We start from the raw sequence: 111,150 nt of genomic DNA, 5'->3' as shown, positions 1-111,150 counted from the left end.
TAGGCTCAGGACTCATAGCCAAAAGATAACGAGTGCGGCGAGCGCGATTGCAGAGAGGAAGACCTTGGGGCATCTGTCGTACCTTGTTGCCACTCGCCGCCAGTCCTTGAGCCTGCCGAACATGATCTCGATCCGGTTACGTCGTTTGTATCGTCGCTTGTCGTATCGAACTGCCGTCTTGCGTTGCTTTCGACCGGGGATACAGGCGCGTATCCCTTTGTCTTTCAATGCTTCTCTGAACCAATCAGCGTCATAGCCTCGATCACCCAGCAGCCAATCGACCTTTGGTAGACTGGAAACGAGAGCCCGAGCGCCGATGTAATCACTGACCTGACCGGCGGTTACGAAGAAGTTCAACGGTCGTCCAGTGCTGTCACAGATCGCGTGAAGCTTGGTGTTCATCCCGCCCTTTGTCCGCCCGATCAGACGGCTACGTCCCCCTTTTTCACCGCAAGGCTCGACGCCGTGCGATGGGCTTTGAGGTAGGTCGCGTCGATCATGACTGTCTTCTTTTCACCGTGATCTGCGGCCAAACCAATCAACATCTCAGCAAAGATTCCCTTCTCGCTCCATCGCTTCCAACGATTGTACAACGTCTTGTGCGGCCCGTATTCTTTGGGTGCGTCGCGCCACCTTAACCCATTGCGATTAATGAAGATAATTCCGCTCAGCACGCGCTTATCGTCAACACGGGGCTTGCCATGGGACTTCGGAAAGAAAGGTGCAAGCCGCGCCATCTGCGCATCGCTCAACCAGAATAGATCAGACATGTTCACCGCTCGTTTTTCGGCCCGTGAATCACGCAACCAAACGGAAATCAATGGGTCCTGAGCCTAATGCCGAAATCTGATCAACTGGCACGATAATCTCCTTTAAAAAAAGAAAAAGTTTATCACAGACTGAATTTATTTCCAAATTGTGGAGCAAGCTTAAATTTAGGACTCAATAAATTCCACCAATTACGTATATGGGAGCACCAAGGGTAGGGTAGGTTTCCAAACCATTGCTCCGAAGCGACCCAAACGCATGATGTGTTAAAACCCCATTCTGCACTACACAAAAAAATGGGCGGGTAACTCCCCGCCCTAACCTTTACCCCTTATCCCAATGGGCAATCACATCGTATCCGACCGGTGAGGGCGGGCCTTCCATGAATTCGGCGAAATGGCCCCACAGCTCGGCCACTTTGGGCGCGTTTGCGTTCGAGGTCTCTTCGCTTTCCACCACTGAGATCACATAGCCCGATCCGTCCTCGTTCATCACGTTGGTAAAGCAATGCATGCCGGGCATGCCCATGATCTCGGATTTCAATTCGTTCATTTTTGCCGTGGCGGCCTCGCGCGTGCCAGGCTTCATTTTGAATTGGGTAATACGTGCAAACATTACTTTCCTCCCTCACGTGACAGAACTGTCATGCGGCGCACCCAGAACGGCCACGCCGCGCGCATCCTAGCACAGGGGACTGGAATCTCAGATTGATACGTGGGATTTTCGGCCATTTTCAACCAAGCGCCTCACTGCGCGCAAGCATCTGACACTTCAGGGTTGCAACCTAGAGCCCCGCGGAACTTGCCTTGCCCTGTTCGGCGGCTATGTCCCCTCTCATGCGTGCAATCCTGACCTCTCTGATCTTTGCCACCCCAGCCTTGGCATGGGAGGCGACGGTGGGCGATATCTGCACGCTTTCGCATGACACAGGTGCCGCGACGATTTTCCTGACCTATGACCCGTCTGCGCCGCTCTACACGCTGACGGTCACTCGGAAAGATCAGGTCTGGGCCCAATCCCCGTGGTTTGCCATGCGGTTCGAAGGACGAAACCCCATCGAAATCGCCACCCCACGCCATGTCTTGTCCGACGGAGGGTCCGCGTTGACGGTGACAGATACCGGCTTTGGCAATGTGCTGGATGGGCTGGAGTACAATCAGGTCGCCTATGCGTTCACGCAAGACGGGATCGCAGAGTTTCCCCTGAACGATGCAGCGCCGCAGGTACGTATCTTTCGCACCTGTGCAGGCGCACAATTGTCCTGAATGCGTTGAGTAAATCCACTAAGGACGCACAAACTTGGCATTGCCGACCGCACGTTGTTGCGGCTCTGGGCGGCTTTCTGATTGCGCGGCCTGAGGTGCAGGCGTCTCGGTAAACCCACAGGCAACGCCGTCTCCGTCCGGGTCATTGCGCGTGTGGTACCCCGGCTGGCCTTCACGGAACGGCCCGATTCCCATGGCCTGCGTCGCGTCGCACCCCGCCAGCGCGATCAGGTGTATCACGGCCTCGTCCCTATTATACTCGGACACCCGTATGAAAACGCCCACCGCGATCAGTACAGTCGTAAGGGGCAGCAATAGTACCATAACCAGAATGCGCACCGGGGACAGTGCCTGTCGGCGCGCGGCCTCGGCCCGCTGGTGCCGACGGGTTGATCTTGGGTTGAGGTCAGGCGCGCCCTGCGTGGGTTTCTTGAACAGCATGACTGGGTCTTACGATGGATATGTGGCAAAGCCGAGGCAATCGGATCGAAAGGTTGGCGGGCCGCCGACTTACGCTCTAGTGTCACTGCGAAACCCTGACTGTGAGGTCTAGCCAAACCGTGACCAGTCCCTACCAAACCCCAGACGAAACGGTCCGCGCGCAGGCCAGCGAGCTTTTGGAGCAGGCGCGGTTTGCTGCGTTGGCGGTTTTGCACCCTCAGACGGGTTTGCCAACACTGTCCCGTATCGCGCTGGCTACGGATACGGATGGCCGCCCAGTCACGCTGATCTCGTCACTGGCCGAACATACTCAAGCCCTGAATGCCAATCCAAACTGCGCCCTTCTGGTCGGAGAGCCCGAAGAAAAGGGTGACCCGCTGACACACCCCCGCCTGACACTTCACGCGGTGGCGCTTTGGGTACACCGGGACATGCCAGAGTATGCTCCGCTGCGTGAGCGGTATCTAAGCCTGCGGCCCAAGGCAAAGCTGTATATCGATTTCGCCGATTTCAGTTTTGTCAGGTTCACCATCAAGGATGGTTTGCTGAACGGCGGTTTTGGCAAAGCCTATCGCCTAACAACGGTCGATTTCTGATGGTCAACGAACCACGTGGACAGCGCAACTTGCATGTCGCACGACGTGGGAAGCCGTCGAGCCCAGCAAAAGATCCTGCATCCCCGGACGGTGCGACGCCATGATGATCAGGTCGGGTTTATTGGCTTCGGCCCAGTCCAGAATGGTCCGACCAGAATGCCCTTCGATCACCAATCCGCGTGCATTCGGAACCTGCGACGCCAATTCATCCAGCTCGGCCTGAATCGCCTTTCGCGCTTCGGTCAGGTATTCGGGTGGCATGTAGGAAATCGCATAGTTCGGAATATGCTCAACCACATGCAACAACGTCACCTGGGCGTCTGGCGTGGCCAACAGCTGAGCCAGTTTCAAAGGCCCGGATGTGTCTCTTTCAGCGTCGAATGAGATCGGGACAAGAATGTTGTGATACATAGCGTGAGCCTCCGTTTTGCAGGCTCACTTTGAAACATATTGTTGTTGCAGGCTTTGATTCAGGTCAGGAATCTCAGAATGTCTCGGCCACGTCATACATGACCGGCTCAAAGCTTTTGCACAATTCGTTGATCTTGCGATTGCGGTCGCGCATCTCCGGCGTCCTCAACATGGCAAGGAAATCGTCACGACGCTCCCATTGCGAGTAATTGGCGATACGGGTTTGAGCATCGTTCACATGCAACCCTGCAGACACAAAGCCCGGCTGTTTTGAGATGAAATCGGCATAGGCTTCAGTGAGGGCTTCCAACAGATCCTGACAGGTGCCTGGCGTCATTTCAAAGGTTGTGATTACGGTTTGAACACTGGCGTTTTTGGCGATTTTCGGCATTGGGATTCTCCGTTTGTTTTCCTCAGACTAGCACACCCAACAAAAAGGTCGCCTATTTCCTGCCAGCGCAGTAAAGCAACGCCAGTTGTGCCTGGCATAGCACTAAGAATTGACCGCCCTATTCAGGGCGGCCACTGATGTCTTTATTTGTCCATCCGAATCAAAGCAGTGACTTCGCCCTTAACTTGCTCAGGCCATTTAAGGGTCAAATTAACACCAAGAGACCCCTGCTCGGGTAAAACGTGAGGTGCCGCAAAAACCTGGTTATTGAAAACCCCTGTAAGCCCACCGAGCACTGTAACACTATCGCAACTGCGCGCTTTGCCGTTGAACGGCAGTTCGCCATTTGACAAAACCGGCCAAAAACTTGCGGCCGAGTTTTGCTGACGCCGGACTCTCAGAGGATGCGCGGTCTTTTTTGTGACACCGTGATAGGTGTTGTTCTGGAACGTCACATTCGCGTGCTTGTTGTTGTTCAAATCCGCTAAAGACGTGTCGATCCTTTCCGCCCGATCTATTGAACCGCTTGTGGCCCTAAACTTGTTTCCAGTCACAGCCAAACCATTCAGGAAATGCCCGGCCCCATAGGGACGCACAATGAAAAAACTGAACCAGGACGGCGCTTGACTTGAATAAAAGATATTATCGGTGATGCTCATTGCGCTGAACGAGAATCCGCTGGTGAAAGCGGGTGAGGCATCCCGTTCGTTGGTCCATTCGATGAAACAATTGTCGACATAGTTTTCGGCAATAGTGGAACTGTTATACGTGCCGATCATGATCAACCCAGCCGTGCGAACGCCCTGCGGTATGCCATCGCCCTGGAAAAAATGGTTGCCCAAAACCATGTTGTTGTCGCCGCCCAGAACGGCAAAGTGCTTGAAACGCACTGCCTGGTTGTGACGCAGTTTTACGTCATTTGAATTGGTGTTCAGCCCAATCAAAGAACGATCCGTCACATCGAAGGATTCTTCCGCTGACAGGAACTGACAATTGTCGATCAACATCCCCTTGCACCCTGTCGCAATCGAGGTGATCCCCCGGTCTTTGGGGCGACTGACAAAACAATCCTTCAACTGAAATGTGCTGCCCGACGCCGCAAGACGGATGGCGCTGCACCTGCTGTTGCACTGGAATTCAATCTGCTCCATGCCGAACTTGCGCAACGTGTTAAATCCGCTGAAGTCCAGTAGGTATTTGAACGCGTGGAACGTGAAGGTTTGCGTACCCGACGCATCATAGATTGGTGCGTTCAGGATGATCTCACCAGCACCAACGTTTTTTGACCGCACGTAGATTTCGCGGCCAACACCACTGCCCTGCACCAAAGAGCCCACAGGAATATTCGCAACATTGGCGACATTGGTCAGTCGTGTTTTGTCCGTAGGATCATAGGTTGCCACCGATGTGAATGTCTCGGTATCCCAAGCGCTACTGCTTTTGACATCGAACTGACCGTTGCGGATCACGCGGCGTGTGGAAAACCCGCCTTGTTTGTTCGGAACCGTTGCAGCCATGTCAATCGGAGCTGTCACCGAAATTTTGCGACCGCCCAGATCCAGTGATTCATGATCGGTGTTATTCAGCAGCGCCTGAAACGCCTTTTTGAAAGCCAATTCTTCATCGCCAAAGGCCGCTATATAGCTTGGCAGATGGAAGTCTTTGGTCAGCAACAGCATCTTGTCATCTGGCATCGTGACTGTGCCTTCAAATTCCATCTCAGAGGCCATGCTGGTGTTTTCCCCAAGATGATAGGTACCTTGCGGCACATAGACTCGACGACCACCAGCTGCCTGATCTGCGGCCTCAAATGCGGTGGAATCGTCGGTTACACCGTCTCCCACAGCGCCGTAATCCCGAACGTCCACCAGGCTGATCATTTCACGAAGGAAAACACTGGTGACGTCGGTGATCTCAGGATCATCAACACGCACCAAAGCACCATTGGCCCCTTCGATGTCCAGACCGAAATGCCCGTAAAGCGCAGCAAGCTCCCAGGGCATATCAACGCCCGGACGCTGGCCGGTGCCCACAATGGCCGTGATCTCATGTACCGAGCCATAGCCCGATAGCTGCGTAGCCGGTCCTTGCTCGACAACGCCCGCAACGTGCGCGTCCCCCGCACCGCCTGCCCATGCTGCGACCCGTACAGACGGTAACGGGCCGCTAATTGCTTTCACTCGGGCTTTGACCTGCAAATAGCAGCCGGGCAATATCGGCGTCTGCCCCATAAAACGCAGCTGCTGCGTGGTGTTCACCTTCAGAATCTCAAGACATCCGCCAAAATCCGCATCTGATGGTACAAATACGCCGGTGCCGGACCCGCCGTAGGTAGGCGAACCGGGCGTCCCGTCCCCCGCAGACCAGACCGTCAGGCCATTCGCAAACTGAGGTGGCATGAACACGATGCCGTCGGTGATTGCCTTGTTCATAGAAAACCCTTTCTCAATCGCGCCGCGCCAATTTGGCGACGCGTCCAAACCTCGTGTTCAGGTCCGTCCCGAACGCGCCAGTTTGAATACCGAAAGGGGATTAATCACGGTTCATCGCACCGTGACGGTGGTGTTGCGTCAGACCGCAGGATCCGAGTTGCTCAAAAGCTGAACCCCGTTGATCTTCCAGCCACTCTCCAACGGAACCATCTGATAGTCCAGAATATGAACCAGCCCGTTTCCGTCGGTGATCATTACCTTCTGCCACAATGACCCGGCAATCTCGCGCAGTTCCAGAAAGCGTACATCAGCAGGCCGCCAAACCATTGGATACCCATTGCGTACCATCGCTCCGAAATTGTCCGGGTTTCCGAAGAGACGCTGGATATTGGGGCTGGCAAAGGTAAAGGCCGTGGCGAAATCATCCGCCTTGAAGGCCTGCATCTGGGCCGCGATATTGGCCTCGATCTCGGCGCTCTGGGCAAACGCACCTGAGGCCAGACCGGCACTCAAGGACAGGGCAAGTAGTAAACGACGCATGGGGCTACCTCCTGACGGAACGGTAGCCCCTTGCGGGATCAGGTCAAATCAGACCAGCTCTCCGGCCAGGGCCTTGTCGATCAGCGCAATCGTTTCCGGCACGCCATAGAGGGCAATGAAGCCACCAAAACGCGGGCCTTGCGAGGCACCCAACAGCACCTCGTAGAGTGCGGTGAACCAGCCACGCATCGGGTCGAACCGCTCGCGGCCGATCGAGTAGACCACCGACTGCAGCGCCTCATCCTCGGTGGGGCCATCATATGCTTCAAGCGCTGCCTTCAGTGCCTCCAGCGCCTCACGTTCCTGATCTGTAGGCGCGCGATGCTTGCGTGTCGGTTTGACGAAATCGTTGAAGTAGCGCACAGCAAATCCTGCGGCCTGATCCAAATCAGGATGGCTTTCCGCCGTCGCTTCTGGCGCATAGCGGCGAATAAAGCCCCACAGCGTCTCTTTGTCTTCCGCGCCAGACACCGATGCAAGATTCAGCAGCATCGCAAAGGGCACGATCAACGTCGATTCAGGAACGTCACCGCCGTGGATGTGCCAAACCGGGTTGTTCAACTGCGCCTTCAGATCCTGCCCCGGATAGGCCCGCAACTGCTGATGATACTCATCGTAAGCTTTCGGGATCACATCAAAATGCATCCGCTTGGCCGTTTTGGGCTTTTGGTACATGAAATACGCCAAGCTCTCGGTTGGCGCATAGGTCAGCCATTCGTCAATCGACACGCCGTTGCCGGACGACTTCGAGATTTTTTGACCGTTTTCATCCAGGAACAGCTCATAGCTGAAATGCTCGGGCGCACGACCACCCAGCGCACGGCAGATCGAGTCATAGATCTTTTCGTTCGTCGCATGCTCTTTGCCGTACATCTCAAAATCGACGCCCAACGCCGCCCAACGCGCGCCAAAGTCCGGCTTCCATTGCAGCTTCACATGGCCCCCAGTGACGGGAACGGTCCATTCCTTGCCGGTCTCATCGTCAAAGGTCACGGTGTATGTTTCTGCACAGACCTTTTTCATCGGTACATACATGACCCGCCCGCTTTCAGGGTGCAGCGGCAGGAAAATCGAATAGGTCTGCTGGCGCTCTTCACGCAAACTCTTGAGCATGATCGCCATGATCTCATCATAGCGTTCAACCGCACGCTTGAGAATTTCGTCAAACTGCCCGGACTCGTAGAACTCTTTGGCCGAGTAGAACTCGTACTCAAACCCAAATGTGTCCAGGAACCGCCGCAGCATCGCGTTGTTATGCGCACCAAAGCTGTCGTATTCGCCAAATGGATCCGGCACCGAGGTCAACGGGCGTTGTAAATGCTGCTCCAGAATCTCCGGGTTCGGCACATTGCTGGGCACCTTCCGCATCCCGTCCAAATCATCCGAGAAACAGATCAGCTTGGTCGGAATGTCAGAAAGCGCTTCGAACGCACGCTTTACCATTGTGGTCCGAGCAACCTCACCGAAGGTACCGATATGCGGCAGACCCGAAGGGCCATAGCCGGTTTCAAACAACACATACCCCTTTTCCGGAGCACTTTTCTGATAGCGTTTGAGCAACCGGCGCGCCTCTTCAAAAGGCCAGGCCTTGGACGACATCGCGGTTTCACGCAGTTCAGACATTTCAATGTGCTCCATAGGGAAAGGTGCTCTGGTTGCCCCATGCAACCGGACCGGCCCCTCCTATTGTGCCAGTGCAGCATGAGTCAATAAAGCAGTCGCCCGTTTCCTGCCATAACTGACCAGAAACCGGTGTTTCCCCATGCTCAAAGAGCTAAAGTCTCTTGCACTGCTCCGAATACTCGAACGCTTTCTTCAATAGGCCCGAGACGCAGGTTTCACAGCTAAGCCTTACTGAAGCCACAATGCTGGGACGATTGTGCTCTCCGAAACAAAAAAGACACGGGCCGCACGCTCTGGCTTGACCTGCATATTTCACGGGCTTCTCAGGCCATGTATGACTAAGGCAAGATCAGGAAGCTTACCGGACCAGAGGACAGAAGATGCGACGCGAAACCACCAATCTGATCCGCTTTGTGCTTGAGGACATCGTACCGCCAATCTTGCGCGACAGCGCCGCGTTTCACTGGCTCGCACGTCGGGTCTGGGGTGAACATATCACCCGGCTAGCGGCATTCCGCGAACGCGCGCCTTTTCTGACAGACGAAGAATACGAAACCCTGTATCGCGACCATCCGCGCGTTCATGACGGAACCGACAATTCCGAAGCCTGCATAGATCGGATTGCCAAAGACATCATCGGCGACAGCATCTGCGATGTCGGTTGCGGCACCGGCGTTCTTTTGCAGCGTATCCGTGCCCAGCGCCCAGACATAACCGCCATGACCGGCGTGGATTTTGTGGTCGACGACGCGGAAGCTCTGGACAACATCAGCTATGTCGCCGCACGGATCGAGGATCTGCCCTTTGAAGACAACAGCTTCGACACCGTTATCTGCACCCATGTGATCGAGCACCTGTTGGATTATCGCCAAGCGATTGCGGAACTGCGGCGGGTCGCGCGCAAGCGCGTCATCATTGTGGTCCCGCGTGAGAGGGAATACCGCTACAGCTTCAATCCGCACTTTAACTTCTTCCCCTACACCCACAGCTTTTTGCGCGCTGTACATCCCAGCCCGAGCGTACATGTCTGCGAAGATATCGGGCGCGACATCTATTACTGCGAAGACCGCCCTGTGGATCAAAGCAACGAAAAGCCCGTAAAGGATCAGGCGGCATGAGCGCCACCGCGCCAACGGTTCTGATCTGGACGGGCTTGCTGTTGACGCCTGTCATGATCTCCGCCGGTCAGGTGTTGTTCAAGCTTGCAGGCGGGCGGATCGACGGGCGCGACGCCACAGGCTTAGTGGGCGTAGTACACACCCTTTTTGACCCTTTTTTGCTTGTCGCACTTGCGATCTACGGGTCCGCGACGATCCTTTGGATTTACGTCCTCAGACATGTGCCTTTGTCGCAAGCTTATCCGTTCATGGCGCTTAGCTTTGTGCTGGTTCCCCTCGCCTCGTGGCTGTTCTTTGGCGAAACGCTGGGGCTGCGCTATTGGATCGGGGCCGGGCTTTTACTGAGCGGAATGGCGGTGATGAATACCTGACCGGTTTAACCTGCCACACAAACGCGGCAAACAAGATGTTGAACCTGCCCTGCCCCCCTTCTATCCTGCGCCTTTGAAGAACCCCAAGCAGGATGCACCGAATGACCGAGCAAGTTCCCCACCCGATGTCCCCACAGGATTGCCTTGTGGCGATCATGGTTGCGATTTCGGCATCTGACGAAACGATCCGAACCGCTGAACTGGTCAAGATAGAAGTTGCGGTGAACATGCTGCCGGTCTTCGCCGGGTATGACATCGACCGGATGCGCCATGTGTCACAGATCGTTTTTGATCTGTTCGAACAAGAAGACGGCTTGGATGCTCTGTTTGGGCTGATCCGCGACAACCTTCCTGAACGGCTGAACGAAACAGCTTATGCGCTGGCCTGCGATGTTGCCGCCGCAGACGGATCGCTGGCCGAGACCGAGCTGCGTTTGCTGGAAGAAATCCGGTATGAGCTCAGCATCGATCGCTTGCACGCTGCCGCAATCGAACGCGGTGCCCGCGCGCGTCACGCCGTCTGACAACAGGCGTCGTCGGGTTTCACAGCTTAACTGCCATATAGCGAGCCCCACCGTTCAAGCAGTGCGCGTTGCAGCTTTCGCGACCTTCGGTTCCAGCTGCGCGCGCCATCCGGACGTTCACGCTGAGCACGCGGTATTTTCGCGCGTTTCGCCACGTCTGCCGTGAAGATAGCAAAGGCCAGGTCGACCCCGTCTGCTGTTGTCAGGAAACCGCCCAGCCCGGAAACAAAGTTCAGTGTCCCGGTCTTGGCGTCAACCTTAACTGGGTGGTTCTTGACGACTCGACCATTCCGATCGGTCAAGGCAAAAGGTTTCATCAACGGGCGCAATATCCCCGACTTCTGTGCGACCACCAAGGCCGAAACCAGATCTGCGGGTACAATGCGCGAAGCATCACCAAGACCGGAATGATCGACCATGGCGATACCGTTCACACCAAAGCTCTCCAAAGCCCATCGGTTCATCTCGGCCGCCGACTCTGCCAAGTTCCTGGGATAAACACCCCGTGCCTTTGTCGCCGCCAGTCCGACCATCTCAGCCGTCAGATTGGTCGAGTATTTCAGCATCCCACGCAGAATACTCTCCAGCGGATCACTGCGATGCACCACAAGATCCAAGCTCTGCGGGCGCTCTCGTGTCACCTGCACCCGTCCCAGCACGATCCCGTTTGACCGCGCCAGGGTTCGGAACACATCCCCTGCATAAAGCGCGGGTTTACGTACTGGCAACCAGCGGGCTCCGCCATTCCCCAACGCACCTTTGGCCACGGTCCAGCGATCCTGGCGCGCGCTTGGTTGATAGGTATAGATCGGCAGGCTTCGGCTCTCGACGCGCATCGAGGCTACATCCACCGCAGGCACATAGCGCGCGCTGCGCGCGTCCATGCTTACGTCATATCCTTTGCCCGCGCGCTTCCACTCAAAGTGCACCCGGTTGAAATTCAACGAAATCCCGCTGATGGCAGGACTGTACCCCACATGATCGGGCTGTCCAGGGTCGATGCTGAAAACAAATGGCAGTGCCCCGTCGTAGACCTTGAACGCACCACGCACCTCGGTAATCCCAGCCTCTCGCAGGTTGGCCGCCATCGAGGCTAGTGCATCAGTATCCAACAGTGGATCCCCACCGCCCGCCAGGATTAAATCGCCATGCAGGATGCCGTTTTCGATCGGTCCATCCGCCACCAGACGGGTTTCAAATCGGTGATCCGTGCCCAAAACGTCCAGGGCATAAAGCGCGGTCAACGCCTTGCCAACGCTGGCGGGGGGCAAGGCGGCCCCTTCTCCAAACACCTCCAGCTGCGCTCCGGTCGCTACATCCGCAACCGCAAACACAACCTCGCCTTTTAACCCGGCCGCAGCCACCAGGCGTTCGGCCCCGCTTAGCGGCACACCGCGGATCTGCGGCCTGAGAGAAACTAGCGGGGCCTGTGCAAGACCTGCTGCCGGGATTAGAGATGCCCCTAATCCCCCCAGAAACACACGACGTGAAAAACGATCAGCCATAGCTGAATTAAAATCCCACAGAATAAAATCGCACAACCTCTCGCTGAGATTATGCGCCCATAGGGGCTATTCCGGCAACACTTGTGCGCGCCACTCTCCGCGCGTTCGGATTTCGGTCGAGCTGACATCAACCATTGGCACGTTCACGAAACACCAGGCCGGGGCTTGCGCCTGACCCAAAAGATGTCGCGCCTGCCCATCGATGCGATACTTTGCATAGACCCGAGCCGCAGGTGACATCCGCGCCGAAATCCGATCCCCCGGCCGCGCGACGACGCCGACTGGCACGCTATCCATGATCAGCCGCCAATCTTTCCAACGATGAAACTGCGCCAGGTTATCCGCCCCCATCAGCCAGACAAACCGAACCTGCGGGTACAGCCGCCGAAGTGCTGCCAGAGTATCCGCTGTCGCCCGCGTGCCCGTCATCGCCTCGATATCCGTCACGTCGACCTTCGGGTGCTGCATCACGGCTTTCGCGGCTTGCAACCGCCGCGCCATCGGGGCTGGTCCATGCTCCTTCAACGGATTGCCCGGCGAGACCAGCCACCACACCCAATCCAGCCCAAACGCCTTCATCGCCTCGCGCGTGACGTGCACATGGCCTTTGTGCGGAGGATCAAAAGACCCGCCGAACAGCCCGATCACCTGCCCGGGTCGCGCATATGGAATATGATAACGCTCCATCCCCTGCTGATGTTCAGAACTCAAGGGGGTTGTCAATCAACAGGTTGCACCGCATCACCCAGCTTGACACGCCCCGGGCGGAGGACTTCGGCACACCAACCCCCATGCCCGCGCACGGCAGAGTAACCGCCCTGGCCCAGAGCCTCTTCCATCCGACTGCACGGCGCGCAGATCACGGTAAAGCGCAGGATGGCCTCGCCCACCTGCACCTCACGCCCCTTGAGGGCCGCCAGATTGATCCCCGACACCACCAGATTACGCCGCAGGATTTCCGGTGCCACGGGCCTTTGCCCCAGATAAGTGCCAATCGCCGCCAGATGTTCGTGCTGGATCAGAGTCACCGCCCGCGTGCCAGCGCGGCCACGGTCGCCGTCGAGCCCGCCAATGGAGATCACGGCCTCATTCACCTTGACCATTTCCACCCGCCGCTCGGGTCGTAGCCCGATCCATTCGACACGTCCCGGCTGCGCCCAACCGGCAATCAGCTTTGCCAATTCAGACAATTTATACCCCTTGTTTGATCAAGCCTTTTTAGGTGAAGCCGGCACTAAGCGAAATTCACAAAACCACCAGCTTGCCCCGCACGCCGCGCTCAGATATCCAGCGTTCCAACTCAATTTCCCCGACCCAGAGGACGCGACATGGCCGCCTATCAATATGTCTACCACATGCAGGGTGTCTCCAAGACCTATCCCGGTGGCAAGAAGTGCTTTGAAAACATCCACCTGAGCTTTCTGCCCGGTGTGAAAATCGGTGTCGTCGGCGTCAACGGCGCGGGTAAATCGACGCTGATGAAAATCATGGCCGGCCTCGATACCGATTTCACTGGTGAGGCGTGGGCGGCTGAGGGTGCCAAGGTCGGCTATCTGCCGCAGGAACCGCAGTTGGATGAATCGCTGACCGTCCGCGAAAACGTCATGCTGGGCGTGGCCGCGAAAAAGGCCAAGGTCGACCGCTTCAACGAAATCGCCATGGAGATCGCCGAGAATTACTCGGACGAGCTGATGGAGGAGATGACCACCCTGCAGGACGCGATCGACGCGGAAAACCTGTGGGATCTCGACAGCCAGATCGACGTCTCGATGGAGGCACTGCGCTGCCCGCCGGACGATGCCAACATCGCTAACCTCTCGGGTGGTGAGAAACGCCGCGTGGCGCTCTGCAAGCTGCTGCTCGAAGCGCCCGACATGCTGCTGCTCGATGAACCGACCAACCACCTGGACGCCGAGACTATCGCCTGGCTGCAACAGCACCTGATCGACTACAAAGGCACCATCCTGATCGTCACCCACGACCGGTACTTTCTGGATGACATCACCGGCTGGATTCTGGAACTCGACCGCGGCCGCGGCATTCCGTATGAGGGCAACTATTCCGCATGGCTGGAGCAAAAGGCCAAACGGCTGGAGCAGGAAGCGCGCGAGGACAAGTCCAAGCAGAAGACCCTGCAGCGCGAACTGGAATGGATGCGTCAGGGTCAGAAGGCCCGTCAGGCCAAATCCAAGGCCCGGATCAATGCTTATAACGAACTGGCCGAGCAGTCCGAACGCGAAAAGCTGACCCGCGCTCAGATCGTCATCCCCAACGGCCAGCGCCTTGGCGGCAAGGTGATCGAGGTCGAGGGCCTTTCGAAACACATGGGCGACAAGCAACTGATCGAAGGGCTGGACTTCGCCCTGCCCCCCGGCGGCATTGTCGGCGTCATCGGCCCCAACGGCGCGGGTAAATCGACCCTGTTCAAGATGCTCACCGGTCAGGAACAGCCCGACAGCGGCACCATCACGCTGGGCGACACGGTCGAACTGTCTTATGTCGACCAATCGCGCGACGACCTGAAAGACAACGACACCGTGTGGGAAGCGATCACCGGCGGGGCCGAGATCATTCAGCTGGGCGATGCACAGGTCAATTCCCGCGCCTACTGCTCGTCCTTCAACTTCAAAGGCGGCGATCAGCAGAAAAAGGTCTCGCTGCTGTCAGGGGGTGAGCGCAACCGCGTCCACATGGCCCGCTTGTTGAAAGAGGGCGGCAACGTCCTGCTGCTCGACGAACCGACCAACGACCTGGACGTCGAAACCCTGCGCGCACTGGAAGACGCGCTGGTCGATTTCGCCGGCTGCGCCGTCGTTATCTCACACGACCGCTTTTTCCTCGACCGGATCTGCACGCATATTCTGGCCTTCGAAGGCGACGCGCATGTGGAGTGGTTCGAGGGCAACTTCGAGGACTACGAAGAGGACAAAAAGCGCCGTCTGGGACCGGATGCGCTCGAGCCCAAGCGGTTGAAGCATAAGAAGTTTGCAAGATAGACGTTTCTATAGGCGGCAATTTTGCCGCCTTTTTTCCAACCAAAGAAACAGAAATGCAGAAAAAACTTACAGAACTTCGATTTTGGCTGAAACAAGCCCTTTGGTTTGTTCCCTTTGCCTACTTTCTCAACTTTATTTATGCTGTTTACTCCGATCAATCCGGCGGAACTTTTGGAGACACCTTTGGCGCGGCAAACGCCCTCTTCTCAGGAACAGCTTTACTCTTGTTAGTGCTTGCGGTCAGCCTTCAACGAGAAGAGCTCGAACACGTCAAAAAGGAACGAAATGACACTCTAAAACTCCTTGAAGGGCAAGAAGGTATCAATGAAGCGCAAAGAGTTGCTTTAGAAAAGCAATTGTTTGAAAGCTCCTTTTTCTCTCTATTTTCCATGATCAACGAGGAGAAAGCCCGGTTGCTAGAACAAGAGGGCGCAGCCGGAAAAGAAACAGTTCGCTTAGAGCAGTACCGCAGAGCATCCGAGTGTCTCCTCGAAAAAAAGCCATTGAAAGTGAGTTCCATCCCAGTCAGCGGCACCACTTAGATCTAGAAGCAAACAAGATTTTCAACCTCGTTAACTTAATTTCCGCAGCAGTTGCACTAGTCAAAAGCGCAGAAAACAACGAACGCGACACCGAATTTTATACTTCGTTGATTCGAGGCACAGTAGACTACGATACGGCAATTTGCTTCGCTTGGTTTCACGCTTCGATAAATGACAAAAAATCAACCGTGTCATTGGCTTACGAAACTCTTGATATTGAGCAGTCGTTAGCTCCTCTCCACACGAAATGCGTTGACCAAATTTTACGAAAGGAAGAACCGTAATCACATAGTCAGCGAGCGTAGGGTGGGTACTCGCACTCGTCACTCCTCAATTTCCGATAATTCAACCAAATCAAATGACGGGTGAAATCACCCATCTTGGGGTTCTCCGAACGCCCCTTCGTTCACGCCACTGCTCCACTCCGGCCCTACCCAACCCGAACGAATATCTCGATGGTTTGATAAACAGGGTTACGTCGCTGGACGCCATCCAGCCACTTCGAAATGCATCAAGCCCCCTCGAAGCGACCAAACTCCGGCGTCTCAGTCAAAACTCTAATGGATGATAGCAGTTGCAGGCTTTAAGCTGACTGGTTTCTGCGAAATTTGCCCAGACCAAACAGCCCGGCCAACGCGCCAACCAGCAGCAACCAACTGGCGGGAATCGGGACAGCCGCAAGGTTTGCCTGCGCCACGGCACCTTCCGTTACGCCCTGCTCTTGGTTGGGGCGTTCCCGCAATAGCTCCAACTCTTCAAGATGCCGGTCATGTTCAGAGGGTTCGGGTGCTTGGGTCAAACGGAGATTTTCCCATTCCAACTCTTCACGATGTCTTTCGCTATCAAAGCCTGATAAAAGCTCGGATGTAACTTGATCACCATCCGCAGTCGAACGTTCCGACCCTTCTGAAATGGTCAAAGCTCCTGACGCTCCGGCCCAAAACAGAACCGCTAATGTGCAAATAACTCTCATATTGGCCCCCACGACACTGTCTTTAAGCATAGCATCCCAGCGTCATTTTTCAAACATCACAATAATTGAATTAAAATGAAGACTTATGAGATCAAAGGATACCGTCCTATCAAGACACCTCTGATCCTGTGCCTAAAAGGGCCGCAAGCAAAGCTGCGATTCTCAATAGTCTCATTATGCGTTTATTCGGAAACCGGGACGACCACCGGTCGTATGAGCCAGGCACGGCAATTCCCACTCTTTGATCAAAGACCCCTTGAATCACTGCAATATGCTCTGGGGCCGCTGTCCAATTCAGGCGATCATCCCTTGCCACACGGCCACCTCAATGCCATATGAAGGGAGCTTACGTTTTTCTATTTCGACCCACTGTCTCCTTTTACGGCGCTCAGTCTATCGATCCAGACAACGACGCCAGGCTGCCGCATCCACGTGGGCAGCACCAAACAGGAGACAACGGATATGCCTGCAGGCACCGTAAAATGGTTCAACACCACCAAAGGCTACGGCTTTATCGCACCCGAAGATGGCGGCAAAGACATCTTCGTTCACATCTCGTCAGTAGAGCGTTCGGGCCTGACCGGTCTGGCCGACAACCAGAAAGTCACGTACGAGCTGCGCGCTGGTCGTGACGGTCGCGAAAGCGCCGACAACATCCAACTGGCCTAAGCCGGTAAAAGGGTAAGGCGCGTCTTTGCCCTTTTCTATCCGGCCGCCTGCGTGGCGGCCGGAACACATCACGACCACGTGATGTTTGCCCCAGAATTGACCAAATATCATATCATACTGAAACTGTTCTTAAGTTTCCTTGGTCATTCGATGAGGGTTTTCCATGTTTACACGCCGTGTTTTTCTGGCCGGAACAGCAGCCAGCCTGTTGCCGGGAATCGCCAGCGCCAAGAAAGCGGTCGAATATGATCCGACGCCGCAATTCGTGCGCATCAAAAAGCAATTCGTGCCTGGGCAGCTTCTGGTCGCCCCCCGGTCGTTCTATCTCTACTACGTGACCGAACCACGCAAAGCGATCCGCTATGGTTGTGGTGTTGGAAAGGCGGGGCTGGAATTTACCGGATCGGCGACCATCGATGTGAAAAAGGAATGGCCCACCTGGCGTCCGACCGATGAAATGATCGAGCGTGACCCGGTTACCTACGCAAAATTCAAAGACAATGACTATGTGCAGCCCGGTGGCGGAGATAACCCTTTGGGCGCGCGGGCGCTGTATCTTTTCCAGAACGGCGTCGACACATATTTCCGCATCCATGGTACAACGCAGCCGCAAACCATTGGTCATGCAGTGTCAAACGGGTGCGTCCGTATGCTGAACGAACATGTCATTGACCTATACAATCGTGTCCCAATCGGAACAGTGGTCACGGTCGTCTGATCAAAGTCAGGGGGCCGCTGCCTGCCCGACAAGTTCCAGAACGGATGGGCCCAGCGCATCCACGATCCGGGCGACCCCGTCGGCATTTGGGTGAATGCCGTCGGCCTGCATGAACTGTGACACTGCACCAGGATCGCCCTCGGCTGTCAGCCCTTCAAAGAAACTGCTGGCAAACAAGACCCCATAGTCTTGCGCCAATTCGGGGTACATCGCGTCAAATGCCTGTTTGTAGTCCGTTCCGTAATTGCCCGGCGCTTGCATTCCGATCAGCAGAACAACAACGCCGCCATCCCGCGCAACCTCCAGAATTTCGCGCAGGTTGGCCCGTGAGACTTCAGGGTCGATTCCGCGCAATAGGTCATTTCCGCCTAAGGCGACGATCATTCCATCCACATCCGGCGTCAGGGTCCATTCCACCCGCGCAGCTCCGCCTGCCGTTGTGTCACCTGAAACGCCGGCGTTGATCATCTGCACATCCGCGCCCTGCGCCCGAAGCCAACGGTCAAGCTGAGGTACAAACCCGTCTTCTTCCACCAGCCCATAGCCTTGCGTCAACGAATCCCCTAAGGCGGCAATCACCACTTGCTCGGCTGTGGCCGTGAAACCGCAGAAGATAAACAGACCTGTCATCAAAGCCTTGCGCAATGTGGTGATCGCTCCATATCCCAAAGGACCGCTCCTTAATCGGGTAAACCCATGACATCTGCTGTTCTCACCCTCCAAAATGCTGCTTTGTCGCTGGATGGCAATGCCGGGCGGGTCGATATTCTGCATGACATTACGTTGTCTGTGACCAAGGGTGAAACACTGGGCCTGATCGGGCCGTCCGGTTCGGGCAAATCTTCGCTCCTGATGTTGATGGGTGGGTTGGAGCAAGCGACCAGCGGACAGATCACCGCGCTGGATCAGGACCTGACAAGCATGGACGAAGATGCACTGGCCCGCTTTCGCCGCAACAACATGGGAGTGGTGTTCCAAAACTTTCACCTGATCCCGACCATGACTGCGCTTGAGAATGTCGCAACACCGCTGGAGCTGTCAGGGCACAGGGATGCGTTCGACCTGGCCGAGACTGAGCTGGACGCTGTCGGGCTATCGCATCGGCGCGATCACTATCCGGCGCAACTGTCGGGCGGTGAACAACAGCGCGTGGCACTTGCCCGTGCCTCAGCGCCGCGCCCCAAGATTTTGTTGGCAGATGAACCCACCGGGAACCTGGATGAAACCAACGGCGCTGCGATTGTTGATCTCCTGTTTGGACTGCGTCAGAAATTTGATGCGACCCTCGTTCTTGTCACTCACAGCCGTTCCTTGGCGGAACGCTGCGATCGGGTTGTTCGCCTTCGCGATGGACGGATTGCGGAAGAAACTCGGCAGGAGGCCGCCGAATGAGCCTGCGACTGGCGGGGCGGCTCGCCCGTCGCGAGCTGCGCGGAGGCTTGCGGGGGTTTAGGATCTTTCTGGCCTGTCTGGCGCTTGGCGTCGCAGCCATTGCAGCCGTAGGGTCGGTACGGCAAGCCATTCAAACCGGATTGGCGCAAGAAGGTGCTTCGCTTTTGGGCGGCGACGCCCAGCTTGAATTCACCTATCGCTTTGCAGATGAGGCCGAGCGCGCCTGGATGCAGCAAGCATCCGAGCAGGTGTCCGAGATCGTCGATTTCCGCTCGATGGCTGTTGTGCCCCGTGCCGAAGAACCGGAGCGCGCACTGACGCAAGTGAAATCTGTCGACACTGCGTACCCCTTGATTGGTTCGGTCAGACTGGATCCTGACATAACGCTGGATGACGCCCTAAACGGGACATCCGGCTTGCCCGGAGCAGTCATGGAACAAGTTCTGATCGACCGGCTTGGGCTGGCCGTTGGTGATCGCTTCAAGCTTGGGGCGCAGGAATTTGTCCTGACAGCCGCACTGGTGAACGAACCCGACAGCGCGGCAGATGGGTTTGGCCTTGGACCGCGCACATTGGTGAGAACCGAGGCGCTACAGACGTCTGGGTTGTTGGAGCCCGGCACTCTGTTTTCGACCAAATACCGTTTGAACCTGCCAGACACGATCGTCCTTGCCGAAATCGCCGCCGAAGCTGACAAAGCCTTCGACGGCACGGGAATGCGATGGAGCGATGCGCGCAACGGTGCCCCCGGTATTTCCGAGTTTGTCAGCCGCCTGAGCGCCTTTCTGGTTCTTGTCGGCCTCTCGGGCCTTGCGGTGGGCGGCATTGGCGTTTCAGCCGCCGTGCGCGCGTACCTGAGCCAAAAAACAGAAACCGTGGCGACCTTGCGCACCTTGGGGGCTGATCGCGCAACGATTTTTCAAACTTACATGCTTCAGATCGGCGTGCTGTCTGTCATCGGAATTGCGCTCGGCCTGGCGCTGGGCGGGCTGGCTCCGCTGCTTCTGGCGCCTCTGTTGGAAAGCCAGTTACCGGTTCCGGCAGTATTCTCGCTCTATCCACAGCCACTGATTGAGGCCGCAATCTATGGGCTGCTTACCGCATTTCTGTTCACGCTTTGGCCATTGGCCAGAACCGAAGACGTGCGGGCCGCAACCCTGTTTCGCGATGCGCTGAGTACGGCCCGAGCGCTCCCACGCCCGATTTATGTCATCGCCACCGCAATTGGTCTCGCATTGCTTGTCTCCGTTGCCGCCTGGTTCAGCGGTTCCACACGATTGACCCTTTGGACAAGCGGCGGGCTTGTAGGTGCGCTGGTTTTATTAAGCCTCTCTGCCTATGCCATTCGCAAACTGGCCCGGGCCGTAGCTCCTCTGGCACGCGGCCGCCCTGCCCTGCGATGGGCCTTGTCCGCCATTTCAGACCCGCGTGAGGGCGCAGGCTCGGTTGTTCTGTCGCTCGGTCTGGGCTTGTCCGTTCTGGCCGCCGTTGGACAGATCGACGGCACGCTGCGCAACGCAATCTCAGGCAACCTACCAGATGTCGCGCCCTCATATTTCTTTGTCGACATCCAAAAGGATCAGATGCCCGGCTTTTCCGATCGCCTGACCTCGGACCCTGCCGTCAGCCGCATCGAAAGCGCGCCAATGCTGCGTGGGATCATCACGCAGATCAATGGCCGCCCTGCCCGTGATGTGGCTGGTGATCATTGGGTGCTCGAAGGAGACCGTGGTGTCACCTATTCTGCCCGACCCCCGGCAAACGCGAATGTAACCGATGGGGAGTGGTGGGCCGAGGATTATTCGGGCACACCTCAGGTCAGCTTTGCCGCTGAAGAAGCCGCCGAAATGGGCCTGCAACTTGGCGATCAACTGACCGTCAATATCCTTGGTCGCGACATAACCGCAGAGCTGACCTCGTTGCGCGAGGTGGATTTCTCAACCGCAGGAATGGGATTCATCATGTCGATGAACCCCTCTGCCCTGTCCGGTGCACCGCATAGTTTCATCGCCACTGTCTATGCAGAAGAGCAGGCCGAGGCTGCCATCCTCAGGGATCTCGCAGGTCAGTTCCCCAACATCACGGCCATTCGCGTACGCGATGCCATCGACCGCGTTTCAGGGCTGCTGGCCGGTATCGCCGCCGCCACATCTTACGGCGCAGGTGTGTCCTTGCTAACCGGATTTCTGGTCTTGATCGGAGCCGCAGCGGCAGGCGAACCTGCCCGCAGATACGAAGCGGCAATCCTGAAAACCCTCGGGGCCAATCGGGGCCGCATCCTGCGCAGCTTTGGCCTGCGCTCTGTCTTATTGGGGGCCGCCGCAGGCTGCGTCGCCTTGCTGGTCGGCATTCTGGGCGGATGGGCCGTTGCCACCTACATTTTCGAGACGGATTTTGCGATCATCTGGTCTTCGGCGTTGGGCATTGTTCTGGCCGGGATCGGCGTCACGCTTTGCGCAGGTCTTGCCTTTGCTCTGCGCCCGCTTTCGGCCCGGCCAGCCCGCATCCTGCGCGCCAGCGACTAAGCTCAGCGCACACAGGCCACGGGCTGCAAAAGCTTCAGCAACGGATCATTGTCACAAACCAAAGCATCCAGCGAAACATCATCGAGAGAGGCGTAAAACACTTCGGCCGCGTCCTGCAGCGCCAACCGCAACCGGCAGGCATCCGTCAAGGGGCAGGTATTGTCCGCATCCGCAAAACATTCGGCAATGGGCAAGGCGCCCTCAACATGCCGGAACACCGCGCCGATCCGAATTTCTTCCGCCGGGCGCGCCAAAGACATGCCGCCATTGCGGCCGCGTTGTGTGCTTAGATAGTCCAACTGGCTCAGTTGGTTGATCACCTGCGCGAGATGATTTTCCGAAATGTTACACACTTCGGCAATTTCCGACTTGGTGACCAACCTGTCCGGGTGCGCTGCGCAATACATCAAAAGGCGCACGGCAATATTTGTCCGTTTCGTAATCCGCATGAGGGCCTCCCTGAATTCAAGATGCAGCCTTATTGCATGTCCGGGAAAAAAGCGGTTTGACATACATCAATCGATCAAAAGGACGCCTTATCCATGCCTGACCCCTATTTCTTTGGCTATGGCAGCCTTGTGAACCTCGCCACACATGATTTTCCCGACCCGCGTCCGGCAAAACTGAAAGGCTGGAGGCGGGCGTGGCGTCATACCGATCTGCGCCCGGTCGCGTTCCTGACCGCAGTTCCCGACCCCGAGGCTGAGATCGAAGGAATGATCGCGCATGTGCCAAAAAACGACTGGGCCGCACTGGATCAGCGGGAATGGGCCTATGACCGGGTTCCGGCAACGAATTCGATTTCACACACCCTGACGCATGATGTCGAAATCGCGGTTTATGCGGTGCCCCATGACCGGCACACCGCGCCCAGCAATCACCATCCCTTGCTGCTCAGTTATATCGATGTGGTTGTGCAGGGATACCTGAGGGCGTTTGGACCAGATGGTGCGGACCGGTTCTTTGCCACAACCGACGGCTGGGACGCGCCTGTTGTGAATGATCGGGCCGAGCCGAAATATCCCCGTCACCAACTGCTCAAACCTGACGAGACAGCATTTGTAGATAACCGCCTGAAGCGCGCATCGGTAAAGATAATCCAGCCACATCAACAAAAAGAGGCAGACGAATTTCCTGCCTCTTTCAAATTCTAAATTCATACCGTTTCGGTACGGAGCATTCAGCCCCGTGCGCGGATCACCTGCAGCAAGGGCAGTAGAGCCGCCATTTCCGGCCCCCGCTCCATCCCGGTCAGGGCTTTGCGCAGCGGCATGAACAGGCCCTTGCCCTTGCGGCCTGTTGCCTCTTTCACCGCTTTGGTCCAAGTACCCCAGGTCTCGCCATCAAACGGGCCATCGGGCAACAAAGCGACCGCTTCGGCAATAAACTCTCGATCTTCATCGGCAATCAATGGTTCGGCCCCATCGCGGCACAGTTCCCACCAGCCTTTCAGATCAGCCAGAGTGGTGATGTTTTCGCGCGCCATTGCCCAGAAGGGTTCCGCCAAATCAGCCGGAACTCCAGCGTCTTCCACCGCATCAGCTACATCTGTCAGCGGCAGCGATTGCAGGTGCTTTGCGGTCAGAGGGAACAGGTCCTGTACGTCAAACTTGGTCGGTGCCGCACCAAACCGGTTCACATCAAACCCTTCGATCAGTTCCGCCATGTCCGAGCGCAACTCAACCGGGTCAGACGACCCCAGACGCGCCATCAGGCTCAACAAAGCCATCGGCTGCACGCCCTGTTCGCGCAGGTCGCGCAACGCCAGCGTGCCCAAACGTTTCGAAAGGGCCTCACCCTGCGGGCCGGTCAGTAGCGAGTGGTGGGCAAAACGGGGGCACTGGCCGCCCAGCGCTTCGATGATCTGGATCTGCGTAGCGGTGTTGGTCACGTGGTCCGACCCCCGCACCACATCGGTTACACCCATTTCGGTATCGTCCACAACGGACGCAATCGTGTAAAGCACCTGACCGTCACCGCGGATCAGCACGGGGTCAGAAACTGAAGCAGCATCAATCGAGATGTCGCCCAGAATACCATCAGTCCATTCGATACGCTCATGATCCAGCTTGAAGCGCCATACACCGTTGCCACGTTCGGCGCGCAGGGCGTCTTTCTCGGCATCTGACAGGTTCAGCGCGGCCCGGTCATAGACCGGTGGCTTGCCCATGTTCAGTTGCTTCTTGCGTTTCAAGTCCAGCTCGGTCGGCGTCTCAAACGCCTCATAGAACCGACCCATCTCACGCAGCTTGTCCGCAGCTTCGGCATAGCGATCCAAGCGCTCAGACTGGCGTTCAACCTTGTCCCAGTGCAGACCCAGCCACTCCAGATCCCGCTTGATGGCATCGACATATTCTTCTTTCGAGCGCTCGGGATCGGTGTCGTCAATTCGCAGGATGAATGTACCGCCCGCCTTGCGAGCGATCAGATAGTTCATCAGGGCGGTGCGCAGGTTGCCCACATGGATGTATCCGGTGGGCGACGGGGCGAAACGGGTGGTTGTCATGGGTGTCTCCTGTTGGCGCGGCTCTTGTCATAAGACGCGTGTTTTGTCCAGTCGCAGGCCCGCTCACGCGAACGTGGAGTGGCAGCCGCCCTGTTCCGTCCTATCTATTTGACGCTGGCACCTAAAGGGAGACCCCAAAATGACTTTCAATCTTACACGCCGCGCCGCGTTGGGCGCAGCCGCAGCTTTGCCATTTGCGTCTGCCGCTTCACCGCTTCTGGCTGCAGGCTCGGGCACCAAAGCAAACTCGACCATCGCCAAGTCCTTCACGCTGGGCGACTTTACGGTAACCACGCTGCTGGATGGCAGCATTGCACGCGACGGTGCCAAAGAGATCTTTGGCGGTGGAGCGACAGATGAGGAATTCGCCAAGGTTTCAGCGGACAATTTCATTCCGGCAGATGCAGCCCAGTTTTTCTTTACCCCTTCACTGGTCAACACAGGTTCTGAACTGGTTCTTTTTGACACCGGATTGGGACAAGGTGGCATTCAGGCAGCTCTGGCCGATGCAGGCGTGACGCCGGACCAAATCGACGTCGTGGTGCTGACACACATGCATCCTGATCACATCGGAGGCATGACCACCAACGACGCGCCTACATTTGCAAATGCGCGTTACGTGACCGCTGCGCCCGAATATGATTTCTGGGCGGCGCAGGAGGCGGGCAACCGCGTCGGCGATCTGGTGGCCGCCAAGGTAACCCCACTGGCAGAAAAGATGAGCTTTATCGGCGACAGTGGCGAAGTGACGTCAGGCATCACGGCAGTCGCCGCGTATGGCCACACGCCAGGTCACACCGTGTATCATCTGGAAAGCAACGGACAGCGCCTTATCCTGACGGCAGATCTGGCCAACCACTATGTCTGGTCTTTCGCGCATCCCGAATGGGAGGTCCGATTTGACATGGACAAGGCAGCAGCAACAGCCGCGCGTCGCAACGTTCTGGGGATGCTGGCGGCAGATAAGGTACCGATGGTCGGCTATCACATGCCGTTCCCCGGCGCGGGCTTTGTCGAAACCCGAGGCGACGGTTTCCGCTTTGTCCCGGTCAGCTATCAGATGATGGGCTAAGCCGTTAATACCCCGGATCCGGCCTCACTTTCGAGCCGTCGGTGAACCGCGAAAGGCGAAACGCGGCCGGATCCACGCAAGGCGTCGTTTCAGCGACAAGATCGGCGATCAACCGTCCGGCGCCCGGACCAATGCCAAATCCATGGCCAGAGAATCCTGTGCCAATGAATAGGCCCGGCAACTCATCAACACCTGAGATCACCGGAATGGCGTCAGGCGTAACGTCGATCATTCCAGCCCAACTTTGCACAACTTCGCTGTTCATAAGCGCCGGGAACCCTTTGCAGGCGCGGCTCCAAGCGTGCCGCAACACTTTCTGCGATGGCTCAGGGTTCAAATTTCGGCACTGCTCGAACGGGGTCACATCGGTGGGCAGCCAGTGCCGATCGTGTCGCGCTTCGATCGCCCAGCGTCTGGACAGGCGAAAGCGCAAGGATTTCCACTCCTGCGCAAAGGCAGGCAAGAACCGTTTCGCAAGCCGGAAGCTGTCGGGCACAATGTCCACCGTGTTTTCGTGGCCAGACGCAATGGTATAGCCGCCGTCAGCGCGCTTGCGGATCGCAAAATCGTCGGACCACAACGCGGGTCCAGGCCCATCGTGCACGGGGGATGTGCGAAGCACTGTGTTCAAAACCTTGAGTTGCGGCAGCTCGACGCCCGCGTTGCCAGCAAACAACCGCGACCAGGCCCCACCCGCCAGAACGACGCGTCCGCAAACCACTTTTCCACGCTCGGTAAAGACACCGGAAATGTGCCCATCCTTGGTTTCGACGCTGCGGACTGCACATTGCGTCATGATCACAGCGCCCCGGTCTCGTGCAGCCTCGGCAATAGCCGGAGCAGCCCATTGCGGCTCGGCACGACCGTCCTGCGGCATGTAAAGCGCTGTTGTCAAACCTGTTTGGTGCCCTTGCAGCAAATCGGAAAGCTCACCGCCGGACACTATCCTGGCCCCGGTCTGCAATCCCTCAACATGGCGCATCCACTTTTGCAGGTTGGCTGCGTCTCTTGCGCCAGAGGCCCCAAAAAGGATGCCGGATTGGGTATAGCCTGTTTCGCGCCCCAAACGCTCGTCCAGCGTTTGCCAGATGCGCAACGCCTCTTGCATCAGGGGAATTTCCCTTGGGTCTCGCATACCCAGACGCACCCAACCCCAATTGCGCGAACTCTGCTCTGCTGCAATCTGACCCTTTTCACACAAAAGAACAGAAGCGCCGCGTTCAGCTAGCTCCAATGCCGTTGAAACGCCGATGATGCCACCGCCAATAACAACAACATCCACATGTTTGGGCAGAGCCAGATCAGATTCAACTGGGGTCGGTTTGGGTGCGGTCATCAATAGGTCTTACATCGGTCGCTTGGACCAGTATGGAGACCTGCCCGCCGCGTATAGGCAATGTGAATTCCGAGCGTTGTTGCAGTATTTTCGACACCTGTGGCCCAGGTGCCGAAATCGGTGTCAGCAACGAGCGTATTAGGCCGCGCCGGACAACTCTGCCCATTTCTGGCGCAAGATCGCCGACAACCCGTTTTGTTTGGATGCCGCTTGATTTGTTACTTCCTTTTGCGGCAGCAACCTCGGAAACTCGGTTCGGAAATTGAGTGCAGCAAGCTCATCCAATTCTCGCTGTTCCTCCATTAGATTGGCGATCGCCGCATCCAGCTTTTCTTCATCCAATTCTTGCGGCTGCGTCTCTATAGACCGCCATTTCAAAGGTGTATGAAGCGAATTGTCATATTCCTTGTACATTTTACCACCACACCGTTCACTCAGACATCTAACCCGGGATGCGTCGCTCGTACCGCGAACCAATTTTACGCGTACAGATTAAATTGCGTCGCACCCGCCCCACATCGGGCAACTTCTAAGCAAAAATGTGGCAGAAAAATGTCGCGCAGGCAAGCTTGAGGCAGCCGTAACCGCCTCAAATCACAATCAATTTCTCACACTTGGGATACAATTTTGCCTAATCTATATACACTGTTTCCAAACTGGCCGTCCGGCCCCTGGTTTTCAGGTCCGATCGCGCCATCGATTCACAATTGGATAGCGCCGATCCAGCCAGAACGCCCGCTTGCTGAGGCGCGTACCGGGGGCAGACTGGAACCGTTTGTATTCACTGATGTAAATCAGATGTTCGACCCGCCGGGCCTCGGCTACGTCATACCCGGCAGCGACGCAGTCGGCGATTGAGCCATCCTGATCGACCAAAATCTCAAGGATACCGTCCAGAACCGGGTAGTCGGGCAAGCTGTCGCTGTCCTTCTGGTCTGCGCGCAGCTCGGCACTTGGCGGTTTGTCGATAATGGACGGGCGGATCACCTCGCACTTGGGACCCATCATCCAGTCACGATGATTGACGTTGCGCCAACGGCAGGTTTCAAACACGCGGGTTTTGTACAGATCTTTGATCGGATTATAACCGCCATTCATGTCGCCATAGATCGTGGCATAGCCCACTGCGACCTCGGACTTGTTGCCCGTGGTCAACAGCATTTCACCAAACTTGTTCGAGATCGCCATCAGCAACAGTCCACGCAGGCGAGACTGAATATTTTCCTCGGTCAGTCCTTCGTCCAGCCCTGCAAACAAAGGCGCCAGAGTATTCGTTACCGCGGCCCGGCCCTCGGAAATCGGCACAAAATCATAGTGCACGCCCAGCGCCTTGGCGACGGCCTCGGCATCATCCAGCGAAGCCTGGCTGGTATATTCCGATGGCAACATCACACAGCGCACGTTTTCGGCCCCGATGGCGTCAACCGCGATGGCCGCCACCAAGGCAGAATCGACCCCGCCTGACAGACCAAGAAGCGCCTTTTTGAAACCCGTCTTGCCCATATAGTCCCGCAGCGATTGCACCATCGCGCGGTAATCCTGCTCCCATACATCTGGCTGAGGAACGATTTCGGCCGGCGTAATCCGCCAGCCATCGTCACCACGCTCAAGGTCCACTTGTGAGACAGTTTCGTCAAAAACAGGCATCCGGAAGGCCAGCTCTCCACCCGGGTTCAGGCCAAAGCTAGCACCGTCAAAAACCTGATCGTCCTGCCCGCCCACCATGTTCAGGTAAATCAGCGGCAGACCTGTTTCGACAACCCGTGCCACCATGTGATTTAGGCGCACGTCATACTTGTTGCGGAAATAGGGCGATCCGTTGGGGATCAGCAGAAACTCGGCCCCGGTTTCCTCGAGCGTTTCTGCGACGTCCGGGTGCCAGCCATCCTCGCAAATCGGGCTGCCTATACGGAAGTTTCCAACTGAATACGGCCCACCCAACGGTCCGGCATCGTACAGGCGCACTTCGTCAAAAACGGTTTCGTTCGGCAAATGATGTTTCAAAACCTTGCTGGTGATCCGCCCGTTTTTGAGGATCAGGTAGGCGTTGAACAACTTGTCCTCTTCCGCCCAAGGCGCGCCAATGGCAATCGCTGGTCCGTCTGCGCATGTTTTGGCCAACGCCTCGACCGCCGCCATGGCCGCACGGTGAAACACTGGCTTCTGGATCAGATCCTGCGTGTTGTACCCGGTGATGAACATCTCGGGGAAAGCCACCAGATCAGCACCGGCCGCCTTGCCTTGCTCCCATGCGGAAACGGCCTTGTCTGCGTTGCCTTCGATGTCGCCCACGGTTGGGTTCAGTTGCGCCAAAGTGATGCGGAAACGGTCGGCCATGCTGCCCTCTTGCCTCGTCAGTCCTATTGCCATTTAGCAGATCACCGCGCGAGTAAAAGGCCAATGCGGCAAAAGCCGTTGCCCTGCCTTCGACGGTATCCTAGTTTTGCTTTCAAAGATGCAACCAGCGATGACCCGGCAGGCAGGACCGAAAATGAACGTGATCCGATACTCGATTTTGGCAGCGGGGCTAAGTCTGTCCGCGGCGACAGCGTTTGCGCAGGACGGAACGGTCATCGTCAAAGATGACGAGGTTGGCGGCGTCTATGAAGGCACCTATGAAAACGGTTTGCGTCACGGGACGGGGACGTACAGGCTGCCCAACGGGTTTGAATACACGGGCCAGTGGGTTGAAGGCGAGATTCAGGGTCAGGGCTTGACCCGCTATCCGGACGGGTCGATCTATGAAGGCAGTTTTGCCAAAGGCCAACCCGAAGGGCGCGGTAAGATCGTTTACGCCAATGGCAGCAGCTATGACGGCGAATGGTCCAACGGGTCGATCAACGGTACGGGAGTTGCAGAATTTGCAAATGGCACGCGCTATGAAGGTGAGTTCAAAAACGCCCAGCGGCACGGCAAAGGCATTCTGACTTTTCCCGACGGATACATCTATGATGGCGACTGGGTTGATGGTCAGCGGCAGGGCAAGGCCAAAGTCACCTACGCGGACGGCAGCGTGTACGAAGGCGACGTCAGTGCAGGTTTGCGCGATGGCACGGGCACGCAAACCATTCCCGACGGCATGATATATTCCGGTGAATGGGCGCAGGATCAGATCACCGGCACCGGTCGCCTGACCTATGCCAATGGCGATGTCTACGAGGGCGAACTGGTAGAAGGGCGCCGTCAGGGCAAAGGCAAAGTGACCCACGCGCAAGGCGACGTGTACGAAGGCGACTTTGTCGATGATCGCCGCCAGGGCAAGGGCACGTTCACCGGCACGGACGGCTTTGTGTATACCGGCGACTGGAACCAGGGACAGATCGAAGGTCTGGGAGAGCTGACTTATCCCGATGGCTCGGTTTATGTCGGCGATTTTGTTGCCGATTTGGCCGAGGGTACGGGCCGCATCACCTATCCTGATGGGTCAACCTATGAAGGTGATTGGATCGCGGGCGTGATCGAGGGTCAGGGCACGGCCACTTATGCCAACGGAATGATCTACAAGGGCCAGTTCAAGAACGCGCAAAGCCATGGCAAGGGCGTCGTGACACGCGCGGACGGTTCGGTCTATGACGGCGACTGGGTCGATGGCGTTCGCCAGGGCAAAGGCAAAGCGACCTATTCCGACGGGACCATCTATAACGGTGATTTTCTGAACGGAAAACGACATGGCAAAGGGGAAATCGTGACCCCCGCTGGCTTCAAATACGTGGGCGACTGGTCCGAAGGTAAGATCGAAGGCGTCGGCGTCGCCACTTATTCGAACGGCGATGTGTACGAAGGCAATTTTGTCGATAACAAGCGCCAGGGCAGCGGAACGATGCGCTATGCCAACGGGCAGGAAGAAACTGGTATTTGGGAAAACGGAGTCTTGCCGGGCCGTGCCTCTGACCAGCAAAGCGAGTCAGACACGCCGGATCCACAGCCCGCGCCGGATGATCAGGCCGAAACGCCCGAGGCCTCCGACGGGTAAACGCTCACCAAGGAACGGGTTGCCCGGCCCAATCAAAGAAACCGCCGGTATCCTCTGGCGTCAGTCCATTGATCACGGATAACAGGTTTTGGGCGGCGACCTCCGGCTCGACGGCGGGATGCCGATTCAAGTACTTCTGAGTGAACGCAGTTTTCACGGTCCCTGGATGCAAGGCGACACAAATCGCCTGCTTATGCGTCCGCGACAGCTCGATGGCTGAGGTATGGACAACCTGATTTACCGCAGCCTTGGCGGCCCGGTAGCTGATCCAGCCGCCCATCCGATTGTCCGCGATGGATCCTACACGCGCTGAGAGAACCGCAAAAACCGACCGCCCCTTGCGGGGCAAAAGCCTGTGTGCCCGGCTCAGCACCAAAGCCGGACCTACCGCGTTGAGTGCAAATTGATCCATCATCGCCTTGGCTGAAACCGCACGAATTGTCTTTTCCGGTGCAGCGCCTTCGATCTCCAACGCTCCGGATGCGACCAGTATCAAGTCAAAGGGATCGGACAGCCCATCAATGATCGGCAACGCATGGTCAGGGTCAGTCAGATCGAACCCATCCATTGACCGCGACAGACCCGTTACCGAGACGCCTTGCGACTCTAAGGTAGTACAAACCGCAGCGCCAATGCCGCCCGAGGCTCCGATGATCAATGCTGTTTTCATCTGCATCCAGCTAGCTGCGCAGAGGGCACAATCAAGTTGGTCTGGAATGAGAAAGCCAGCGCAGGACCCCTCGGGCGCAAATTGGTCTTTTCATTCCTGCCGGGCTCTGTATAACCTCAATCCCATGATCAACCATGCAGATATCCTTTGTGCCGACACCGCCATGCGCGGTGCGTCTCTGCGTGGCCTACTGATCCTAATCCGCCTCTGAGCGTGCCATCCGGCGCGCCCGCTCAGAGGAGGACGCCAGCGCGCCAAGAAGGCTTTAGGACAGACAAGAAAGAGATTCCCATGACAAACGTGACCGACCAAGACCGCGTCTTGATCTTCGATACCACTTTGCGCGACGGCGAGCAGAGCCCCGGAGCGACCATGACCCATGACGAAAAGCTGGAGATTGCCGAGCTGCTGGACGAAATGGGCGTCGACATCATCGAGGCTGGCTTTCCAATCGCGTCCGAGGGTGATTTCAAGGCGGTGTCCGAGATCGCCCAACGCGCGAAAAATAGCCGCATCTGCGGTCTGGCGCGCGCTAACTTCGCCGACATTGATCGCTGTTGGGAGGCGGTGAAACACGCCGAGCAAAACCGGATTCACACGTTTATCGGCACTTCTCCGCTGCACCGCGCCATTCCGAATCTGACAATGGATGAGATGGCCGACAAGATCCACGAAACGGTCAGCCACGCGCGTAATCTGTGCGAAAACGTACAGTGGTCGCCTATGGATGCGACGCGGACGGAGTGGGACTACCTGTGCCGCGTAATCGAGATTGCAATCAAAGCCGGGGCTACCACGATCAACATTCCAGATACTGTGGGATACACCGCACCGGTCGAAAGCGCTGACCTGATCAAACGCCTGATCGAAACGGTTCCGGGCGCGGATGAGGTGATCTTTGCCACCCATTGCCACAACGACCTGGGCATGGCGACCGCGAACTCGCTGGCCGCAGTCGCTGGTGGCGCGCGTCAGATCGAATGCACCATCAACGGGTTGGGCGAACGTGCGGGCAACACCGCGTTGGAAGAAGTCGTGATGGCCCTGCGCACCCGCAATGACATCATGCCTTGGCACACCGGTATCGACACCACCAAGATCATGCATATCTCCCGTCGCGTGGCGACAGTGTCGGGGTTCAACGTGCAGTTCAACAAGGCCATTGTTGGCAAGAACGCCTTTGCGCATGAAAGCGGCATCCATCAAGACGGGATGCTCAAGAACCGCGAAAACTTTGAAATCATGCGCCCCGAGGACATTGGCCTGTCCGGTACTTCTCTGCCGCTGGGCAAACACTCGGGCCGCGCGGCGCTGCGCGACAAGCTTGAGACTTTGGGTTTTGAGGTTGGTGACAACCAACTCAAAGACATCTTCGTGCGATTCAAGGATCTGGCCGACCGCAAGAAAGAGGTGTTTGACGACGACCTCATCGCGTTGATGACGATGGATGATCACGATGATTATCTTCAGCTTGTCTCGATGAAAGTGACCTGCGGTACAGGTGGTCAGGCGGAATCCACGGTCGAGTTGGAAATGGACGGCAAGGACGTTATCGCCACTGAACATGGTGACGGACCGGTGGACGCGACCTTCAAAGCGATACGGGCAATCTATCCCAACACCGCCCGCCTTCAGCTGTATCAGGTTCATGCGGTCACCGAAGGCACCGATGCGCAAGCCACAGTGTCTGTTCGCCTGAGCGAGGATGGAATGATCGCCACAGGCCAGTCAGCCAATACAGACACGGTGGTGGCCTCGGCCAAAGCGTATATCCACGCGCTGAACCGCCTGATCGTACGGCGCGAAAAAGCGGGTCCCGGTGCTGATACGCGTGAGATCAGCTATAAAGACCTGACCTGAACGGCCCAAGGGCTCCCGCACCCGCGGCGGCCCGGCTTCGCCGTCCCTTCTTGGGCTTTGGGCCCGGCAGCGCGCTTATGGCGCGCTGCCGGGCCCAACTTCTTTTCAAAGCTGGTCAAACAAAGTGGACAGACGTTCCACTTCGTCTTCGATGCCAAACGGGGCGTTGATGATGAACATGCCGGAGCCGACCATCCGATGCCCTTGACGAACCGGAGGGAACGTCACCTCGTGACAGACAGCTTTGGGGTAGTTTTGCAACTTCAAAGCACGGGTCATGGGCAGGTGGCGCTTATCCGAAAGGATGGGATACCACAGCGCAATGATACCGACATTCCACTTACGGTGCAGCTTGGCGATGATCCCGGGCAGCCGGTCATAATCGGTTTTCACCTCATAACTCGGGTCGATCAGCAGCATACCCCTGCGAGGTGTGGGTGGAAGCAGGGATTGCGCCAGCGCAAAACCGTCTTGCTGGTAAACCTTGGCCCCAAAGGGCGACATGGCCAAGGCCAGAGCGGCATGTTCTTGTGGGTGAAGTTCCGCAAAATGCAAGCTGTCCTGATCCCGCAGCAGATTGGCCGCAACCAGTGGCGATCCGGGATAGGCAGAGGAACCGTGCCGCGCCTGCACGCGGTGCAAAACGCGCGCCATTGGATGATCATCCCCGAACCAACCCTCTTGCTGTGCACGCTTGATCCCTGCAGCCGCCTCGCCGGTGCGCACGGCTTCGGCCGCATCCAGCTTGTACAAACCCCGCCCGGAATGCGTTTCGATATAGCTGAGCGGCTTGTCCTTGCGTGTCAGATAATTCAGCACCCAGGCCAACAATGCGTGCTTTTGGACATCAGCCAGATTGCCGGCGTGGTAAATGTGTTGATAAGAGAGCATTTTGCCTTCTAAAGTCCCAATCAATAAGGCGGAAAGGTGCTGATTGTCGCGGAATCAGCCCTTTTACCGGGCGTGATGGCACCCTATAAGTCATCCGTCCCGGAACCGTCGAGTCGCGGGCAGTAGAAAAACCGACATACAGGATCAGGGGAAACATGGGGATCTTTGGCAATCTGGGCGGCCTGTTCACAGCGGATATGGCTATCGACCTTGGAACAGCAAACACGCTGGTTTACGTCAAGGGGCGCGGTGTCATCCTGTCTGAACCCTCGGTGGTCGCCTATCACGTCAAGGACGGTGTGAAAAAGGTTCTCGCAGTTGGCGAGGATGCCAAGCTGATGCTGGGCCGGACACCCGGTTCGATCGAAGCCATCCGCCCGATGCGCGAAGGTGTGATTGCCGACTTCGACACAGCGGAAGAGATGATCAAGCACTTCATCCGCAAAGTGCACAAGCGCTCGACCTTCTCAAAACCCAAGATCATCGTCTGTGTGCCTCATGGTGCGACGCCGGTCGAAAAACGCGCGATCCGTCAATCGGTTCTGTCAGCGGGCGCGCGCCGCGCTGGCCTTATTGCAGAACCGATTGCAGCCGCGATTGGCGCAGGGATGCCGATCACCGACCCAACCGGCAACATGGTCGTCGACATCGGCGGCGGGACAACCGAAGTTGCGGTTCTGTCGCTGGGTGACATTGTTTACGCCCGCTCGGTCCGCGTGGGCGGCGACCGTATGGACGAAGCCATCATCTCGTACTTGCGTCGCCAACAAAACCTGCTGGTCGGTGAATCCACCGCTGAGCGGATCAAGACCACCATCGGCACCGCCCGTATGCCCGACGATGGCCGTGGCCAGTCGATGCACATCCGAGGGCGCGACCTGCTGAATGGTGTACCCAAGGAAATTGAGATCAGCCAGGCTCAGGTTGCCGAAGCACTCTCGGAACCCGTACAGCAGATTTGCGAAGCGGTTATGACCGCTCTGGAAACCACTCCGCCCGATCTGGCGGCAGATATTGTGGACCGGGGTGTGATGCTGACCGGGGGCGGTGCGCTTCTGGGTGATCTGGATCTGGCCCTGCGTGAACAGACTGGTCTGGCCGTGTCGATTGCAGATGAAAGCCTGAATTGTGTGGCTTTGGGCACCGGCAAGGCGCTAGAATATGAAAAACAGCTGCGCCACGCGATTGACTACGAAAGCTAAGGCGCGCACCCTTTGCACATAGGGTAAATTCGGCACGAGCAGCACGGGAAGGTAACCTGTGGCAAAAGACCGATCACAGCGCGATGACTACACAACCCCCTTGCGGCGTTTGCTGTTGGGCATCGTTATTATGTGTTTACTGGGTATCTTTCTGGTCTGGCGTATTGATAGCCCGCGCGTGGAACGGTTCCGTGCGCAGGTGGTAGATACGGTCGTCCCTTCGATGGAATGGGCCATGGTGCCCGTTACGGCCGCCGTTAATCTAGTACGCGATTTCCAAAGCTACCAACGCCTGAGCGAACAAAACCGTGAACTGCGCAGCGAATTGCGCCTGATGCGCGCCTGGAAAGAGGCCGCGCTGCAACTAGAGCAGGAAAACGCCCGGTTGTTGGATCTCAACAACGTACGTCTTGATCCGCGCCTGACTTATATCACCGGTGTTGTGATGGCCGACAGCGGCTCGCCTTTCCGGCAATCTGTTTTGCTGAACGTAGGCGAGCGCGACGGCATCGTCGATGGATGGGCCACGATGGACGGCATCGGTCTTGTTGGGCGGATCTCGGGTGTTGGTTCCGATACAGCCCGCGTTATTCTGGTGACAGATGCCACCAGCGCCATCCCTGCTACCATCCAACCATCGGGTCAGACTGCGTTGATCAAAGGCGACAACACGCCTGCGCCTGTGGTCGAGTTCCTTGAGAACCGAGAACTGGTTCGCCCCGGAGATCGCGTCATTACTTCAGGCGACGGCGGCGTGTTTCCGGCTGGCCTGCTGATCGGCCAGATTGCAGCGGATCCGGGTGGCCGGTTGCGCGTGCGCTTGTCGGCTGATTTCGAACGGCTGGAGTTTTTGCGGGTTCTGCGATTCAACTCAGCCCCGACCATTCGGGACCCCGGTGGCATCGTCGGCCCCACCCGCCCCGAAGCCGCTCTATCTCCTGAGGAACTTGGCGATGGATAAGCCAGCCTCACATAACTTGGCCATGCGGGGCCTTTTTGCGGCGCTGGCCGTCTTGGTGCTGTTCCTGCACTTGTTGCCGCTGGATGCACAACCCAACCGCTGGCCCTTTCCTGACGTTCTGATTGCCCTGACCTTTGCCTGGGTGCTGCGTCGCCCAGATTATGTCCCAACCCTGCTGGTTGCGTTCGTGATGTTGATGGCGGATCTTCTTCTGCAACGCCCACCCGGTCTTTTGGCGGCACTGGTTGTCTTTGGATCAGCCTATCTGCGTTCGGCGGCACCCGGTATGAAAGATGCCGGTTTTGTCGGAGAATGGATGTCCGTTGGCGTGGTCATCACGGGCGTCTTTCTGGCGAACAGGGTCATTCTTTCGATCTTGTCTGTGCAACAGGCCGCGTTGTGGCCCGTCATGATCCAGCTTATTCTGACGATCGCCTGCTATCCCGCCATTGTGGGACTCAGCCAAAGCGTGTTCGGGGTCCGTCGCATGTCCGCGTCGGATGCCAGTGCTGTAGGAGGTCGGGCATGAAGCCACGCAAGCCCAAGTCTCAGGGTCTGGCCTATAAACGCCTGCCAAGGCGGGCTCTGCTTCTGGGTGGCCTGCAAGCGGCCTTTGTTGGCGGACTAGCGGCACGTATGCGGTTCATGCAGGTGGATCAGGCCGATCAATATCGCCTTCTGGCCGAGGAAAACCGCATCAACATCCGTCTAATCCCCCCGGACCGCGGGCGGATCTATGACCGGAACGGGCAGATCATTGGCCAGAACTCTCCATCCTACCGTATCGTCATTGTGCGCGAAGACGCTGGTGATGTGGACCAAGTGATCCGCAAGTTATCAGAACTGATCCCGCTGAACGAGGATGAGATCGAACGGGCCATGACCGAGATGCGCCGCTCAGCCCCGTTCTTGCCGGTCACGCTGGCCGATCAGGTCACGTGGGAAGACATATCGAAAGTCGCGGTCAATGCCCCTGCACTGCCGGGTGTCACGCCCGAAGTGGGTTTGACACGACAATATCCACGCTATGAGGACTTCGCCCACATCGTTGGATATGTCGGACCGGTCAGTGACTACGACCTCAGTCAGATCGAAGACCCTGAACCCGTTCTGCGAATCCCCCGGTTTCAGATCGGAAAGGTGGGTCTTGAGGCAAGGCAGGAAATCTCATTGCGCGGCAAGGCAGGCGCCAAGCGTGTCGAAGTCAACGCCACCGGTCGTGTCATGCGCGAGCTGGACCGGCAAGAAGGCCAACCCGGGGCCGACTTGCAGCTGTCCGTCGATGCAGACCTTCAACAATACGCCCAAGCCCGGTTGGCTGGCGAAAGCGCCGCCGCTGTCGTGATCGATTGCGAAACTGGTGATCTGCGCGCAATGGCCTCGGCGCCCAGCTTCGATCCCAACCTGTTCGTACGTGGTATCTCGGTCGCGGATTACCGTATGCTGACACAGGACAAGTATCGCCCGTTGGCAAACAAGACGGTCCAGGGCACTTACCCGCCCGGTTCGACATTTAAGATGGTTACCGCGTTGGCAGCGCTTGAGGCCGGAGTCGTCGGCCCCGGCAACACCGTTTACTGCCCCGGCCATCTGAAAGTTGGCAGCCGTCGCTTCCACTGCTGGAAGCGTGGTGGTCATGGTATGGTGGACCTGAATACCTCGCTTAAACGCAGTTGCGACGTGTATTATTACGATGTGGCGATAAAGGTGGGCATCGACAGAATCTCCGAGATGGCCAACACCCTTGGACTGGGCATCAAGCATGACATTCCCATGTCCGCTGTGCGCGCCGGACTGGCGCCCAATCAGGAATGGAAACAAAGGGTGCATGGCGAAGAATGGCTGATCGGCGACACCGCAAACGCCTCCATCGGACAAGGCTTTATGTTGGCTTCGCCCATGCAATTGGCTGTCATGACCGCGCGGATTGCCACCGGACGCGCGGTCTCACCCCGTCTGGTGCGGTCTGTCAACGGGGTTGAGCAGCCTAGCGGTGCAGGTGAACCGCTCACGATCAGCCCAACCAATCTCAGACACATCCGCGAAGCGATGTGGTCCGTTTCAAACGACCGTCGTGGCACTGCTTATCGCAGCCGTATCATCGCAGATGATCTCCGCATGGCGGGTAAAACCGGCACAAGTCAGGTGCGCAACATTACCAAAGCCGAGCGTGCAGCCGGTGTGATCCGCAACGAGGATCTGCCCTGGGAACGCCGCGACCACGCGCTGTTCGTCAGTTTTGCCCCGTACGACAAACCCAAATACGCCATTGCTGTCGTAGTTGAACATGGGGGCGGGGGGTCCAAGGCGGCAGCCCCGGTGGCGCGGGACATCATGCTTCAGGCCCTTTACAACGGCACGCCGCCACTCGACGCGTATCCCGTCGGCGACCGGGACCGTATCAAGGAACAGCAAAAACGGCTTGAAGGTGACCGTCGTCCCAAAGCGCGTCCTGACGGAAAGGACCGCGCATGAGCTATCTTGAATATGCCGTCAAATCCACACCGTCTGGATTCCGGAAATTCCTCTACATGAACTGGCCCCTGACCCTGCTGCTGATCAGCACGGCCAGCGCTGGATTCCTGATGTTGTATTCGGTTGCGGGTGGTTCGTGGACGCCCTGGGCCGAGCCGCAGATGGAACGGTTCGGTCTTGGCCTGACAGCGATGTTCATCATTGCACTGGTGCCAATCTGGTTCTGGCGCAACATGTCCGTTCTGGCCTATCTGGGCTCGGTCGCTTTGCTGGTGTTTGTTGAACTGTTTGGCACCATCGGCATGGGCGCGCAGCGCTGGATCGACCTTGGTTTCATGCGTTTGCAACCATCAGAAGTCATGAAGGTCGCACTGGTTATGGTGCTGGCGGCCTACTACGACTGGCTGCCGTCGCACAAGACATCCCGACCGCTGTGGGTTTTTATCCCCGTGGCACTGATCATCCTGCCTACCTTGTTGGTTCTGAAGCAACCGGACCTTGGCACATCGATCCTTCTGTTGGCCGCTGGTGGCGGGCTGATGTTTCTGGCGGGCGTCCACTGGGCTTATTTTGCGGCTGTTATCGCTGCGGTCGTGGGTTTGATCGCCGCTGTGTTCAACAGCCGCGGGACGGATTGGCAATTGCTCAAGGACTATCAGTTCCGCCGGATTGACACCTTTCTTGACCCCTCGACCGACCCATTGGGCGCGGGGTACCATATCACGCAGTCCAAGATCGCCCTCGGGTCCGGCGGCTGGAACGGGCGCGGTTTCATGCAAGGAACACAGTCCCGTTTGAATTTTCTGCCTGAAAAGCACACCGACTTCATTTTCACGACGCTGGCGGAAGAGTTCGGATTTGTAGGAGGTATCACGCTGTTGATCCTCTACGCGCTGATCCTTGTGTTCTGTATGGTTACGGCTCTTGCTACCAAGGATCGGTTTTCCTCACTGGTCACTCTGGGCATCGCACTGAACTTTTTCCTTTTCTTTGCCGTCAACATGTCGATGGTGATGGGCATGGCCCCGGTTGTCGGCGTACCACTGCCAATGGTCAGCTATGGCGGATCGGCCATGCTGGTGCTGATGGCTGCGTTCGGCATCGTCCAAAGCGCACATATTCACCGCCCCCGCTGATCTGAAAGGCCCACGATGCCCGCTAACGTCCTGTTTTCCGCACGCTCTGCTCTGTGGCCCGTGTACGAACCGCTGCTGACTCAGTACTTGGCTGACGCAAAAGTCGACGCGCGGCTCAGCACGGAATTTGAACCGGATCAGGTCGACTATGTCGTTTATGCCCCCAACGGCGGAGTACACGATTTCACACCCTTCACCCGTCTGAAAGCTGTACTGAGCCTTTGGGCTGGTATCGAGAAAATCGCGGACAATGAAACGCTGACCGTCCCATTGGCGCGGATGGTGGATCACGGACTGACGCAGGGCATGACTGAATGGGTGGTTGGGCACGTGCTACGCTACCACCTAGGAATAGACCGGCACATCCTCGTGCAGGATGGCGTCTGGGAACCGGAAGCGCCGCCATTGGCAAAAGAGCGTATCGTCTGCATTTTAGGGCTGGGCACGTTGGGCGAGGCCGCGGCCCGAGCCCTGACTGCGCTTAACTTTCAAGTCACCGGTTGGAGCCGCACCGCCAAAGACATCCCCGGCGTGACCTGCTTGCATGGCTCCGAAGGGCTTCGCCAAGCGCTTTCTCAGGCTGAAATCGTGGTACTATTGCTGCCCGATACCCCCGCCACGGAAAACGCGCTGAATGCCGAAACGTTGGCCTTGCTGCCTAAGGGCGCACGGATCATCAACCCGGGACGTGGCCCGCTGATTGATGACGACGCGCTTCTGGATGCGCTGAACTCTGGTCAGGTTGGGCACGCAACGCTGGACGTGTTCCGTGTCGAGCCCTTGCCCGAAGACCATCCCTACTGGACACATCCGAACGTGACTGTGACCCCTCACATCGCGTCTGAGACCCGCCCGGTCACAGCCGCGCAGGTCATTTGCGAAAACATCCGACGTGGCGAAGCCGGTGAGCCCTTTGTGCATTTAGTGGATCGCACGCTGGGTTACTGAATTCAGGCCGCGATCAAGCCGCGGCCTTTCAACAGGGCGTCCACGCCTGGCAATCGCCCCCGGAACGCCAGATACAGGTCTTCCGCCTCTCGCGACCCGCCGGTGGACAGGATGTTGTCTTCCAGCGCCTTGGCGCGTTCGGTATCAAAGGCACCGCCCGCCTCTTCAAAGGCGGCGAAGGCGTCAGCATCCATCACCTCGGACCACATGTAGCTGTAGTAGCCCGAGCTATAGCCATCACCGGCAAAGACATGGGCAAAGTGGGGCGTGGCGTGGCGCATCCCGATGGCATGCGGCATCCCGAGGTCCGCCAGAACTTCGGCCTGTTTTGCCATCGGATCTGCCGGGGCATCCCCATCATGGAAGGCCAGATCAACAAGGGCCGAAGCAACATATTCCACGGTCTGGAACCCTTGATCGAAATTAGCGGCTTTCAACACTTTCTGCAGCATCTCCTGCGGCATTGGCTCGCCCGTTTCGGCATGGGTCGCAAATTCGGCCAGAACCTCGGGCACTTCCAGCCAGTGTTCGTAAAGCTGGCTGGGCAGTTCGACAAAATCACGCGCGACCGAAGTGCCCGAGATGCTCTCATAGGTCACATTCGACAGCATCTGATGCAGGGCGTGGCCGAATTCGTGGAACAATGTCCGCGCGTCGTCATAAGACAGCAGCGCCGGATCACCCTTGGCAAAGTTGCAGACATTGATCACAACCGGCGCCTGATCTTTCGGGAACTTCGCCTGCGCCCGCATCGCGCTGCACCACGCACCAGACCGTTTCGATCCCCGCGCAAAGTAGTCACCGATGAAAACGGCAATATGCTGCCCGCCACGTGTGACTTCCCAGGCCCGGCAATCCGGGTGATAGAGCGGAACGTCCAGCGGCGCGAATTCCAGCCCGAACAGACGGTTTGCGCAGGCAAAAGACGCCTCGATCATACGATCCAGTTGCAGATAGGGTTTCAGGGCCGCCTCATCCAGATCGTGTTCCGCCTTGCGCCGCTTTTCGGCGTAGTAGCGCCAATCCCAGGCTTCCAGCGGACCGTTGATGCCGTCTTCCTGCATCATCTGCGTCAGGATCTCGGCGTCAGCATCGGCACGGGATTTTGCCGGTTCCCACACCTGCATCAACAGTTCACGCACGCGGTCCGGTGTGCGGGCCATTTCGGTTTCCAGCTTGTAGTCGGCGAAACTGTCATAGCCCAGCAGCTTGGCGCGTTGCTCACGCAAACCTAAAATCTCGGCAGCGATGTCGCGGTTGTCAGTGTCGCCCCCATTGGCACCGCGAGCTGCCCAGGCGCGATAAGCCTTTTCGCGCAGGTCCCGACGAGGTGAGAATTGCAGGAACGGTACAATCAGCGACCGCGACAGGGTCACCACTGGTCCCTGTGCCTCTTTCTCTAGCCCCGCAGCGCGGGCTGCATCCAGGACGAAATCTGGCAGGCCCTGCAGATCCTCTTCGGTCAGGTCCATGAACCAGTCCCTCTCATCTGCCAACAGGTTTTGAGTAAAGGACGTCCCCAAAGAGGCGAGGCGCGACTTGATCTCTTGCATCCGTGTATCGTCTTCCCCTGCCAGCGCTGCGCCAGCACGCACGAAACCGCGATGGGTCAACATCAGCACACGCGCCTGTTCTTCGGTCAGGTTCAGATCATCGCGCCGCGCCCACAGGTCGGCCACGCGTTTGAACAGCGCCTTGTTCGAAGAAATGCCGGAAAAATGTGCCGACAGTTTGGGGGAGAACTCTCGCTGCAACTCTTCCCGTCTGGGATTGCTGTCTGCCCCTGCAACCGTGAAAAAGACCGACAGAACCTTGTCCAACTGCTCGCCCGCAGCCTCCAAAGCCTCAATCGTATTGCCAAAGGTCGGAGCGTCAGAATTCTCGGCAATCGCAGCGATCTGATCGTTATGCGCCGTCATTGCCTGATCCAGCGCCGGGGTAAAATCATCGTCCGAAATTTCGGCAAAGGGAGCAATTTCAAACGGGGTGGTCCAGCTGGACAGGATCGGGTTGGTCATTCGGATCTCCTTTGACCCTATAGCTAAGTCGCCTAGGCCGGGTGTTCTAGAACCCACAGCCTGCGTAAAGAAAGGTTAATCGTTCGCGGTGCCGCAGACGGGGCAATCGGCGCGACGGGTCAGGGTAATCTTGCGGCTTTCGCCGTACAGAGCGTCATAGATCAACATCTCGCTACGCAACGCCATGCCCGCGCCCGTGATCACCTTGATCGCTTCGACCGCCATCATCGACCCAACAACGCCGGGCAAGGGGCCGATCACCCCAGCCTCGGAACAGGACGGGGCCAAGCCTGGGGCCGGTGCTTCGGGGAAAATACACTGATAGCAGGGGCTGCCGTTGGCCGGGTCAAACACACTCAGCTGCCCCTCCCACTGCGACAAGGCCCCCGAGATCAAAGGCTTGCCAAGCGCGACGGCCGCGCGGTTGGCAAGATAGCGCGTGTCAAAATTATCGGTCCCGTCAAGAATAAGATCGAAATCGGCAAACAGATCGGCCGCGATCTCATCGTTCAACCTGCGATGATAGGGCAGAACCACCACGTTCGGGTTTTGCGCCTCCATCGCTTGTTGGGCCGAAAAGACCTTGGGCATCCCGATATCTGCGTCACGGTGAATGACCTGCCGTTGCAGGTTGGCGTTCTCGACGATGTCGTCATCTATGACGCCGATTGTGCCCACCCCGGCTGCTGCCAGATATTGCAAAGCAGGGGCCCCCAAACCACCCGCGCCAATCACCAGCACCCGTGCTTTTTTCAGCTTTTTCTGCCCCGGACCGCCCAATTCGCGCAATACGATGTGACGGGCATAGCGGTCCAGCTCGGTCTCGGTAAATCGGTCGGAGGGCATGGTAGGTTCCTGATCTGAAACGGACTCTGCGCGATTGCGCAGGGCTTTCAGCACCCTTCCATACACCAAAACAATCGCGCCGAAACCCACAAGGATCAGCCACATTGCCGCCGAGCCGCCCGTCGCCTGACGCAGCGGATGCCCGTCTGGCAAGATCAGATGAGACAGGATCACTCCGGCCAAAAGCACACTGACCGAAACCACACGCGCTGTTTTTGACGTGCCGGCGATATAGCCAACACCCCAAAGTCCTGCGGCCAGAACAAAAACCAGCAGCATCAGCCGCGCCCGGTTGAGCCAAAGCCGCCGGACCCGCGACCAGTTTCGCCCAATTCCTCAGCCAACTCGAAGGTGGCCTGCACGACAGGCGCGACCACCAGTTGCGCGATGCGCTCACCATGGGCAATTTCGAAGCGGTCCTGACCTGCGTTCATCACGATCACGCCCAAAGGTCCGCGATAATCACTGTCGATGGTGCCTGGCGTGTTGGGCAGTGTAATCCCGTGTTTCAGCGCAAGGCCCGAGCGGGGACGGACCTGAACCTCGTACCCCTTGGGAATTTCGATACGCAGGCCAGTTGGCACGAGCGTGCGTTGGCCAGGTTCCAACACGATAGGGGTGCCACCTGGCAAGTTGGCGCGCACATCCGCCCCGGCAGCACCAGCCGTTTCGTAAGACGGAAGCGCGACAGCGGGGTCTGCACCGTCTTCTCGGATCACTCGAATTGCAACCATGCCCATGCCTTTCCTTCAGCCTGCCAATGCGTCCGCGATCTTTGCCGCCAGACGCCGGGCAACTTCGTCCTTGCCCAAGCGCGGCCATTCTTCGGTGCCACTGCCCGAGATCAGAATGACCGCATTCTCGGACCCACCCATGATGCCGGTTGCCGGGCTGACATCGTTCGCAACGATCCAATCGCAGCCTTTGCGAAGGCGCTTGGCGGTGGCGTGTTCAACCACATCGTCTGTTTCAGCCGCAAAACCAACCACCAGCGGCGGGCGGCCCACTGCCAACTGGGATACACGTTTCAAAATGTCCGGGTTTTCGGCAAATTCCAGAACCGGCAGGCCATCTCGGCTTTTCTTCAGTTTCTTGTCCGATGCGCTTGCCACACGCCAATCCGCGACCGCCGCCGCGAATACACCCGCATCGACGGGCAGAGCGGTATCGACCGCGTCAGACATCTGTTGCGCCGTCTCAACGGGTACGACCTGTACACCTGCCGGAGGGGGCACGTCGGCAGGGCCAGTGACAAAAATCACCTCGGCCCCCAAATGCGCCAGTGCCCGCGCCACAGCAGCACCCTGCGCACCGGACGACCGGTTCGCGATATAGCGCACCGGATCAATCGGTTCATGCGTCGGGCCAGACGTCACCAGCACGCGTTTGCCAGCCAAAGGTCCCGCAGTCAGCTGTGCCTCAATCGCCGCGACAATTTCCAGCGGTTCAGACATGCGTCCCGGGCCGAATTCGCCGCAGGCCATGTCACCCTCATTTGGCCCGACAAAGCGTACCCCATCGGCTTGAAGCTGCTTGAGGTTGCGTTGCGTGGCCGGGTGGTCCCACATCCGTACATTCATCGCGGGCGCGCAAAGAACGGGCGTGTCCGTCGCCATCAAAAGGGTCGACGCCATATCGTTGGCCAGCCCAGAGGCCATCTTGCCCATAAGATCTGCCGTTGCGGGGGCGACAACGATCAGATCGGCCGAGCGCGACAATTGAATATGCCCCATCTCGGCCTCATCGGTAAGATCGAACAGATCGCGATAGACTTTCTCTCCGGCCAACGCAGACACTGACAAAGGCGTCACAAATTCTTCCGCTGCACGGGTCAGAACCGGTGTCACAGCAGCCCCACGCTCTCGCAGCCTGCGGATCAGATCCAGCGACTTATAGGCCGCAATCCCGCCGCCGATTATCAGCAGAATACGTTTGGATGACAGCATGTTCAGCCCTTCCTGTGCCGGTCGGCCCTGACATTAGGCAAGGCCAGCAGGTAGTTCCAGCGATTAATTCTGCACCTGAAACGCCGCACAGGGGTCTTCACGCTCTATCGACGGGCTGTCGATTACCAAGTCGAAGTCGCCATCGATAATGCCATCTTCGGATTGCCCTACCGCAACCACTTTCCATCCTGGCTGAAGGCGCGCAAGATAAGTCGGGATACCCCGATCTGTCCGCGCGTGGCCATTGCCTGTGATCACCGCAACCGGCCCTCCGGTTTCCTCCATGGCGCGCACCACCGCACGGGCCAAAACCGCATCGCGCAAGCGTTGGATCGCAACCATCTGCGGCAGCATTTCAACTGGCAAAGCATCGCAATGAGCGGCCAGTTGATCCGCCTCCCGCGCGGATTGTTCCTCGGGCGACAGCGGCACGGTCAGACCATACCGTGCCGCGTCTGCGCCCAAAGCCGTCGCCGCACCGCGTTCCATCGCTGCGCGCGCAGCTGTGCGGGGCACCATTGCCCCATAGACGGGCGCACTTGAGGCTTGGAAAACCGGGTAATACATACTGAGCGGAGGCCACCCGCTTTCGGCCCATTTAAGGATGCGCCCCAGTTCATCAGGGTCAGACACTGCCTTTTGCGACAGCCGCTGAGCACCCTCTTCTGTCACCATCTCCCATACAACGGCCGAGGGTGACAGCGCTTCAAGTGCTTCGGCCTGTATGTAGTGGTGCCTGGGGTTGTCATGTACTTCGCCCAAAATCACCACATCGACGCCCCGCATCGCTGTCAGAACGTCATCAGGGATCAAATCCTTCGCCGCGCCTGAACGCGCGGCGAAAACCGTAAGGCCAAGAACACACACAAGAATCGCAACATGTTTCATGCGATGAAGTGTTGCACCTCGCGCGACTGGGCTTCAAGGTTCTTACGCATTTTTGAAAACGCCGCGGCTTCTAGTTGGCGCACGCGCTCCTTGGACAATCCCAGTTCATCGCCCAAGCTCTCCAACGTTCTGGCGGGTTCGCGCAACTTGCGTTCGCGCACGATGAAACGTTCGCGGTCGTTCAGCGCATTCATCGCGGTCAGCAACCACTCGCGCAGTTGAGCTGTGTCATGGCTGTGCTCAACAGAATCCGCAGCCTGTTCGCGATCATCCTCTAACGCATCGATCCACTCGCGCCCGTCTTCGTCCGCAGACTGAACCGCGTTCAGCGAAAAATCCGAACCGGACAAACGCCCTTCCATCATTTCCACGTCGCGCAGAGGAACGCCAATCTCGGTAGCAATCATCTGATGCAGCTGGTGTCGATCCAACTCCAAGCCTTCGGTCGCCGCCTCACGCTCTAGCCGTGCCTGCACCCGCCGCATGTTGAAAAACAAGGACTTTTGGGATGAGGTGGACCCAGTCCGCACCATGGACCAGTTCCGCATCACATAATCCTGGATGCTCGCCTTGATCCACCACACGGCATAAGTCGAAAAACGCACACCACGGTCCGGGTCGAACTTGTCTGCCGCTTTCATCAGGCCCAACCCGGCCTCTTGAATAAGATCATTCATCGGCGCGCCATAGCGTTTGAATTTGGCTGCCATCGAAATGGCCAGACGCATATAAGCGGTAATTAGACGGTGCAAAGCCTGTTCATCACGGTCATCCCGCCAGGCGTACGCCAGTTTGAGTTCTGTTTCCGCATCCAGCAGCTCGGCCTTCATCGCTTGCCGGGACATCGAAAAGTCTGTCGCATTATCCAGTGCCATAAACCTCTCCCCTGTTTTGCAGGCGCTGGCCGGACTTGCTTTGCCGACCTATGACCTTTACGCAAAACAGCACCAATCGGATCAACTAAAGGTAAGAATTGTGTCTCCAGATTTAACCTTGGTTCTGGGTGGAGCCTCCTCGGGCAAGTCGGTTTTCGCTGAGGAACTAGTTGTTTCCGCTGGGAAAAGCCGCGTTTACCTCGCGACATCACAAGTGTTTGATAACGAGATGCGCCAGAAGGTTGATCGCCATCTCGTGCAACGCGGCGACGGCTGGAGCACGGTTGAAGAACCCCTTGATCTGGGGCCGGTTCTGGCCCGCTTGTCCCAAGATCAGATTTGCCTGATTGATTGCGCTACAATGTGGCTGAGCAATCATCTGCTGGCGGACACGGATCTGGAAACGGCACAGACCAATCTGCTGGATGCCCTGAACGACTGCCCAGCCCAGGTTGTGATTGTCTCGAACGAGGTAGGTTACGGGATCGTCCCGGACAACGCCCTCGCTCGTCAATTCCGCGAGGCGCAGGGGCGGCTGAACATCGCCTTGGCGGCGCAGGCGGATCTGGTCGTACAGGTGACAGCCGGATTACCATCTGTTCTTAAAGGCCAATTGCCATGACACGCCTGCATCTTGTCCGCCATGGGCCGACACATGCAAAAACCATGGTCGGTTGGTCAGATCTGCCTGCGGACCTGAGCGACACAGCAGCCTTGAGACGCCTGCATGATCATCTGCCGTCCGAGGCACTTGTGATCTCTTCCGACTTGTCTCGTGCCGTGGACACTGCCTCAGCCATTCAGGGCCCGCGCCGGCGCTTGCCTCATAACCCTGACCTTCGTGAGATTCATTTTGGCAGCTGGGAACTACGTGGTTTCGCCGATATCGAAGCAGAAGATCCGGAGCTGGCTTTCGCTTATTGGGATAATCCTGGGGATGTCCGCCCTCCGCAGGGCGAAAGCTGGAACGATGTCCGATCCCGGGTCGATGCCGCAATCGACATGCTTTTAGCCGAGTACACGGGGCGCGATCTGGTGATCGTCGCGCATTTCGGCGTGATCCTCACGCAAGTGCAACGCGCTTTGGATCTGGACGGGCAGCAGACCTTTTCGCACCGGATCGACAATCTGTCTGTCACGGACATCGGCTTGGAAGACAACACATGGTCGGTCGGCAAGATCAATCACCTTCCGTGAACTGACCCCGCACAAATCACTGTTTTACTGTGCCACCGGCCTGCGGCATCGTTCAAGCATGACTTATGATTTGTATATCGGTGACCGCCTCTTCTCCAGCTGGTCGATGCGCGGCTGGTTGATGCTTGAGAAGTTCAAACTGCCTTATCGCAGCCACATGATCGGCCTTTATTCGGGCAGCATGAAACAAGACATGGAACCGCTGACCCCGGCCCGACTGGTTCCCGCGCTGCGTCTGCCCGAAGGGACGGTTGTAGGCGAAAGCCTAGCCATGGCCGAGACGCTGGCCGAGCGTCACCCTGAAGCTGGGCTGTGGCCTGCAGATCCCGCAGCGCGGGCAACCGCCCGCTGGCTTTGCGCTGAGATGGTTGCAGGGTTCAGCGCCCTCCGCGGCCAATGCCCGATGCAATTACAGCATGTGTGGCAAGGATTTGCCCCGTCATCCCAGACGTTAGCCGATCTTGAACGGATTGAGACGCTCTGGGCGCACGCGCGGCGTATCTCTGGTGCGCAAGACGGCCCGTTGTTCGGTGATTATTCGCTGGCGGATGTGTTCTATACGCCTGTTGCTGCACGGATCATCGGCTACGGGCTGCCAGTGTCCGAGGCGAACCGGATCTATTGTTTAGACCTCCTGTCGGACCCAGCCGTCAGACAATGGCGCGCAATGGGTATGACAGTTCAATACAATCCATTCCCCTATCCGCAGGAGTTGTCATCAATGCCCTGGCCGGTCGGAGGGGACTCGAACGCCAAACCGGTATCAGGCGGCCCTTCCCTCAACGAGGCTTGTCCGTACTCCGGCAACCCGGTTGCGGATTTTATGGAATTGGATGGCCAATGCTGGGGGTTCTGCAATCCGTTCTGCCGCGACAAAACCGTGGCTGATCCCGGCGCATGGCCCAAATTCACCGCCTTGCGCATGTCCGTTAACGACTCTTAAACCACACCCATGGCAGCAACGTCCTGTTAACCAAGAACAGGACTGCCATGGTCGCCCGTGCACATACCGTTGCCTTCCAAGGGGTCGATGCCCGCCCGGTCGAAGTGCAATGCGCCGTATCCCCCGGCCTGCCCGCCTTTTCCATCGTGGGCCTGCCAGACAAGGCGGTATCCGAAGCCCGCGACCGCGTGCGCAGCGCGCTGAGCGCGATGGCAATCGCCTTGCCCTCAAAGCGGATCACCATCAACCTGTCCCCCGCCGACCTACCCAAGGAAGGCAGCCATTTCGACCTGCCCATAGCCGTCGCGCTGTTGTCGGCCTTAGAGATCATTCCAGCCGACGCCGCAGAAAGCACCGTAGCGTTGGGAGAGCTTTCGCTCGACGGATCTTTGGTCCCGGTGGTCGGTGCTCTGCCTGCGGCAATGACTGCGGCATCTGATGACCGGATGTTGCTTTGCCCCCGCGCCTCCAGCGCCGAGGCGGCATGGGTTGACGCAACGCAGGTGATCGGCGCGGGATCTCTGGGCGACGTTGTGCGCCATTTCTCGGGCCAATCCCCCCTACCAGCCGCACAGCCCGGCGAGGTAAACCTGACGCCCAGCGCGCGGGATCTGCGTGATGTAAAAGGGCAGGAGCGCGCCAAACGCGCCCTGGAGATCGCTGCCGCAGGTCGTCACCATCTGATCATGATCGGAACGCCGGGATCGGGTAAATCCATGCTGGCCGCGCGGCTTCCCGGCATCCTGCCGCCCCTGACCGCAGTCGAAGCTTTAGAGACCTCGATGATCCAGTCTTTGTGCGGTTTGCTGGACGAAGGCGGCATCAATCGCACGCGCCCGTTTCGCGAGCCCCACCATACGGCCTCGATGGCCGCAATCGTTGGGGGCGGCAAAGGCGCGAAACCCGGTGAGATTTCGCTGGCTCATAACGGCGTGCTGTTCATGGATGAATTTCCTGAGTTTCCACGCACCGTTCTGGAAACGTTGCGCCAACCCATCGAAACCGGTGAAGTTATGGTGGCGCGCGCCAATGCGCATGTGAAGTATCCTTGCCGGCTCATGCTAGTGGCCGCTGCCAACCCTTGCAAATGCGGTTATCTGACAGACCCCTCTCGTGCCTGCTCACGCGCGCCGGGCTGTGGCGAGGACTATCTGAACCGCATATCAGGGCCGTTGATGGACAGGTTCGACCTGAGGATTGAAGTACCGCCGGTGGAATTCACTGATCTTGACTTGCCGCCATCCGGCGACAGCTCTGCTACGGTTGCTGAACGGGTCGAAAACGCCCGCGCCATTCAGGCGAACCGATTTCAAGACACCCCACATATGCGCCAAAACGCGGATGCAGAAGGGAAGGTTCTGGAAGAGATCGCAACACCCGATGCAGAAGGTAAAGAGCTGTTGCTGAAAGCGGCAGACCGGTTTGGCCTGTCCGCCCGCGCGTTTCATCGCATTCTGCGCGTAGCGCGCACAATTGCCGATTTGGAAGGATCCGCAAACGTCCACAGATCGCACGTAGCCGAGGCGCTGAGCTTTCGCATCAGCGCCCGGGTCATGGCTTAGATTTTGGCTTCGATGGCCTGCCAGATTTTTTCGGCAATGTTGACGCCGTCAAAGCGCTCAAGCTCTTGAATGCCGGTGGGTGAGGTCACGTTGATCTCGGTCAGATAGTCGCCAATCACGTCGATACCGACAAAGATCTGACCTTTTTCTTTAAGCAGGGGGCCGATGGCCGCGCAGATCTCAAGATCACGCTCTGACAAGCCAATCTTTTCCGGACGCCCGCCTACATGCATGTTGGATCGCGTTTCACCTGCGGCAGGAACCCGGTTGATCGCACCAACAACTTCGCCGTCGACCAAAATCACCCGCTTGTCGCCATTGCTGACGTCCGGCAGAAATTTCTGCACGATCAGAGGCTCACGCGAGAAGCCCGTGAACAACTCGTGCAGAGACGTCAGGTTTCGATCATTGGCATCCAAACGGAACACGCCTGCGCCGCCATTGCCATAAAGCGGTTTGAGGATGATATCGCCATGCTTTTCCTTGAACGCTTTGATCGTTTGCAGATCACGCGCGATCGTTGTCGGCGGTGTCAGGTCAGGGAAATCCAGCACCAGCAGCTTTTCCGGATAGTTACGCACCCAGAAAGGGTCGTTGACCACAAGCGTCTGACCCTTGAGACGATCCAGCAAATGCGTGGACGTGATGTAGTGCATGTCAAACGGAGGGTCCTGTCGCAACCAGACCACATCGAAATCAGCCAGATCAACCTCGCGTTCGGGTCCCAAGACGGCCGGATCACCTGCGACCCGCTGCACTGTCATGTCGTGGCCACGCGCTGTGATGCGGCCTTCCTGATAGACCAGTTGATCCGGCCCGTAGAAAAACAGCGAATGCCCGCGCGCCTGCGCCTCTTCCGCCAGTCGGAATGAGCTGTCGGCGTTGATGTCCACGGCCCCGATCGGGTCCATTTGAAAGGCGATTTTCATGGCGTGTCCCTCAGTTTCACGCCAGATACATGGCCCAGCAGGCCCTGGGGTTCAATGGGGCTTAGGCGTGACCAAAGGCGTTTTCGATGATTTGAACTGCGCCAGACCCATCCACCAGAGCCGCGTCAAAGCGCGCTTCGGTGAGTTGCCCGTTTGGTTCTTTTTCTAGAAACTGAGCAGCCGAAGCGTAGATTCGATCAATCTGTCTGGCGCTGATCCGGGCCGCCGCCTTTTCAAAACTACTGCTTTTCTTGACTTCGATGAACACAAGCCCAGCCCCGTTGCGCGCGATCAGATCGATTTCACCGCCCGGGCCGCGCCAGCGTCTATGCAGAATGGTCAAGCCGCGGCGCTCATAATCCTCAGCAACCCGAAGCTCTGCCGCCTGCCCGGCGTGGTAGGAAACAGAGCCCTGATTTGTCCGCCGACCCATGTCATCATTTTCCCAGTTTCAGAGCTTTCTGGTAAATCGGTCGGCGCGGCAGGTCATACATTTTTGAAACAAGATCTGCCGCATCCCGAACCGAGTGGCTTTCCAACGCTCGCTTCAAAGCCTCTTCTACGTCAGATTCATTAACGCTTTGCGAATGGCTACGATCCACAAGCACAACGATTTCACCTTTGACTGACTTGCCTTGGTACTCCTCGGCCAAATCGGCCAGGGTTGCTCGGCGAATCTCTTCGAATTTTTTGGTCAATTCGCGGCACAACGCCGCCTGACGGTCTGCCCCCAGCACCAAGGCCAGATCTGACAAGCTGGCGGATACACGTTTTGGGGACTCATAAATCACAAGCGTGCCCGGAATGTCCTTCAATGCCTCAATCCGGGCGCGGCGTGCGCCGGCTGCATTGGGCAGAAATCCTGTAAAAAAGAAGGCATCTGTCGGAAGACCCGCCAATGTCAGCGCTGTCAAGGCAGCCGACGCGCCGGGGGCGCAGGTCACCGTGTGCCCGGCCTCAGCCGCCTGCTTGCCCAGATCATAACCCGGATCCGCAATAAGCGGCATTCCGGCCTCGGACGCATAGGCAACCGATTGCCCTTGAGCCAGCGCCTCCATGATTTTGCCGCGCGCGCCTGCACCGCTGTGGTCGTGATAGGCTTGAATCCGGCGCCCCTCGAGCGGGATGCCGTGGATTTCCATCAATCGGCGCAGGCTTCGGGTGTCCTCCGCTGCGATCACGTCGGCAGATGCCAGAACATCCAAGGCCCTGAGCGTAATGTCGCGCGCGGTTCCGATCGGAGTGGCAACAAAATACAGGCCCGCAGTCAATCTGATCTTTTGGAAATTCAAAGCTGGACCCTCACAGCGTGACGTTTATTATCGCGGCTCGACAGAACAGAAGCATTCATAGCCGTCGGATCAGGGAGTTTTCATTTAGATGTTCACCGTTTGCAAGCCCGTTAGCAAGTTGGCGAAAGCCGCCGCTGCCCTGACAACCGCGGCGTTTCTGGCCGCCTGTGAACCCGGCGGCCTTGGGGGTGGACCTTCGATCAATACTTCTGCTCCGGTTCCGGTGGCCCTGCTTGTCCCCAGCGGGTCTGGCCAGTCAGGCGATGCGGCATTGGCGCAAAGTCTGGAAAATGCCGCGCGTCTGGCAATGTCTGATCTGCCCAATGTGACAATTGACCTGCGCGTTTACGACACTGCCGGAAACCCGAACACGGCAACGGCCGTGGCCCAGCAAGCCGTTGCGGATGGTGCCAAGATCATTATCGGCCCGGTCTATGCGCAGGCCGCAAATGCCGCCGGGTTGGCGGTGTTGAGTAACAACGTCAACGTTCTTTCGTTTTCGAACAACACCAGCATCGCAGGCGGCAACGTCTTTGTCCTGGGCCCAACATTCGACAATACGGCCAACCGGCTGGCGAGCTTTGCGGGCAGTCAGGGCAAGGTCAACACGGTGATCGTGCACAGCAACGACGCCGCAGGCCAATTGGGCCAAGCTGCGATTGCCAACGCGCTGGCCAGCAGCCCGGTCAACAACGCCGGCACTGTTGGCTACGACCGCTCGCAGCAGGGCGTTATCAACTCGGTGCCCACAATCAAAGCAACAGTTGATTCGACCGGAGCCGATTCGATTTTCCTAACTGCTACGACGGCGGGTGCCCTGCCATTGTTCTCGCAATTGTTGCCCGAGGCCGGAGTTTCTCAGGCCACGACGCAATTCATCGGTCTGACACGCTGGGATATTCCTCCGCAAACATTGGAACTGCCGGGTGTACAAGGCGGCTGGTTTGCGCTGCCCGATCCGTCCAAGGCACAGGCATATCGCCAACGTTACAACGCGACATATGGCGAAGCGCCCCACCCGATCAGCGGTTTGGCCTATGATGGTATTGCTGCCATCGGGGCTCTGGTCAGCCAAGGCAAATCCGACGCTCTGACCACTGCGGCCCTGACTCAGAACGCCGGCTTCCAGGGCGTCGGCGGCATCTTCCGTCTGCGTCCGAACGGCACCAACGAACGCGGCCTGGCGGTCGCCACGATCCAGAACAAACAGGTGGTTGTTATTGACCCTGCCCCACAAAGCTTCTCTGGCGCCGGCTTCTGATCAGCCGGGCGTCAGCCCTTTGCCTAAGAGCTCATTAATCTGCCCCGCCGAAGACATCTTCGACAGTGCCAACGTCAACGACGCGCTGGCGCTGGCGTTTGAATCATGCACAGACAACAGCAAAGTACGGGCCGAAACGGTGCGTATCCTGCGCGATGCGCAAAAAGCCGGGCGCGCGGCGATTGCCGAAGCCTTTGGCAAACAGCCTTTCGAGGCCCGCGCACTGACACGGTCCTACACCTATCTGACGGATCAGTTGGTCGGAACGGCAATGCAGGTGTCCAGCACACGCCTGCATCCGCTTGCGACACCCACCCAAGGTGAAAAGATCGCGGTTCTGGCGGTCGGCGGTTACGGGCGTGGGGAAATGGCGCCATCGTCGGATGTCGACCTGCTGTTCCTGACCCCCTATAAAATCACAGCCTGGGCCGAAAGCGTCATTGAATCGATGCTATACATTTTGTGGGACCTGCGGCTAAAGGTCGGGCATTCGTCGCGTACGATCAAAGACTGCTTGCGGCTGGGCTCCGAGGATTTCACGATCCGCACCGCCATGTTGGAACAACGCTATCTGGCAGGCGACAAGGCGCTGGCGGACGATTTGGATCAACGCCTGAAAAACGAGTTGTTCAAAGGGACCGAACGTGAATTCATCGAAGCCAAGCTGAAGGAACGGGACGAGCGGCACCTGAAACAAGGTGAGCGCTACATGGTCGAACCGAATGTGAAAGAAGGCAAAGGCGGTTTGCGTGACCTTCAATCGCTCTATTGGATCGCAAAATATGTCTATGGCGTGCAGGACGTGGCCGAATTGGTTCCATTAGGTCTGTTCACCCCAGAAGAGTTTGAGACCTTTGTTCAGGCCGAAGAGTTCCTGTGGGCCGTCCGGTCTCATCTGCATTTGGTGACGGGCCGCGCCACCGAACAGCTGACTTTCGACATGCAGGTCGAGGTGGCCGCACGCATGGGCTATGAAGACCGCGCCGGTCGCCGCGCAGTCGAGGTGTTCATGCAGCGCTATTTCCGCGAGGCCACCCGTGTGGGCGAACTGACTCGGATTTTCCTGACCAAGCTCGAAGCGCTCCACATGAAAAGCGCACCGTTGCTTGAGCGTATTTTCCGCAGAAGCCCAAGAGTAAAGGCCGGGTACAAAGTGATCCACGGACGTCTGGACGTGGCGGACCCGGAAACATTCCTGCTGGACAAGGTAAACCTACTGCGTCTGTTCGAAGAAGGGCTGCGCACCGGCATGTTGATCCATCCCGACGCGATGCGGCTGGTTAGCGCCAACCTGCATCTGATCGACGATGAAATGCGCAACGACAAAGAAGCCAAACGCATTTTTCTGGATCTGATGCTGAAACATGGCAACCCGGAACGTGCCTTGCGCCGGATGAACGAACTGGGCGTCCTATCAGCCTTCTTGCCCGAGTTCGAACACATCGTAGCGATGATGCAGTTCAACATGTATCACAGTTATACGGTGGACGAGCATACCATCCAGTGCATCGTCAATCTGGCCCAGATCGAACGCGAAGAACTGGTGGAATCCCTGCCTCTTGCCTCTTCGATCCTTAAACGTGGTGTCAACCGAAAGGTGTTGTACGTCGCGTTGCTGTTGCATGACATCGCCAAAGGTCGCCCCGAGGATCACTCGATTCTGGGCGCGCAGATCGCACGCAAGGTGGCCCCGCGGCTGGGGCTGAGCAAATCGGAATCCGAAACCGTTGAGTGGCTGGTGCGGTATCACCTGCTGATGTCAGACATGGCGCAAAAACGCGACATTTCAGACCCACGAACCGTTCGGGACTTTGCCAAGGCTGTTCAGACGGTCAAACGGCTGGACCTGCTGACGGTTCTCACCGTTTGCGACATCCGCGGCGTGGGCCCCAACACTTGGAACAATTGGAAAGCCACATTGCTACGCGCCCTTCATGCGGAAACCAAGCGCGCGCTGGAAACCGGTATGGAAGATCTCAACCGCGCCAATCGCGGGGCTGAGGCAAAGAAAGCCCTACGTGCGGAACTGGCGGGATGGACCAAGGCGGACCTAAAAACGGAAACAGCGCGCCACTATGATCCCTATTGGCAGGGTCTCAACTTGGCGACGCATGTCGAATTCGCTGAGATGCTGCGCGCACTGGAACACGGCGGCGATCCGGGCGCGATGGAAATCAGGCTTGAACCAGACGAAGATCGTGACGCAACGCGAGCCTGTTTTGCGATGGGCGATCACCCTGGCATCTTTGCACGTATTGCCGGGGCTCTGGCTCTTGTCGGCGCAAACGTCGTGGATGCCCGCAGTTACACAACCAAGGACGGATACGTCACAGACGCGTTCTGGATTCAGGACGCCGAAGGACGCCCCTTCGAAGCCGCGCGCCTGCCCCGTCTGACACAGATGATCCACAAGACGCTGCGCGGGGAAGTGGTTGCCAAGGAAGCCCTGAAATCACGCGACAAGATCAAGAAACGTGAACGGGCTTTTAACGTGCCGACCCATATCACTTTCGACAATGATGGGTCCGAAATCTACACGATCATCGAAGTTGATACGCGCGACCGCCCCGGCTTGCTGTATGACCTGACCCGGACGCTGGCGGCGGCGAATGTCTATATCGCAAACGCCGTGATCGCGACGTATGGAGAACAGGTGGTTGACGCCTTTTATGTCAAGGACATGTTCGGACTGAAATACCATTCGGAGAGCAAGCAACGCGGGCTGGAGGCGAAGCTGCGCAAGGCGATCACCGAAGGCGCTGAGCGTGCGGCCTCATGAAGCAAATCCGGTTGATTTCGGGCTTTTTCACAGTTGGCTTCTGGACACTCGCCAGCCGCATACTGGGGTTTTTGCGGGAAATTCTGCTGACCGCCCTCATTGGCCCTGGGCCGGTTATGGACGCGTTTGTTGCAGCCTTCCGCCTGCCGAACATGTTCCGCCGCTTTTTTGCCGAAGGTGCCTTTAACGCGGCCTTTGTGCCCATGTTCTCGAAGCGGCTGGAAGCGGACGAGAATCCGCAGGGCTTTGCGCAGGATGCGTTCAATCTTTTGGCGCTTGCCGTTCTGGCACTGGTCGGACTTGCGCTGATTTTCATGCCCGGTCTGGTTTGGCTGACAGCCGAAGGTTTCTATGGCGACGAACGGTTCGATTTGGCGGTGGATTATGGGTATGTTGTCTTTCCTTACATCCTGTTCATGTCTCTGGCCGCGCTCTTTTCTGGCGTCCTGAACGCAACGGGGCGGTTCGCGGCCGCAGCTGCCGCACCAGTTTTGTTGAACATCTTTGCCTGCACGGCGCTGATCGCCGGAGCCCTATCAGGCGGCGAGGTAATTCGGTGGCTGATCTCAGTGATTCCGGTTGCGGGCGTCGCTCAATTGGCGCTGGTTTGGGTCGCAACCGAACGTGCCGGCATTCGTATCCGGCCCGGTCTGCCTAAACTGACGCCCGAGATGCGCCGTATGGTCCGCATCGCGGTCCCCGCAGCTCTGGCGATGGGGGTCACGCAGGTCAATCTGGTTGTAGGGCAATTGGTGGCGTCGAAAACAGAAAAGGCCGTGAGCTGGTTGTTTGCGGCAGATCGGCTTTATCAACTGCCACTCGGCGTGGTCGGTATCGCGATCGGTATTGTTCTGCTGCCCGACCTGTCGCGCCGTCTGCGCGCCGAAGACAAAGAAGGCGCGCGCAACGCGTTTTCGCGTGCCGGAGAGTTCATGCTGCTGCTGACCCTGCCTTCGACGGTGGCGTTTCTGGTCATCCCGAACCCGCTGGTCTCAGTCCTATTCGAGCGGGGGCAATTCACCACCGAGGATACCACAGCCACAGCGTTGGCCGTTGCCATCTATGGCATCGGACTACCTGCATTCATGCTGCAAAAACTGTTGCAGCCTCTGTATTTCGCGCGCGAGAATACGCGTTCTCCGTTTCACTATGCTGTTGTGGCAATGATCGTGAATGCGGCTTTGGCGTTTGGCCTCTTCCCGTTTGTGGGCTGGATCGCACCCGCCATTGCCGCCTCCACAGCGGGTTGGGCCATGGTCGTTTTGTTGGCCATCGGGGCGCGCAACATGGGAGACGAAGCCCGGTTCGATGACCGGTTCAAACAGCGCGCGGGCCGGATCGTGCTTGCCTCTATCGGAATGGGCGCGGTTTTGTACATGGCGCTTCAGGCGTTTGGGTGGACGCTGGGCGTTCCCGGTTGGCGCTATCTGGCGCTGCTTGTCCTGATTTGTGTCGCGGCGGCCTCTTATTTCAGTCTGGGCCACCTCTTGGGCGCATTCAAACTGTCCGAGTTCAAACGCGCCCTGCGTCGATCCTGATCAGTCGCGGCGTATGCGCCCAACGATACGATCCCAGGCGCCGGGTGCGACAAGGAAAGATACTCCGAAACCGGTGGCAAACCCGCCCAGATCGGCGACCCACTCCCAGTTGCCGCCGAAGATCAGACCAAACAGGAATTGAATGCCCATCAGGACGGCAATGAGTTGAAAAGCCCGCGCCTGATTTGCGCCAACCAAGGATAGTTTGCGCCACAACAACCAGGTAAATGCGCCGATCAGGCCGTAAACCGGAGGAAACCCTCCGATCAGGGGATAGCGGGGATCCAACAGAACGGCATAAGCCAACGCGCCCCCGATCCCTGAGACGACAAAGATCAACAGCATGGGGAAGCCGCCAAACACTTCACCGACCATCTTGCCCATGGCCAGAACGAAGACGCAAACAAACACCGCCTGCGTGAAATTGGCCGAGACAAACGGATAGGTCACGAACCGGATCACATGTTCAAACGGCCAGCGCCCGTTCAGCACCATCCAGTCGAAGATATCCGCCGAAAACGCATAGTGTTGTATCGCGTCCAGCCGCCAGCCGACCGCTGTTGGCCCTCCGACCAAACCGCGCGATCCCAGCGTAAAAGCGAGTTCAATGCCGATGATGAACAGAACCAGCGCCACAACAACGGGCGGCAAAGGTTTCACGGCGGGTGTGTAATGCTCACTGCTCATTGGGCGGGCCTTTCGCGGCTGTTGACGTCCCTGTGCCTCATGGGTAAGCGACGGGGGCTGATTTTTCCAGACGGGAGTTCCCTTCGATGACCGAGACCCAGTTCACGCCGCGCGTGTTTTCCGGCATCCAGCCTTCGGGCGGGCTGACCCTGGGCAACTATCTGGGCGCAATGAAGCGCTTTGTGGATATGCAGGGTGCAGATTTCGAAACCATCTATTGCATGGTCGATCTGCACGCGATCACCACATGGCAGGACCCCGCAGCGCTGTCCCACAACACCCGTGAACTGTGCGCAGGTTTTATCGCGGCGGGCATCGACCCTGAACAGTCGATCCTGTTCAACCAAAGCCAGGTGCCCGAACATGCGCAACTGGGCTGGATCTTTAACTGCGTTGCCCGGATGGGGTGGATGCAACGGATGACCCAGTGGAAGGACAAGGCAGGCAAGAACCAGCAGAACGCTTCGCTGGGGCTTTTTGCCTACCCGTCGCTGATGGCGGCTGACATTCTGATCTATCACGCGACCCATGTGCCGGTCGGTGAGGATCAGAAACAGCACCTTGAGTTGACCCGTGATATTGCGATTAAATTCAACAACGACTTTGGCGTCGATTTCTTTCCCGTTACCGAGCCGGTAATCGAAGGCGCGGCCACCCGCGTCATGAGCTTGCGGGACGGGTCCAAGAAAATGTCAAAATCCGATCCGTCGGACATGAGCCGGATCAACCTGACCGACGATGCTGACGCGATTGCCAAGAAAATCCGCAAGGCCAAGACCGACCCGGACGCGCTGCCGTCGGATGTTGACGGGCTGGGGGATCGCCCCGAAGCACGCAATCTGGTCAATATTTACGCGGCCCTGAACGACCAAAGCGTGGAACGGGTTCTGGCAGATGTAGGTGGCAAGCAGTTTGGTGACTTCAAACCGATGCTGGCCGATCTGGCGGTGGCGAAACTGGCGCCGATTTCGACCGAAATGTCTCGTTTGATGGCAGATCAGGCCGAGATTGACCGGATTCTGGCCCGTGGGGCCGAACGCGCGCGTGAGATCGCAGCTCCGATCCTGCAAAAGACCTACAAAATCGTGGGTATGGTTGGATCAGGAACGCGCTGATTGGGCTGGACCTTCGCCTGACGCGCTCCTAGGGTTTGCCTGAATAACAGGAGGGCGTCATGGCAACCGGCAAGAACATCCGGACCTATTTTGAAGGGCAATGGCACGAGGGCGATGCGCCCATCATGCGCGCAGCCGATCACGGTGCCTGGCTGGGTTCGTCCGTCTTTGACGGCGCACGGTATTTTGACGGCCTTGCGCCCGACTTGCATGCGCATTGCGCACGGGTGAACCGGTCCGCCGAGGCCTTGATGCTGACCCCGACCCTCACAGCCGAACAGATGGTCGAACTGGTACACGAAGGATTGCAGGCTTACGGCCCGGACACAGCTGTCTATATCCGCCCAATGTACTGGGGGATCGACGGGGACCAAACCGCGATCGTCCCTCAGGAAAACAGCACCGGTTTTGCCATTTGCCTGGAAGAGATACCAATGGCACCAGAGACCGCCTCGGTCACACTGACAACGACACGCTTCCGCCGTCCTGTGCTGGAAAGTGCGGTCGTAAATGCCAAGGCCGGTTGCCTGTACCCCAACAACGCACGCATGCTGCATGAGGCACGATCCAAAGGGTTCTCGAACGCTCTGGTTGCTGATGCGATGGGGAACGTGGCCGAAACCGCTACGGCCAACATATTCATGGTCAGAGATGGCGAAGTGTTTACGCCCGCCCCGAATGGCACATTTCTGGCGGGGATCACGCGGGCGCGGCACATCAAGAATCTGCGCGAGGATGGTGTGACGGTTCACGAGACTGTTCTGAGCTTTGAGGATTTTCACGAGGCGGACGAAGTGTTCATGTCCGGCAATATGAATAAGGTCACGCCGGTTACCGCTCTGGACGATACACAATTTCAGGTTGGCCCTATTGCCCGTCGCGCTCGTGGACTTTACTGGGATTGGGCTGCAAGCCAACGCTAGCTCAGCGTTGCGGACGTCTCCAAGTTGCCAGCGCGCAACCTCTGGGGCATGATCCCTGAAACTTGAAGAGGACACCCATGCGTAAGTTTCTAGTTGTTCTGGATGACAGCAGCGAATGCTTGAATGCGATGCGATTCGCCGCAATGCGGGCTGCACATACCGGCGGCGGAGTGACGATCCTGTCGGTGATCCCACCGGACGAATTCAATCACTGGATCGGTGTTGCCGAAACCATGCGTGAGGAAGCGCGCGAACGTATCCATGCACATTTCGAGGTCTTCGCAAAATGGATGCGTGACAAACAAAACATCGAACCTGAGTTGGCCATTCGCGAAGGCGATCCGGTGTCGGAAATCATTGAACATGTCCAATCAGACCCCGAAATCGGCGTGCTTGTGCTTGGCGCAGGCACCGACAAGAAGGGCCCCGGTCCGCTGGTGACACAGTTGACGAAGAATTCGGGCAGCATGCCGCTTCCGATCACTATTGTCCCAGGCGATCTGAGCAAAGAAAAACTGGAAGAGATCACCTGAGGTTCAGAGATGGCGAAAACGATACAGTTCTGGTTCGAATTCGCCTCAACCTATTCCTATCTCAGCGCAATGCGGATCGAAACCGCGGCGCAAGCCAAGGGCGTTTCGATTGAATGGCACCCTTTTCTGCTGGGCCCGATTTTTGCCGATCAGGGCTGGCGGACCTCTCCTTTCAACCTCTACCCGGCAAAGGGGCGTTATATGTGGCGCGACATGGAACGCCTCTGTGCTGCACGGCAATTGCCGTTAGTGCAACCCGATCCCTTTCCGCAGAATTCTCTCGCTGCAGCGCGCCTGACGCTTGCCATTGAGGATCACGCGAAGAGGGCTGAATTTGTCAAGGCGGTCTATACTGCCGAATTTGGGGCCGGCCGCAATATCTCGGACCCAAACATACTGAAGGATTGTCTGAAAACGGCCGACCTGCCATCTGCCATACTGAGTCGTGCGCAGGACCCCGACGTCAAGGCGGCCCTTTTTGCGCAATCCACCCGCGCCAAAGAGCTTGACCTGTTCGGAGCACCCAGTTTTTTAGTCGGAGACGAGTTGTACTGGGGCGACGATCGTCTGGACGCGGCTTTGGATCATGCGGCCTCAATTTAGAACCGTTCCAAATCTTGACTTCCCGCGCCCCTGCGCGCATATCAGAGGCACATCAGACGGAGCTGCCTCATGTTCATCCAGACCGAATCCACCCCAAACCCGGCCACGTTGAAATTTCTGCCCGGCCAAACGGTGCTTGAGGCTGGAACTGCGGACTTCCCAACAGCGGAAGCGGGCGAGAAATCCCCTTTGGCCAAACGCATCTTTGCCGTAAACGGCGTAACGGGTGTGTTCTTCGGTAACGATTTTGTTACTGTAACCAAGTCTGACGACATTCAATGGGATCACATCAAACCCGCCATTCTGGGTGCGGTGATGGAACATTACCAATCGGGCCAACCTGTGATGGGCGCGGATGCGACTGCTGCATCTGGTCATGCAGAACACACTGGCGAAGACGCTGAAATCGTCAATCAGATCAAAGACCTGCTGGACAGCCGCGTGCGTCCGGCAGTGGCTCAGGACGGTGGTGACATTACTTTCCACGGCTTTGATCGCGGTATCGTTTACCTGCACATGCAAGGTGCCTGCGCAGGCTGCCCGTCTTCGACGCTGACGTTGAAGATGGGTATCGAAAACCTGCTGCGTCACTACATCCCCGAAGTGACCGAGGTCCGTCCTGTTGCCGTCTGACCCGACGATTCTGGCATTTGATACATCGGCCGCGCATTGCGCGGCCGCTTTGCTGCGTGGCGGTGAAATCGTTGCCTCTCGGGCCGAAGCAATGTCACGCGGGCAAGCCGAACGCCTAATGCCTTTGCTTGAAGAGCTACTTGCCCAGGCTGGGTGCACATGGTCCGATCTTAACGCCATCGGTGTAGGGATCGGCCCCGGCAATTTCACCGGCATTCGAATCTCGGTCTCTGCCGCGCGTGGGCTTGCCCTGGGTCTTGATGCTCCGGTCGTCGGCGTTTCAGGGTTTGATGCTTTGACGAAACTGAGCGATGCAAACCAACTCCCCTGTATCGCTGCGCCGCGCGATCAGGTTTATGTTCAAGTCCCCGGCAGCAAACCAAGCCTGATGCCAAAGAGCGAGGCCGAGGCGCTTGGGCCTTTGTTTTCCTGCCAGGACCCAGAGAAACAGGTCCAGGCCATTGCCCGCCTGACCGCTGAACGGTGGCACGATGTCAGCGAACCACCTGCGCCACTATACGTCAGACCTGCGGACGCAGCGCCCTCGCGTGATGTGTCACCGGTCTTGTTGGACGAATGACGCCGGACGAGATGGCATCGACTCATGTTGCTGCGTTCACGCAGTCGCGCCCTTGGTCCGCCAGTGAATTTGAAAGCCTGCTGGAGAACGCCTTTACCCACTATGTTGGAGACGCTCGCTGTTTTGCCTTGTATCAAGTTATCGCGGGCGAGGCCGAACTGCTGACAATTGCGACTCACCCCACGGTGCAACGACAGGGCCTAGCACTGCAAACAATGCGCAACTGGCACAAACGGGCCGCCGCGTTGCATGCAAGCCGGGCCTTTCTGGATGTGGCTGCGGATAATGAGCCTGCAATCGCGCTATACAAACGTTGTGGTTACCATCGTTGCGGGATGCGACCGAACTATTATTCGCGCGAAACGGGCCTAAAAGCCGACGCTCTGGTGATGGAATGCCGCCTGCCCTGAGGGCAAGGGGACATTTTTTGGACCATTTGGTCAGGAATCAATTGACCACGACGGTTGCAAACCCTCTTAATACCCGCCATCACAACAGTTATGCTCGCTAAACGTGGGTAAACGGGACTAATCTAATCCTGTGCCAACATAAAAACTGGGAGACCGAAATGACCCTGATGAAATCCTTGATGGGTGCTGCCGCTGCGGTTGCACTAACTGCGGGTGCCGCTCTGGCCGAACCGGCGCTGATCTTTGATCTGGGCGGCAAGTTCGACAAATCGTTCAACGAAGCGGCACATAACGGCGCACAGCGTTGGGCAAACGAAACCGGCGGCAAGTACCGCGAAATCGAATTGCAATCGGAAGCTCAGCGCGAGCAGGCCCTCCGCCGCTTTGCCGAAGCAGGCGCGAACCCGATCATCACCATGGGATTTGCCATGGCAGACCCTCTCAGCACGGTCGCACCTGACTATCCTGACACCAAATTTGTTGTTGTTGATGTAACCTGGCTGGACGCACCGAACCTTCGTCAGGTCGGCTTTGCCGAACACGAGGGCTCGTACCTTGTTGGAATGATGGCGGCCATGGCGTCTGAGTCCGGCACGGTTGGCTTCATCGGTGGTATGGATGTTCCACTTATCCGACACTTTGGGTGTGGCTATGCACAGGGCGCCAAAGCCGTTAACCCCGAGATCAACGTCATTGCCAACATGACAGGAACAACCCCAGCTGCATGGAACGACCCGGTAAAAGGGTCCGAGCTGACCAAAGCACAAATCAGCCAAGGCGCTGACGTGATTTATGCCGCGGCGGGCGGAACCGGTGTTGGCGTTCTGCAGACCGCAGCCGACGAAGGCATTCTGTCGATTGGCGTGGACAGCAACCAGAACCACCTGCATCCCGGAAAAGTTCTGACCTCGATGCTGAAACGTGTGGACGTTGCTGTTTATGAAGCGATGAAAGCAGGCGACAAGGTCGAAACTGGTGTGTTCGTCATGGGTCTGGCCGAAGACGGTGTTGGCGTGGCTATGGACGAAAACAACAAAGAGCTTGTTTCGGTTCGTATGAGCGACGCTGTGGATGAAGCCCGTAAAGGCATCATCAACGGCGATATCAGCGTTGTCAGCTATTACGAGAACGACAGCTGCCCCGCGCTGCAGTTCTAAGACACATGCGGGGCGGGGGTCTCCTCCGCCTCGCTTCCCACTCTGCCGCGCCGTCTGTGCGGCCCCTTCGGCAATTGAGGACAAGACATGACCGTCCCCGCCATTGAGCTCAAAGGGATTTCCAAAGCCTTTGGGCCGGTTCAGGCCAATAAAGACATTTCCATCAGCGTCGCCCCCGGTACGATCCATGGAATCATCGGAGAAAACGGTGCGGGCAAATCCACGTTGATGAGCATCCTTTTCGGCTTCTACAAAGCCGACAAAGGTGAGATTTGGATCAACGGTACCAAGACTGATATCCCGGACAGCCAGGCAGCCATCGCCTCGGGCATCGGGATGGTGTTCCAGCATTTCAAGCTGGTGGAAAACTTCACCGTTCTGGAGAACATCGTTCTGGGTGCCGAAGATGGCGGGTTGCTGGCCCCGTCTTTGGCCAAAGCCCGTAAAGAGCTGAAAGAGCTGGAAGAAGAATACGAGCTGTTCGTTGATCCTGACAAGCGCATCGATGAAATTGGCGTGGGCATGCAACAGCGTGTCGAGATCCTGAAAGCACTGTATCGCAAGGCCGAGATACTGATTTTGGACGAACCAACCGGCGTGCTGACTCCGGCTGAAGCAGATCAGTTGTTCCGCATTCTCGACCGCCTGCGGGCCGAGGGGAAAACGATCATCGTGATCACGCATAAACTGCGCGAGATCATGGAAAACACTGACACCGTGTCGGTTATGCGACGCGGGCAGATGACTGCGACTGTCAAAACGTCCGAAACCAGCCCTGAAGAGCTGGCCGAGCTGATGGTAGGCCGCAAGGTTCTGTTGCAGGTCGACAAGGTCCCTGCGAAACCCGGCAAACCCATCCTGGAAATTGAAAAGCTGAGCGTTTTCGACTCGGCTGGTGTGGAAAGGGTCAAGGGGATCGACCTCACAGTGCGCGCTGGTGAAATCGTCGGCATCGCCGGGGTGGCTGGCAACGGTCAATCAGAGTTGCTTGAAGTTCTGGGCGGTATGCGCCCGGGTAAGGGCACGATCAGACTGAACGGTCAGCCTCTGGCGCTGAGTGGCGCAGGTTCGGACGGTCAGGCCCGCCGCGCCCAGCATATCGCGCACGTGCCGGAAGACCGGCAGCGTGAAGGTTTGATTATGGACTTCCACGCGTGGGAGAACGTCGCCTTCGGCTATCACCGCGACCCTGCTTATAAACGCGGTATCTTTATGGACAATGCCGCCCTGCGTGCCGATACCGAGGCCAAGATCGAGAAATTCGATGTCCGGCCGCCCGACGCATGGCTGGCTGCCAAAAGTTTTTCAGGCGGCAACCAACAAAAAATTGTCGTCGCGCGCGAGATTGAGCGGAACCCAGACCTTCTGCTGGTCGGACAACCAACGCGCGGCGTAGATATCGGCGCGATCGAGTTCATTCACAAGCAGATCGTTGCGCTGCGCGATCAGGGCAAGGCAATCCTGCTGGTTTCGGTCGAACTGGAAGAGATATTTTCGCTATCCGACCGGATTGCGGTGATGTTTGATGGTCACATCATGGGCGAACGCCTGCCTCACGAAACAGATGAAAAAGAACTGGGCCTGTTGATGGCCGGTGTTGCGGGGGAGGCCGCGTAACATGGAAAAAATGCCCAAATGGGCCGATGTGATCCTGATCCCACTGATCAGTTTGCTTCTGGCCGCGATCCTGTCGGCGCTTGTGATTCTGGCCATCGGCGAGAACCCGATTGACGCTGTGAAGCTAATGGTAACTGGTGCGCTGGGGTCGACCTATGGTTGGGGCTACACGCTCTATTACGCGACCAACTTCATGTTCACCGGCCTTGCGGTAGCCGTCGCCTTTCACGCCCGGCTGTTCAATATCGGCGGTGAGGGTCAGGCCATGCTGGGCGGGCTTGGTGTCGCAATCATTTGTCTTACGATTCCGTGGCCGCACTGGAGCATTGCTTTGCTCGCTGCCTGCGCCGCTTCGGCCCTATTTGGTGCTGCCTGGGCTGCAATACCGGCCTATCTGCAAGCCAAGCGTGGCAGCCATATCGTGATCACCACGATCATGTTCAACTTCATCGCTGCCGCCGTCCTGAACTATATGCTGGTGAATGTCATGAAACCGGCCGGGTCACAGGACCCTGCAACGGCGCGCTTCCCCGAAGCCACGCACTTGCCGAGCTTCCAGTCGATGTTCTCGACAGCAGACAATGTTGTGTTCCGGGGGGCGCCTGCCAACATCTCGTTCTTTGTGGCAGTTCTGGCCTGTATTGTAGTCTGGGCACTGATCTGGCGGACACGGCTGGGCTATGAGATTCGAGCCTATGGTCATTCTGAAACGGGTGCTGTTTACGCCGGCATTTCGCCTGTGCGGATCACTATCATTGCGATGCTGATTTCGGGTGGATTGGCAGGCATGATGGCCATCAACAACGTCATGGGTGAGGCTGAACGTCTGGTGCTGAACCCAACCGAAGGCGCTGGTTTTATCGGTATCGCCGTCGCGCTGATGGGCCGGTCACACCCATTTGGGGTTTTCCTGGCGGCGCTGTTGTTCGGGTTTCTTTATCAGGGCGGCGCGGAGCTGGCGCTTTGGACACAAATCCCGCGTGAACTGATCGTGGTTATTCAAGCCTTGGTCATTTTGTTCACCGGTGCGCTGGACAACATGGTACGCATGCCGCTTGAGAAACTTTTCCTTGGCATGCGGAAGAGGGCTGAGTGATGGAATTCTTCGTTACCCTCATCCAGGTACTGGATTCGACGATCCGCCTGTCCACGCCCCTGCTTCTTGCGTGTCTGGCTGGTCTTTTTTCGGAACGTGCAGGTATTTTTGACATTGGCCTCGAAGGCAAAATGTTGATGGCGGCGTTCTTTTCCGCAGCTATAGCAGCCGTCACGGGATCTGTCTGGCTGGGTTTGCTTGCTGGTATCGCATCCTCGTTGTTACTGTCCGGGCTGCACGGGTTGGCGTCGATCACCTTCCGAGGCAATCAGCTCATCTCGGGTGTGGCCATCAACTTTCTCGCCTCTGGGCTGACCGTTTTAATCGCCCAAAGCTGGTTTCAGCAAGGTGGGCGTACACCGTCCCTTTTTGGCGGAGGACGGTTCGAGCCCATCAATTTCCCGTTTGCAGAATCGCTCAGCAGTGTACCGATTGTTGGTCCGGTTTATTCCGAATTGCTCTCGGGTCATTCGATTCTGGTCTATGTGGCATTTCTGATGGTTCCAGCGACGTGGTGGGTCCTTTATCGCACACGGTTCGGCCTACGCTTGCGGGCAGTGGGCGAAAACCCGGCAGCGGTGGATACAGCAGGCGTGTCCGTGGTTGGCCTGCGTTTCGCGGCGGTGGCCATCTGCGGCGTCTTGTGCGGTATCGCGGGTGCCTATCTGGCCACTGCCTTGCAAGCTGGGTTCGTCAAAGAAATGACCGCCGGTCGCGGGTTCATCGCGCTGGCGGCGCTCATCTTTGCGAAATGGCGCCCTTGGCACGCCATGTGGGCTTGCCTGTTGTTTGGCCTTTTGCAAGCCATCGCACTGCGGTTCCAGAACATCGATCTGGGCGGGATCGTGATCCCGGTGCAGGTCATGGATGCCCTGCCCTATATCCTGACAGTTGTGATTCTGGCTGGATTCGTTGGCAAAGCTGTGCCCCCGCGTGCAGGTGGCGAACCCTATGTAAAGGAACGCTGATAAGTCCAGTTCAGGAACAATTCTGGGTCCTGTTCGCTGCAGAGCGGCATGCAGAGTTGATTTTGCATGCCGCACCCGCTCTAAGGGGGTATGCAAGTCTACCTGTCCATAACCAAAGATTCTGTCAGCCCTTCATTTATGTTGGGCGGTGCCGGCAGGATCGGAATTGATCTAACCTTGCATCCAGAAGACTTCTTTTGGCTCATCGAGCCTGGAGGCATGTGACAATGATCTACATGCAACAGACTGCATCAATGGCTTATCATTTGGCCGCATGCGGCAGCGCGGAAACGCAAAATACAAAGTGACGGTAATATGTACATCTACCTGCCCATAGCCGAAGTATCGGTGAACGCATTCCTCCTGCTTGGTTTGGGCGGAATGGTTGGCGTCTTGTCCGGAATGTTCGGGGTCGGTGGGGGCTTTCTTATGACGCCGCTGCTGTTCTTCATTGGCATTCCGCCAGCTGTCGCTGTTGCGACCGAAGCCAATCAGATTGTGGCATCGTCCTTTTCCGGTGTACTGGCGCATTTCCGACGAAAAACCGTGGACCTCAGGATGGGAACTGTGTTGCTGATCGGAGGTCTTATAGGCGCTGCTTTGGGTGTGGTTGTTTTCAACTATCTCAAGAGTCTGGGTCAGGTCGATCTGCTGGTTAAGCTGTGTTACGTGGTTTTCCTTGGCGTCATCGGTAGCCTGATGTTCGTGGAAAGTCTAAGGGCCCTGCGCAAGGCCAAAATGGGTGGGGCCGCCCCCGCCAAACGCCGTCAGCGGGGCTGGATCCACGCCCTGCCCTTCAAGATGCGGTTTCGCACATCAGGCCTTTATATTTCGGTCATTCCACCCGTTCTAGTTGGGCTTTTCGTCGGCATTTTGTCTGCAATCATGGGTGTTGGCGGTGGCTTTATCATGGTGCCCGCCATGATTTATCTGCTGGGTATGCCAACAAAGGTTGTTGTTGGCACATCGCTGTTTCAAATCATCTTCGTGACAGCCTTTACCACGATGCTTCACGCCACAACCAACTACACTGTCGACGTCGTTCTGGCAGTACTGCTGCTTGTTGGCGGTGTGATCGGCGCGCAGATCGGTACTGTTATTGGCGCGCGCATGCCAGCGGAACAATTGCGCGTTTTGCTGGCAGCTTTGGTTCTGGCAGTTTGCGGCAAGCTGGCGCTTGATCTGCTTCTGGAGCCTGCCGAGCTTTATTCGCTCGGAACAGGTGGAGGACACTGAAGATGCTGCGTTCACTTATTGCCGCATTTTGTCTGTTCTGCCTGCCGGTGTCCGCAGCGGAAGAACAAGTTGTCCTGGGTCTTAGCCAGGATCGCGTTGCAATCACGGCGACCTTTGACGGCTCCGAGATTCTCATTTTCGGGGCCATCAAACGGGAAACCCCGATTCCGTCCGGCCCATCGGTCGAGGTCATCGTTGCTGTCGCCGGCCCATCCGAACCTGTCACCGTGCGCCGTAAGGATCGAAAGCTGGGGATTTGGGTGAACACCGACAGCGTCCTCGTCGATCTTGCGCCCAGTTTCTACGCTGTCGCAACCAGCGGACCATTAAACGAGATTCTGAGCGACACCGATGACCTGCGCTATCGTGTATCGATCGAGCGTGCGATCCGCTCTGTTGGTGCCGCAATGCATATCCGCGGAGCGCAGGATTTTGCAGATGCAGTGGTTCGCATCCGCGAGGAAGAAAAGCTGTATTCCATCCGCGAAGACACGGTGGCTGTAGACGAACAAACTCTGTTCCGCACGTCAATCGACATGCCTGCAGACCTGACAGAGGGGGACTATGTCGCCCGTATCTTCCTGACGCGCGGTGGAGAGGTAGTTTCGCACTACGAAACAACCATTAATGTCCGCAAAGTCGGCCTGGAACGGTTTCTGTACAACATGTCGCGCCAGCAACCTGTCTGGTATGGCTTGATGTCGCTGGTTATTGCGATTGCGGCAGGCTGGGGTGCATCGACGGCTTTCCGTTTGCTGCGCGAAAAGTAACCTTCATCCCCTGCCGATGTAAGGCATGGTCGTGGCCATGACGGTCATGAACTGAACGTTCGCCTCGGGCGGCAAGGTTGCCATATGCAGAACGGACCGTGCTGCGTCCTCAACAGCCATAGTCGGGTCAGGCGTGTCCCCTGCCGCCTGCGCGGCGTCGACAAGACCCTGAACCATCTGTGTGCGGGCGTTCCCAATGTCGATCTGGCCACAGGCAATTCCAAAGGACCGCCCGTCCAGAGACAGGCTGCGGGTCAGTCCGGTAATTGCGTGTTTTGTCGCTGAATAGTGCACAGAGTTCGGACGCGGAACATGGGCGGCAATGGAGCCGTTATTGATGATCCGTCCACCCTGAGGGTCCTGATGCCGCATGATGCCAAAGGCTTCGCGTGCGCACAGGAACATACCGTTCAGGTTGACGTTGACGCTTTGGTACCAATCTTCAAGCGCGATCTCGTCAATCGTGCCACCCGGAGCAAAGATTCCTGCGTTGTTGAACAAGACGTCCAGACGCCCAACCTTGTTCGCGAACTTGCGGAACACGGTCTTCACAGCTTCAGGATCGGTGACATCAGCAGGCAACGAAACTGCGTTGGCATGTTTCTGTGCCAGGGCATTCAACTTGTCCGCACTGCGTGCCAGCATGCCAACCGTCCACCCTTGGGCCAGAAACAATTCGGCGGTGGCCAGACCAATGCCAGAGCTTGCGCCTGTCACGATTATGGATGTCATGTCTCTTCCGCCTCCAATGTCAGCGACGCCGCAGGTACAGCCCGCAAGTCATCCACCCGCAGCGGGTATGTTGGCTTTGATAAACGGTTGCGAACCACCCAAATCAACCGCTCTTGCGCCCGAGTGATCGCCACATAGGCCAAACGTTTCCACAAGGGTTGTCCGGCCTCGGTCCGACCCATTCGGGCCGCAGAGTAGATGTCAGGCGCAAAAACTTGAACCGTATCCCATTGCGAGCCCTGCGCCTTGTGGATCGTAACCGCCGCACCGTGCAGGAACGTTGCGCCCATACGCGCGGCAAAAGGAATGAATGGCTCTTCCTCGTTCGGTTTTTCGATTTGTACAATCGACGCAGCGCTGACCTGAGGGTCTTCGGCCCCCATAACGTGCAATCGCGAAAACCCCGGTTTTCGCCCCGGCCCCAGATAAACAACCTGAGCCCCCTTGATCAGCCCGCGCGCCTCAAGATCCAACCGTTTCTTGCGATGTTTCAAAGGCAGTTCGATCCCGTCGCAAATTAGCGGTTCCCCCTCCAACAGCTCGGTCTCTGGTGCGCCATGGACGTTCCTGAACGCCTGAATAAGTCGAATGCGTGTTGCGTTGCGCCAAACCAAAACCGGGCTGCGCGCCATCAGGTCGACCTCGACCCGCTGGCCCCAGACCACCCTGTCGTCACGGCGGGCTGTCTCTTCGACCAAACGCTCGAAGTCCTCAAACCCCATTTCGGGGTCTGCCAGAGCATGGGCCAGATCGAGAATCGGGTTGTCCGCATCCTGCCTGTGAACCCGTTGAAGCGTCAGCTTCCGGGGCTCGGGCAAGGCTTCAAAAACCATGCTGCCCGACTGGTTCACCGGTGCCAGCTGCGCCGGATCACCGAATAACAGAAGGGTTGGAAAAATCTCTTTCAGATCCTCGAATTGACGATCATCCAGCATCGACGCTTCGTCGACAAATCCGATGTCCAAAGGTTCGTCGCGTCGCTTCCACCCAGTGATGAAATCTGATCCCCTCAAACCGGCTGCGGCCAATGCCCCGGGCATGGACTTGTTGTTTTCGTAAAACGCCGCAGCCCGATCCAGGGCTTCTTCTGTCAGTCCTTCAATCTCGGGGCGTTCATCGTTGCCCGCCAGCCATTCAGCGATGCGCTCGTATTCCGGGTCGTACACCGGCGTGTAGAGAATGCGGTGAATTGTCGTGGCAGGCACACCACGCAGGCGCAGAACGCTTGCGGCCTTGTTGGTGGGGGCCAGGATGGCCAAGCTGCGCTTGTCCCTTGACTTGCGACTTTCATAGTCGCCGGACACGATCTGCACTCCGGTCTCTGCCAGCGCTTTATAAAGTTCAGCCAACAGCAGGGTTTTACCCGAACCAGCCTTGCCGATCACGGCCATTACACCGGATTTTCCTGCCCCCGGCAGCTTAACAAGGGCATCATCTTCAAGATCGACACCTGCTGATCGCAGCATCTCGGCGATGCTGTCAAATGCGGCGGCCTGATCATCCGAGAAGGTTACATTTTGCAAAGACATGGCGCGACCCTACAGGGCCGCGCCGACCATCACCAGATGCGGAATGGCGATTTCAGCCGCTCAGGCGGACAGTGCAAATCGGTGCTGCTTTTTGGGCCCAAAAGCCGTGTTGAACCAAAGGCGTGACAGTTCGCGTGGGATGCCCGCGCGCTCCGCCACGCGGTTGCAGTCATCTGCAGAGTAAGGCCACAACCCGACCGAGATCTGATCCCGCCCGCTGCCCTGGGTGCCCAGAACCTCGGGCGATGAGCCGATCAGGCGATAGATACGGATCATACGCGCATCAAACACACCGGCGATGTGTGTCAGGCCAAAACCCTCCATCATTTCACCCCCGCTCAGCATAATGGCCCCAGCCGTATGCGGGCCTGCGTCGCGTGACAGGCAAAACCGTGTAACTTCCCAGATCAGCGGGCTGCAAATGGGTTTGCCACCGTTAAGATGCCCAAACACCTCGTTGATCATCACCCGACCCGTTGTCGGCAACACCCGCATCGACCCGCCATGACGGCCGTCCGGCTCTTCCCAGATGACATAGAGCGGGTTGAGCGCATCATACTCATCCCGCTCTTCACCTTGTTCGTTGACGTGGACATCCCACCCCAGCCGGGTTTTGAACTGATCCGCTCGATCCTTGAACATCCCCTCTGCCAGAGTTGGAAATCTGTGCAACTCATCGGCATATAAATAACGCAACATGACTTGTTCCCCTTGTCGTCCTGTGCAGGAACGAAAGGGGTACAGAGTTGTGGTTATTATTACGTGTGGGGTGCGCGCTGGCCTTAAACCACTATTAAGCCTCGGCTAAGTGCGGTTGCGATTGCATGAGTTGTGTTATGAGCGCCCAACTTGGATCGGGCGCTTTCGATATAAACCCGCAGCGTATGCTCTGATATCGACAGAGAATGCGCCACTTGAGCCCTGCTGTATCCCAAAGCCAAAAGGGTGATCGCGTCAATTTCCCGTGGAGACAGATTACGCTTGGAATCCGGCTGCCTGTCCTCTTCGAACTCAAGCGCTTTGCGATTGATAAAATGCGCAACAAGGATCAAGTCTCGCCCGAAGGTGGAAATAAAGCGCTGCCAGGTCCGATCATCGCAACTGTGGTTTACTGTGAATAGGGCAAACTGCCCGTTCGGGCCCCGGATCGGAATGGAATAGCCCTGATTGCCAACACCGTGGTTTCTGGCATCTTCAAGAAAGGACTTTGCAATCCTGCTCGACCAGTCCAGAGATTTCCAGTCAACCGGATGAAATCTTTGGAAACACCCAAGAATAACCGGATCAATACGATGGTAATTCTTGTCCCGATAGCGTTCGTCCCAAGCATCTGAATATGTGGTGTAACCGTACTGATCGCCAGCACCATCGACCCAGTGATAGGTCAGATGTTCGACCTGAAGAATACCACGTAATTGCTCTGCAACATTGCTGAGCTCTTCAAGCGTGTTGGTGTTTTCCAAATCCTGAAGGATTTGACCCAATTCGACTTCTGTTCCCATCCGCGGGCGCTCGTGCCTCGTTCTTCAGGGACGCGATCTCGGCCGCCGCGATCAGCCTTGTGTCATCCAGCTGCTCGGCAAGCGCGCTCAACCCGTTCGCAACGGCGAAAGCATTGAGGTCCGACAATACGTCCAATATCCACTCATTCTGCGCCATTAGGGTCTCTCTGAAACAGTTAACGAAGCGTTAACACAACCATAACATGTATGATCTTTTTCGACCTATTCACCGGTTTCTACTCCCCAAAAATGGCGGGGGACGAAAATGTAAGTGTTTGAAAGTCCGAAAGGCTTTGTCAAAACGCAAAACACCCGCGAACCGGCAAGGCGATTCGCGGGCGTTTTTTGTCTACAACCCAAATGGGGGTCAGCCTGCGTCAAGAACCTCTTCAAGGGTGCGCAGGCCAGTGCGGGGCGCTTGAACAAGGACAGACATGTTCCCCGGCTTATGTTCGTTCCGGAGCATCTTCATGTGCGCCTCTGGCAGATCGTTCCAGGTGAACACCTCCGACATGCAGGGATCCAGGCGACGTTCAACCATCAGCTTGTTTGCAGCAGCCGCTTGTTTGAGGTGCGCAAAGTGCGATCCTTGCAGGCGCTTTTGATGCATCCACATGTAGCGCACATCAAAGGTACAGTTGAAACCTGTTGTACCGGCGCAGATCACGACCATACCACCTTTTTTGACAACAAAGGTCGAGACCGGGAACGTGCTTTCACCGGGGTGTTCAAACACCATATCCACGTTGTTGCCCTTGCCGGTGATGTCCCAAATCGCCTTGCCGAACTTGCGGGCTTCTTTGAACCATTCGGCATATTCCGGCGTGTTTACCGTGGGCAATTGGCCCCAGCAGTTGAAGTCTTTACGGTTCAGCACGCCTTTGGCACCTAATCCCATAACGAAATCGCGCTTGCTTTCGTCCGAGATTACACCAATCGCATTCGCACCGGCCGTGTTGATCAACTGGATCGCATAGGAACCCAGACCGCCGGACGCGCCCCATACCAGAACGTTCTGGCCCGGCTTCAGATCATGCGGCTCGTGGCCAAACAGCATCCTATAAGCGGTCGCCAACGTCAGTGTGTAGCACGCAGCTTCTTCCCAGGTCAGGTGCTTGGGGCGCGGCATAAGTTGTTGTGCCTGAACGCGGGTGAACTGGCTGAAAGAGCCGTCTGGTGTCTCATAACCCCAAATCCGTTGGCTGGTCGAGTACATCGGATCGCCGCCGTTGCACTCTTCATCATCGCCATCGTCCTGGTTGCAGTGGATGACAACTTCGTCGCCGACTTTCCAGCGCTTCACCTTATCGCCAACGGCCCAGACAATGCCTGACGCATCCGAACCGGCAATGTGATAGGGGGCTTTGTGGCCATCAAACGGGCTGATTGGCTGACCCAGGGCGGCCCAGACACCGTTATAGTTTACGCCAGCTGCCATCACCAGAACCAGCACCTCGTTGCTGTCCAGTTCGGGTACGTCGACCACTTCTTGTTGCATTGCAGTGTTCGGCTCGCCGTGGCGTTCCTTGCGGATGGCCCAAGCATACATTTGCTTGGGGACAAATCCCATCGGAGGGATCTCACCCATTTCATAGAGGTCCTTTTCGGGTGCCTCGTACGACGCGATACCGCTTTCGGTGTCCAAAGCCATGCTGGCCTCCTATTCTCAATATCATTGCCGCAACGCAGAATCGCGTGCTTCACAGACTGTGAATATTGACCACTGAGTAATAATGCAACCGTTTTTGGTTCATATTTGTAATTTTATGACCCAGCAGATGCAGAAAGTTATTTCGCAAGCGCAGTATTCTCAGAATCCCTGTGGTTTGGGGCTGAGGCTGCATAGTACTCCAGCAAATCCTCTCTTTGACCTGAAAGGGCCAGATTGTCCCCCTGGCGGCTTAAGATCCTGCGCTCGACCAACTGATTCAGGGCATTTTCAACCGCCGCTTCGTCTTGGTCTGACGCATGGCCGTCTTCGGCCAGCATAGAAAGTATTTGGGAACGAACGACCTTTTCAGATGAAGAACCTTTCTGTTGCAACAACAGGCACGCCGCAGGGGCCGGAACCAGCGGGATCGCTTGCCCGATGCGTTGCATCAATTCCCGGGCCAGATCCGTCATGACATCGTCATCATTCACGACGCGAAATTCCTTTAGCGAAATGGGCACCCCATATCGCACAGAGGCAACGCCAAACCGCTTGTACCGCCCGATCAAGCGCCGCCAGATCTGCTTGAGGATCCAGCGCGAGATTACGCCAATCCGAGCGCGAAACCGACGCTCAGACCCCAAAGCCGCGCGAGTCAGGATGGTATCTTCAAGCACTCGATCATAATTCAACGCCACAGGAACGAATACGACGTCGCGGCCTTCAGGCGAAGTTCCGTCCATAATGTATTTCAGCAAACCCAGTTTTGGGCGACCCAGTGCGCCAGTCAGGCTTAAACCGCCTTCCGGGAACATGGCTTGCGTCACACCCGCTTCGGTCGCGTGGCGCACATAGCAGGACAACACCTGCCTATAGAGCTCACTGCCTGATTTGCGTCGAATGAAGTACGCCCCCATTGCGCGGATCAAACGGCTTAGCGGCCAAACGCGCGCCCATTCTCCGACAGCATAAGACAAGGCCGACTGCTGTGCCGCCAGATAGGTCACCAGCACATAGTCCATATTGCTGCGATGGTTCATCACAAAAACCACGGTCGCATCCGGGTCGATGTTCTTGATCGCAGCCTCGTCCTTGTACCCGAGTCGGACCTCGTAAAACGTATTGCTCAGCAGACGGGCGAGCCGAATGGCAAAGCTGAAATAGGCAAAGGCAGAAAACGACGGGACAATCTCGCGCGCGTAGCGGCGCGCTTTTTCAAAGGCGACTGCCTCGGGAATGCCTTCGTCCTGCGCGTGTTGTTGAACCGCCTGCCCGACCTGAGGGTCGTAAATCAGCCGCTGGATCATGTCATGACGCCGCGCCAGCTTGAACGGTTGAATGGGACGTTGAAGCCTTTGATTCAGGCGCGAAACGGCGCGTTCCAATCTACGGCGAAAAAACCATCGCACTGAAGGAAACAGAAAATGCGAAGCAAAAGTGACCATGGCAAAGACCACGATCAGCAGGAAAAGCCAAAGCGGAAGTTCCACGGTTTGCGTCATGGCGGCACATTGCCACCAATCGCAACTGCCCACAATCTGAACAATTGAAGGATGCCGCAACGCAGCGAATTGACATATCCCGAAAATTGCGCTTTAGAACCTCAAGACGTAATTTTATTGCCCACTGAAACACGAGGCCCCCTATGACGCAGACGCAGAAAGATCGCCCTTGGCTCATCCGAACCTATGCCGGTCATTCCACGGCCAAAGCCTCGAACGCACTTTATCGGGGGAACCTGGCGAAAGGGCAAACCGGCCTGTCCGTGGCTTTCGATCTGCCCACGCAAACGGGCTATGACAGCGACCACACATTGGCACGCGGTGAAGTCGGCAAAGTGGGCGTTCCCGTTTGTCATCTGGGCGACATGCGGGTTCTGTTCGACCAGATCCCGCTTGAGCAGATGAACACCTCGATGACGATCAACGCCACTGCCCCATGGTTATTGGCGCTGTATATCGCTGTCGCGGAAGAGCAAGGCGCAGATGTGTCGAAATTGCAGGGCACGGTGCAAAATGACCTGATCAAGGAATATCTGAGCCGCGGCACCTATGTTTGCCCGCCCAAACCGTCGCTTAAGATGATCGCGGACGTGGCCGAGTATTGCTATACCAACGTTCCCAAGTGGAACCCGATGAATGTGTGTTCGTACCACCTGCAGGAAGCGGGCGCGACACCAGAACAGGAACTGGCCTATGCGTTGGCCACCGCCATCGCGGTGTTGGATGAATTGCGCCCGCGCGTTCCGGCAGAGGATTTCCCAGCCCTGTGTGGCCGTATTTCGTTTTTCGTGAACGCGGGCATCCGCTTTGTCACCGAAATGTGCAAGATGCGCGCATTTGTCGATCTTTGGGATGAGATTCTGCAACAACGCTATGGTGTCGAGAATCCGAAATTCCGCCGATTCCGCTATGGGGTGCAGGTTAACTCGTTGGGTCTGACCGAACAACAGCCTGAAAACAACGTCTATCGCATCCTGATCGAAATGCTGGCCGTGACGCTGTCGAAAAACGCGCGTGCGCGTGCGGTGCAATTGCCTGCCTGGAACGAGGCGCTTGGGCTGCCGCGCCCCTGGGATCAGCAATGGTCGATGCGGATGCAGCAAATCCTGGCCTATGAGACCGACCTGCTGGAATTCGACGACCTGTTCGATGGCAACCCCGCCGTCGATGCCAAGGTCGAAGAGTTGAAGACAGGCGCGCGGGCCGAGTTGGCGAACCTTGATTCGATGGGTGGCGCGGTGGCCTCGATTGAGTACATGAAATCCCGCCTGGTGGACTCAAACGCAGATCGGCTGAACCGTATTGAACGAAACGAAACCGTCGTTGTTGGTGTGAACAAATGGATCGAAGGTGAAGCTTCACCTTTGCAGACCGAAGATGGCGGCATCATGGTTGTCGATCCGGCGGTGGAACAGGAACAGATCGACCGCCTGAACTCCTGGCGCGCTGAACGGGACGACTCGGCTGTTGCAAATGCCCTGGCCGCGTTGCGGGAGGCCGCGAAAACCGGAGCAAACGTGATGGAGCCGTCCATTGCCGCCGCCAAGGCGGGCGTCACCACAGGCGAATGGGCGGAAGAGATGCGCAAAGTCTACGGTACTTATCGTGGCCCAACCGGTGTTTCAGGCTCGGTTTCGAACAAAACCGAAGGGTTGGACGATCTGCGCGCTGCGGTCGACGCGGTCAGTGACAAACTGGGCCGTCGTCTCAAGTTCCTGGTTGGCAAACCGGGATTGGATGGCCATTCCAACGGCGCTGAACAGATCGCCTTCCGCGCCCGTGATTGCGGCATGGACATCAGCTATGAAGGCATCCGCCTAACCCCAGAGGAAATCGTGGAAGCTGCGCGCGCAGACGACGCGCATGTGATCGGCCTGTCCATCCTATCCGGCAGCCACCTGCCACTGGTCGAAGATGTATTGGCGCGTCTGCAAAAAGAAGGGCTGTCCCATATTCCAGTTGTGGTCGGCGGGATTATTCCCGATGAAGATGCCGAAAAATTGAAAGCCATGGGGGTGGCCAAGGTTTACACCCCTAAAAACTTTGAATTGAACGCAATTATGGGCGATATCGTTGTTTTGGCAGACCCCAAAACACTTGCTGCGGAATAACTGAGCCTTTTCTTTCTTTTTTCCCCGTTTCTGTCCTTTAAATCTTTGGGATGGAATAATCCTGTTTTTGGAAATACGGTGCGCGCCAATACGCACCGTATTCTAATTCAATCGGAGAAGACTGATGGGGATCAATCTCGAACAAATGTCGCGAAAAGAGCTGTTGGCTTTACGTGACGATATAGACAAAGCGCTTGTAAGCGCCGAAAAACGCGAGCGGAGTGCGGCTTTGAAGGCTGCTGAAAAAGCAGCGGCAGAGTTTGGTTTTTCGCTGTCTGAATTGTCCAGCGACGCGCCTCGTGGCGGAAAAGCGCCTAAAACGAAAGCGAAATATCGCAATCCGTCGAACCCGGACCAGACGTGGTCAGGTCGTGGGCGCAAACCCCAATGGGTGCATGACGCCTTAAATGCGGGATCCGATATTTCTGAATTGGAAATTTGATCAGGGTAAGTTGAACAAATGACCATTCACATTGGTGCCGAAAAAGGCGAAATCGCAGAAACCGTTCTTTTGCCCGGAGACCCTTATCGGGCAAAATGGGCTGCAGAGACTTTTTTGACCGATGTAAAACAGGTCAATGACGTTCGGGGAATGCTTGGTTTTACCGGCAATTGGAAAGGACATCCTGTAACGATTCAGGGCAGCGGCATGGGGATGCCCTCTCTTTCCATTTACGTCAATGAATTGATCCGTGATTACGGTGCAAAAACTCTAATCCGTATCGGTTCATGTGGCGGCATGCAGGACAGTGTGAAACTGCGCGACGTTATTCTGGCGATGACATCTACCACGCTCAGCACTCCGTCGCGCGGCATCATGAAAGAGTTGAACTTTGCCCCCTGTGCTGATTGGGGGTTGTTGCATTCTGCGGCAGCGGCAGCAGCGGCAAAGGGGACGCCAACGCATGTTGGTGGAATCTACTCGTCCGATGTCTTTTATGACGAGCGCCCGGACCTGAACGAACAGATGGTGCGTCACGGCATTCTGGGCGTCGAGATGGAAGCCGCAGAACTGTACATCTTGGCGGCACGCCACAAGTGCAGGGCTTTGGCTGTACTCACTGTTTCCGATCACCTTTTGACCGGAGAAGCTCTGCCGTCGTCTGAGCGCGAGCGGAGCTTTGGTGACATGGTGGAAATCGCCCTTCAGGCGGCTTTCCCGAACACCTGACAAATGGCAGGCACCACCAGGTGCCTGTCGGATTTATCGCCCATGCGTGCGATCATAACCATTGCGCGCCGGGCTTTCCCAACCTTTCAAATCACCTTCAGCGGGTGCGAATGTTTCGACCAGCAGCGGGAAACAGGCCGCCGTGTCCGAGGAATGCTCGGACGAACAATCCCCGCCTGGGCAGGCGCTCAGATTGCCAAGCAGATCAATTTCGGCAAAGAATTCAAGATAATCACCGGGGCGCACAGGTGAGGCCTTCATAAAATATTGACCCGTATCGCGGGTAAACCCGGTGCACATAAAGACATTCAGCACGTCATGCACTGCAAGTTCAGCTTCGGTCAGCGGAAGATCCAAATGATCCGCAAGCGCGCGGGTCAGGTTTGAATGGCAGCAGTGGTGGTATTGCGTACCCGACAACAGGTTGCCCGTATACGGATCACACCGCGTACCAATAACGTCATGGACCGACCCGCCAAAGACGTCGATTCCGTACCATTCCAGTGTGTCTTCAATGATCGTGGCCATAGGGCGCAGATTGGGAAAACTGGACCACATCTGTTCTCCGGTGGTCAGATGCGTTCCATGCAAGGCGCGGGTTTTACCTGAATAGAACCGTTCGGACAGGTCATTGCGGTTCCATATGTTCAAATCACCGACCTGTGGGCCTTCGACGGACGTAATTCGAAAGAAATGCCCTGCCGGCACCTCAAAACAGCGCGCATCGCGCGGGGGAACCAGAACCTCGCCGGTTTTGATTGCGCCTTGGCGCAGGGTTCGCATCCACGACACATCAGGTCGCGGTAATGCGTCGTTCGGGTAGCAGATTACGGGGGCCAGCGCGCGACGCGCCTCAGCATCTTCGGGAACGGGGACAGGGCGTTCAGAACGTGTCATGCGATGCAGACTGGCGCATAACTCTGCCTGCGAAAAGCAGATAATTAGTTGTCGCGCGCCCTCGAACACCGCAAAGGCTGTTCCTGAGAAGTGATTTCAGCGCCGCAGAAGCTACACCGCCAGACACCATGGCTTTTGTCTTGGCGCCACCGACAATTACGCGTCAGCGTAGAATGACGGGCGCGCCAGACAAAATAGCCTAATACACCGGCCGCCAACAGAAGCAGAAGAACAGGCATTGCCTTGCTTTGCCGATTAGCAGTCGTAGTTCAAGTCTTACGGCCCGTATCAGGCTGCGTTTGCGTATTCGAACAACTCAGGTTCTTTGTCAGCTTTCACGGGTTCTGGCACGTAATACGCCCATGCCTGCTCAAGCAGTTCCAACGCTTCTTGGGCGTCGGTTTTTTGTTTGGAAGTGTCTTTGCTCATTGGAGTGATCCTGGCTTAATCTCATCACTCCTCCCTGCCCAAAAAATAAGGCAACGCAGCCAAGGCCGCATCGCCTAATTTTGCAAGTTGGGCATGCGTTTATCGCAAAACGCAGTGGCGCTTAAACAGCGCGTTCGACCATCATCTTTTTGATTTCAGCAATCGCCTTGGCCGGGTTCAGACCTTTGGGGCAGGTCTTGGCGCAATTCATGATGGTGTGACAGCGATACAGCTTGAACGGATCTTCCAGCTCATCCAGACGTTCGCCTGTGGCCTCATCGCGGCTGTCGATAATCCAGCGATACGCATGCAGCAACGCGGCGGGGCCAAGATACCGGTCACCGTTCCACCAATAGCTGGGGCACGAGGTTGAGCAGCTGGCGCACATCACGCATTCATAGAGACCATCCAGTTTCTTGCGGTCCTCAATCGACTGCTTCCATTCCTTCGCGGGACGGTTGGTCTTGGTTTCCAGCCAAGGCATGATCGAAGCATGCTGCGCATAGAAATGGGTCAGATCAGGGATCAGGTCCTTGACCACCGGCATATGCGGCAGCGGATAAATTTTCACGTCGCCCTTGATCTCGTCCATGCCGTAAATGCAGGCCAACGTGTTGATCCCGTCGATATTCATCGCACAAGAGCCACAGATGCCTTCGCGGCAAGACCGGCGGAAGGTCAACGTTGGGTCGATCTCGTTCTTGATCTTGATCAGCGCGTCCAGAACCATCGGGCCGCATGTATCCATGTCGACGAAATAGGTATCAACACGCGGGTTCTGACCGTCATCGGGGTTCCAGCGATAGATCTGGAACTTGCGCACATTGGTGGCACCGTCCGGCTTGGGCCAGGTCTTGCCGGTGGTAATCCGGGAATTCTTGGGCAGGGTCAGTTGAACCATGTCAATTCTCCATTCAGCACAAGGCCGCCTTTCAGCCTGTCCGGGCGCGATCAGACGCCCCTCGATTATAATGCCCCCAGTGGGCAATGTTCACGTCGAAATCCGGCGAGAGCCAGTCCGCAACTCGTTGTGGGTCATCTTTGTCGATATCATAGCGCAGGAAGCGAGGATTTCCGTCGAAATAGGTTTCGACCTCGGTGTGGTGCACATCGTACATATGCGCCCAACCCTGTTTCACCTCATTAGCTGTCTGTCCGTTGGCCTTGCAGCATCGCTCCAGATAGCCACCACCGGAATGGCTGGCCCTTGAGTTGATCCAATCCTCGCGATTGCGCGTGTTCAGCAAAAAGTATGCGCTTGGATAAGCCGCGTGCAGCTCGCGAAAGAAACGCGAACCGTCCAGCATGAAGCGCGAATTGACAAAGGCAATGTCGGTGAAGGCCCTTACCGCGCCGAACCCATCCAAGGGCCTGCGCCCCATGGCAATATTGGTCATCATGCGATGCGCAAGGTTTTGGCCTTGCTCATCTTCCCAATGCACGGATGGGATTCCGCTGTTATGGAACAGCTTGTGAAACGAGGTCGTCGCACAGCGATTCAACCCGATCAGGATTATCTTTGGATCGCTTGACCCCGACTTCAAAACTTCGACCGTCATGACAAGCACCACGCACGCGCCATCCGCAGGCTGATTGCCTGCATCAGGATCACGGGTATTTGGCGCTTGTGCGTCATTGCCTGCTTTCCCTGCCCTTAGAACGTCCGCGCTTTGGGCGCGATTTTCTGAAGGCTGATACCGCCCTGTTCCTCGGTCGTCAGCGGATCAACGATGACCGGGCGATAGCTCAGCTCAACTGCGTTGCCCTCAACGCGGCTGACCGTATGCACGCGCCAGTTTTCATCGTCACGCTCGCTAAAATCCTCATGCGCGTGGGCGCCACGGGATTCCTTACGCGCCTCAGCACCGACGATGGTCGCCAGCGCGTTGGGCATAAGGTTTGTCAGTTCCAAAGTTTCCATCAGATCACTGTTCCAGACCAACGAACGGTCTGTGACTTTCAGATCGTCCATTTTGGCAGCAATCGCGGTCATCTTTTCGACGCCTTCAGCCATTGTTTTGGCCGTACGGAACACGGCTGCATCCGCCTGCATGGTTTTCTGCATCTCAAGCCGCAAGTCCGCGGTCGCGACCGAACCGTTGGCGTTGCGGACCGCATCGAACCGATCAAAGGCTTTGTCGACCGACGCCTGATTTAGAACCGGGTTCGGCGCTTCGGCATCAACGACTTTACCAGCGCGGATCGCGGCCGCGCGGCCAAATACCACGAGGTCGATCAGCGAGTTAGATCCCAGTCGGTTCGCACCATGGACCGAGGCACAACCCGCTTCACCCACAGCCATCAAGCCAGGAACGACGGCCGTCGGGTCGTCGGCGGTGGGGTTCAGAACCTCACCCCAATAGTTGGTCGGAATACCACCCATGTTGTAGTGAACAGTCGGCAGAACCGGGATTGGTTCCTTGGTTACGTCGACACCCGCAAAGATCTTTGCGCTTTCCGAGATACCCGGCAAACGCTCGGCCAAAGCTTCGGCAGGCAGGTGCGACAGGTTCAGGTGGATGTGATCCCCTTCCGCACCGACACCCCGACCTTCACGGATCTCCATTGTCATCGAGCGCGAGACATAGTCACGCGGCGCGAGGTCTTTGTACTGGGGCGCATAACGCTCCATAAACCGCTCGCCTTCCGAGTTTGTCAGATAGCCACCCTCGCCGCGCGCACCTTCGGTGATCAGACAGCCCGAGCCGTAGATGCCGGTCGGGTGGAACTGCACGAACTCCATATCCTGCAGGGCCAGACCTGCGCGGGCCACCATACCGCCACCGTCACCGGTACAGGTATGGGCCGAAGTCGCGCTGAAATATGCCCGGCCATAGCCGCCTGTCGCCAGAACAACCATCTTGGCGTTGAAGACATGCATCGTGCCGTCGTCCAGCTTCCAGCAGACGACACCCTGACATTGCCCATCCTCGGACATGATCAGGTCGATGGCGAAATATTCGATGTAGAACTCGGCGTTGTTTTTCAGCGATTGACCATACAGCGTGTGCAGGATCGCATGACCGGTCCGGTCGGCGGCAGCACAGGTGCGCTGTACAGCGGGGCCTTCGCCAAACTCAGTCGTATGACCACCGAATGGGCGCTGATAGATCTTGCCTTCTTCGGTGCGGCTGAAGGGCACGCCGTAATGCTCCAATTCGTACACGGCTTTGGGCGCTTCGCGCGCGAGGTACTCCATCGCGTCGGTGTCACCCAACCAGTCCGACCCTTTGACCGTGTCATACATGTGCCACTGCCAGTGATCCGGGCCCATATTCGACAAGGACGCCGCGATACCACCCTGAGCCGCCACTGTGTGCGAACGGGTTGGGAAAACCTTTGTTACACACGCGGTGCGCAATCCCTGTTCCGCCATGCCCAAGGTCGCCCGCAGACCGGCCCCACCGGCACCGACAACGACCACGTCATAGTCATGCGTTTCGTATTCGTATGCAGCCATTTCTTTCAGCTCCGGGAGTTAAAGGGCAATGCGCGCGATGGCGAAAATGCCAGCCGCTGCCGCGCCATAAGACAGGCAAGTCACCAGAATAATCAGGACCTTTTCGAGCGTGCCGTGAACGTAGTCCTCAAGCATCACCTGCGCACCGTCTGCGAAGTGCTTGAAGCCAACTGCCAGCGTCAACGCTGCAACAATCGCGGGGAAGGGACGTGAATAGTAGTCCAGAACCACATCAAACGGCTGACCCAGAACCGGGCCAAATGTAAAAACAAACAAAGGCACAAGGATCAGCAACGCCACCGAGCTGACTTTCATCGCCCAGAAATGGGCTGTGCCGGATTTTGCCGAGCCAAGGCCAGCGGCGCGTTTGCGGTCGGTCAGATAACGCATGTCAGGCCTCCAATCACGCGACGATGACAAGGGTCAGAAGGGTCAACACAACCGATCCGATGACGACGGCCCAACCCAGCTTGGTCGCTGTGGGAAGGTCCAAGCCAACCGCGTTGTCCCAGATCAGATGCCGCACGCCCGCCAGCGTGTGATACCACAGGCCCCAAACGGACAAAGCCATAACCAGATTCCCAAGCACCGAGGTAATCACGCCATTCGCCACGGCGAACGCCTCGGGCGAGGTTGCTGCGGCCAGAAACCACCAAACAATCAACAACGCCGCCAGTAGGAGTGCGTTACCAGTGATGCGTGTCAGGATGGAAGTGACCGACGTCAGCTGAGGACGATAGATCGACAGATGCGGCGAAAGTGGGCGGTTGCCCCGATTTACATCGGCCATGGCGGCTCCTTTTCGGTTGGCTACCGAACGTTTTACTGTTTTTTGCGACACTGTCACGTGCTGCGGTTGCAAAAAACAGCAAATTCACGTCAAATCAGTTGATATTCCCCATATGTGATCACACAAAATAATGTCGTGATCACATATTATATTCCTCATTATCAATGTTAGCGTTTTCAAAGGCAAACGGATGTGATCACGAATCTTTTGTCATGTCACTTCAGCTCTGCGGTTTGCTGCGTCACTTCGCGCAGCAGTTTTCTGCGAATTCGTTCCGGATAGTCCGCGAACCCTGCTGCCGAAACGACAAAAGCACCCTCACCCACGATGACATTCTCAAAGAAATAGGCCGTCAGATCCGGTTCGCTTTCCTCTATGGCCAAAGCATTGACCACAACGCCTCGATCTCGCAAGGCCGCGTGAACTTGCGTCGGCTCGACCCCTTCATTGGATACCCCGTCACCTGACAAATCGATCAGATGCCGGGCGCAGTGGGAAACCGGCTCGAATGAATCGAGCGTTGTTTGAAGCGCTTCCCCAATCGCGGTTGAAAAATTCCGCCAGATACGCGGATCAGCAGAAACTTGATCCGCAAACCGATCCAAAGCTGCGAAACTGTCGATACGGGTCCAAGGGATCGTTATCTGCTGACGCGACGACCCCGTCCATTGTACCAGCATCAACTGTGCCTGCCCCTGCACCAAAGCTTCGGATACAATCGGGTCGCGCAGTCCGGTAGCTAGCCCGTCCATCTGGATCCGATATTCGCTGCTATCGACCGAGCCGGACACATCCACAGCCAAGGCCAAAGCCAGATCACAGGCCTGAGCCGCCGGGGCCAGGCAGACGCCGGCCGATATCGCGCGCAGAAAGTGCATGGTGCAAACCTAGCACGGCTAACACGCAAGTGGTTCACATAACCGTCAGAACTCTTATTGCGGCATAAGCGCCCAATAATCGAGATCCAGAAGAACATCGGGCAAATACCGTCCCTCGTCGTTCTTCAATGCAAACGGAGCGCCCCCTTTGGTTGCCACCAATCGCAGCCGAATCGCACCCACGCCTGGTACGCCGGTTTCCGCTTTGTCCAGAACTTCGGACCACGCCTTGATGGTATCTCCTGCAAAACAAGGGTTTGCATGTGCGCCGCCGTTCAGGCCAACGATCATCTGCGCATTTGCCAAGCCATTGAACGACAGGGTCCGCGCCATCGAAATAACATGACCTCCATAGATCAGCCTGCCTTCGGGCCGGAACGTCAGGTCGAAATGCACTTTGGCCGTGTTTTGCCACAGGCGTGTGGCCAGCATGTGCTCTGCCTCTTCCACGGTGACACCGTCCACATGGTCGATGGTCTCACCGATGTCGTAGTCGCCCCAGCGGTGCGGCTCACCCGCCAAAGCAAAATTGTAATTCGAGAAATCAAGACCCTCGGGCACGATTAGATCCTGCGGATCAAGAACCTTTTTCAACTCGGGAACAACTGTTTCGGGCGCCGGCACGTCGACATTTGCTTTGCGCACCATAACCCAACGAACATATTCCAGCACAACCTCGTCCAACTGGTTCAGCCCGCGTGTGCGCACCCATACGACGCCAGTTTTTCCGTTGGAGTTCTGCTTGACCCCGATCACCTCGGACACAGAGCGCAGGGTATCTCCAGCGTACACAGGTTTCAGCCAGCGGCCCTCGGCGTAGCCAAGATTGGCAACCGCGTTCAACGAAACATCCGGCACGGTTTTGCCGAAAACCAGATGGAAGGCGACCAGATCATCAATCGGGCTCTCCGGCAAACCACAATCCCGGGCAAATTCGTCCGACGAATACAGGGCATGACGCGCAGGATAGAGCGCGTGATACAAGCCGCGCTCTCCCTCGGTCACTGTACGCGGTACCGCATGTTGCAGCACCTGCCCGACGGAATAATCCTCGAAAAAACGTCCCGGATTTGTTTTTGCCATTACTGCTGTCCCAGTTTCATTTCAGGGGAATAGTCCGCCTCGACCTCTTTGGTCACGGCCTGCGCACAACGCATAACGTTGTTTGCTATGTCGAAGGCATAGGACGGGTCGCCATACAGCTCCCACCCTTTGGCCAGCGCGTCAGACACTTTGTGGCAGAAGGCCGATGTGTCTTCCTCGGTCAACAAACGATAGAGTTTTGCCATCTATCAGGTCCCTATGAGCCGAAAGGAGACGGACCGACCAGCCCATGGATATAACCGATAATCCCCAGCAGCACGATTGAAGCCACAAAGAACATCGCGTCTTTGCCGTAAGTGCCAGGCTCAGCCGGTGTCCATTCGGGCTCGGACTTGTTGATCACGATCACTTCGACCACGGCCCAGGCCAGAAGTCCACCAAACAGGATGATCGACACCAAATCGCCGTTCACCAGCAAATGCGCAAAGGCCCACAGCTTGAAACCGCCCAGCATCGGATGACGCAGCTTGTTCAACAACCGTCCCTTTGTACCGGCAGGACTCATCATGTAGATCGCGATCAGCACCAACAGGTTGTTGACGTGGATCAGGAATGTCGGCGGCGCCCAGACAAAGATGAAATCGGTCATACGATAGCCGAAGACCATCAGCAGGATCGACGCGACCAGGGCCAAAGCGACGGCGCCTTTACCCCCGTCGCCCATCGCGGCTCGACGTTCAGGTGCGACGCGTTTGAACAGATGTGCCGCCCACCACAGCGCCACGCCAAGGATCAGAAGAACAAAGCCCATGCTGGCTTACCCCGCTTGCAAAGCTGAAATTGCCTCTGCTTTTGCCAGAATTTCGCGGGCTGTTGCAACGTGCAGGTTCTCAACAATTTTGCCATCGACGACAGCAACACCCTGCCCTTGCGCTTCAACTTCTTCAAACGCCGTGATCTGGCGTCGGGCCAGATCGATCTCGGCGTCAGACGGCGCATAGGCGGCATTTGTGATCTCGACCTGTGCGGGGTGGATCAGTGTTTTGCCATCAAAACCCATGTCACGACCCTGCGCGCATTCTGCGGCCAGACCTTCGCCATCCTTGAACGCGTTATAAACGCCATCAACGATGATCAGACCTTCGGCCTTGGCAGCCAGCAGGCACAGGCCCAGCGAGGTCATAAGTGGCAGACGGTCAGGGCGAAAACGAGTTTGCAGTTCCTTCGCCAGATCATTGGTGCCCATCACGAACCCGGCCATCAGGGGATGGGCTGCGATTTCAGGCGCGTTGAGCATCCCGCGCGGCGTTTCCATCATGGCCCAGATCGGCATATCTCCGGTAATTGCAGCCAGAGCATCGACGTCGGCTGCCGAGTTTACTTTGGGCAGAAGGACAACGTCGGCATCCATGCCGCGCACCGCCTCTGCATCAGCACGACCCCATTCGGTGTCCAACCCGTTGATCCGCACGATCTTGACCCGCGCGCCATAACCACCAGCCGCCAAAGCCGCCTTGAGCGTTTCGCGTGCATTTTCCTTCTCGTCCGCCGCGACCGCATCTTCCAGATCAAAGATAATCGCATCCACAGGCAGAGTGCGGGCCTTGTCCAGTGCCCGGTCTCTCGAACCCGGGATGTAAAGAACCGAACGATAGGGGCGCTGACGAGGATCCATGGACCACTCCCATTGAAATAAAGTTGCGCGGAATGGGGCATTTTTTGCCGGAAAGTTCAAGAAGAAATTTGCCGCAGCGCAGCAAAAGCGACGCAACGTGCTTTGCCTTAACCGAATTTCGTCGCCTCCGCCCCAGCCTGAGCAACAGATGGAATCGAAAGGGCTACGGGATGGAAAAGACACTGCTTAAGATGACAATGGGTCTGGGGATCATGGTTCTGGCGGCACAGCAGGTGCAGGCTCAGGGCCAGAATTGTGCGCCGCGAGAGGATGTACTGAAGCGATTGCATGAAATCTATGGCGAAGAACGCAGGGGGTTTGGGCTGGCCCGGCAAGGCGCGGTTATGGAGCTCTTCGCTTCGGGCGAAAGCGGCAGTTGGACGATCACGGTGACCTTGCCAAACGGAATCACGTGCTTGGTGGCCTCCGGTCAGGCCTATGAGGAAGTCGCGGACGCCCTGCCGCCGAACGCCTGATTACGTAAGCGCGTCCCAGATCAGTTTGCTGCCCGTCAAGGTCAGCAACACGTAGGCAATTCCAAAGAAAAGGCGCTCAGACATCATGAAATGCGCTCGAACGCCAAGCCACGCGCCTAGAATGGCAAAGGGTGTCAACAACATGTCGGCCAGCGCCGTGTGCCATGTGAACAAACCCAAAAACGCGTAAGGCACAAACTTTGTGATGTTGATAACCCAAAAAACCAGCACAGTGCTGGCCTGAAACTCGGTCTTCGACAGTTTTTGGGACAACAGGTATACCGCGGCGGGCGGACCTCCTGCATGACTGACAAAACTGGTGAAACCGGCGACCAATCCGGCAAAAAGCCCGGCCGACGGTGGCAGGCGATTGGCAAATCCACGCACCCAGCCTCTGGTCTGTGCAATGTGCCAAATAACGAAACCGACCGAAATGCCACCGATCAGTAGTCGCAACAGATCATTATCCGTTGCCTTATACAGCCAAGCACCCAGCGCGACGCCCGGTACTGCGCCCAAAATCAGCAGGCGGGAATCCGGCCAACTCCACCGCTTCCAATAGGGGCCCAGCGTGGCCACGTCGATCACCATCAGGATCGGCAGCATCAGAGCCAGGGCCTGCCCGGGTTCCAGGATCAGCGCCAGAATCGACGAAGACGCAAAGGCCACACCCGAGCCGAAACCTCCCTTTGATATGCCCGCAAAAACCACCGCAGGGATCGCCACTGCAAAAAACATCAGGTTTAATTCGAACATGCGCCGGTTCCGGTTTTGGCTTGTCTCAAAGGCCCTTTAGCGCAACCACACCGGGCTCTGCAAACGGTATGCGGTTGTATGCCACGTCGCAGAACCCTTGCCTATTGCCGTTTTAGCGACTAGCACGACCGCGATTTCAAAACCGACCGGAGATATTCCAAATGGCCAGACCCAAGATTGCGCTGATCGGCGCGGGGAACATCGGCGGCACGCTTGCGCATCTTGCAGCTGTCAAAGAACTGGGTGACGTAGTCCTGTTTGACATCGCTGACGGGCTGCCGCAGGGCAAGGCGCTCGACATCGCAGAATCCGGCCCATCCGAAGGCTTTGACGCCTCGATGAAGGGCACAAGCGACTATGCCGATATTGCTGGCGCGGATGTGTGCATCGTGACCGCTGGTGTGGCCCGCAAGCCAGGCATGAGCCGCGATGACCTGCTGGGCATCAACCTGAAAGTCATGAAGTCGGTCGGTGAAGGCATCGCCGCTCACGCACCCGATGCATTCGTGATCTGCATCACCAACCCGCTGGACGCAATGGTTTGGGCGCTGCGCGAATTCTCGGGCCTGCCGCACAACAAGGTTTGCGGCATGGCAGGCGTATTGGACTCGGCGCGCTTTGCGCATTTCTTATCGGAAGAATTCAATGTTTCGATGCGCGACGTCACCGCTTTCGTTCTGGGTGGTCACGGCGACACCATGGTGCCTTCGGTGCGCTATTCGACCGTAGCCGGTATACCACTGCCCGATCTGGTTGAGATGGGTTGGACCACGCAAGAGAAGCTGGACGCCATCGTTCAGCGCACCCGTGACGGTGGTGCCGAAATCGTTGGCCTGCTGAAAACAGGTTCCGCTTATTACGCGCCTGCCACTTCGGCAATCGAAATGGCCGAAGCTTATCTGAAAGACCAAAAACGCGTTCTGCCTTGCGCTGCCTACTGCAGTGGTGAGTTGGGTGTTGACGGTCTGTACGTTGGCGTCCCGACCGTAATCGGTGCAGGTGGCGTAGAACGTATCGTCGACATCAAACTGAACGAAGACGAACAAGCCGGTTTCGACAACTCGGTCAACGCCGTTAAGGGCCTGATCGACGCTTGCAAAGGCATCGACAGCTCGCTGGCTTAAACCAGCACAAATTCTCAGGCTAAAAGCCGGCCCATTTCTGGGCCGGTTTTCTTTTGCCCAGATCAATCAGGGTCGCGAATGTTGGCGCAAACGTCGCAAATCCTTTTTTTTGAATGTGATTTCCGGTGCCTGCACTGTATTTTCGAATCAATCGATCACGCGGCAAATTTTGTGATCACACCCTAAAAAGCCGTGATCACAAATGGCGAAAATCTTCACTAAAATCCTCTTTGCCGTCAAAAAACCCTTTAAACTTGCCCGCTAGACACCCCTATAACGGTTAAACGCAGTCAGACGGGACAATTTCGATGAACATTCACGAATATCAGGCCAAGGCTCTTCTTCGCAGCTATGGCGCTCCGGTTTCCGATGGTCGCGCCGTGCTGCGCGCCGAAGAAGCCAAAACCGCAGCCGGTGAACTGGACGGCCCCCTGTGGGTGGTCAAGGCGCAGATCCACGCAGGCGGGCGCGGCAAAGGCTCTTTCAAAGAGGCCGACGCCGGTGAAAAAGGCGGTGTCCGTCTGACCAAATCGGTTGAGGAAGCGGCTGAGGAAGCCAAGAAGATGCTGGGCCGTACTCTGGTCACACATCAGACCGGCCCCGCAGGCAAGCAAGTCAACCGCATCTACATCGAAGCTGGTTCGGGCATCGAACGTGAACTGTACCTAGCCCTTCTGGTAGACCGCCAGACCAGCCGCATTTCGTTTGTCTGCTCGACCGAAGGCGGCATGGACATCGAAGAAGTCGCCGCTGCGACGCCCGAGAAAATCCTGTCATTCTCGGTCGACCCGGCCACCGGATACCAACCTTATCACGGCCGCCGCATCGCCTTCTCGTTGGGTCTGGAAGGCGCACAGGTCAAGCAATGCGTCAAACTGATGAACCAGCTCTACAACGCCTTCGTCGAGAAGGACATGGAAATGCTGGAGATCAACCCGCTGATCGTTTCGGACAGCGGCGACCTGAAAGTGCTGGATGCCAAGGTCGGTTTCGACGGCAACGCGGTCTACCGCCACCCCGACATCGCCGAGTTGCGCGACACGACCGAGGAAGACCCCAAGGAGCTGGAAGCCAGCAAATATGACCTGAACTACATCGCGCTGGACGGTGAGATCGGCTGTATGGTGAACGGCGCGGGTCTGGCGATGGCCACCATGGACATCATCAAGCTCTATGGTGCAGAGCCTGCAAACTTCCTCGACGTGGGCGGCGGTGCAACCAAAGAGAAAGTCACCGAGGCGTTCAAGATCATCACCTCGGACGAGAACGTCAAAGGCATTCTGGTCAACATCTTCGGCGGCATCATGCGCTGTGATGTGATTGCTGAGGGCGTTGTCGCCGCGGTGAAAGAGGTCGGCCTGCAGGTTCCGCTGGTCGTGCGTCTGGAAGGCACGAATGTCGAAAAAGGCAAAGAGATCATCAACACCTCTGGCCTCGACGTGATCGCGGCAGACAACCTGAAAGACGGCGCCGAGAAGATCGTGAAAGCGGTTAAGGGATAGTAAGTCTCGAATGGTTGCTTTTCTCGACAAATACAACATTGCTTATTTTGGTGTCCACAAAGCTGCTGGAACATCCATTAAGCATGTCCTTTATAAAATCGAGACTGGTAATGAGTGGGATGGAAAGATCACGGAACTCCATCCCCGCTATCCGACCAGGCCAGTCCGACAGAGCGATTTTGAGAAAGCCCGCGATTATTGGAGTTTTGCAGTTGTTCGCGATCCAATAAAACGGTTTCTGTCTGGTTACCAAAATCGTGTGCACGATTTTGAGGACCTAAAAAAAGTACCTGTCGGTTCGGAGCATCAGAACAAGCTGATTGGCAAATTGTTCGGAATGCGAAATCAGCAACCGTTCAAAGGTTTCAAGACCAACCCGACGATAGAAGAGTTCATACGAGACTATGACAAATATTGTGACGTAAGCCGTGTAATGTATCTCCATACTTGTCCCATTGATGTTTTTCTGGGGCAAGATATTGGCTTCTTCGACGCTGTTTATACGACGTCCGAATTAGACAGGCTGGCTGCTGATTTGTCTGAAAGGCTGAACACTACCGTTCACATTGGTCGCAGAAATTCCAGCAGCACTACGCCGCCACGTTTCGAGGATTTATCCAAGGAATCCAAAGATTTTTTGGTGCGACATACACAAGCAGACTACGAACTGCTTGGGGCGTTTTTCCCCACCGGGCAAAACCTTATCAACACTTATGAATAGCGCCACGCAGGCGAGTTAACCCAAACAGGAGCACGAAGGAATGGCAGTCCTAATCGACCAAAACATCAAAACGATCCGTCGGAGCGCTATCAGCCTGACGACCAGATCGCCTTTGGTGTGGGCTGTCTGATCTGCCTGAAAAACTTAAACGCATGACCATCCCCATCTTCCTCATAGGTCTTGAACGCGCCACAGGGCGGGCGCGTTTGATGGAGCAGGAGCTGCAAAAGGCAGGCCTGTCAGCGACGCGCGTTAATGCTGTTGATTGCGACGCCGCCACCCGCGAGGATTTCCTGCGCGAGTGCAAGGCCGAGGGGCCGTGGGGCTATTTCCACACCAAGGACATGGCCTGCACCCTCAGCCATGCCAAAGCGTGGGAGGCATTGATCGCCTCGGGCGCTGAACAAGCGTTGATCCTTGAGGATGACGTGTTCCTGAGCCCGGAATTGGCCGATTGGCTGAATGACCCATCTTGGTGGCCCGCGGATGCTGATATCGTCCGGTTTGAACGCTGGCGCAGCACCAAGCTTTATGTCGCGCTTGGGCGCAAGCGCTTGATCCATCTGGGGCGCGAACTGCGCCTGATGCGATCGCGTCATCCCGGGGGCGCGGCGTACGCGCTGACGCGACAAGCGGCGCAGCATTTTCTGGCGCAGAAACCCTATGACATCACGTTGGACGGGCTTTTGTTCAATCCATCAGCTTCGGCTGCGGCGCGTCAGACCAACATCTATCAGGTGATCCCGGCCATGGTCGAACAGGGCAACGAAGCCCCCGGCGAATACAATATGGGGGCACCCCGCAGTCGGCCCACAGGCTGGCCATTGGTCCGGCAAAAGATCCGGCGTGGCATTGCTGAAATCAGCAGCGGGCTGCGTACCACGGCCAATCTGGCCCTGGGCCGTGCCACGCTCGAGAAAATATCCTATGCGCCGCATGTTCTGCCGGCGACTGAACCTAATCAATCCAACACCGCCTAGAGAAAGGGACAAAATGGCAGTCCTCATCGACGAAAACACCAAAGTGATCTGTCAGGGCTTTACCGGCTCGCAAGGTACATTCCACAGCGAACAGGCCATTGCCTATGGCACCAAGATGGTCGGCGGCGTGACCCCCGGCAAAGGCGGGATGGAGCATCTGGGCCTGCCCGTGTTCAACTCGGTCCACGAGGCCAAGCATGTGACCGAAGCCAACGCCTCGGTAATCTACGTGCCTCCGCCCTTCGCGGCTGACTCGATCCTCGAAGCGATTGATGCCGAGATGGAGGTGATCGTCTGCATCACCGAAGGCATACCGGTTCTGGACATGATGAAGGTGAAGCGTGCGCTGGAAGGCAGCAAGTCGCGCCTGATCGGCCCGAACTGCCCCGGTGTCATCACGCCCGATGCCTGCAAGATCGGCATCATGCCCGGCCACATCCATAAGCGCGGCTCGGTCGGCGTTGTGTCGCGTTCGGGCACCCTGACCTATGAGGCCGTCAAACAGACCACCGATGTAGGTCTGGGTCAGTCCACCTGTGTAGGCATCGGCGGCGACCCGATCAAAGGGACCGAGCATATCGACGTGCTGGAATGGTTCCTGGCCGACGACGAGACCACATCGATCATCATGATCGGTGAGATCGGTGGCTCAGCCGAGGAAGAAGCTGCGCAGTTCCTGGCGGATGAGGCCAAGAAGGGCCGCAAAAAGCCAACCGCTGGTTTCATCGCAGGCCGCACGGCCCCTCCGGGCCGCCGCATGGGCCACGCGGGCGCGATTGTCGCCGGTGGCAAGGGCGGTGCCGAGGACAAGATCGAAGCCATGCGCTCGGCCGGCATCGTCGTGGCCGAAAGCCCCGCGCAGCTGGGCGAGGCTGTGCTGGAAGCGATTGGCTGATATGGCAGCTTCGGCTGTCTAATCCGGGAGGAACGAAACACATGACCTTTAGTGAGGCTGTAAGAACGTGTTTCTCCAAATTCTTCACTTTTTCGGGCCGTGCATCGCGGCCCGAATATTGGTTCTTTTTTCTGTTCGTCGTGATCTGGAACTTGATCGCCGGGATCATCGACTGGCAGTTCTTCACGCAGGTCTCGGTCACTGAAAGCGATGAGGTGAAATCCGTCACCGCCACGTCCAGCCAACCGGTCCAAAGCATTGTCGGCCTGATCGTCTTTTTCCCCCATCTGGCCGTTGCATGGCGGCGGATGCATGACACCGGGCGCAGCGGGCTTTACGCCTTACTGCCGATCCTTTTGATCCTTGGGGCCTTTGCAGTTCTGATCTTTGGCATTGGCCTTGCCAGCCAGTTCCACGGCGGAACGCTCGACATTTTGTTTACCCGCGCAACATTGCTGATCGTCATTCCGACACTTATCGTTCTGGTGGTGTCGCCCCTTCTGGTGCTGTGGTGGCTGACCCGCCCCAGCCAGCCAGGCACCAACCAATACGGTCCCAACCCACATGAGGTAGCCCAATGACCGAACACTCGCCCAACTCTGCCTTTCATGCTTCAAGCTTCATGCAGGGGCATAATGCCGAATATCTGGAACAACTTTACGCCCAGTACACCAAAAACCCCGGTGCCGTAGACGCGGCCTGGGTTGAGTTCTTCAAGGCTATGGGTGACGCCGCGCCGGACGTTCAGAAAGAGGCCGAAGGGCCGTCTTGGGCGCGGACCGACTGGCCGCCCATGCCTGCCGATGATCTGACCGGTGCACTGACCGGGGAATGGGCCGAGATTGACGCCAAAGCGGCGGGTAAGAAGATCAAGGACAAGGCGGCTGACAAGGGCGTTGAGGTCAGCGACGACCAGATCAAACGCGCCGTTCTGGACAGCCTGCGCGCCCTGATGCTGATCCGAGCCTATCGGATCCGGGGCCATCTGGCCGCTGATCTGGATCCGTTGGGGATGCGCGCTGCAACCAATCACCCTGAGCTGGATCCGAAAACCTACGGCTTCACCGACGCCGACATGGACCGGCCGATCTTTATCGACAACGTTCTGGGGCTTCAGGTTGCCTCGATGCGGCAGATCGTCGAAATCGTAAAGCGGACCTATTGCGGCACCTTTGCGCTGCAATACATGCATATCTCGAACCCCGAAGAAGCCGCTTGGCTGAAAGAGCGGATCGAAGGGTACGGCAAGGAAATCGCGTTCACCAAGGAAGGCCGCAAGGCGATCCTGAACAAGATGGTCGAAGCCGAGGGCTTTGAGAAATTCCTGCACGTCAAATACATGGGCACCAAGCGCTTTGGTCTGGACGGCGGTGAAGCGCTGATCCCAGCGATGGAGCAGATCATCAAGCGCGGTGGCGCACTTGGCCTCAGCGACATCGTCATCGGGATGCCGCACCGGGGTCGCCTGAACATTCTGGCCAACGTGATGGGCAAACCGTACCGCGCCATCTTCAACGAATTCCAGGGCGGCAGCTTCAAGCCCGAGGACGTGGATGGTTCGGGTGATGTGAAGTACCACCTCGGGGCCTCCAGCGACCGTGAGTTTGACGGCAATTCTGTGCACCTGTCACTGACCGCCAACCCCTCACACCTTGAGGCGGTGAACCCGGTGGTTCTGGGCAAGGTTCGCGCCAAACAGGATCAGCTTGGCGACACGGATCGCACCAAGGTCATGGCCATCCTGCTGCATGGCGACGCAGCCTTTGCCGGCCAGGGTGTCGTGGCCGAAGGGTTTGGTCTGTCTGGTCTGCGCGGTCACAAGACCGGCGGCACCATGCATATCGTAGTAAACAACCAGATCGGCTTTACCACTGCGCCGCACTTCTCGCGCTCGAGTCCCTATCCGACGGATATCGCGTTGATGGTTGAAGCGCCGATTTTCCACGTGAACGGGGATGACCCCGAGGCCGTGGTGCACGCGGCCAAAGTGGCGACCGAGTTCCGCCAGAAGTTCCACAAGGATGTGGTTCTGGACATCTTCTGCTACCGCCGGTTTGGTCACAACGAGGGCGATGAGCCCATGTTCACCAACCCGATCATGTACAAGAGGATCAAAACGCACAAAACCACGCTGTCTCTGTACACCGAGCGTTTAGTCAAAGACGGCCTGATCCCCGAGGGTGAGATCGAGGACATGAAGGCCGCCTTCCAGGCACATCTGAACGACGAGTTCGAGGCCGGAAAAGATTATAAGCCGAACAAAGCCGACTGGCTGGACGGGCGCTGGTCGCATCTGGACAAGAACAAAGACGAATACATGCGAGGCGAGACCGCGATCACGCCCGAGACTCTGGCCGAGGTTGGTGGCGCTCTGACCCGCGCCCCGGCCGGATTTGCCTTGCACAAAACCGTTGGGCGTCTTCTGGACCACAAAAAGCAGATGTTTGAATCCGGCACTGGTTTTGATTGGGCCACCGGTGAGGCGCTGGCCTTCGGATCACTATTGACCGAAGGGTACCCGGTGCGTCTGGCCGGGCAAGACGCCACCCGTGGCACGTTCAGCCAGCGCCACTCGGGGTTCATCCATCAGGAAACAGAAGAGCGTTACTACCCGCTGAACAACATCCGCCCAGGCCAGTCGCACTACGAAGTGATTGACTCGATGCTGTCCGAATATGCTGTGCTTGGGTTTGAATACGGCTATTCGCTGGCCGAACCCAATGCGCTGGTCCTTTGGGAAGCTCAGTTTGGTGACTTCGCCAATGGTGCGCAGATCATGTTTGACCAGTTCATCAGTTCTGGTGAATCCAAATGGCTGCGGATGTCCGGTTTGGTCACACTGCTGCCGCATGGGTTCGAAGGGCAAGGCCCCGAACACTCATCCGCGCGTCTGGAGCGGTTCCTGCAAATGTGTGGTCAGGACAACTGGATCGTGGCGAACTGCACGACACCCGCGAACTATTTCCACATCCTGCGCCGACAGCTGCACCGCACCTTCCGCAAACCGCTGATCCTGGTGACACCCAAATCGCTGCTGCGCCACAAACTCGCGGTCAGCAGAGCCGAAGAATTTACCACCGGCTCCAGCTTCCACCGGGTGTTGTGGGACGACGCCCAACAGGGGAACTCGGACACCGAACTGGTGGCGGATGACAAGATCAAACGTGTCGTGCTGTGTTCGGGCAAAGTGTATTATGACCTGCTGGAAGAACGTGACGCGCGCGGGATCGACGACATTTATCTGCTGCGGATCGAGCAGTATTACCCCTTCCCGGCCCATTCGCTAATCAACGAGCTTGAGCGGTTCAAAGAGGCCGAGATGGTCTGGTGTCAGGAAGAGCCCAAAAACCAGGGTGCCTGGTCCTTTATCGAGCCCAATATCGAATGGGTTCTGACCCGGATCGGAGCGAAACACAAACGTCCGGTTTATGCCGGTCGCGCAACCTCGGCCTCACCCGCGACGGGTCTGGCCAGCCAACACAAAGCCCAACAAGAAGCGCTGGTTAACGAAGCGCTGAGCACCAAAGGAAAGTAAGCGATGACGATTGAAGTTCGTGTTCCCACGCTTGGCGAGTCGGTCACCGAAGCCACTGTTGCCACATGGTTCAAGAAGCCCGGCGATGCAGTCGCCGTGGATGAGATGCTGTGTGAGCTTGAAACCGACAAGGTTACAGTTGAAGTGCCTTCTCCCTCTGCGGGTGTGATGGCCGAGATTGTAGCCGCCGAAGGTGATACCGTTGGCGTAGATGCTCTGCTGGCGACCATTACAGCAGGCGAAGGCGCGGCCCCTGCCCCTGCGGCAACTGCAGCACCGGCGGCCGCGCCCGCCCAAGCAGGCGGGTCGGTTGATGTCATGGTTCCCACTCTTGGTGAATCTGTTACGGAGGCTACCGTTTCGACCTGGTTCAAACAGGTTGGCGACAGCGTCGCGCAGGACGAAATGTTGTGTGAACTGGAAACCGACAAAGTCTCGGTCGAAGTTCCGTCCCCGGCTGCGGGAGTTCTGGCAGAAATCGTTGCTCCGGAAGGTGCAACTGTGGATGCAGCAGCCAAGCTGGCAGTGATCTCTGGCTCTGCAGCAGGTACCGCGCCCGCGTCGGCCCCGGCAGCAGCAGCGGCCCCCGCTGCGGCAAGCACCGGTAAGGATGTGGCAAACGCACCCTCTGCCGAAAAAGCGATGGCCGAGGCCGGATTGTCAGCTGATCAGGTCACCGGCACCGGTCGCGATGGCCGCATCATGAAAGAAGACGTGGCAAAGGCTGTCTCTTCGGCTCCGGCACCAGCACCGGCGGCACCAGCCCCAGCTGCACAGGCTCCGCGCGCACCGGTTGCGGCCGAAGACGAAGCCCGCGAGGAACGCGTGCGCATGACCCGTCTGCGTCAAACCATCGCCAAGCGCCTGAAGGATGCACAGAATACTGCTGCGATCCTGACCACCTATAACGAGGTGGACATGACCGAGGTGATGGCCCTGCGCAACCAGTACAAGGACCAGTTCGAGAAGAAGCACGGCGTCCGCCTTGGTTTCATGTCCTTCTTCACCAAGGCATGCTGCCATGCGCTGAAAGAAGTGCCTGAGGTGAATGCCGAGATTGACGGCAACGACATTGTCTACAAGAACTTCGTACACATGGGCGTCGCCGCTGGTACTCCGCAAGGTCTGGTGGTTCCGGTGATCCGCGATGCGGACAGCATGTCCTTTGCCGCGATTGAAAAAGCCATCGCCGAGAAAGGCAAGCGCGCCCGCGACGGTAAGCTGTCCATGGCCGAAATGCAGGGCGGCACGTTCACCATTTCGAACGGTGGCGTCTATGGCTCGCTGATGTCATCGCCGATCCTGAACCCCCCGCAGTCGGGCATTCTGGGGATGCACAAGATTCAGGATCGTCCAATGGTCATCAATGGTGAGATCAAGATCCGCCCGATGATGTATCTGGCGCTGTCCTATGACCACCGGATCGTTGATGGCAAAGGTGCTGTGACTTTCCTTGTTCGCGTGAAAGAGGCGCTGGAAGATCCGCGCCGCCTGCTGATGGACCTGTAATCATGGCAACACATGTACTCTGGCAGGCCGATGTGGCCGATTTCGACGCCTGGCTGAAAGTGTTCAAGGAAGATCGCAAGATGCGTGAGGCCGCGGGTATCCGCGACCTCCACATCTGGCGAGACCCGGACCAGAAGGACCATGCGGTGGCGTTGTTCGAAATCACCGATCTGGAGCGCGCGCAGAACTTTATCGAATCTGAGGAACTCGCCATGCATCACGAACGTGGTGGCGTGGCGCATATTCACACTAAAATTCTGACACCAGTCTAAATCCGATGGCAGAGCGCAAGCGGCAACACATCTGCTTCTGCGCTCTGCCGTCATACACATCAAACTCCAATGCGGCGTCTTGCAATGAACGCAGAACTGACAGCACTGACTTTGGCAGCCCTTTTACAGGTTGTGCAGTTTGTACTTATGGCAGTTCCTGCAAATCTGGAGTTGGGTCCGGGCAAAACCATGTCACCCCGTGACAGGGCCAGATTGGGCGGGACGCTAGAAGATCAGCTCTCAGATGGAACAGCCCGGCTCTACCGTGCCCTCAACAACCATTTCGAGGGGTTGATCCTGTTTGCCATTGCCTGTGTTGTTGTCACCGTTTCAGGCAAGGAAAACGCACTAACGGCCACCTGCGCCTGGACCTATCTGGCCGCGCGCGTGCTGTATGTTCCCGCATACTATTTCGGTTGGAAACCATGGCGCAGCGTCATTTGGTTCTTCGGGTTTCTGGCCACGACCCTCATGCTTTTGGTGGTTTTGCTATGAGACCGCCAACCCATATCTTGTTCAGAGGTTCCTGCCCTGCAACAACCCGAATTCTCAAGGAGATCTTCCATGGCAAATTATGACGTTATCGTAATCGGCGCCGGCCCCGGCGGCTATGTTTGCGCCATCCGCTGCGCCCAGCTGGGTTTGAAAACCGCCGTGGTCGAAGGGCGCGACACGCTGGGTGGAACCTGCTTGAACGTAGGTTGCATTCCGTCCAAGGCGCTGCTGCATGCCAGCCATCAACTGCACGAGGCCGAGCATAACTTTGCCAAGATGGGCCTGAAGGGCAAAAGCCCTTCGGTCGACTGGAAACAGATGCAGGCCTATAAGGACGAGGTGATTGAGGGCAACACCAAGGGCATCGAATTCCTGTTCAAAAAGAACAAGATCGACTGGCTGAAAGGCTGGGGATCGATCCCTGCCGCCGGTCAGGTCAAGGTCGGGGATGAAGTGCATGAAACAAAGAACATCATCATTGCGTCTGGGTCCGAGCCTTCCTCTCTGCCGGGTGTAGAAGTGGACGAGAAGGTTGTCGTGACCTCAACCGGCGCGCTGTCGCTGGGCAAGATTCCGAAGAAAATGGTCGTCATCGGCGCAGGCGTGATCGGCCTGGAACTGGGCTCGGTCTACAGCCGACTGGGGGCGGAAGTAACGGTGATCGAGTTCCTCAAGGAAATCACACCAGGCATGGACCCAGAGGTACAAAAGACGTTCCAGCGTATCCTCAAGAAGCAGGGCTTGAACTTTGTCATGGGTGCTGCGGTGCAAAAGACCGAAGCGACCAAGACCAAGGCAAAGGTCACCTACAAACTGCTCAAGGACGACAGCGAACACGTGATCGATGCCGATACCGTGCTGGTCGCCACCGGGCGCAAGCCGTACTCCGATGGTCTTGGGCTTGACGCCTTGGGTGTCGAGATGACCCAACGCGGCCAAATCAAGGTGGGTTCCGACTGGCAAACCAATGTGCCGGGCATCTATGCCATTGGCGACGTCACCGAAGGTCCGATGCTGGCGCATAAGGCCGAAGACGAGGGCATGGCCGCCGCCGAACAGGTTGCGGGTAAGCATGGCCATGTGAACTACGGCGTTATTCCTGGGGTGATCTATACTTGGCCTGAGGTTGCCAATGTGGGTGAAACCGAAGCAACGCTTAAAGAACAAGGCCGCGCCTATAAGGTTGGCAAGTTCATGTTCATGGGCAATGGGCGCGCCAAGGCGAACTTTGCCTCGGACGGGTTCGTCAAAATCCTCGCCGACAAGGAAACTGACCGCATTCTGGGCGCTCATATCATCGGGCCTGCCGCGGGTGATCTGATTCACGAGGTCTGTGTCGCGATGGAGTTTGGTGCTTCGGCAGAAGATCTGGCCCTGACCTGTCATGCGCACCCGACCTATTCGGAAGCCGTGCGTGAGGCCGCCTTGGCTTGCGGCGACGGCCCGATCCACAGCTAAGAGTTTTGACCCCGGCAGAAATCAGCTTGTCGGGGTCAACCAAGCATCCAGATAGGTCTCGAGCCTGTCTGTGAATGTCGTTGCGGAATGCAGAGCACAAAACCGCAACGACATGGCCTGAATGGCAAAGGCCTGAACACCTTCGGCCAAAAGCTCGGGTGGCACGTCCTTACGCATATCTGCAGCTTCAAGCCACAACATCACGACCCGAAAGTACCTTTCAAAACAATAGGCTATCGGGCCTATATCTTCGATGGCCGTTGCACCGGAATATCTGATCAACAGATCGAAAACGTATCGCTCGGACGTCATGAAACTGTGCACCGGTTCGAGCGCCACGATGATCTCATCAACTGTCTTGGGTGGTGTTCCGGCTTCGGCCTGGTCCAGACACGCATTCAATCTTTCGCCGATCAGGATTTCCATTAGCGCATCCTTGTCGTTGAAATGCGCAAAGAAAGTGCCCTTGGCGACGCCTGCCGCTTTTACCACGTCTTCCACCCGCAAAGCTTGGTAGCCATCACTTCGGACAACCGCCTCAGCAGCCGAGAGAAGCTTGGCGCGGGTTTTGATCGTACGTTTCTGAATCGCCTTTTGCATACCGCTCAATCGCACAGTTTTTGACCGTGGTCAAATTTAATATTGACCGTGGTCATTTTTGATTCTACAAATTGACCGTGGTCATTTTTAGGAGAATCACGATGCAACCCAAGAAAATCCTCATCCTCGACGGACACCCGGCAGAAAGCAGTCTGTCCCGGACCTTTGCCGAAACATATCGGGACGCTGCCCTCAAAAACGGCCATGACGTCCGAATGGTTCATCTGAGCGATCTGCAGTTCGATTTTGATTTCGGTCAGGGCAATTACCACGACTTCAAACCGCTTGAACCGGTTCTGGAACACGTGCTGCAAGACTTTGAGTGGAGTGATCATCTGGTTCTGACCACCCCGATGTGGTGGGGCGGTCTACCCGCGAAACTCAAGGGACTGATCGACCGGACATTCATCCCCGGGCGAACGTTCGACACTCGGAACACGACAAAGATCGGCTTTCCGGCCCCCATGCTGACGGGACGCACCGCACGCGTCATACTGACCTCAGATACACCGGGCTGGTTTATGCGGCTGATCTATCGGCAAGCGCTTATCCGTCAGGTTCGTGATCAGATCCTTGGCTTTGTAGGCTTCAAACCAACCCGCTTCACCTATTTCGCAGGTGCAAGTTACCCAAAACCCGGACACGTAGATCGCTGGATCGAAAAAGTCTCGAGGATCGGAGCAGCTGCGGTTTGAACCCGCAGCCACATGTTTCGCCTACCACATTGTTTTCGCGGCGCGTGCAGCCCATTCACTATCATATTGCGCGCCGCCTTCTTCGCCTTCCGACGCCTCGGACAAAAGCTGCCCAATCGTTGGAAGGACAGCACTCTCGTCCCCGCTGGTCCAGATAGCTGAACGCATCAAAGCACGCGCGCATTGGCTGTAAATCTCGGCGATCTCAACAACGACGACAGCCGCCGGGCGCTTGCCGCCCTTTGCGAAATGCTGTCGCAAACCTTCATCCGCATTAACGCGAGCGATCCCATTCACGCGAACAACGTTGTCGGAACCCGGAACAAAAAACATAAGCGCAACACGCGGGTCGCGCACGATATTCCGCAGTGAATCCAGCCGGTTGTTGCCACGCCAATCCGGCAAAACCAGCCGTCGCTCATCCAATTCCAGTACAACAGGGCCGTCGTCGCCTCGGGGGCTGCCATCCACACCTTCCGGGCCAACAGTGCTGAGGACGCATAGGCGCGAGGCCATAATCCACTTGCGATACAGGGGCGTCAGTCGGTGAACGACCTTTCGCAAGGATGGCGCGCCGGGTTTGCCATACAATGCTTCCAGCGCTGCAACGTCGTCAATGTACTCCATCCGGATCAAACCCCACTTCGCGCATCAGCTCATTCGAGCGTGTTTCAATCACGTCTTCCAATCGACCAAGAAAATCGTCCCGCTCAACGCCGGGTTCGATTGGCTCAAGAAAATCCACAATCGCAAGACCCGGTTTGCGCATGACACCGGTTCGGGGCCAGAACACCCCGGCATTTGTAGCCACCGGAACGCAGGGAAATCCCAGACCTTCGTAAAGAACCGCCGTCCCAACCTTGTAGGGTTTCTTGGCGCCCGGCGCGACACGCGTGCCTTGAGGGTAGATCACCAGTTGCCCGGGCTCTGAAAACTCTTTCGCCACATCCTTGACCATCTTAGCCACCGCGGCGCCGCGTTTCCCTCGATTGACCGGAATACAACCAAGGCGACGGGCATACATTCCGATAACAGGTGTAAACAGCAATTCACGCTTCATTATGAACTTCCCATGCGGGATGGCATTGAAGATCATGATGATATCAAGGAACGACTGGTGCTTGGCACCCACGACCACTTCATTCGAAGGCGCGGTTCCCCGAACCTCACAACGAATACCCACCATCCAACGGGCCAGCCACATGGTACTGCGCGCATAGGTTTTACACGCCATCAGGGCCCCCCGCTTCGAGAACAGGGCATAGGGTAGAAACACAATGCCAAGGATCAGCATCCAGGCATAGATAACGATCATAAAGACCAAAGAGCGCACCCACTGTAAGGCTGAGAACATCAGGAAAGCTCCTTCAACTTGCGACGGGCCGCAGCCCAGGTGGCGAAAAAGGCAACAGCCGCGCCGAGTATTGGGATGACGATCGGCAGCAACCAGTCCGTGCCCTGAAAGCCAACCCCCGTCAGAAATCCGCCCGCATCCGAGGCCTCGGGCAAAAGCAAAACGCCTGTCATACCCAGCAAAGTCCCGAGCAAGGCCCCGAAAAAAGCGCGATAGGTAAAGCGCCGGACAAAAGCCCCGGCGATAAACCCGTCGCGCGCGCCGACCAGACGCAAAACTTCGATGATCTGCGCATTGGCCGCCAGAGATGCGTTTGCCGCAAGCGTGATCATTGCCGCCGTCGCCCCCCCGATCAGCAGGATCGAAATCCACCCCAATCGCCGGAGTGACATTGCGGCTTCGATAAGAGGTTCGCGCCATCGCGTATGATCATCCAGTACCGCGCCCGGCACTTCGGCACCCAGGCGAAGACGCAGGCCCATCACATCCATTCCCGGTTCGCCTTCGGTGATTTCGATAAGCTGTGGGATGGGCAAAGTGTCTAAGGGCAGGTCCGGTCCGAACCACGGTGACAGCAATGCGACCTGTTCCTCGGCACTTAGTGCGCGCGCCGATGCAACGCCGGGCGTTTGGCCCAGAACTGTCAGCGCGGCTTCGGTCTGCGCGGCAAGCTGTTCAGCCGGGGCATTGATCCTCAGGGTTGCGGCCCCCGCCAGTTCCGAAGCCCAACGGTCGGCAATCCGGCCGGACGCGAGCGCCAACGCAAGTGCAAACACCACCAGAAATGCCATCGCTCCAGCAACAAACAATGTTAGATGAGCGGTGTATCCGGTTGGGGGAACAACGCGGTTCGCCCGCGTATCGCCGCGCAGCAGAGTACTTACTTCGGCTCTGGTCATAGGTCGGCCCCCGCCAGATGCAGCTTGCGCTGAGAAATGCGCAATACGCGTGCCTGAACCTGACTTTTGGCGGCTCGGATCAGGCTCATGTCATGGGTTGCGATCAATACTGTCTTGCCCATTCTGTTCAACTCGATCAACAGACGCAGCAGACGTTGGGACATTTCCCAATCCACATTGCCAGTGGGCTCGTCCGCCAACACGACATCCGGCGACAGGATGACAGCGCGGGCCAAGGCAGCGCGTTGACGTTCGCCACCGGACAACTCAGGCGGATGCGCTTCAAGCCGCGCGCCTAAACCCACCCAGCTTAGCAGTTCGGTCAGATTGTCCTGTTCCGAAGACTCCGAGCGCCCGGAGACCATCAATGGCAAGGCAACGTTTTCGGCCAGCGTCATGTGGTCCAGAAACTGGCAATCCTGATGTACCACACCAACACGTCGGCGCAGCACGGCCAACTGATCCCGATCAAGGGACGAGATGTCCTGATCGAAAACACTCAGCCGCCCCGAGGTTGGCAGCAGGGCCCCATAGCACAGCTTGAGCAGCGTTGTTTTGCCCGCCCCCGAGGGGCCGGTCAGAAAGTGAAACGACCCCGGTTGCAATTGCACCGAGACATCGCTCAGCAACTCGCCGCCACCGTAGGTGTAGCTGACATTTTCCAGCTCGATCACACGTGCCCCCATTATTTGCTGCTCTTCTTGCCCGAGCAGGGTGGCGGATTCAATGGCTCTACCGAGTCCAATTGGTGACACTTGGCCCATGAAACCGAAAACGCCCTTTGCTGATGGGTCTTAACGGAATATCATCCCTGAAAAAACTATTATCGGCCCATCGCCCGGCCGGGGAGGCAGCATGCGTCTTACATGTCCGAATTGCGGTGCGCAGTACGAGGTTCCTGACGAGGTTATTCCCGAGGAAGGTCGTGACGTGCAGTGTTCCAACTGTGATAAGACCTGGTTTCAGCCCAAGCACCAGGAAGAACCTGCAGCCGCACCGGCTGAAGACGCACATCCCCCTGCTGAGGAGGAGGCCACAACCCAGGCAGAGCCCGCAAAAGAGGCTGTAACTGCGGAAGACGCGACCCCTGCGGCGGAAGACACTGCTGCGCCTGCGGGCAATGTCGATCCGTCCGTCGCCGACATTCTAAAAGCAGAAGCGGCCCGCGAAGCCGAATTGCGCGCAAAAGAAGGCAGCAACCTGGAAAGCCAGCCTGATCTGGGTTTGGACCAACCGCCGGAACCCAAGGTCAAGCCCAAGCGGCCTGCCGCTTCGGAAACCGCTGTTGACGCTGGCCAAAAAGATGCACTGCCCGATGTCGAAGCAATCAATTCCAGTATGCGCGCGACCGAAGCGGAAGAGACCCCTCCGCCGCCCCGCAAATCAGGCGGGTTCCTGCGCGGTTTTGCGCTGATGCTGATCATCGGCGTGGTTCTGTATCTGATCTATGGCAACGCACAGCAGATCGGAGAGGCCGTGCCACAGGCCGACCCACTGCTCAGCTCTTACGTGTCTCTGGTGGATCAGGCGCGGATCTGGCTTGAAGCTCAGGCCGGAGCTCAGAACTGAAGTTAAAACCGCTCCAACAAACGCTTGAGGTATTCCAACTCGATCTCGGGGCGGTCCGTTTCTCCGGTCCGGCGACGGATTTCATCCAACAACTCGCGCGCCCGGCGATAGACATCTTCGCCCTGCAGCAGGTTTTCGTCGGTTGAGATTGAACCACCGGCCCCAGGGTTTCGACCCAAGGGATCGCGGCTATTGGCTTGCGCTTCGCCTTCCTGCGTGCCCTGACCCGGCTGGTTCTGCTGGTTCTGGGCCATAGCCTCGCCTAATGAACGCATCCCTTCACGCAGGGCTTCCATGGCCTCAGACTGGCGGTCGATGGCTTCGGCCAGATCGTTTCCTCGTAAGGCCTGTTCCGCCTCGTCCATGGCGCGCCCGGCGCGGCCAAGCGCATCACGCGCGGCGTCTCCTTCAGGCGTCCCCGCGCCTGGCAAATTCTGTTGCTGGCGATTCAGTTCATTGCGCAGGGCCTGCTGACGGTCCGCCAGTGATCCCTGCCTCTGCTCGCCCTCTCCGGCCTGATCCGAGCCTTGACCCTGACCACCCTGGCCTTCGTGGCTTTGCCCCCGGCCAAGCCCGCCATTGCGGCCTTCGTTGCCTTGGCTTTCACCGGATTGCGCACCGGGGTTGAACTGTTCTTGCAAGTCGCGGAACGCCTGATCGCTGAGACCTTGCTGTTCGCGCAGAGTTTCAGCCAGACCTTCCATAGCCTGCTGCCCTTCGGATTGTTGGCCTTGCCCCTGGCCTTGGGTCACGCGCATGTTTTCCATCATCTGCTGGAACTCTTCCAGCGCCTGCTGGGCTTCGGCCATACGGCCCTGTTCCATCAGTTCCTGAATGCGGTCCATCATGCGCTGCAGGTCATCCTGCGACATTTGAAGGGTCTCGCCACTCTGACCAGGCTGGATTTCACCTTCCTGACCATTCTGCTGAGCAAGACGTTGTAGCTGCTGCAGATAATCCTGCGTCGCTTCGCGAAGCTCTTGCATAAGCTCGGCGATTTCTTCGTCGCTGGCCCCGTTTTGCATCGCTTCGGTCAAACGCTCCTGCGCGCGACGCATCCGCTCCAGAGCGTCCGCCAAGGTGCCATCCTCGATCAACACAGCCAGGTCCCACAGGGCTTGCGCGATCTCTTCCTGCTGCTCTGGGTTCAGCGCTCCGTATGTCTGGAAGGCTTCCAGCCGCCTCAAAACCACACGCAAGCGCAAGTAAGCGGTGTCCGACCGAAACAGATCCTCTGGCAGATGAGAGACAGCCCGCAACAGCTGCGCCACGCGCGGCGCGTTGGACCGCGACCAGAGCAGATCACGCCGCTGTTCGATCACCGCTGCCGCTAAAGGGTCAAAGAATCGACGGGCTGGCAAGGCAGTCAAAAATGGCTCGGACGCCGACTGCTGATCAGCCGCATCCACGGCCATCAACGTGATCTTCACCGGCAGGTGAGCCCAGGGATGCTGTGAAAAGTCTTCGATCAGATCTTCGCTGAAATCGGCACGGTCACCGGTGATCGGCATTGGCAGTTCGATCTCAATCACCTCTCGCGGCTCGGGCTTGGTCGCCAACCCATGGCGGCGATCCACCGATGCCAGATCCAGTTCGATCCGGGCCGAGCCCGACACCACGCCATAATCGTCACTGGCAACAAAGGGCAGTTTCATTTGCCCGCCTGCCTCTGCTTCGGCAGATCCGGCAACCGCGATCTTCGGGGTC

113 protein-coding genes (1 of these 113 only partly in view) are annotated in these 111,150 nt (G+C 57.3%); 58 read left to right on the top strand and 55 right to left on the bottom strand.

The features are described 5' to 3' along the window. Positions 1-12: 12 nt before the first annotated feature. Both GS632_RS11125 and GS632_RS11120 read right to left on the bottom strand, forming a co-directional pair. Positions 13-770 (bottom strand): IS5 family transposase gene (locus GS632_RS11125; RefSeq protein ID WP_171728249.1). Its coding sequence is split into 2 segments (ribosomal slippage): positions 13-449 and positions 449-770, totalling 759 coding nucleotides; the frame shifts between segments, so codons are not numbered across the junction. 322 nt (positions 771-1,092) lie between these two features. Continuing rightward, complete coding sequence (locus GS632_RS11120; protein WP_171093500.1) at positions 1,093-1,383, bottom strand: hypothetical protein; 291 nt, start codon at positions 1,381-1,383, stop codon at positions 1,093-1,095. Between the two features lie 209 nt (positions 1,384-1,592). On the opposite strand from GS632_RS11120, the gene GS632_RS11115 reads away from it, so the two are divergent. Further along, positions 1,593-2,033, top strand: coding sequence for an excinuclease ABC subunit B (locus GS632_RS11115; protein WP_171179314.1), 441 nt, complete (start codon positions 1,593-1,595; stop codon positions 2,031-2,033). An 18-nt stretch (positions 2,034-2,051) separates the two neighbouring features. On the opposite strand, the gene GS632_RS11110 is transcribed toward GS632_RS11115, so the two are convergent. Then, positions 2,052-2,474 carry an excalibur calcium-binding domain-containing protein gene (locus GS632_RS11110; protein ID WP_171179312.1) on the bottom strand — a complete coding sequence of 141 codons (423 nt, stop codon included), beginning with the start codon at positions 2,472-2,474 and terminating at the stop codon, positions 2,052-2,054. A 119-nt stretch (positions 2,475-2,593) separates the two neighbouring features. Here GS632_RS11110 and GS632_RS11105 point away from each other — a divergent pair, with 119 nt between their 5' ends. Next, the gene (locus tag GS632_RS11105; protein ID WP_171721765.1) at positions 2,594-3,070 is read left to right on the top strand and encodes a pyridoxamine 5'-phosphate oxidase family protein; all 477 of its coding nucleotides are present in this window, start codon (positions 2,594-2,596) and stop codon (positions 3,068-3,070) included. A gap of 3 nt (positions 3,071-3,073) precedes the next feature. On the opposite strand, the gene GS632_RS11100 is transcribed toward GS632_RS11105, so the two are convergent. From GS632_RS11100 to GS632_RS11080, 5 genes are all read right to left on the bottom strand, one after another. Further along, the gene (locus GS632_RS11100; RefSeq protein WP_171179308.1) at positions 3,074-3,481 is read right to left on the bottom strand and encodes a universal stress protein; all 408 of its coding nucleotides are present in this window, start codon (positions 3,479-3,481) and stop codon (positions 3,074-3,076) included. 73 nt (positions 3,482-3,554) lie between these two features. Then, positions 3,555-3,872, bottom strand: a complete 318-nt coding sequence (locus GS632_RS11095) for an antibiotic biosynthesis monooxygenase (RefSeq protein ID WP_171179307.1) — start codon at positions 3,870-3,872, stop codon at positions 3,555-3,557. 143 nt (positions 3,873-4,015) lie between these two features. Further along, positions 4,016-6,304, bottom strand: a complete 2,289-nt coding sequence (locus GS632_RS11090; RefSeq protein WP_171721766.1) for a glycosyl hydrolase family 28-related protein — start codon at positions 6,302-6,304, stop codon at positions 4,016-4,018. 138 nt (positions 6,305-6,442) lie between these two features. Continuing rightward, the gene (locus tag GS632_RS11085; RefSeq protein WP_171179302.1) at positions 6,443-6,844 is read right to left on the bottom strand and encodes a DUF4864 domain-containing protein; all 402 of its coding nucleotides are present in this window, start codon (positions 6,842-6,844) and stop codon (positions 6,443-6,445) included. A gap of 48 nt (positions 6,845-6,892) precedes the next feature. Continuing rightward, complete coding sequence (locus GS632_RS11080; protein ID WP_171179450.1) at positions 6,893-8,467, bottom strand: lysine--tRNA ligase; 1,575 nt, start codon at positions 8,465-8,467, stop codon at positions 6,893-6,895. Positions 8,468-8,847: 380 nt separating this feature from the next. On the opposite strand from GS632_RS11080, the gene GS632_RS11075 reads away from it, so the two are divergent. The 3 genes from GS632_RS11075 (at position 8,848) to GS632_RS11065 (ending at position 10,480) form a co-directional block, all read left to right on the top strand. Then, positions 8,848-9,585 carry a class I SAM-dependent methyltransferase gene (locus GS632_RS11075; RefSeq protein WP_171179300.1) on the top strand — a complete coding sequence of 246 codons (738 nt, stop codon included), beginning with the start codon at positions 8,848-8,850 and terminating at the stop codon, positions 9,583-9,585. Next, positions 9,582-9,956, top strand: coding sequence for an EamA family transporter (locus GS632_RS11070; RefSeq protein ID WP_171093518.1), 375 nt, complete (start codon positions 9,582-9,584; stop codon positions 9,954-9,956). The genes GS632_RS11075 and GS632_RS11070 overlap by 4 nt, the downstream gene beginning before the upstream one ends. Before the next feature lie 101 nt (positions 9,957-10,057). Then, positions 10,058-10,480: a tellurite resistance TerB family protein gene (locus GS632_RS11065; protein ID WP_171093520.1), complete on the top strand. Its 423-nt coding sequence runs from the start codon at positions 10,058-10,060 to the stop codon at positions 10,478-10,480. 26 nt (positions 10,481-10,506) lie between these two features. On the opposite strand, the gene dacB is transcribed toward GS632_RS11065, so the two are convergent. The 3 genes from dacB to GS632_RS11050 all read right to left on the bottom strand — a co-directional run bounded on the left by dacB (position 10,507) and on the right by GS632_RS11050 (position 13,175). Then, on the bottom strand, positions 10,507-11,985 hold the full coding sequence (gene dacB / locus GS632_RS11060; RefSeq protein WP_171179298.1) for a D-alanyl-D-alanine carboxypeptidase/D-alanyl-D-alanine-endopeptidase: 1,479 nt from the start codon (positions 11,983-11,985) through the stop codon (positions 10,507-10,509). A gap of 66 nt (positions 11,986-12,051) precedes the next feature. Beyond that, the gene (locus tag GS632_RS11055) at positions 12,052-12,672 is read right to left on the bottom strand and encodes a nicotinate-nucleotide adenylyltransferase (RefSeq protein ID WP_171721826.1); all 621 of its coding nucleotides are present in this window, start codon (positions 12,670-12,672) and stop codon (positions 12,052-12,054) included. Between the two features lie 32 nt (positions 12,673-12,704). Beyond that, complete coding sequence (locus GS632_RS11050) at positions 12,705-13,175, bottom strand: MOSC domain-containing protein (protein ID WP_171179296.1); 471 nt, start codon at positions 13,173-13,175, stop codon at positions 12,705-12,707. Positions 13,176-13,313: 138 nt separating this feature from the next. On the opposite strand from GS632_RS11050, the gene ettA reads away from it, so the two are divergent. Together ettA and GS632_RS11040 are read left to right on the top strand one after the other, a co-directional pair. Next, entirely contained in the window at positions 13,314-14,981 is a 1,668-nt protein-coding gene (gene ettA / locus GS632_RS11045; RefSeq protein WP_010442471.1) for an energy-dependent translational throttle protein EttA, read from the top strand. 53 nt (positions 14,982-15,034) lie between these two features. After that, entirely contained in the window at positions 15,035-15,523 is a 489-nt protein-coding gene (locus tag GS632_RS11040) for a hypothetical protein (RefSeq protein WP_171179294.1), read from the top strand. 583 nt (positions 15,524-16,106) lie between these two features. Here GS632_RS11040 and GS632_RS11035 read toward each other — a convergent pair. Continuing rightward, complete coding sequence (locus GS632_RS11035; RefSeq protein ID WP_171721767.1) at positions 16,107-16,496, bottom strand: hypothetical protein; 390 nt, start codon at positions 16,494-16,496, stop codon at positions 16,107-16,109. A 462-nt stretch (positions 16,497-16,958) separates the two neighbouring features. Here GS632_RS11035 and GS632_RS11030 point away from each other — a divergent pair, with 462 nt between their 5' ends. Together GS632_RS11030 and GS632_RS11025 are read left to right on the top strand one after the other, a co-directional pair. Beyond that, positions 16,959-17,165, top strand: coding sequence for a cold-shock protein (locus tag GS632_RS11030; protein ID WP_050604132.1), 207 nt, complete (start codon positions 16,959-16,961; stop codon positions 17,163-17,165). Between the two features lie 163 nt (positions 17,166-17,328). Next, positions 17,329-17,883, top strand: coding sequence for a L,D-transpeptidase (locus tag GS632_RS11025; RefSeq protein ID WP_171179290.1), 555 nt, complete (start codon positions 17,329-17,331; stop codon positions 17,881-17,883). 6 nt (positions 17,884-17,889) lie between these two features. Here GS632_RS11025 and GS632_RS11020 read toward each other — a convergent pair whose 3' ends face one another. Continuing rightward, on the bottom strand, positions 17,890-18,552 hold the full coding sequence (locus GS632_RS11020) for an arylesterase (protein ID WP_371809998.1): 663 nt from the start codon (positions 18,550-18,552) through the stop codon (positions 17,890-17,892). Positions 18,553-18,579: 27 nt separating this feature from the next. Here GS632_RS11020 and GS632_RS11015 point away from each other — a divergent pair, with 27 nt between their 5' ends. Then, positions 18,580-19,275, top strand: coding sequence for an ABC transporter ATP-binding protein (locus tag GS632_RS11015; protein WP_171179288.1), 696 nt, complete (start codon positions 18,580-18,582; stop codon positions 19,273-19,275). Further along, complete coding sequence (locus GS632_RS11010) at positions 19,272-21,800, top strand: ABC transporter permease (RefSeq protein WP_171179279.1); 2,529 nt, start codon at positions 19,272-19,274, stop codon at positions 21,798-21,800. The genes GS632_RS11015 and GS632_RS11010 overlap by 4 nt, the downstream gene beginning before the upstream one ends. 2 nt (positions 21,801-21,802) lie before the next feature. Here GS632_RS11010 and GS632_RS11005 read toward each other — a convergent pair whose 3' ends face one another. Next, positions 21,803-22,249: an Rrf2 family transcriptional regulator gene (locus GS632_RS11005; RefSeq protein WP_171179277.1), complete on the bottom strand. Its 447-nt coding sequence runs from the start codon at positions 22,247-22,249 to the stop codon at positions 21,803-21,805. 93 nt (positions 22,250-22,342) lie between these two features. On the opposite strand from GS632_RS11005, the gene GS632_RS11000 reads away from it, so the two are divergent. Continuing rightward, positions 22,343-22,954: a gamma-glutamylcyclotransferase family protein gene (locus GS632_RS11000; protein ID WP_171179275.1), complete on the top strand. Its 612-nt coding sequence runs from the start codon at positions 22,343-22,345 to the stop codon at positions 22,952-22,954. 26 nt (positions 22,955-22,980) lie between these two features. Here GS632_RS11000 and gltX read toward each other — a convergent pair whose 3' ends face one another. Continuing rightward, the gene (gene gltX / locus GS632_RS10995) at positions 22,981-24,306 is read right to left on the bottom strand and encodes a glutamate--tRNA ligase (protein ID WP_171238481.1); all 1,326 of its coding nucleotides are present in this window, start codon (positions 24,304-24,306) and stop codon (positions 22,981-22,983) included. Between the two features lie 139 nt (positions 24,307-24,445). Here gltX and GS632_RS10990 point away from each other — a divergent pair, with 139 nt between their 5' ends. Beyond that, a complete protein-coding gene (locus GS632_RS10990; protein WP_171238482.1) occupies positions 24,446-25,378 on the top strand; it encodes an MBL fold metallo-hydrolase in 933 nt (310 codons plus the stop codon). A 4-nt stretch (positions 25,379-25,382) separates the two neighbouring features. Here the strand turns inward: GS632_RS10990 and GS632_RS10985 are convergent, their stop codons facing one another. From GS632_RS10985 to GS632_RS10975, 3 genes are all read right to left on the bottom strand, one after another. Beyond that, positions 25,383-26,714 carry an FAD-binding oxidoreductase gene (locus GS632_RS10985; RefSeq protein WP_171721768.1) on the bottom strand — a complete coding sequence of 444 codons (1,332 nt, stop codon included), beginning with the start codon at positions 26,712-26,714 and terminating at the stop codon, positions 25,383-25,385. A gap of 138 nt (positions 26,715-26,852) precedes the next feature. Further along, positions 26,853-27,128, bottom strand: coding sequence for a hypothetical protein (locus tag GS632_RS10980; protein ID WP_171179267.1), 276 nt, complete (start codon positions 27,126-27,128; stop codon positions 26,853-26,855). A gap of 264 nt (positions 27,129-27,392) precedes the next feature. Then, entirely contained in the window at positions 27,393-29,051 is a 1,659-nt protein-coding gene (locus GS632_RS10975; RefSeq protein WP_171179265.1) for an NAD+ synthase, read from the bottom strand. Positions 29,052-29,205: 154 nt separating this feature from the next. On the opposite strand from GS632_RS10975, the gene GS632_RS10970 reads away from it, so the two are divergent. Next, complete coding sequence (locus GS632_RS10970) at positions 29,206-30,687, top strand: MORN repeat-containing protein (protein WP_171721769.1); 1,482 nt, start codon at positions 29,206-29,208, stop codon at positions 30,685-30,687. Positions 30,688-30,691: 4 nt separating this feature from the next. Here the strand turns inward: GS632_RS10970 and GS632_RS10965 are convergent, their stop codons facing one another. Next, on the bottom strand, positions 30,692-31,357 hold the full coding sequence (locus GS632_RS10965; RefSeq protein ID WP_171179260.1) for an SDR family NAD(P)-dependent oxidoreductase: 666 nt from the start codon (positions 31,355-31,357) through the stop codon (positions 30,692-30,694). Between the two features lie 291 nt (positions 31,358-31,648). Between GS632_RS10965 and GS632_RS10960 the strand changes: the two genes are divergently transcribed. Next, on the top strand, positions 31,649-33,217 hold the full coding sequence (locus tag GS632_RS10960; RefSeq protein ID WP_171179258.1) for a 2-isopropylmalate synthase: 1,569 nt from the start codon (positions 31,649-31,651) through the stop codon (positions 33,215-33,217). Positions 33,218-33,322: 105 nt separating this feature from the next. Here the strand turns inward: GS632_RS10960 and GS632_RS10955 are convergent, their stop codons facing one another. Beyond that, positions 33,323-34,108: a 23S rRNA (adenine(2030)-N(6))-methyltransferase RlmJ gene (locus GS632_RS10955; RefSeq protein WP_171179256.1), complete on the bottom strand. Its 786-nt coding sequence runs from the start codon at positions 34,106-34,108 to the stop codon at positions 33,323-33,325. Between the two features lie 155 nt (positions 34,109-34,263). Here GS632_RS10955 and GS632_RS10950 point away from each other — a divergent pair, with 155 nt between their 5' ends. Genes GS632_RS10950 through GS632_RS10925 form a run of 6 tightly spaced genes read left to right on the top strand, consistent with a single transcriptional unit; the run spans position 34,264 to position 40,830 of the window. After that, positions 34,264-35,310, top strand: coding sequence for a rod shape-determining protein (locus GS632_RS10950; RefSeq protein ID WP_039523195.1), 1,047 nt, complete (start codon positions 34,264-34,266; stop codon positions 35,308-35,310). A 58-nt stretch (positions 35,311-35,368) separates the two neighbouring features. Further along, positions 35,369-36,271: a rod shape-determining protein MreC gene (mreC, locus tag GS632_RS10945; RefSeq protein WP_171179254.1), complete on the top strand. Its 903-nt coding sequence runs from the start codon at positions 35,369-35,371 to the stop codon at positions 36,269-36,271. Then, positions 36,264-36,800 (top strand): rod shape-determining protein MreD, encoded by a 537-nt coding sequence (locus tag GS632_RS10940; RefSeq protein WP_171179252.1) that lies wholly within the window; start codon positions 36,264-36,266, stop codon positions 36,798-36,800. The genes mreC and GS632_RS10940 overlap by 8 nt, the downstream gene beginning before the upstream one ends. After that, the gene (gene mrdA / locus GS632_RS10935; protein ID WP_171179250.1) at positions 36,797-38,746 is read left to right on the top strand and encodes a penicillin-binding protein 2; all 1,950 of its coding nucleotides are present in this window, start codon (positions 36,797-36,799) and stop codon (positions 38,744-38,746) included. Before GS632_RS10940 ends, mrdA begins: the two co-directional genes overlap by 4 nt. Then, complete coding sequence (gene rodA, locus GS632_RS10930; RefSeq protein ID WP_171179247.1) at positions 38,743-39,882, top strand: rod shape-determining protein RodA; 1,140 nt, start codon at positions 38,743-38,745, stop codon at positions 39,880-39,882. The genes mrdA and rodA overlap by 4 nt, the downstream gene beginning before the upstream one ends. Positions 39,883-39,897: 15 nt before the next feature. Next, positions 39,898-40,830 carry a glyoxylate/hydroxypyruvate reductase A gene (locus GS632_RS10925; RefSeq protein WP_171238483.1) on the top strand — a complete coding sequence of 311 codons (933 nt, stop codon included), beginning with the start codon at positions 39,898-39,900 and terminating at the stop codon, positions 40,828-40,830. 2 nt (positions 40,831-40,832) lie between these two features. Here the strand turns inward: GS632_RS10925 and GS632_RS10920 are convergent, their stop codons facing one another. The 6 genes from GS632_RS10920 to GS632_RS10895 form a co-directional block, all read right to left on the bottom strand. Then, positions 40,833-42,848 carry a M3 family metallopeptidase gene (locus GS632_RS10920; protein ID WP_171179243.1) on the bottom strand — a complete coding sequence of 672 codons (2,016 nt, stop codon included), beginning with the start codon at positions 42,846-42,848 and terminating at the stop codon, positions 40,833-40,835. Positions 42,849-42,923: 75 nt separating this feature from the next. Next, positions 42,924-43,973, bottom strand: coding sequence for a molybdopterin-synthase adenylyltransferase MoeB (locus tag GS632_RS10915; RefSeq protein WP_171179241.1), 1,050 nt, complete (start codon positions 43,971-43,973; stop codon positions 42,924-42,926). Then, positions 43,973-44,428, bottom strand: coding sequence for a dUTP diphosphatase (gene dut / locus GS632_RS10910; protein WP_171179239.1), 456 nt, complete (start codon positions 44,426-44,428; stop codon positions 43,973-43,975). The genes GS632_RS10915 and dut overlap by 1 nt, the downstream gene beginning before the upstream one ends. Positions 44,429-44,443: 15 nt before the next feature. Further along, a complete protein-coding gene (gene coaBC / locus GS632_RS10905; protein WP_171179237.1) occupies positions 44,444-45,640 on the bottom strand; it encodes a bifunctional phosphopantothenoylcysteine decarboxylase/phosphopantothenate--cysteine ligase CoaBC in 1,197 nt (398 codons plus the stop codon). 63 nt (positions 45,641-45,703) lie between these two features. Continuing rightward, a complete protein-coding gene (locus GS632_RS10900) occupies positions 45,704-46,528 on the bottom strand; it encodes a ChaN family lipoprotein (protein WP_171721770.1) in 825 nt (274 codons plus the stop codon). Continuing rightward, positions 46,525-47,403 carry an RNA polymerase factor sigma-32 gene (locus GS632_RS10895; protein WP_171179233.1) on the bottom strand — a complete coding sequence of 293 codons (879 nt, stop codon included), beginning with the start codon at positions 47,401-47,403 and terminating at the stop codon, positions 46,525-46,527. The genes GS632_RS10900 and GS632_RS10895 overlap by 4 nt, the downstream gene beginning before the upstream one ends. A gap of 100 nt (positions 47,404-47,503) precedes the next feature. Here GS632_RS10895 and cobU point away from each other — a divergent pair, with 100 nt between their 5' ends. Genes cobU through GS632_RS10875 form a run of 4 tightly spaced genes read left to right on the top strand, consistent with a single transcriptional unit; the run spans position 47,504 to position 51,105 of the window. Then, on the top strand, positions 47,504-48,025 hold the full coding sequence (gene cobU / locus GS632_RS10890) for a bifunctional adenosylcobinamide kinase/adenosylcobinamide-phosphate guanylyltransferase (protein ID WP_171179231.1): 522 nt from the start codon (positions 47,504-47,506) through the stop codon (positions 48,023-48,025). Beyond that, positions 48,022-48,600 carry a histidine phosphatase family protein gene (locus tag GS632_RS10885; protein ID WP_171179229.1) on the top strand — a complete coding sequence of 193 codons (579 nt, stop codon included), beginning with the start codon at positions 48,022-48,024 and terminating at the stop codon, positions 48,598-48,600. The genes cobU and GS632_RS10885 overlap by 4 nt, the downstream gene beginning before the upstream one ends. Before the next feature lie 58 nt (positions 48,601-48,658). Then, entirely contained in the window at positions 48,659-49,543 is an 885-nt protein-coding gene (locus GS632_RS10880; RefSeq protein ID WP_171179227.1) for a glutathione S-transferase, read from the top strand. A 47-nt stretch (positions 49,544-49,590) separates the two neighbouring features. Further along, positions 49,591-51,105: a YifB family Mg chelatase-like AAA ATPase gene (locus GS632_RS10875; protein ID WP_171179225.1), complete on the top strand. Its 1,515-nt coding sequence runs from the start codon at positions 49,591-49,593 to the stop codon at positions 51,103-51,105. Here the strand turns inward: GS632_RS10875 and gshB are convergent. The 3 genes from gshB to rsmI form a co-directional block, all read right to left on the bottom strand. Further along, a complete protein-coding gene (gshB, locus tag GS632_RS10870) occupies positions 51,102-52,034 on the bottom strand; it encodes a glutathione synthase (RefSeq protein WP_171179223.1) in 933 nt (310 codons plus the stop codon). The two genes, GS632_RS10875 and gshB, sit on opposite strands and share 4 nt — an antisense overlap. 61 nt (positions 52,035-52,095) lie before the next feature. Further along, a complete protein-coding gene (locus GS632_RS10865; RefSeq protein ID WP_171179221.1) occupies positions 52,096-52,467 on the bottom strand; it encodes a YraN family protein in 372 nt (123 codons plus the stop codon). Between the two features lie 4 nt (positions 52,468-52,471). Beyond that, positions 52,472-53,326 carry a 16S rRNA (cytidine(1402)-2'-O)-methyltransferase gene (gene rsmI, locus GS632_RS10860; RefSeq protein ID WP_171179218.1) on the bottom strand — a complete coding sequence of 285 codons (855 nt, stop codon included), beginning with the start codon at positions 53,324-53,326 and terminating at the stop codon, positions 52,472-52,474. 88 nt (positions 53,327-53,414) lie between these two features. Here rsmI and GS632_RS10855 point away from each other — a divergent pair, with 88 nt between their 5' ends. Genes GS632_RS10855 through murJ form a run of 3 tightly spaced genes read left to right on the top strand, consistent with a single transcriptional unit; the run spans position 53,415 to position 58,904 of the window. Next, entirely contained in the window at positions 53,415-54,587 is a 1,173-nt protein-coding gene (locus GS632_RS10855) for a penicillin-binding protein activator (RefSeq protein ID WP_171238484.1), read from the top strand. Next, on the top strand, positions 54,547-57,366 hold the full coding sequence (locus tag GS632_RS10850) for a [protein-PII] uridylyltransferase (protein ID WP_171179214.1): 2,820 nt from the start codon (positions 54,547-54,549) through the stop codon (positions 57,364-57,366). Before GS632_RS10855 ends, GS632_RS10850 begins: the two co-directional genes overlap by 41 nt. Beyond that, positions 57,363-58,904 (top strand): murein biosynthesis integral membrane protein MurJ, encoded by a 1,542-nt coding sequence (gene murJ / locus GS632_RS10845; RefSeq protein ID WP_171238486.1) that lies wholly within the window; start codon positions 57,363-57,365, stop codon positions 58,902-58,904. Before GS632_RS10850 ends, murJ begins: the two co-directional genes overlap by 4 nt. On the opposite strand, the gene GS632_RS10840 is transcribed toward murJ, so the two are convergent. After that, positions 58,905-59,591, bottom strand: coding sequence for a rhomboid family intramembrane serine protease (locus GS632_RS10840; protein ID WP_171721771.1), 687 nt, complete (start codon positions 59,589-59,591; stop codon positions 58,905-58,907). Between the two features lie 86 nt (positions 59,592-59,677). Between GS632_RS10840 and trpS the strand changes: the two genes are divergently transcribed. The 13 genes from trpS (at position 59,678) to GS632_RS10775 (ending at position 71,232) form a co-directional block, all read left to right on the top strand. Beyond that, on the top strand, positions 59,678-60,706 hold the full coding sequence (trpS, locus tag GS632_RS10835; RefSeq protein ID WP_171179210.1) for a tryptophan--tRNA ligase: 1,029 nt from the start codon (positions 59,678-59,680) through the stop codon (positions 60,704-60,706). Between the two features lie 59 nt (positions 60,707-60,765). Continuing rightward, positions 60,766-61,629 (top strand): branched-chain amino acid aminotransferase, encoded by an 864-nt coding sequence (locus GS632_RS10830; protein ID WP_171179208.1) that lies wholly within the window; start codon positions 60,766-60,768, stop codon positions 61,627-61,629. Positions 61,630-61,706: 77 nt separating this feature from the next. Further along, a complete protein-coding gene (locus tag GS632_RS10825; RefSeq protein WP_171179206.1) occupies positions 61,707-62,162 on the top strand; it encodes a universal stress protein in 456 nt (151 codons plus the stop codon). A gap of 9 nt (positions 62,163-62,171) precedes the next feature. Continuing rightward, positions 62,172-62,765: a 2-hydroxychromene-2-carboxylate isomerase gene (locus GS632_RS10820; RefSeq protein ID WP_171179204.1), complete on the top strand. Its 594-nt coding sequence runs from the start codon at positions 62,172-62,174 to the stop codon at positions 62,763-62,765. A 69-nt stretch (positions 62,766-62,834) separates the two neighbouring features. Then, complete coding sequence (locus tag GS632_RS10815) at positions 62,835-63,398, top strand: NifU family protein (RefSeq protein ID WP_171179202.1); 564 nt, start codon at positions 62,835-62,837, stop codon at positions 63,396-63,398. Next, entirely contained in the window at positions 63,388-63,978 is a 591-nt protein-coding gene (tsaB, locus tag GS632_RS10810) for a tRNA (adenosine(37)-N6)-threonylcarbamoyltransferase complex dimerization subunit type 1 TsaB (protein ID WP_171721772.1), read from the top strand. Before GS632_RS10815 ends, tsaB begins: the two co-directional genes overlap by 11 nt. After that, entirely contained in the window at positions 63,975-64,388 is a 414-nt protein-coding gene (locus tag GS632_RS10805; RefSeq protein WP_171179198.1) for a GNAT family N-acetyltransferase, read from the top strand. The genes tsaB and GS632_RS10805 overlap by 4 nt, the downstream gene beginning before the upstream one ends. Before the next feature lie 158 nt (positions 64,389-64,546). After that, complete coding sequence (locus tag GS632_RS10800; protein ID WP_171234928.1) at positions 64,547-65,545, top strand: BMP family protein; 999 nt, start codon at positions 64,547-64,549, stop codon at positions 65,543-65,545. Positions 65,546-65,632: 87 nt separating this feature from the next. Next, the gene (locus tag GS632_RS10795; RefSeq protein ID WP_171721773.1) at positions 65,633-67,162 is read left to right on the top strand and encodes an ABC transporter ATP-binding protein; all 1,530 of its coding nucleotides are present in this window, start codon (positions 65,633-65,635) and stop codon (positions 67,160-67,162) included. 1 nt (position 67,163) lies between these two features. Beyond that, entirely contained in the window at positions 67,164-68,258 is a 1,095-nt protein-coding gene (locus GS632_RS10790; RefSeq protein WP_171721774.1) for an ABC transporter permease, read from the top strand. Continuing rightward, positions 68,258-69,226 (top strand): ABC transporter permease, encoded by a 969-nt coding sequence (locus tag GS632_RS10785; RefSeq protein ID WP_171179190.1) that lies wholly within the window; start codon positions 68,258-68,260, stop codon positions 69,224-69,226. The genes GS632_RS10790 and GS632_RS10785 overlap by 1 nt, the downstream gene beginning before the upstream one ends. A 315-nt stretch (positions 69,227-69,541) precedes the next feature. Then, the gene (locus GS632_RS10780) at positions 69,542-70,462 is read left to right on the top strand and encodes a sulfite exporter TauE/SafE family protein (protein ID WP_171179188.1); all 921 of its coding nucleotides are present in this window, start codon (positions 69,542-69,544) and stop codon (positions 70,460-70,462) included. Positions 70,463-70,464: 2 nt separating this feature from the next. Then, the gene (locus tag GS632_RS10775; RefSeq protein ID WP_171179185.1) at positions 70,465-71,232 is read left to right on the top strand and encodes a TIGR02186 family protein; all 768 of its coding nucleotides are present in this window, start codon (positions 70,465-70,467) and stop codon (positions 71,230-71,232) included. A 3-nt stretch (positions 71,233-71,235) separates the two neighbouring features. On the opposite strand, the gene GS632_RS10770 is transcribed toward GS632_RS10775, so the two are convergent. The 6 genes from GS632_RS10770 to GS632_RS10745 form a co-directional block, all read right to left on the bottom strand. Then, positions 71,236-71,964 carry an SDR family oxidoreductase gene (locus tag GS632_RS10770; protein WP_171238488.1) on the bottom strand — a complete coding sequence of 243 codons (729 nt, stop codon included), beginning with the start codon at positions 71,962-71,964 and terminating at the stop codon, positions 71,236-71,238. Then, positions 71,961-73,493: an ATP-dependent RecD-like DNA helicase gene (locus GS632_RS10765; RefSeq protein WP_171721775.1), complete on the bottom strand. Its 1,533-nt coding sequence runs from the start codon at positions 73,491-73,493 to the stop codon at positions 71,961-71,963. The genes GS632_RS10770 and GS632_RS10765 overlap by 4 nt, the downstream gene beginning before the upstream one ends. A 60-nt stretch (positions 73,494-73,553) precedes the next feature. Continuing rightward, positions 73,554-74,192 carry an acyl-homoserine-lactone synthase gene (locus GS632_RS10760; protein ID WP_171179179.1) on the bottom strand — a complete coding sequence of 213 codons (639 nt, stop codon included), beginning with the start codon at positions 74,190-74,192 and terminating at the stop codon, positions 73,554-73,556. 83 nt (positions 74,193-74,275) lie between these two features. Beyond that, on the bottom strand, positions 74,276-74,995 hold the full coding sequence (locus tag GS632_RS10755) for a LuxR family transcriptional regulator (RefSeq protein ID WP_171234934.1): 720 nt from the start codon (positions 74,993-74,995) through the stop codon (positions 74,276-74,278). 367 nt (positions 74,996-75,362) lie between these two features. Beyond that, the gene (gene ccrA / locus GS632_RS10750) at positions 75,363-76,646 is read right to left on the bottom strand and encodes a crotonyl-CoA carboxylase/reductase (RefSeq protein WP_171179175.1); all 1,284 of its coding nucleotides are present in this window, start codon (positions 76,644-76,646) and stop codon (positions 75,363-75,365) included. A 137-nt stretch (positions 76,647-76,783) separates the two neighbouring features. Then, complete coding sequence (locus tag GS632_RS10745; RefSeq protein WP_171179167.1) at positions 76,784-78,148, bottom strand: 1-acyl-sn-glycerol-3-phosphate acyltransferase; 1,365 nt, start codon at positions 78,146-78,148, stop codon at positions 76,784-76,786. A gap of 143 nt (positions 78,149-78,291) precedes the next feature. On the opposite strand from GS632_RS10745, the gene GS632_RS10740 reads away from it, so the two are divergent. The 3 genes from GS632_RS10740 (at position 78,292) to deoD (ending at position 81,430) form a co-directional block, all read left to right on the top strand. Continuing rightward, on the top strand, positions 78,292-80,259 hold the full coding sequence (locus GS632_RS10740) for a protein meaA (protein ID WP_171238490.1): 1,968 nt from the start codon (positions 78,292-78,294) through the stop codon (positions 80,257-80,259). A gap of 124 nt (positions 80,260-80,383) precedes the next feature. Next, the gene (locus GS632_RS10735; RefSeq protein ID WP_171179162.1) at positions 80,384-80,701 is read left to right on the top strand and encodes an H-NS family nucleoid-associated regulatory protein; all 318 of its coding nucleotides are present in this window, start codon (positions 80,384-80,386) and stop codon (positions 80,699-80,701) included. A gap of 18 nt (positions 80,702-80,719) precedes the next feature. Continuing rightward, positions 80,720-81,430 (top strand): purine-nucleoside phosphorylase, encoded by a 711-nt coding sequence (gene deoD, locus GS632_RS10730; protein ID WP_171179160.1) that lies wholly within the window; start codon positions 80,720-80,722, stop codon positions 81,428-81,430. A 33-nt stretch (positions 81,431-81,463) separates the two neighbouring features. Here deoD and GS632_RS10725 read toward each other — a convergent pair whose 3' ends face one another. The 12 genes from GS632_RS10725 to GS632_RS10670 form a co-directional block, all read right to left on the bottom strand. After that, positions 81,464-82,327, bottom strand: coding sequence for a DUF1989 domain-containing protein (locus GS632_RS10725; protein WP_171721776.1), 864 nt, complete (start codon positions 82,325-82,327; stop codon positions 81,464-81,466). Between the two features lie 288 nt (positions 82,328-82,615). After that, positions 82,616-82,756: a hypothetical protein gene (locus tag GS632_RS10720; protein ID WP_171179156.1), complete on the bottom strand. Its 141-nt coding sequence runs from the start codon at positions 82,754-82,756 to the stop codon at positions 82,616-82,618. Between the two features lie 121 nt (positions 82,757-82,877). Continuing rightward, positions 82,878-83,657, bottom strand: a complete 780-nt coding sequence (locus tag GS632_RS10715; RefSeq protein WP_152456842.1) for a succinate dehydrogenase iron-sulfur subunit — start codon at positions 83,655-83,657, stop codon at positions 82,878-82,880. 31 nt (positions 83,658-83,688) lie between these two features. Then, positions 83,689-84,315, bottom strand: a complete 627-nt coding sequence (locus tag GS632_RS10710; protein WP_171179154.1) for a sulfotransferase — start codon at positions 84,313-84,315, stop codon at positions 83,689-83,691. Positions 84,316-84,410: 95 nt separating this feature from the next. Continuing rightward, positions 84,411-86,216: a succinate dehydrogenase flavoprotein subunit gene (gene sdhA / locus GS632_RS10705; protein WP_171238492.1), complete on the bottom strand. Its 1,806-nt coding sequence runs from the start codon at positions 86,214-86,216 to the stop codon at positions 84,411-84,413. Positions 86,217-86,234: 18 nt separating this feature from the next. Further along, positions 86,235-86,606: a succinate dehydrogenase, hydrophobic membrane anchor protein gene (sdhD, locus tag GS632_RS10700; RefSeq protein ID WP_050604070.1), complete on the bottom strand. Its 372-nt coding sequence runs from the start codon at positions 86,604-86,606 to the stop codon at positions 86,235-86,237. 13 nt (positions 86,607-86,619) lie between these two features. Then, the gene (gene sdhC, locus GS632_RS10695; RefSeq protein WP_171721777.1) at positions 86,620-87,006 is read right to left on the bottom strand and encodes a succinate dehydrogenase, cytochrome b556 subunit; all 387 of its coding nucleotides are present in this window, start codon (positions 87,004-87,006) and stop codon (positions 86,620-86,622) included. 215 nt (positions 87,007-87,221) lie between these two features. Next, the gene (locus GS632_RS10690; RefSeq protein WP_171179150.1) at positions 87,222-87,884 is read right to left on the bottom strand and encodes a DUF1194 domain-containing protein; all 663 of its coding nucleotides are present in this window, start codon (positions 87,882-87,884) and stop codon (positions 87,222-87,224) included. Between the two features lie 54 nt (positions 87,885-87,938). Beyond that, on the bottom strand, positions 87,939-88,967 hold the full coding sequence (locus GS632_RS10685; RefSeq protein WP_171179148.1) for a MaoC family dehydratase: 1,029 nt from the start codon (positions 88,965-88,967) through the stop codon (positions 87,939-87,941). Further along, positions 88,967-89,173 carry a DUF1737 domain-containing protein gene (locus tag GS632_RS10680; protein WP_171179146.1) on the bottom strand — a complete coding sequence of 69 codons (207 nt, stop codon included), beginning with the start codon at positions 89,171-89,173 and terminating at the stop codon, positions 88,967-88,969. The genes GS632_RS10685 and GS632_RS10680 overlap by 1 nt, the downstream gene beginning before the upstream one ends. 11 nt (positions 89,174-89,184) lie before the next feature. Then, positions 89,185-89,739 carry an NnrU family protein gene (locus GS632_RS10675; protein ID WP_171179144.1) on the bottom strand — a complete coding sequence of 185 codons (555 nt, stop codon included), beginning with the start codon at positions 89,737-89,739 and terminating at the stop codon, positions 89,185-89,187. Positions 89,740-89,745: 6 nt separating this feature from the next. Beyond that, positions 89,746-90,603, bottom strand: a complete 858-nt coding sequence (locus GS632_RS10670; protein WP_171179142.1) for a CoA ester lyase — start codon at positions 90,601-90,603, stop codon at positions 89,746-89,748. A 170-nt stretch (positions 90,604-90,773) separates the two neighbouring features. Between GS632_RS10670 and GS632_RS10665 the strand changes: the two genes are divergently transcribed. Further along, positions 90,774-91,079, top strand: coding sequence for a hypothetical protein (locus GS632_RS10665; RefSeq protein WP_171179140.1), 306 nt, complete (start codon positions 90,774-90,776; stop codon positions 91,077-91,079). Here GS632_RS10665 and GS632_RS10660 read toward each other — a convergent pair whose 3' ends face one another. Beyond that, on the bottom strand, positions 91,080-91,835 hold the full coding sequence (locus tag GS632_RS10660; RefSeq protein WP_171179137.1) for a sulfite exporter TauE/SafE family protein: 756 nt from the start codon (positions 91,833-91,835) through the stop codon (positions 91,080-91,082). A 161-nt stretch (positions 91,836-91,996) separates the two neighbouring features. On the opposite strand from GS632_RS10660, the gene mdh reads away from it, so the two are divergent. The 11 genes from mdh to lpdA all read left to right on the top strand — a co-directional run bounded on the left by mdh (position 91,997) and on the right by lpdA (position 104,326). Then, positions 91,997-92,959 carry a malate dehydrogenase gene (gene mdh, locus GS632_RS10655; RefSeq protein ID WP_171093679.1) on the top strand — a complete coding sequence of 321 codons (963 nt, stop codon included), beginning with the start codon at positions 91,997-91,999 and terminating at the stop codon, positions 92,957-92,959. A 308-nt stretch (positions 92,960-93,267) separates the two neighbouring features. After that, positions 93,268-94,461: an ADP-forming succinate--CoA ligase subunit beta gene (gene sucC, locus GS632_RS10650; protein WP_171179135.1), complete on the top strand. Its 1,194-nt coding sequence runs from the start codon at positions 93,268-93,270 to the stop codon at positions 94,459-94,461. A 10-nt stretch (positions 94,462-94,471) separates the two neighbouring features. Further along, entirely contained in the window at positions 94,472-95,182 is a 711-nt protein-coding gene (locus tag GS632_RS10645) for a sulfotransferase family 2 domain-containing protein (protein WP_171179133.1), read from the top strand. Between the two features lie 152 nt (positions 95,183-95,334). Then, positions 95,335-96,162, top strand: a complete 828-nt coding sequence (locus GS632_RS10640) for a glycosyltransferase family 25 protein (protein ID WP_171179130.1) — start codon at positions 95,335-95,337, stop codon at positions 96,160-96,162. 13 nt (positions 96,163-96,175) lie between these two features. Next, complete coding sequence (gene sucD / locus GS632_RS10635) at positions 96,176-97,057, top strand: succinate--CoA ligase subunit alpha (RefSeq protein ID WP_171093685.1); 882 nt, start codon at positions 96,176-96,178, stop codon at positions 97,055-97,057. A 41-nt stretch (positions 97,058-97,098) separates the two neighbouring features. After that, positions 97,099-97,638: a DUF805 domain-containing protein gene (locus tag GS632_RS10630; protein ID WP_171179128.1), complete on the top strand. Its 540-nt coding sequence runs from the start codon at positions 97,099-97,101 to the stop codon at positions 97,636-97,638. After that, a complete protein-coding gene (locus GS632_RS10625) occupies positions 97,635-100,592 on the top strand; it encodes a 2-oxoglutarate dehydrogenase E1 component (RefSeq protein WP_171179126.1) in 2,958 nt (985 codons plus the stop codon). Before GS632_RS10630 ends, GS632_RS10625 begins: the two co-directional genes overlap by 4 nt. Positions 100,593-100,595: 3 nt before the next feature. Then, on the top strand, positions 100,596-102,101 hold the full coding sequence (gene odhB / locus GS632_RS10620) for a 2-oxoglutarate dehydrogenase complex dihydrolipoyllysine-residue succinyltransferase (protein ID WP_171179124.1): 1,506 nt from the start codon (positions 100,596-100,598) through the stop codon (positions 102,099-102,101). A gap of 2 nt (positions 102,102-102,103) precedes the next feature. Further along, positions 102,104-102,373 carry a hypothetical protein gene (locus GS632_RS10615; RefSeq protein ID WP_171179122.1) on the top strand — a complete coding sequence of 90 codons (270 nt, stop codon included), beginning with the start codon at positions 102,104-102,106 and terminating at the stop codon, positions 102,371-102,373. Positions 102,374-102,457: 84 nt separating this feature from the next. Further along, positions 102,458-102,868: an MAPEG family protein gene (locus GS632_RS10610; protein ID WP_171179444.1), complete on the top strand. Its 411-nt coding sequence runs from the start codon at positions 102,458-102,460 to the stop codon at positions 102,866-102,868. Between the two features lie 69 nt (positions 102,869-102,937). Next, on the top strand, positions 102,938-104,326 hold the full coding sequence (lpdA, locus tag GS632_RS10605; protein WP_171179119.1) for a dihydrolipoyl dehydrogenase: 1,389 nt from the start codon (positions 102,938-102,940) through the stop codon (positions 104,324-104,326). A 21-nt stretch (positions 104,327-104,347) separates the two neighbouring features. Here the strand turns inward: lpdA and GS632_RS10600 are convergent, their stop codons facing one another. Then, positions 104,348-104,926, bottom strand: coding sequence for a TetR/AcrR family transcriptional regulator (locus tag GS632_RS10600; protein WP_171179117.1), 579 nt, complete (start codon positions 104,924-104,926; stop codon positions 104,348-104,350). A 101-nt stretch (positions 104,927-105,027) separates the two neighbouring features. Here GS632_RS10600 and GS632_RS10595 point away from each other — a divergent pair, with 101 nt between their 5' ends. Continuing rightward, positions 105,028-105,621, top strand: a complete 594-nt coding sequence (locus GS632_RS10595) for an NAD(P)H-dependent oxidoreductase (RefSeq protein WP_171179115.1) — start codon at positions 105,028-105,030, stop codon at positions 105,619-105,621. A gap of 21 nt (positions 105,622-105,642) precedes the next feature. Here GS632_RS10595 and GS632_RS10590 read toward each other — a convergent pair whose 3' ends face one another. From GS632_RS10590 to GS632_RS10575, 4 genes are read right to left on the bottom strand one after another with little or no spacing between them, the layout of a single operon-like run. Beyond that, positions 105,643-106,248 (bottom strand): pyridoxamine 5'-phosphate oxidase family protein, encoded by a 606-nt coding sequence (locus tag GS632_RS10590; RefSeq protein WP_171179113.1) that lies wholly within the window; start codon positions 106,246-106,248, stop codon positions 105,643-105,645. Further along, positions 106,235-106,975, bottom strand: coding sequence for a 1-acyl-sn-glycerol-3-phosphate acyltransferase (locus GS632_RS10585; protein WP_171179110.1), 741 nt, complete (start codon positions 106,973-106,975; stop codon positions 106,235-106,237). Before GS632_RS10585 ends, GS632_RS10590 begins: the two co-directional genes overlap by 14 nt. Beyond that, entirely contained in the window at positions 106,975-107,874 is a 900-nt protein-coding gene (locus tag GS632_RS10580) for an ABC transporter permease (protein ID WP_171721778.1), read from the bottom strand. The genes GS632_RS10585 and GS632_RS10580 overlap by 1 nt, the downstream gene beginning before the upstream one ends. After that, complete coding sequence (locus tag GS632_RS10575; RefSeq protein WP_171179442.1) at positions 107,871-108,548, bottom strand: ATP-binding cassette domain-containing protein; 678 nt, start codon at positions 108,546-108,548, stop codon at positions 107,871-107,873. The genes GS632_RS10580 and GS632_RS10575 overlap by 4 nt, the downstream gene beginning before the upstream one ends. A 181-nt stretch (positions 108,549-108,729) precedes the next feature. Here GS632_RS10575 and GS632_RS10570 point away from each other — a divergent pair, with 181 nt between their 5' ends. Beyond that, positions 108,730-109,443, top strand: a complete 714-nt coding sequence (locus GS632_RS10570; protein WP_171721779.1) for a zinc-ribbon domain-containing protein — start codon at positions 108,730-108,732, stop codon at positions 109,441-109,443. Positions 109,444-109,445: 2 nt separating this feature from the next. Here GS632_RS10570 and GS632_RS10565 read toward each other — a convergent pair whose 3' ends face one another. Then, a protein-coding gene (locus GS632_RS10565) for a TIGR02302 family protein (RefSeq protein ID WP_171721828.1) crosses the window boundary here: on the bottom strand, positions 109,446-111,150 show its 3' portion. 788 nt of this gene lie beyond the right edge of the window; 1,705 of the gene's 2,493 nt are visible here — the last part of the coding sequence; its start codon lies beyond the right edge, outside the window; its stop codon occupies positions 109,446-109,448.

The organism is Ruegeria sp. HKCCD7296 (assembly GCF_013110775.1).
Taxonomy (GTDB): Bacteria; Pseudomonadota; Alphaproteobacteria; order Rhodobacterales; family Rhodobacteraceae; genus Ruegeria.
The sequence above is the reverse complement of the archived record's forward strand: the minus strand, read 5'-3'. Positions and strand labels throughout refer to the sequence as shown.

Bases quoted from the DNA above. Each gene is read 5' to 3' on its own strand.
- GS632_RS11120 (WP_171093500.1), bottom strand. From the start codon at position 1,383: ATGTTTGCACGTATTACCCAATTCAAAATGAAGCCTGGCACGCGCGAG.
- GS632_RS11115 (WP_171179314.1), top strand. From the start codon at position 1,593: ATGTCCCCTCTCATGCGTGCAATCCTGACCTCTCTGATCTTTGCCACC.
- GS632_RS11110 (WP_171179312.1), bottom strand. From the start codon at position 2,474: ATGCTGTTCAAGAAACCCACGCAGGGCGCGCCTGACCTCAACCCAAGA.
- GS632_RS11100 (WP_171179308.1), bottom strand. From the start codon at position 3,481: ATGTATCACAACATTCTTGTCCCGATCTCATTCGACGCTGAAAGAGAC.
- GS632_RS11095 (WP_171179307.1), bottom strand. From the start codon at position 3,872: ATGCCGAAAATCGCCAAAAACGCCAGTGTTCAAACCGTAATCACAACC.
- GS632_RS11090 (WP_171721766.1), bottom strand. From the start codon at position 6,304: ATGAACAAGGCAATCACCGACGGCATCGTGTTCATGCCACCTCAGTTT.
- GS632_RS11085 (WP_171179302.1), bottom strand. From the start codon at position 6,844: ATGCGTCGTTTACTACTTGCCCTGTCCTTGAGTGCCGGTCTGGCCTCA.
- GS632_RS11080 (WP_171179450.1), bottom strand. From the start codon at position 8,467: ATGTCTGAACTGCGTGAAACCGCGATGTCGTCCAAGGCCTGGCCTTTT.
- GS632_RS11075 (WP_171179300.1), top strand. From the start codon at position 8,848: ATGCGACGCGAAACCACCAATCTGATCCGCTTTGTGCTTGAGGACATC.
- GS632_RS11070 (WP_171093518.1), top strand. From the start codon at position 9,582: ATGAGCGCCACCGCGCCAACGGTTCTGATCTGGACGGGCTTGCTGTTG.
- GS632_RS11065 (WP_171093520.1), top strand. From the start codon at position 10,058: ATGACCGAGCAAGTTCCCCACCCGATGTCCCCACAGGATTGCCTTGTG.
- dacB (WP_171179298.1), bottom strand. From the start codon at position 11,985: ATGGCTGATCGTTTTTCACGTCGTGTGTTTCTGGGGGGATTAGGGGCA.
- GS632_RS11055 (WP_171721826.1), bottom strand. From the start codon at position 12,672: ATGGAGCGTTATCATATTCCATATGCGCGACCCGGGCAGGTGATCGGG.
- ettA (WP_010442471.1), top strand. From the start codon at position 13,314: ATGGCCGCCTATCAATATGTCTACCACATGCAGGGTGTCTCCAAGACC.
- GS632_RS11040 (WP_171179294.1), top strand. From the start codon at position 15,035: ATGCAGAAAAAACTTACAGAACTTCGATTTTGGCTGAAACAAGCCCTT.
- GS632_RS11035 (WP_171721767.1), bottom strand. From the start codon at position 16,496: ATGAGAGTTATTTGCACATTAGCGGTTCTGTTTTGGGCCGGAGCGTCA.
- GS632_RS11030 (WP_050604132.1), top strand. From the start codon at position 16,959: ATGCCTGCAGGCACCGTAAAATGGTTCAACACCACCAAAGGCTACGGC.
- GS632_RS11025 (WP_171179290.1), top strand. From the start codon at position 17,329: ATGTTTACACGCCGTGTTTTTCTGGCCGGAACAGCAGCCAGCCTGTTG.
- GS632_RS11015 (WP_171179288.1), top strand. From the start codon at position 18,580: ATGACATCTGCTGTTCTCACCCTCCAAAATGCTGCTTTGTCGCTGGAT.
- GS632_RS11010 (WP_171179279.1), top strand. From the start codon at position 19,272: ATGAGCCTGCGACTGGCGGGGCGGCTCGCCCGTCGCGAGCTGCGCGGA.
- GS632_RS11005 (WP_171179277.1), bottom strand. From the start codon at position 22,249: ATGCGGATTACGAAACGGACAAATATTGCCGTGCGCCTTTTGATGTAT.
- GS632_RS11000 (WP_171179275.1), top strand. From the start codon at position 22,343: ATGCCTGACCCCTATTTCTTTGGCTATGGCAGCCTTGTGAACCTCGCC.
- gltX (WP_171238481.1), bottom strand. From the start codon at position 24,306: ATGACAACCACCCGTTTCGCCCCGTCGCCCACCGGATACATCCATGTG.
- GS632_RS10990 (WP_171238482.1), top strand. From the start codon at position 24,446: ATGACTTTCAATCTTACACGCCGCGCCGCGTTGGGCGCAGCCGCAGCT.
- GS632_RS10985 (WP_171721768.1), bottom strand. From the start codon at position 26,714: ATGACCGCACCCAAACCGACCCCAGTTGAATCTGATCTGGCTCTGCCC.
- GS632_RS10980 (WP_171179267.1), bottom strand. From the start codon at position 27,128: ATGTACAAGGAATATGACAATTCGCTTCATACACCTTTGAAATGGCGG.
- GS632_RS10975 (WP_171179265.1), bottom strand. From the start codon at position 29,051: ATGGCCGACCGTTTCCGCATCACTTTGGCGCAACTGAACCCAACCGTG.
- GS632_RS10970 (WP_171721769.1), top strand. From the start codon at position 29,206: ATGAACGTGATCCGATACTCGATTTTGGCAGCGGGGCTAAGTCTGTCC.
- GS632_RS10965 (WP_171179260.1), bottom strand. From the start codon at position 31,357: ATGAAAACAGCATTGATCATCGGAGCCTCGGGCGGCATTGGCGCTGCG.
- GS632_RS10960 (WP_171179258.1), top strand. From the start codon at position 31,649: ATGACAAACGTGACCGACCAAGACCGCGTCTTGATCTTCGATACCACT.
- GS632_RS10955 (WP_171179256.1), bottom strand. From the start codon at position 34,108: ATGCTCTCTTATCAACACATTTACCACGCCGGCAATCTGGCTGATGTC.
- GS632_RS10950 (WP_039523195.1), top strand. From the start codon at position 34,264: ATGGGGATCTTTGGCAATCTGGGCGGCCTGTTCACAGCGGATATGGCT.
- GS632_RS10940 (WP_171179252.1), top strand. From the start codon at position 36,264: ATGGATAAGCCAGCCTCACATAACTTGGCCATGCGGGGCCTTTTTGCG.
- mrdA (WP_171179250.1), top strand. From the start codon at position 36,797: ATGAAGCCACGCAAGCCCAAGTCTCAGGGTCTGGCCTATAAACGCCTG.
- rodA (WP_171179247.1), top strand. From the start codon at position 38,743: ATGAGCTATCTTGAATATGCCGTCAAATCCACACCGTCTGGATTCCGG.
- GS632_RS10925 (WP_171238483.1), top strand. From the start codon at position 39,898: ATGCCCGCTAACGTCCTGTTTTCCGCACGCTCTGCTCTGTGGCCCGTG.
- GS632_RS10920 (WP_171179243.1), bottom strand. From the start codon at position 42,848: ATGACCAACCCGATCCTGTCCAGCTGGACCACCCCGTTTGAAATTGCT.
- GS632_RS10915 (WP_171179241.1), bottom strand. From the start codon at position 43,973: ATGCTGCTGGTTTTTGTTCTGGCCGCAGGACTTTGGGGTGTTGGCTAT.
- dut (WP_171179239.1), bottom strand. From the start codon at position 44,428: ATGGTTGCAATTCGAGTGATCCGAGAAGACGGTGCAGACCCCGCTGTC.
- coaBC (WP_171179237.1), bottom strand. From the start codon at position 45,640: ATGCTGTCATCCAAACGTATTCTGCTGATAATCGGCGGCGGGATTGCG.
- GS632_RS10900 (WP_171721770.1), bottom strand. From the start codon at position 46,528: ATGAAACATGTTGCGATTCTTGTGTGTGTTCTTGGCCTTACGGTTTTC.
- GS632_RS10895 (WP_171179233.1), bottom strand. From the start codon at position 47,403: ATGGCACTGGATAATGCGACAGACTTTTCGATGTCCCGGCAAGCGATG.
- GS632_RS10885 (WP_171179229.1), top strand. From the start codon at position 48,022: ATGACACGCCTGCATCTTGTCCGCCATGGGCCGACACATGCAAAAACC.
- GS632_RS10880 (WP_171179227.1), top strand. From the start codon at position 48,659: ATGACTTATGATTTGTATATCGGTGACCGCCTCTTCTCCAGCTGGTCG.
- GS632_RS10875 (WP_171179225.1), top strand. From the start codon at position 49,591: ATGGTCGCCCGTGCACATACCGTTGCCTTCCAAGGGGTCGATGCCCGC.
- gshB (WP_171179223.1), bottom strand. From the start codon at position 52,034: ATGAAAATCGCCTTTCAAATGGACCCGATCGGGGCCGTGGACATCAAC.
- GS632_RS10865 (WP_171179221.1), bottom strand. From the start codon at position 52,467: ATGGGTCGGCGGACAAATCAGGGCTCTGTTTCCTACCACGCCGGGCAG.
- GS632_RS10855 (WP_171238484.1), top strand. From the start codon at position 53,415: ATGTTCACCGTTTGCAAGCCCGTTAGCAAGTTGGCGAAAGCCGCCGCT.
- murJ (WP_171238486.1), top strand. From the start codon at position 57,363: ATGAAGCAAATCCGGTTGATTTCGGGCTTTTTCACAGTTGGCTTCTGG.
- GS632_RS10840 (WP_171721771.1), bottom strand. From the start codon at position 59,591: ATGAGCAGTGAGCATTACACACCCGCCGTGAAACCTTTGCCGCCCGTT.
- trpS (WP_171179210.1), top strand. From the start codon at position 59,678: ATGACCGAGACCCAGTTCACGCCGCGCGTGTTTTCCGGCATCCAGCCT.
- GS632_RS10830 (WP_171179208.1), top strand. From the start codon at position 60,766: ATGGCAACCGGCAAGAACATCCGGACCTATTTTGAAGGGCAATGGCAC.
- GS632_RS10825 (WP_171179206.1), top strand. From the start codon at position 61,707: ATGCGTAAGTTTCTAGTTGTTCTGGATGACAGCAGCGAATGCTTGAAT.
- GS632_RS10820 (WP_171179204.1), top strand. From the start codon at position 62,172: ATGGCGAAAACGATACAGTTCTGGTTCGAATTCGCCTCAACCTATTCC.
- GS632_RS10815 (WP_171179202.1), top strand. From the start codon at position 62,835: ATGTTCATCCAGACCGAATCCACCCCAAACCCGGCCACGTTGAAATTT.
- GS632_RS10805 (WP_171179198.1), top strand. From the start codon at position 63,975: ATGACGCCGGACGAGATGGCATCGACTCATGTTGCTGCGTTCACGCAG.
- GS632_RS10800 (WP_171234928.1), top strand. From the start codon at position 64,547: ATGACCCTGATGAAATCCTTGATGGGTGCTGCCGCTGCGGTTGCACTA.
- GS632_RS10795 (WP_171721773.1), top strand. From the start codon at position 65,633: ATGACCGTCCCCGCCATTGAGCTCAAAGGGATTTCCAAAGCCTTTGGG.
- GS632_RS10790 (WP_171721774.1), top strand. From the start codon at position 67,164: ATGGAAAAAATGCCCAAATGGGCCGATGTGATCCTGATCCCACTGATC.
- GS632_RS10785 (WP_171179190.1), top strand. From the start codon at position 68,258: ATGGAATTCTTCGTTACCCTCATCCAGGTACTGGATTCGACGATCCGC.
- GS632_RS10780 (WP_171179188.1), top strand. From the start codon at position 69,542: ATGTACATCTACCTGCCCATAGCCGAAGTATCGGTGAACGCATTCCTC.
- GS632_RS10775 (WP_171179185.1), top strand. From the start codon at position 70,465: ATGCTGCGTTCACTTATTGCCGCATTTTGTCTGTTCTGCCTGCCGGTG.
- GS632_RS10770 (WP_171238488.1), bottom strand. From the start codon at position 71,964: ATGACATCCATAATCGTGACAGGCGCAAGCTCTGGCATTGGTCTGGCC.
- GS632_RS10765 (WP_171721775.1), bottom strand. From the start codon at position 73,493: ATGTCTTTGCAAAATGTAACCTTCTCGGATGATCAGGCCGCCGCATTT.
- GS632_RS10760 (WP_171179179.1), bottom strand. From the start codon at position 74,192: ATGTTGCGTTATTTATATGCCGATGAGTTGCACAGATTTCCAACTCTG.
- GS632_RS10755 (WP_171234934.1), bottom strand. From the start codon at position 74,995: ATGGGAACAGAAGTCGAATTGGGTCAAATCCTTCAGGATTTGGAAAAC.
- ccrA (WP_171179175.1), bottom strand. From the start codon at position 76,646: ATGGCTTTGGACACCGAAAGCGGTATCGCGTCGTACGAGGCACCCGAA.
- GS632_RS10745 (WP_171179167.1), bottom strand. From the start codon at position 78,148: ATGACGCAAACCGTGGAACTTCCGCTTTGGCTTTTCCTGCTGATCGTG.
- GS632_RS10740 (WP_171238490.1), top strand. From the start codon at position 78,292: ATGACGCAGACGCAGAAAGATCGCCCTTGGCTCATCCGAACCTATGCC.
- GS632_RS10735 (WP_171179162.1), top strand. From the start codon at position 80,384: ATGGGGATCAATCTCGAACAAATGTCGCGAAAAGAGCTGTTGGCTTTA.
- deoD (WP_171179160.1), top strand. From the start codon at position 80,720: ATGACCATTCACATTGGTGCCGAAAAAGGCGAAATCGCAGAAACCGTT.
- GS632_RS10725 (WP_171721776.1), bottom strand. From the start codon at position 82,327: ATGACACGTTCTGAACGCCCTGTCCCCGTTCCCGAAGATGCTGAGGCG.
- GS632_RS10720 (WP_171179156.1), bottom strand. From the start codon at position 82,756: ATGAGCAAAGACACTTCCAAACAAAAAACCGACGCCCAAGAAGCGTTG.
- GS632_RS10715 (WP_152456842.1), bottom strand. From the start codon at position 83,657: ATGGTTCAACTGACCCTGCCCAAGAATTCCCGGATTACCACCGGCAAG.
- GS632_RS10710 (WP_171179154.1), bottom strand. From the start codon at position 84,315: ATGACGGTCGAAGTTTTGAAGTCGGGGTCAAGCGATCCAAAGATAATC.
- sdhA (WP_171238492.1), bottom strand. From the start codon at position 86,216: ATGGCTGCATACGAATACGAAACGCATGACTATGACGTGGTCGTTGTC.
- sdhD (WP_050604070.1), bottom strand. From the start codon at position 86,606: ATGCGTTATCTGACCGACCGCAAACGCGCCGCTGGCCTTGGCTCGGCA.
- sdhC (WP_171721777.1), bottom strand. From the start codon at position 87,006: ATGGCCGATGTAAATCGGGGCAACCGCCCACTTTCGCCGCATCTGTCG.
- GS632_RS10690 (WP_171179150.1), bottom strand. From the start codon at position 87,884: ATGCACTTTCTGCGCGCGATATCGGCCGGCGTCTGCCTGGCCCCGGCG.
- GS632_RS10685 (WP_171179148.1), bottom strand. From the start codon at position 88,967: ATGGCAAAAACAAATCCGGGACGTTTTTTCGAGGATTATTCCGTCGGG.
- GS632_RS10680 (WP_171179146.1), bottom strand. From the start codon at position 89,173: ATGGCAAAACTCTATCGTTTGTTGACCGAGGAAGACACATCGGCCTTC.
- GS632_RS10675 (WP_171179144.1), bottom strand. From the start codon at position 89,739: ATGGGCTTTGTTCTTCTGATCCTTGGCGTGGCGCTGTGGTGGGCGGCA.
- GS632_RS10670 (WP_171179142.1), bottom strand. From the start codon at position 90,603: ATGGATCCTCGTCAGCGCCCCTATCGTTCGGTTCTTTACATCCCGGGT.
- GS632_RS10665 (WP_171179140.1), top strand. From the start codon at position 90,774: ATGGAAAAGACACTGCTTAAGATGACAATGGGTCTGGGGATCATGGTT.
- GS632_RS10660 (WP_171179137.1), bottom strand. From the start codon at position 91,835: ATGTTCGAATTAAACCTGATGTTTTTTGCAGTGGCGATCCCTGCGGTG.
- mdh (WP_171093679.1), top strand. From the start codon at position 91,997: ATGGCCAGACCCAAGATTGCGCTGATCGGCGCGGGGAACATCGGCGGC.
- sucC (WP_171179135.1), top strand. From the start codon at position 93,268: ATGAACATTCACGAATATCAGGCCAAGGCTCTTCTTCGCAGCTATGGC.
- GS632_RS10645 (WP_171179133.1), top strand. From the start codon at position 94,472: ATGGTTGCTTTTCTCGACAAATACAACATTGCTTATTTTGGTGTCCAC.
- GS632_RS10640 (WP_171179130.1), top strand. From the start codon at position 95,335: ATGACCATCCCCATCTTCCTCATAGGTCTTGAACGCGCCACAGGGCGG.
- sucD (WP_171093685.1), top strand. From the start codon at position 96,176: ATGGCAGTCCTCATCGACGAAAACACCAAAGTGATCTGTCAGGGCTTT.
- GS632_RS10630 (WP_171179128.1), top strand. From the start codon at position 97,099: ATGACCTTTAGTGAGGCTGTAAGAACGTGTTTCTCCAAATTCTTCACT.
- GS632_RS10625 (WP_171179126.1), top strand. From the start codon at position 97,635: ATGACCGAACACTCGCCCAACTCTGCCTTTCATGCTTCAAGCTTCATG.
- odhB (WP_171179124.1), top strand. From the start codon at position 100,596: ATGACGATTGAAGTTCGTGTTCCCACGCTTGGCGAGTCGGTCACCGAA.
- GS632_RS10615 (WP_171179122.1), top strand. From the start codon at position 102,104: ATGGCAACACATGTACTCTGGCAGGCCGATGTGGCCGATTTCGACGCC.
- GS632_RS10610 (WP_171179444.1), top strand. From the start codon at position 102,458: ATGAACGCAGAACTGACAGCACTGACTTTGGCAGCCCTTTTACAGGTT.
- lpdA (WP_171179119.1), top strand. From the start codon at position 102,938: ATGGCAAATTATGACGTTATCGTAATCGGCGCCGGCCCCGGCGGCTAT.
- GS632_RS10600 (WP_171179117.1), bottom strand. From the start codon at position 104,926: ATGCAAAAGGCGATTCAGAAACGTACGATCAAAACCCGCGCCAAGCTT.
- GS632_RS10595 (WP_171179115.1), top strand. From the start codon at position 105,028: ATGCAACCCAAGAAAATCCTCATCCTCGACGGACACCCGGCAGAAAGC.
- GS632_RS10590 (WP_171179113.1), bottom strand. From the start codon at position 106,248: ATGGAGTACATTGACGACGTTGCAGCGCTGGAAGCATTGTATGGCAAA.
- GS632_RS10585 (WP_171179110.1), bottom strand. From the start codon at position 106,975: ATGTTCTCAGCCTTACAGTGGGTGCGCTCTTTGGTCTTTATGATCGTT.
- GS632_RS10580 (WP_171721778.1), bottom strand. From the start codon at position 107,874: ATGACCAGAGCCGAAGTAAGTACTCTGCTGCGCGGCGATACGCGGGCG.
- GS632_RS10570 (WP_171721779.1), top strand. From the start codon at position 108,730: ATGCGTCTTACATGTCCGAATTGCGGTGCGCAGTACGAGGTTCCTGAC.